This window comes from Synechococcus sp. PCC 7335, from assembly GCF_000155595.1.
Classification (GTDB): Bacteria; Cyanobacteriota; Cyanobacteriia; order Phormidesmidales; family Phormidesmidaceae; genus Phormidesmis.
The window spans coordinates 425,162-539,678 of record NZ_DS989904.1 but is presented as its reverse complement, the minus strand read 5'-3'; the positions used below and the strand labels follow the sequence as shown (position 1 = coordinate 539,678).

The 114,517-nt window shown below is 48.5% G+C and carries 111 protein-coding genes, 1 tRNA gene and 1 pseudogene (2 of these 113 cut by a window edge); 52 read left to right on the top strand and 61 right to left on the bottom strand.

The genetic code is table 11. The features are described from left to right. A protein-coding gene (locus tag S7335_RS02410; RefSeq protein ID WP_006456754.1) for an FAD-binding oxidoreductase crosses the window boundary here: on the top strand, positions 1 to 541 show its final stretch. It extends 881 nt beyond the left edge of the window; the window shows 541 of its 1,422 coding nt (coding positions 882–1,422); its start codon lies beyond the left edge, outside the window; it ends in the stop codon at positions 539 to 541. Between the two features lie 159 nt (positions 542 to 700). On the opposite strand, the gene trpD is transcribed toward S7335_RS02410, so the two are convergent. The 4 genes from trpD to S7335_RS02390 all read right to left on the bottom strand — a co-directional run bounded on the left by trpD (position 701) and on the right by S7335_RS02390 (position 6,533). Then, complete coding sequence (trpD, locus tag S7335_RS02405; protein ID WP_006455061.1) at positions 701 to 1,771, bottom strand: anthranilate phosphoribosyltransferase; 1,071 nt, start codon at positions 1,769 to 1,771, stop codon at positions 701 to 703. A 138-nt stretch (positions 1,772 to 1,909) separates the two neighbouring features. After that, positions 1,910 to 3,775 carry an ABC transporter ATP-binding protein gene (locus S7335_RS02400; protein WP_006457209.1) on the bottom strand — a complete coding sequence of 622 codons (1,866 nt, stop codon included), beginning with the start codon at positions 3,773 to 3,775 and terminating at the stop codon, positions 1,910 to 1,912. Between the two features lie 105 nt (positions 3,776 to 3,880). Continuing rightward, positions 3,881 to 4,531, bottom strand: coding sequence for an ATP phosphoribosyltransferase (gene hisG / locus S7335_RS02395; RefSeq protein ID WP_006456547.1), 651 nt, complete (start codon positions 4,529 to 4,531; stop codon positions 3,881 to 3,883). A 724-nt stretch (positions 4,532 to 5,255) separates the two neighbouring features. Then, entirely contained in the window at positions 5,256 to 6,533 is a 1,278-nt protein-coding gene (locus S7335_RS02390; RefSeq protein ID WP_006454090.1) for an aminotransferase class I/II-fold pyridoxal phosphate-dependent enzyme, read from the bottom strand. Positions 6,534 to 6,666: 133 nt separating this feature from the next. On the opposite strand from S7335_RS02390, the gene S7335_RS02385 reads away from it, so the two are divergent. After that, complete coding sequence (locus S7335_RS02385; protein ID WP_006455010.1) at positions 6,667 to 7,479, top strand: fatty acid desaturase; 813 nt, start codon at positions 6,667 to 6,669, stop codon at positions 7,477 to 7,479. A gap of 99 nt (positions 7,480 to 7,578) precedes the next feature. Here the strand turns inward: S7335_RS02385 and S7335_RS02380 are convergent, their stop codons facing one another. The 5 genes from S7335_RS02380 to psbZ form a co-directional block, all read right to left on the bottom strand. Further along, positions 7,579 to 8,799: a hypothetical protein gene (locus S7335_RS02380; protein WP_006454594.1), complete on the bottom strand. Its 1,221-nt coding sequence runs from the start codon at positions 8,797 to 8,799 to the stop codon at positions 7,579 to 7,581. Positions 8,800 to 8,803: 4 nt separating this feature from the next. Beyond that, a complete protein-coding gene (locus S7335_RS02375; protein ID WP_038015477.1) occupies positions 8,804 to 9,208 on the bottom strand; it encodes a hypothetical protein in 405 nt (134 codons plus the stop codon). 323 nt (positions 9,209 to 9,531) lie between these two features. Then, positions 9,532 to 9,603: transfer RNA gene (locus S7335_RS02370), tRNA-Gly, on the bottom strand. Positions 9,604 to 9,720: 117 nt separating this feature from the next. Then, the gene (ribH, locus tag S7335_RS02365) at positions 9,721 to 10,272 is read right to left on the bottom strand and encodes a 6,7-dimethyl-8-ribityllumazine synthase (protein WP_038015475.1); all 552 of its coding nucleotides are present in this window, start codon (positions 10,270 to 10,272) and stop codon (positions 9,721 to 9,723) included. A gap of 85 nt (positions 10,273 to 10,357) precedes the next feature. Continuing rightward, complete coding sequence (gene psbZ, locus S7335_RS02360) at positions 10,358 to 10,546, bottom strand: photosystem II reaction center protein PsbZ (RefSeq protein ID WP_006456669.1); 189 nt, start codon at positions 10,544 to 10,546, stop codon at positions 10,358 to 10,360. A 169-nt stretch (positions 10,547 to 10,715) separates the two neighbouring features. Between psbZ and S7335_RS02355 the strand changes: the two genes are divergently transcribed. The 5 genes from S7335_RS02355 to S7335_RS02335 all read left to right on the top strand — a co-directional run bounded on the left by S7335_RS02355 (position 10,716) and on the right by S7335_RS02335 (position 16,963). Then, positions 10,716 to 12,164, top strand: coding sequence for a CCA tRNA nucleotidyltransferase (locus S7335_RS02355; protein WP_006456427.1), 1,449 nt, complete (start codon positions 10,716 to 10,718; stop codon positions 12,162 to 12,164). 207 nt (positions 12,165 to 12,371) lie between these two features. Further along, a complete protein-coding gene (locus S7335_RS02350; RefSeq protein ID WP_006457490.1) occupies positions 12,372 to 12,896 on the top strand; it encodes a hypothetical protein in 525 nt (174 codons plus the stop codon). Between the two features lie 165 nt (positions 12,897 to 13,061). Beyond that, positions 13,062 to 13,379, top strand: a complete 318-nt coding sequence (locus S7335_RS02345; protein WP_006456867.1) for a DUF6825 family protein — start codon at positions 13,062 to 13,064, stop codon at positions 13,377 to 13,379. Positions 13,380 to 13,802: 423 nt separating this feature from the next. Then, positions 13,803 to 15,530, top strand: a complete 1,728-nt coding sequence (locus tag S7335_RS02340) for an AarF/ABC1/UbiB kinase family protein (RefSeq protein ID WP_050765943.1) — start codon at positions 13,803 to 13,805, stop codon at positions 15,528 to 15,530. A gap of 557 nt (positions 15,531 to 16,087) precedes the next feature. Beyond that, positions 16,088 to 16,963 (top strand): universal stress protein, encoded by an 876-nt coding sequence (locus tag S7335_RS02335; protein ID WP_006455875.1) that lies wholly within the window; start codon positions 16,088 to 16,090, stop codon positions 16,961 to 16,963. Between the two features lie 49 nt (positions 16,964 to 17,012). Here S7335_RS02335 and S7335_RS02330 read toward each other — a convergent pair whose 3' ends face one another. The 3 genes from S7335_RS02330 to S7335_RS02320 all read right to left on the bottom strand — a co-directional run bounded on the left by S7335_RS02330 (position 17,013) and on the right by S7335_RS02320 (position 20,915). Then, positions 17,013 to 18,725 (bottom strand): serine/threonine-protein kinase, encoded by a 1,713-nt coding sequence (locus S7335_RS02330; protein ID WP_006454528.1) that lies wholly within the window; start codon positions 18,723 to 18,725, stop codon positions 17,013 to 17,015. Positions 18,726 to 18,996: 271 nt separating this feature from the next. Beyond that, positions 18,997 to 20,160, bottom strand: a complete 1,164-nt coding sequence (locus tag S7335_RS02325; protein WP_006456875.1) for an anhydro-N-acetylmuramic acid kinase — start codon at positions 20,158 to 20,160, stop codon at positions 18,997 to 18,999. Positions 20,161 to 20,201: 41 nt separating this feature from the next. Next, complete coding sequence (locus tag S7335_RS02320) at positions 20,202 to 20,915, bottom strand: TrkA family potassium uptake protein (protein WP_038015466.1); 714 nt, start codon at positions 20,913 to 20,915, stop codon at positions 20,202 to 20,204. Between the two features lie 187 nt (positions 20,916 to 21,102). On the opposite strand from S7335_RS02320, the gene S7335_RS02315 reads away from it, so the two are divergent. From S7335_RS02315 to S7335_RS02305, 3 genes are all read left to right on the top strand, one after another. Next, on the top strand, positions 21,103 to 22,266 hold the full coding sequence (locus S7335_RS02315) for a GuaB3 family IMP dehydrogenase-related protein (RefSeq protein ID WP_006453631.1): 1,164 nt from the start codon (positions 21,103 to 21,105) through the stop codon (positions 22,264 to 22,266). A gap of 487 nt (positions 22,267 to 22,753) precedes the next feature. Beyond that, positions 22,754 to 23,074 carry a thioredoxin gene (gene trxA / locus S7335_RS02310; RefSeq protein ID WP_006454864.1) on the top strand — a complete coding sequence of 107 codons (321 nt, stop codon included), beginning with the start codon at positions 22,754 to 22,756 and terminating at the stop codon, positions 23,072 to 23,074. 402 nt (positions 23,075 to 23,476) lie between these two features. Further along, on the top strand, positions 23,477 to 24,574 hold the full coding sequence (locus S7335_RS02305) for an LOG family protein (protein WP_006457489.1): 1,098 nt from the start codon (positions 23,477 to 23,479) through the stop codon (positions 24,572 to 24,574). A gap of 84 nt (positions 24,575 to 24,658) precedes the next feature. Here the strand turns inward: S7335_RS02305 and S7335_RS02300 are convergent, their stop codons facing one another. After that, positions 24,659 to 26,149, bottom strand: a complete 1,491-nt coding sequence (locus tag S7335_RS02300; RefSeq protein WP_227499935.1) for an N-acetylmuramoyl-L-alanine amidase — start codon at positions 26,147 to 26,149, stop codon at positions 24,659 to 24,661. An 86-nt stretch (positions 26,150 to 26,235) separates the two neighbouring features. Between S7335_RS02300 and S7335_RS02295 the strand changes: the two genes are divergently transcribed. Further along, positions 26,236 to 26,553, top strand: a complete 318-nt coding sequence (locus tag S7335_RS02295) for a hypothetical protein (RefSeq protein ID WP_006454562.1) — start codon at positions 26,236 to 26,238, stop codon at positions 26,551 to 26,553. Positions 26,554 to 26,588: 35 nt separating this feature from the next. Here the strand turns inward: S7335_RS02295 and S7335_RS02290 are convergent, their stop codons facing one another. The 8 genes from S7335_RS02290 to S7335_RS02255 form a co-directional block, all read right to left on the bottom strand. Further along, positions 26,589 to 27,944, bottom strand: coding sequence for an aminopeptidase P N-terminal domain-containing protein (locus S7335_RS02290; RefSeq protein WP_006453819.1), 1,356 nt, complete (start codon positions 27,942 to 27,944; stop codon positions 26,589 to 26,591). A gap of 60 nt (positions 27,945 to 28,004) precedes the next feature. Then, complete coding sequence (locus S7335_RS02285) at positions 28,005 to 28,778, bottom strand: MBL fold metallo-hydrolase (RefSeq protein WP_006455813.1); 774 nt, start codon at positions 28,776 to 28,778, stop codon at positions 28,005 to 28,007. A 128-nt stretch (positions 28,779 to 28,906) separates the two neighbouring features. Beyond that, complete coding sequence (locus S7335_RS02280) at positions 28,907 to 29,497, bottom strand: aminodeoxychorismate/anthranilate synthase component II (protein ID WP_006456834.1); 591 nt, start codon at positions 29,495 to 29,497, stop codon at positions 28,907 to 28,909. 108 nt (positions 29,498 to 29,605) lie between these two features. Beyond that, a complete protein-coding gene (locus S7335_RS02275) occupies positions 29,606 to 30,238 on the bottom strand; it encodes a diacylglycerol kinase family protein (RefSeq protein ID WP_006454550.1) in 633 nt (210 codons plus the stop codon). 312 nt (positions 30,239 to 30,550) lie between these two features. Then, the gene (ybeY, locus tag S7335_RS02270; RefSeq protein WP_006456005.1) at positions 30,551 to 31,051 is read right to left on the bottom strand and encodes an rRNA maturation RNase YbeY; all 501 of its coding nucleotides are present in this window, start codon (positions 31,049 to 31,051) and stop codon (positions 30,551 to 30,553) included. Between the two features lie 52 nt (positions 31,052 to 31,103). Continuing rightward, the gene (locus S7335_RS02265; RefSeq protein WP_006457622.1) at positions 31,104 to 31,310 is read right to left on the bottom strand and encodes a DUF3285 domain-containing protein; all 207 of its coding nucleotides are present in this window, start codon (positions 31,308 to 31,310) and stop codon (positions 31,104 to 31,106) included. Between the two features lie 136 nt (positions 31,311 to 31,446). Further along, a protein-coding gene (prfB, locus tag S7335_RS02260) for a peptide chain release factor 2 (RefSeq protein WP_157620051.1) occupies positions 31,447 to 32,572 on the bottom strand; the annotation gives its coding sequence in 2 pieces (ribosomal slippage) (positions 31,447 to 32,496 and positions 32,498 to 32,572; 1,125 coding nt in all). Positions 32,573 to 32,708: 136 nt separating this feature from the next. Beyond that, complete coding sequence (locus S7335_RS02255) at positions 32,709 to 33,437, bottom strand: Bax inhibitor-1 family protein (protein WP_006453405.1); 729 nt, start codon at positions 33,435 to 33,437, stop codon at positions 32,709 to 32,711. Between the two features lie 437 nt (positions 33,438 to 33,874). Here S7335_RS02255 and S7335_RS02250 point away from each other — a divergent pair, with 437 nt between their 5' ends. Both S7335_RS02250 and S7335_RS02245 read left to right on the top strand, forming a co-directional pair. Next, positions 33,875 to 34,717 carry an RNA polymerase sigma factor SigF gene (locus S7335_RS02250; protein ID WP_369791671.1) on the top strand — a complete coding sequence of 281 codons (843 nt, stop codon included), beginning with the start codon at positions 33,875 to 33,877 and terminating at the stop codon, positions 34,715 to 34,717. 229 nt (positions 34,718 to 34,946) lie between these two features. Then, the gene (locus S7335_RS02245) at positions 34,947 to 36,563 is read left to right on the top strand and encodes a peptide ligase PGM1-related protein (RefSeq protein WP_006456894.1); all 1,617 of its coding nucleotides are present in this window, start codon (positions 34,947 to 34,949) and stop codon (positions 36,561 to 36,563) included. Positions 36,564 to 36,620: 57 nt separating this feature from the next. On the opposite strand, the gene smpB is transcribed toward S7335_RS02245, so the two are convergent. Both smpB and S7335_RS02235 read right to left on the bottom strand, forming a co-directional pair. After that, a complete protein-coding gene (smpB, locus tag S7335_RS02240) occupies positions 36,621 to 37,112 on the bottom strand; it encodes an SsrA-binding protein SmpB (protein ID WP_006457343.1) in 492 nt (163 codons plus the stop codon). A gap of 55 nt (positions 37,113 to 37,167) precedes the next feature. Further along, a complete protein-coding gene (locus tag S7335_RS02235; RefSeq protein WP_006454790.1) occupies positions 37,168 to 37,446 on the bottom strand; it encodes a YciI family protein in 279 nt (92 codons plus the stop codon). A 300-nt stretch (positions 37,447 to 37,746) separates the two neighbouring features. On the opposite strand from S7335_RS02235, the gene S7335_RS02230 reads away from it, so the two are divergent. Next, positions 37,747 to 38,034, top strand: a complete 288-nt coding sequence (locus S7335_RS02230) for a hypothetical protein (RefSeq protein WP_006453804.1) — start codon at positions 37,747 to 37,749, stop codon at positions 38,032 to 38,034. A 3-nt stretch (positions 38,035 to 38,037) separates the two neighbouring features. On the opposite strand, the gene S7335_RS02225 is transcribed toward S7335_RS02230, so the two are convergent. The 4 genes from S7335_RS02225 to S7335_RS02210 all read right to left on the bottom strand — a co-directional run bounded on the left by S7335_RS02225 (position 38,038) and on the right by S7335_RS02210 (position 42,766). Next, positions 38,038 to 38,673 carry a TenA family protein gene (locus S7335_RS02225; RefSeq protein WP_006453758.1) on the bottom strand — a complete coding sequence of 212 codons (636 nt, stop codon included), beginning with the start codon at positions 38,671 to 38,673 and terminating at the stop codon, positions 38,038 to 38,040. A 30-nt stretch (positions 38,674 to 38,703) separates the two neighbouring features. Then, positions 38,704 to 40,953, bottom strand: coding sequence for a PhoX family phosphatase (locus tag S7335_RS02220; protein ID WP_006457150.1), 2,250 nt, complete (start codon positions 40,951 to 40,953; stop codon positions 38,704 to 38,706). A gap of 181 nt (positions 40,954 to 41,134) precedes the next feature. Next, positions 41,135 to 42,274, bottom strand: a complete 1,140-nt coding sequence (locus S7335_RS02215; protein WP_227499934.1) for a bifunctional riboflavin kinase/FAD synthetase — start codon at positions 42,272 to 42,274, stop codon at positions 41,135 to 41,137. 309 nt (positions 42,275 to 42,583) lie between these two features. Then, positions 42,584 to 42,766, bottom strand: coding sequence for an NblA/ycf18 family protein (locus S7335_RS02210; protein ID WP_006456151.1), 183 nt, complete (start codon positions 42,764 to 42,766; stop codon positions 42,584 to 42,586). A 558-nt stretch (positions 42,767 to 43,324) separates the two neighbouring features. On the opposite strand from S7335_RS02210, the gene S7335_RS02205 reads away from it, so the two are divergent. Next, a complete protein-coding gene (locus S7335_RS02205) occupies positions 43,325 to 43,927 on the top strand; it encodes a phycobiliprotein lyase (RefSeq protein WP_038015456.1) in 603 nt (200 codons plus the stop codon). A gap of 19 nt (positions 43,928 to 43,946) precedes the next feature. On the opposite strand, the gene S7335_RS02200 is transcribed toward S7335_RS02205, so the two are convergent. From S7335_RS02200 to S7335_RS02145, 12 genes are all read right to left on the bottom strand, one after another. Further along, on the bottom strand, positions 43,947 to 44,537 hold the full coding sequence (locus S7335_RS02200) for a chromophore lyase CpcT/CpeT (RefSeq protein ID WP_006454402.1): 591 nt from the start codon (positions 44,535 to 44,537) through the stop codon (positions 43,947 to 43,949). Positions 44,538 to 44,673: 136 nt separating this feature from the next. Further along, entirely contained in the window at positions 44,674 to 44,979 is a 306-nt protein-coding gene (locus S7335_RS02195; protein WP_006453829.1) for a hypothetical protein, read from the bottom strand. Continuing rightward, positions 44,979 to 45,620, bottom strand: a complete 642-nt coding sequence (locus tag S7335_RS02190) for a chromophore lyase CpcT/CpeT (RefSeq protein ID WP_006455712.1) — start codon at positions 45,618 to 45,620, stop codon at positions 44,979 to 44,981. Before S7335_RS02190 ends, S7335_RS02195 begins: the two co-directional genes overlap by 1 nt. A gap of 215 nt (positions 45,621 to 45,835) precedes the next feature. Then, complete coding sequence (locus tag S7335_RS02185) at positions 45,836 to 46,366, bottom strand: phycobiliprotein lyase (RefSeq protein WP_006454483.1); 531 nt, start codon at positions 46,364 to 46,366, stop codon at positions 45,836 to 45,838. Positions 46,367 to 46,472: 106 nt separating this feature from the next. After that, entirely contained in the window at positions 46,473 to 46,787 is a 315-nt protein-coding gene (locus S7335_RS26570; protein ID WP_006455925.1) for a phycobilisome linker polypeptide, read from the bottom strand. A 119-nt stretch (positions 46,788 to 46,906) separates the two neighbouring features. Then, positions 46,907 to 47,668 (bottom strand): phycobilisome rod-core linker polypeptide, encoded by a 762-nt coding sequence (locus S7335_RS02175; RefSeq protein ID WP_006454285.1) that lies wholly within the window; start codon positions 47,666 to 47,668, stop codon positions 46,907 to 46,909. Between the two features lie 432 nt (positions 47,669 to 48,100). Further along, complete coding sequence (locus S7335_RS02170; RefSeq protein WP_006455721.1) at positions 48,101 to 48,844, bottom strand: phycobilisome rod-core linker polypeptide; 744 nt, start codon at positions 48,842 to 48,844, stop codon at positions 48,101 to 48,103. A 158-nt stretch (positions 48,845 to 49,002) separates the two neighbouring features. Next, on the bottom strand, positions 49,003 to 49,884 hold the full coding sequence (locus S7335_RS02165; RefSeq protein WP_006454137.1) for a phycobilisome linker polypeptide: 882 nt from the start codon (positions 49,882 to 49,884) through the stop codon (positions 49,003 to 49,005). Positions 49,885 to 50,132: 248 nt separating this feature from the next. Then, entirely contained in the window at positions 50,133 to 50,819 is a 687-nt protein-coding gene (locus S7335_RS02160) for an ankyrin repeat domain-containing protein (protein ID WP_006454079.1), read from the bottom strand. Between the two features lie 55 nt (positions 50,820 to 50,874). After that, positions 50,875 to 51,489, bottom strand: coding sequence for a phycobilisome protein (locus S7335_RS02155; protein WP_038015452.1), 615 nt, complete (start codon positions 51,487 to 51,489; stop codon positions 50,875 to 50,877). Between the two features lie 101 nt (positions 51,490 to 51,590). Further along, positions 51,591 to 52,589: a HEAT repeat domain-containing protein gene (locus S7335_RS02150; RefSeq protein WP_006456344.1), complete on the bottom strand. Its 999-nt coding sequence runs from the start codon at positions 52,587 to 52,589 to the stop codon at positions 51,591 to 51,593. Positions 52,590 to 52,686: 97 nt separating this feature from the next. Further along, on the bottom strand, positions 52,687 to 52,953 hold the full coding sequence (locus S7335_RS02145; protein WP_006454058.1) for a hypothetical protein: 267 nt from the start codon (positions 52,951 to 52,953) through the stop codon (positions 52,687 to 52,689). A gap of 211 nt (positions 52,954 to 53,164) precedes the next feature. Here S7335_RS02145 and S7335_RS02140 point away from each other — a divergent pair, with 211 nt between their 5' ends. Beyond that, entirely contained in the window at positions 53,165 to 53,827 is a 663-nt protein-coding gene (locus tag S7335_RS02140) for a HEAT repeat domain-containing protein (protein ID WP_006456579.1), read from the top strand. Between the two features lie 208 nt (positions 53,828 to 54,035). After that, positions 54,036 to 54,647 (top strand): phycobiliprotein lyase, encoded by a 612-nt coding sequence (locus S7335_RS02135; protein WP_006455690.1) that lies wholly within the window; start codon positions 54,036 to 54,038, stop codon positions 54,645 to 54,647. 29 nt (positions 54,648 to 54,676) lie between these two features. On the opposite strand, the gene S7335_RS02130 is transcribed toward S7335_RS02135, so the two are convergent. Further along, positions 54,677 to 55,495, bottom strand: a complete 819-nt coding sequence (locus S7335_RS02130; protein ID WP_006453975.1) for a pentapeptide repeat-containing protein — start codon at positions 55,493 to 55,495, stop codon at positions 54,677 to 54,679. Positions 55,496 to 55,589: 94 nt separating this feature from the next. Here S7335_RS02130 and S7335_RS02125 point away from each other — a divergent pair, with 94 nt between their 5' ends. From S7335_RS02125 to S7335_RS02090, 8 genes are all read left to right on the top strand, one after another. Continuing rightward, the gene (locus S7335_RS02125) at positions 55,590 to 56,165 is read left to right on the top strand and encodes a phycobiliprotein lyase (RefSeq protein ID WP_038015449.1); all 576 of its coding nucleotides are present in this window, start codon (positions 55,590 to 55,592) and stop codon (positions 56,163 to 56,165) included. 242 nt (positions 56,166 to 56,407) lie between these two features. Then, positions 56,408 to 57,163: a 15,16-dihydrobiliverdin:ferredoxin oxidoreductase gene (locus S7335_RS02120; RefSeq protein WP_006454017.1), complete on the top strand. Its 756-nt coding sequence runs from the start codon at positions 56,408 to 56,410 to the stop codon at positions 57,161 to 57,163. A gap of 35 nt (positions 57,164 to 57,198) precedes the next feature. After that, complete coding sequence (locus S7335_RS02115) at positions 57,199 to 57,945, top strand: phycoerythrobilin:ferredoxin oxidoreductase (RefSeq protein ID WP_006455613.1); 747 nt, start codon at positions 57,199 to 57,201, stop codon at positions 57,943 to 57,945. Positions 57,946 to 58,368: 423 nt separating this feature from the next. Continuing rightward, entirely contained in the window at positions 58,369 to 58,887 is a 519-nt protein-coding gene (locus S7335_RS02110) for a phycocyanin subunit beta (protein ID WP_006455556.1), read from the top strand. A gap of 131 nt (positions 58,888 to 59,018) precedes the next feature. Next, positions 59,019 to 59,507 (top strand): phycocyanin subunit alpha, encoded by a 489-nt coding sequence (cpcA, locus tag S7335_RS02105; protein WP_006453677.1) that lies wholly within the window; start codon positions 59,019 to 59,021, stop codon positions 59,505 to 59,507. 236 nt (positions 59,508 to 59,743) lie between these two features. Next, complete coding sequence (locus tag S7335_RS02100; protein ID WP_006454413.1) at positions 59,744 to 60,568, top strand: HEAT repeat domain-containing protein; 825 nt, start codon at positions 59,744 to 59,746, stop codon at positions 60,566 to 60,568. A 114-nt stretch (positions 60,569 to 60,682) separates the two neighbouring features. Beyond that, on the top strand, positions 60,683 to 61,360 hold the full coding sequence (locus S7335_RS02095; RefSeq protein ID WP_006456475.1) for a HEAT repeat domain-containing protein: 678 nt from the start codon (positions 60,683 to 60,685) through the stop codon (positions 61,358 to 61,360). Between the two features lie 45 nt (positions 61,361 to 61,405). Then, positions 61,406 to 62,380, top strand: a complete 975-nt coding sequence (locus S7335_RS02090; RefSeq protein ID WP_006453927.1) for a putative 2-dehydropantoate 2-reductase — start codon at positions 61,406 to 61,408, stop codon at positions 62,378 to 62,380. 40 nt (positions 62,381 to 62,420) lie between these two features. Here the strand turns inward: S7335_RS02090 and S7335_RS02085 are convergent, their stop codons facing one another. The 3 genes from S7335_RS02085 to pntA all read right to left on the bottom strand — a co-directional run bounded on the left by S7335_RS02085 (position 62,421) and on the right by pntA (position 67,424). Further along, the gene (locus S7335_RS02085) at positions 62,421 to 64,064 is read right to left on the bottom strand and encodes a glycosyltransferase family 39 protein (RefSeq protein WP_006456059.1); all 1,644 of its coding nucleotides are present in this window, start codon (positions 64,062 to 64,064) and stop codon (positions 62,421 to 62,423) included. Positions 64,065 to 64,294: 230 nt separating this feature from the next. Further along, positions 64,295 to 65,725: a Re/Si-specific NAD(P)(+) transhydrogenase subunit beta gene (gene pntB, locus S7335_RS02080; RefSeq protein WP_006454519.1), complete on the bottom strand. Its 1,431-nt coding sequence runs from the start codon at positions 65,723 to 65,725 to the stop codon at positions 64,295 to 64,297. A gap of 58 nt (positions 65,726 to 65,783) precedes the next feature. Then, the gene (gene pntA / locus S7335_RS02075; protein ID WP_006456076.1) at positions 65,784 to 67,424 is read right to left on the bottom strand and encodes a Re/Si-specific NAD(P)(+) transhydrogenase subunit alpha; all 1,641 of its coding nucleotides are present in this window, start codon (positions 67,422 to 67,424) and stop codon (positions 65,784 to 65,786) included. Between the two features lie 288 nt (positions 67,425 to 67,712). Between pntA and S7335_RS02070 the strand changes: the two genes are divergently transcribed. The 7 genes from S7335_RS02070 (at position 67,713) to S7335_RS02040 (ending at position 72,536) form a co-directional block, all read left to right on the top strand. Then, the gene (locus S7335_RS02070) at positions 67,713 to 68,318 is read left to right on the top strand and encodes a DUF2808 domain-containing protein (RefSeq protein WP_006454956.1); all 606 of its coding nucleotides are present in this window, start codon (positions 67,713 to 67,715) and stop codon (positions 68,316 to 68,318) included. A gap of 202 nt (positions 68,319 to 68,520) precedes the next feature. Beyond that, the gene (gene rpmH, locus S7335_RS02065) at positions 68,521 to 68,658 is read left to right on the top strand and encodes a 50S ribosomal protein L34 (protein ID WP_038015446.1); all 138 of its coding nucleotides are present in this window, start codon (positions 68,521 to 68,523) and stop codon (positions 68,656 to 68,658) included. A gap of 13 nt (positions 68,659 to 68,671) precedes the next feature. Further along, positions 68,672 to 69,142: a ribonuclease P protein component gene (gene rnpA, locus S7335_RS02060; protein WP_038015443.1), complete on the top strand. Its 471-nt coding sequence runs from the start codon at positions 68,672 to 68,674 to the stop codon at positions 69,140 to 69,142. An 80-nt stretch (positions 69,143 to 69,222) separates the two neighbouring features. Continuing rightward, entirely contained in the window at positions 69,223 to 69,618 is a 396-nt protein-coding gene (locus S7335_RS02055; RefSeq protein WP_006455747.1) for a PH domain-containing protein, read from the top strand. A 319-nt stretch (positions 69,619 to 69,937) separates the two neighbouring features. After that, a complete protein-coding gene (gene yidC / locus S7335_RS02050) occupies positions 69,938 to 71,242 on the top strand; it encodes a membrane protein insertase YidC (protein ID WP_006455204.1) in 1,305 nt (434 codons plus the stop codon). A 240-nt stretch (positions 71,243 to 71,482) separates the two neighbouring features. Further along, a complete protein-coding gene (locus tag S7335_RS02045) occupies positions 71,483 to 71,992 on the top strand; it encodes a R3H domain-containing nucleic acid-binding protein (RefSeq protein ID WP_006453784.1) in 510 nt (169 codons plus the stop codon). Positions 71,993 to 72,041: 49 nt separating this feature from the next. Next, the gene (locus S7335_RS02040; protein ID WP_038015440.1) at positions 72,042 to 72,536 is read left to right on the top strand and encodes a DUF177 domain-containing protein; all 495 of its coding nucleotides are present in this window, start codon (positions 72,042 to 72,044) and stop codon (positions 72,534 to 72,536) included. Positions 72,537 to 72,730: 194 nt separating this feature from the next. On the opposite strand, the gene S7335_RS02035 is transcribed toward S7335_RS02040, so the two are convergent. Next, the gene (locus tag S7335_RS02035; protein ID WP_006454380.1) at positions 72,731 to 73,342 is read right to left on the bottom strand and encodes a pyridoxamine 5'-phosphate oxidase family protein; all 612 of its coding nucleotides are present in this window, start codon (positions 73,340 to 73,342) and stop codon (positions 72,731 to 72,733) included. Between the two features lie 44 nt (positions 73,343 to 73,386). After that, complete coding sequence (locus S7335_RS02030; RefSeq protein WP_006455632.1) at positions 73,387 to 73,998, bottom strand: glutathione S-transferase family protein; 612 nt, start codon at positions 73,996 to 73,998, stop codon at positions 73,387 to 73,389. A gap of 137 nt (positions 73,999 to 74,135) precedes the next feature. On the opposite strand from S7335_RS02030, the gene S7335_RS28335 reads away from it, so the two are divergent. The 5 genes from S7335_RS28335 (at position 74,136) to S7335_RS02005 (ending at position 80,760) form a co-directional block, all read left to right on the top strand. Beyond that, complete coding sequence (locus tag S7335_RS28335) at positions 74,136 to 75,107, top strand: hypothetical protein (RefSeq protein ID WP_006456568.1); 972 nt, start codon at positions 74,136 to 74,138, stop codon at positions 75,105 to 75,107. 311 nt (positions 75,108 to 75,418) lie between these two features. Continuing rightward, positions 75,419 to 77,284 (top strand): NAD(P)H-quinone oxidoreductase subunit F, encoded by a 1,866-nt coding sequence (locus S7335_RS02020; protein WP_006455236.1) that lies wholly within the window; start codon positions 75,419 to 75,421, stop codon positions 77,282 to 77,284. Between the two features lie 69 nt (positions 77,285 to 77,353). Further along, a complete protein-coding gene (locus S7335_RS02015) occupies positions 77,354 to 78,928 on the top strand; it encodes an NADH-quinone oxidoreductase subunit M (protein WP_006454322.1) in 1,575 nt (524 codons plus the stop codon). A gap of 61 nt (positions 78,929 to 78,989) precedes the next feature. Then, positions 78,990 to 80,285 (top strand): CO2 hydration protein, encoded by a 1,296-nt coding sequence (locus tag S7335_RS02010; protein WP_006456905.1) that lies wholly within the window; start codon positions 78,990 to 78,992, stop codon positions 80,283 to 80,285. Between the two features lie 73 nt (positions 80,286 to 80,358). Next, entirely contained in the window at positions 80,359 to 80,760 is a 402-nt protein-coding gene (locus S7335_RS02005) for a fasciclin domain-containing protein (RefSeq protein WP_006454927.1), read from the top strand. A gap of 99 nt (positions 80,761 to 80,859) precedes the next feature. On the opposite strand, the gene S7335_RS02000 is transcribed toward S7335_RS02005, so the two are convergent. The 4 genes from S7335_RS02000 to S7335_RS01985 form a co-directional block, all read right to left on the bottom strand. After that, positions 80,860 to 81,993 carry a carboxylate-amine ligase gene (locus tag S7335_RS02000; RefSeq protein ID WP_006455127.1) on the bottom strand — a complete coding sequence of 378 codons (1,134 nt, stop codon included), beginning with the start codon at positions 81,991 to 81,993 and terminating at the stop codon, positions 80,860 to 80,862. Between the two features lie 119 nt (positions 81,994 to 82,112). Beyond that, positions 82,113 to 82,595: a flavin reductase family protein gene (locus S7335_RS01995; RefSeq protein WP_006455495.1), complete on the bottom strand. Its 483-nt coding sequence runs from the start codon at positions 82,593 to 82,595 to the stop codon at positions 82,113 to 82,115. A gap of 93 nt (positions 82,596 to 82,688) precedes the next feature. After that, positions 82,689 to 83,102, bottom strand: coding sequence for a thioesterase family protein (locus tag S7335_RS01990; protein WP_006454399.1), 414 nt, complete (start codon positions 83,100 to 83,102; stop codon positions 82,689 to 82,691). Between the two features lie 2 nt (positions 83,103 to 83,104). Continuing rightward, a complete protein-coding gene (locus tag S7335_RS01985) occupies positions 83,105 to 84,496 on the bottom strand; it encodes an NAD-dependent malic enzyme (RefSeq protein ID WP_006454216.1) in 1,392 nt (463 codons plus the stop codon). 150 nt (positions 84,497 to 84,646) lie between these two features. Between S7335_RS01985 and S7335_RS26565 the strand changes: the two genes are divergently transcribed. Continuing rightward, entirely contained in the window at positions 84,647 to 85,336 is a 690-nt protein-coding gene (locus tag S7335_RS26565) for an SRPBCC domain-containing protein (protein ID WP_006454968.1), read from the top strand. On the opposite strand, the gene S7335_RS01975 is transcribed toward S7335_RS26565, so the two are convergent. Beyond that, complete coding sequence (locus S7335_RS01975) at positions 85,333 to 86,217, bottom strand: DUF6816 family protein (protein ID WP_006457115.1); 885 nt, start codon at positions 86,215 to 86,217, stop codon at positions 85,333 to 85,335. The genes S7335_RS26565 and S7335_RS01975 overlap by 4 nt on opposite strands. 541 nt (positions 86,218 to 86,758) lie before the next feature. Between S7335_RS01975 and S7335_RS01965 the strand changes: the two genes are divergently transcribed. From S7335_RS01965 to S7335_RS01915, 11 genes are all read left to right on the top strand, one after another. Further along, the gene (locus tag S7335_RS01965) at positions 86,759 to 87,643 is read left to right on the top strand and encodes a M48 family metalloprotease (protein WP_006454686.1); all 885 of its coding nucleotides are present in this window, start codon (positions 86,759 to 86,761) and stop codon (positions 87,641 to 87,643) included. A gap of 304 nt (positions 87,644 to 87,947) precedes the next feature. Further along, on the top strand, positions 87,948 to 90,995 hold the full coding sequence (locus S7335_RS01960; protein WP_006455405.1) for a glycerol-3-phosphate acyltransferase: 3,048 nt from the start codon (positions 87,948 to 87,950) through the stop codon (positions 90,993 to 90,995). A gap of 216 nt (positions 90,996 to 91,211) precedes the next feature. Beyond that, positions 91,212 to 92,192, top strand: a complete 981-nt coding sequence (locus S7335_RS01955; protein WP_157620043.1) for an alpha/beta hydrolase — start codon at positions 91,212 to 91,214, stop codon at positions 92,190 to 92,192. Between the two features lie 119 nt (positions 92,193 to 92,311). Next, positions 92,312 to 93,025: a magnesium protoporphyrin IX methyltransferase gene (gene bchM / locus S7335_RS01950; RefSeq protein WP_006455448.1), complete on the top strand. Its 714-nt coding sequence runs from the start codon at positions 92,312 to 92,314 to the stop codon at positions 93,023 to 93,025. A gap of 90 nt (positions 93,026 to 93,115) precedes the next feature. Further along, positions 93,116 to 93,541: a hypothetical protein gene (locus S7335_RS01945; RefSeq protein ID WP_038015434.1), complete on the top strand. Its 426-nt coding sequence runs from the start codon at positions 93,116 to 93,118 to the stop codon at positions 93,539 to 93,541. Then, positions 93,542 to 93,973, top strand: coding sequence for a DUF423 domain-containing protein (locus S7335_RS01940; RefSeq protein ID WP_006455282.1), 432 nt, complete (start codon positions 93,542 to 93,544; stop codon positions 93,971 to 93,973). Positions 93,974 to 94,004: 31 nt separating this feature from the next. Next, positions 94,005 to 94,814, top strand: a complete 810-nt coding sequence (gene egtC / locus S7335_RS01935; protein ID WP_006456488.1) for an ergothioneine biosynthesis protein EgtC — start codon at positions 94,005 to 94,007, stop codon at positions 94,812 to 94,814. 42 nt (positions 94,815 to 94,856) lie between these two features. After that, a complete protein-coding gene (locus S7335_RS01930; RefSeq protein WP_006456304.1) occupies positions 94,857 to 96,134 on the top strand; it encodes an SUMF1/EgtB/PvdO family nonheme iron enzyme in 1,278 nt (425 codons plus the stop codon). A 93-nt stretch (positions 96,135 to 96,227) separates the two neighbouring features. Continuing rightward, positions 96,228 to 97,229, top strand: a complete 1,002-nt coding sequence (gene egtD / locus S7335_RS01925; RefSeq protein WP_038015430.1) for an L-histidine N(alpha)-methyltransferase — start codon at positions 96,228 to 96,230, stop codon at positions 97,227 to 97,229. A gap of 212 nt (positions 97,230 to 97,441) precedes the next feature. Further along, the gene (locus tag S7335_RS01920) at positions 97,442 to 97,708 is read left to right on the top strand and encodes a ubiquitin carboxyl-terminal hydrolase 14 (RefSeq protein WP_006455857.1); all 267 of its coding nucleotides are present in this window, start codon (positions 97,442 to 97,444) and stop codon (positions 97,706 to 97,708) included. 153 nt (positions 97,709 to 97,861) lie between these two features. Then, positions 97,862 to 99,520, top strand: coding sequence for an FAD-dependent oxidoreductase (locus S7335_RS01915; protein WP_006454773.1), 1,659 nt, complete (start codon positions 97,862 to 97,864; stop codon positions 99,518 to 99,520). Positions 99,521 to 99,802: 282 nt separating this feature from the next. Here the strand turns inward: S7335_RS01915 and S7335_RS01910 are convergent. The 5 genes and pseudogenes from S7335_RS01910 to S7335_RS01890 form a co-directional block, all read right to left on the bottom strand. Beyond that, positions 99,803 to 100,501: pseudogene (locus S7335_RS01910) on the bottom strand (energy-coupling factor ABC transporter ATP-binding protein); the annotation flags it as partial. Between the two features lie 320 nt (positions 100,502 to 100,821). Continuing rightward, positions 100,822 to 101,613 (bottom strand): cobalt ECF transporter T component CbiQ, encoded by a 792-nt coding sequence (cbiQ, locus tag S7335_RS01905; protein ID WP_006453614.1) that lies wholly within the window; start codon positions 101,611 to 101,613, stop codon positions 100,822 to 100,824. A gap of 7 nt (positions 101,614 to 101,620) precedes the next feature. Beyond that, the gene (gene cbiM, locus S7335_RS01900) at positions 101,621 to 102,286 is read right to left on the bottom strand and encodes a cobalt transporter CbiM (protein WP_006454584.1); all 666 of its coding nucleotides are present in this window, start codon (positions 102,284 to 102,286) and stop codon (positions 101,621 to 101,623) included. Next, entirely contained in the window at positions 102,286 to 102,858 is a 573-nt protein-coding gene (locus tag S7335_RS01895; RefSeq protein WP_006455650.1) for a hypothetical protein, read from the bottom strand. Before S7335_RS01895 ends, cbiM begins: the two co-directional genes overlap by 1 nt. A 14-nt stretch (positions 102,859 to 102,872) precedes the next feature. Next, entirely contained in the window at positions 102,873 to 103,817 is a 945-nt protein-coding gene (locus tag S7335_RS01890; protein WP_198011338.1) for a hypothetical protein, read from the bottom strand. Positions 103,818 to 104,218: 401 nt separating this feature from the next. On the opposite strand from S7335_RS01890, the gene S7335_RS01885 reads away from it, so the two are divergent. Further along, positions 104,219 to 104,539, top strand: coding sequence for a metal-sensitive transcriptional regulator (locus S7335_RS01885; RefSeq protein ID WP_038015427.1), 321 nt, complete (start codon positions 104,219 to 104,221; stop codon positions 104,537 to 104,539). An 80-nt stretch (positions 104,540 to 104,619) separates the two neighbouring features. Next, entirely contained in the window at positions 104,620 to 105,042 is a 423-nt protein-coding gene (locus S7335_RS01880) for a YidH family protein (protein WP_006457073.1), read from the top strand. A 164-nt stretch (positions 105,043 to 105,206) separates the two neighbouring features. Here S7335_RS01880 and S7335_RS01875 read toward each other — a convergent pair whose 3' ends face one another. The 6 genes from S7335_RS01875 to S7335_RS01850 form a co-directional block, all read right to left on the bottom strand. Then, positions 105,207 to 105,689 carry a DUF4383 domain-containing protein gene (locus tag S7335_RS01875; RefSeq protein ID WP_006455237.1) on the bottom strand — a complete coding sequence of 161 codons (483 nt, stop codon included), beginning with the start codon at positions 105,687 to 105,689 and terminating at the stop codon, positions 105,207 to 105,209. A 220-nt stretch (positions 105,690 to 105,909) separates the two neighbouring features. Then, on the bottom strand, positions 105,910 to 107,439 hold the full coding sequence (locus S7335_RS01870) for a gluconokinase (RefSeq protein WP_006453409.1): 1,530 nt from the start codon (positions 107,437 to 107,439) through the stop codon (positions 105,910 to 105,912). A gap of 255 nt (positions 107,440 to 107,694) precedes the next feature. Next, on the bottom strand, positions 107,695 to 109,605 hold the full coding sequence (locus tag S7335_RS01865) for a penicillin-binding protein 2 (protein WP_006456520.1): 1,911 nt from the start codon (positions 109,603 to 109,605) through the stop codon (positions 107,695 to 107,697). Positions 109,606 to 109,716: 111 nt separating this feature from the next. Further along, complete coding sequence (locus S7335_RS01860) at positions 109,717 to 110,436, bottom strand: hypothetical protein (protein WP_006455607.1); 720 nt, start codon at positions 110,434 to 110,436, stop codon at positions 109,717 to 109,719. Between the two features lie 352 nt (positions 110,437 to 110,788). Continuing rightward, positions 110,789 to 112,558, bottom strand: a complete 1,770-nt coding sequence (ilvB, locus tag S7335_RS01855; protein WP_006454163.1) for a biosynthetic-type acetolactate synthase large subunit — start codon at positions 112,556 to 112,558, stop codon at positions 110,789 to 110,791. A 369-nt stretch (positions 112,559 to 112,927) separates the two neighbouring features. Further along, positions 112,928 to 113,614 (bottom strand): hypothetical protein, encoded by a 687-nt coding sequence (locus S7335_RS01850; protein ID WP_006454417.1) that lies wholly within the window; start codon positions 113,612 to 113,614, stop codon positions 112,928 to 112,930. A gap of 155 nt (positions 113,615 to 113,769) precedes the next feature. Here S7335_RS01850 and S7335_RS01845 point away from each other — a divergent pair, with 155 nt between their 5' ends. After that, positions 113,770 to 114,517, top strand: partial view of a sensor histidine kinase KdpD gene (locus S7335_RS01845; RefSeq protein WP_006455671.1) — the 5' end (the start) only. The gene runs 851 nt beyond the window's last position; 748 of the gene's 1,599 nt are visible here — the first part of the coding sequence; the start codon lies at positions 113,770 to 113,772; its stop codon lies off the right edge, out of view.

Below are 114,517 nucleotides of genomic sequence, written 5' to 3'. Positions count from 1 at the left end.
GAAAGCGGCTGTATTACTGATTGTTTCAGAGGCTGATATAGAAGCCGTAAGAGCATTATCGAAAGAGTGGGATGGCGAAATCACCTACGAGAAAGACGCCCAGTCTGCGAGTAAGGGCGCGGCGATCGCAGAATTTAGCTGGAACCATACGACGCTTCATGCCCGTAACGTGGATGAAACGTTAACCTACCTACAAACTGTATTCCCTTATGATCCAGATCTAACCCTTTTGCAGCATATGTACGAGCATTTCGGCGATGAGGTGATGATGCATTTAGAGTATGTACGCTCGCAAGGCCGAATTGTTCCCACTGCGCTTCAGCTCGTTCGCTATACCACCCCAGAAAGACTCGCCGATATCATTCGCTACCATGAGGAAAAGGGTGCATTTATCGCTAATCCGCATACTTATGTACTCGAAGATGGCGGACGAAAAACTATTGATGAAAATCAACTGAACTTCAAGGAAAAAGTCGATCCCTACGGCTTACTCAACCCTGGAAAGATGCGCGGCTGGATAGAGCGGCACGCTGTTCAATAGCTAGTCGTCCCTAGAAAAACATTCCATTTTCGGAGGGGCTAAGGCATCTGCTGTCTGGCAACGGGAGCTTCAGCCCTTGGGTTAGAGCTAAGTGGAATCGGCGTTCCCTGTATAGCCCTAAGCTTATTAAAGTCCTGAGTGGGTCTAGCCCTTTAGATTCTAGCTTTTGAGAAAAGCAACAAGCTGCTCTAACTTCTCCCAGGCAGCACCGCTTTTGATAATTTCTTGAGCTTGGCTAACACCGTTAGCACAGGCTGTTTCGAAGGTATCACCTTCAGCTAATCCACCTACTTTTAGCGCTAGGGCTGCGTTCAAAGCGACGGCATCTGTCTGAGCCTGGGTGCCTTTGCCTTGCAATACATTGCGCAAGATAGTGGTATTTTCTTCTAGCTCTCCCCCTTTTAGATCTGACAAAGGCGCTGGAGTCAGCCCTAGCGCTTCAGGGTTCAAGACTGCTTGAGTCACAATGCCGTTACTGACAATTGAGACATCTGTGGGTTTGCCTAGACCTGCTTCATCTAGAGTTTCTCTACCGTGCAAGACCATTGCCTGCTGAGTGCCTAGCTGTTTGAGTGCGGTTGCCATCGGCTCGATGACTGCAGGGTGATATACCCCGATGACTTGGCCCGTAGGCCGTAACGGATTAACCAGCGGCCCCAGTAGATTGAAAACAGTGCGGACTTTCAGCTCACCGCGCAAGGGCGCCACGGCTTTCATAGCTGGATGCCACCCTCTGGCAAACAGAAAAGTGACGCCGACTTCCTTAAGTGCAGCTTTTGATTTTTCACTAGGGGCAGTAAGATCCACCCCTAGCGCTTCAAGAACGTCCGCTGATCCAACTTTACTAGACGCGGAGCGATTGCCATGTTTGGCCACTGCGATACCGGCGGCTGCGGCAACAAAGGTAACGGCGGTAGAGATATTGAAGGTAGAAGAGCCGTCGCCACCTGTGCCACAGGTGTCAATACGAGGGGTCGGTAGGTCTGGATCTACTAACATGCCGCCAAGGGATTGACCTTGTAAGACGCGGGCCATACCCGCGAGCTCATCTCCGGTTACGCCTTTGCTTTGAATAGCGGTGAGGATAGCGCTAGAAAGAATAGGTGAGAGGGTCTCCGATAGCCAGCTGTCCATCAGTGCTTCGGCTTGGGCCTGGGTGAGCGATCGCTTTTCGATCAGCTGCTGTAATAGCTGCGAACCGTTGAACTCGACGTGCTTTGTGGTGACCATCGGAATTGGTGTGGTGATTGGTATGGGAAAGTGTTTTGATTATCGGATGTTAGGTTTCGTTCCTCAAGCCATCTTGCTGATTAGGGCTATCTTGCTGATAAATCTTGTACTAGCTAATTCAACCCTACTAATTCAACCCTATTGACCCAACATCTGTAATTTGTAGAGGCTGGCGTAGAGGCCGTCCTGGTTTAACAGCTCGTCGTGGCTGCCCTGTTCGATCAGGTGACCTTGCTTTAGCACCAGAATGCGATCAACGTTACGGATGGTGGAAAGGCGATGCGCGATGATAATCGCCGTGCGATCTTCTAGAAGCTTGTCCAAGGCCGATTGAATAGTGGCTTCGGTACCCACATCTAGGTTGGCAGTGGCTTCATCTAGAACGAGGATACCGGGATTGCGAATTGCCGCGCGAGCGAAGGCGAGTAGCTGTTTTTGCCCACCGGAAAGGTTGGTGCCGCGTTCGCGTAGCGTAGTGCCATATCCTTGGGGCAATGCCTCAATAAAGCTAGCGACATTAGTCTGCTCGGCCGCATGTTGTACCTGCTCGAAACGATAGTCTTCGCCTAAGGTGATATTGCGAGTAACATCGCCAGAAAAGAGAAAGCCGTCTTGAAGGATGATCGCCATGCGATCGCGCAAATCCTGCTGAGCAATCTCTCGAATGTCTACGCCATCAAGCAAAATCTGCCCGTCGCTGACTTCATACAGCCGGCAAAGCAGGCGAATGATCGAACTTTTACCAGCGCCAGTCGGTCCAACCAAGGCAACTTTTTCGCCGGGCCGAATTGTAAAATCAAGGTTTTTAAGTACGTAGTCATCTGCTTTGTAGCCAAAAGAAACGTTCTTGAATCGAATCTCACCAGGAATCACGACGTCGCTATCTTTTAGCGTTTGAGCAGGCAGCGCTACTGGATTTTTAGCATCGCGAATAGCAATAGGTTCGCTCATCAAGTCGTTGAGACGTTCAACAGCAGTCAGGCCCGCTTGGATAGCGGTAAACTTATCGGCAAACTGACGCAGCGGGTCGAATAGCTTTTGGGCAAACAGGATGAAGGCGGTAAGGGTGCCAATCTCGATAATGTTACCAGTGACAAGATAACCCCCTAGGGCAAGGACACCGGCGATCGCAGCTAAGGCTATCCACTCTAAGGTTGCAGACACCGCCGAATCGTAAAAGATTGTCTTGTCGATCGCGTTGACATAGCGCTGGTTAATGGTGCGAAATAGCTCGCTGTTAAATCGCTCGCGCCGAAACAGCTGCACCACGTCGATACCGCTGATATTCTCTTGTAGATTAGAATTAAGCGCCGAGAGCTCTTCCCTGGCAATATAGTTCGCCGTGCGATATTGCTGCTGAAAATAAATAATCAGCGTGGTGATCGGCAGCAGCATGATGATCAGCATTAGGCCTAGCCGCCATTCCTGCTGCAACATCGTACCCATCAATACCAAGATCAAAAACAGATCACTAATAATGCCAATGGCGCCGGTTGAGAAAACATCGCCTAGCGCATTCACATCGCTGGTGAGCCGCGTAATCAGACGGCCTACAGGCGTCCGATCAAAGAAGCCCATTGATAAGTTAGTGACATGCTCGAACAGATCGCGGCGAATAGAAGCCGTAATATTTTGTCCAACTTTTTGAATTTGGTAGCTTTGCCAGCCGTCTAGAGAGAGTCGAATCGCGATCGCCACTAACAGTCCACCAATAATCCAATTGAGCCCTGTTCGTAGGCTCATCGTCGTAAAAATATCCCAAGCTGCGTCCTCCTGTTTGATGAGCGAAATAGCTTGGCCGATCAGCACCGGCTGAAGCGCTTGGGCCAGCGACAGTGGCACGAGCAAAAGCAGCGGCAATATCAGCTGAGAGCGATTTTGCGTAATGTAGGGCAACAGTCGTAGAAACAGCCGCCAGTCGTTCTTAACGCTGCGTTTTTTTCCGTACTTTGCATCCGGACTAGGCGCATCCGGATTAGGCCCGTTTTTAGAAGCAGACGTCATGAAAGACTCTCAAGGAAAGTTGGTATGGTTGACTAAATTGAAGCGATACGAAGTGTCGGATGGAGCACAAGCCTGAGTAAAAGTGCCGATTGGAAAGGCGAGGACTTAAGCAGTCGCACTAGCTAAAGCCGCTCCTCTTACTCGCTCGATAAGAGTACTAAGACCGTCTCGGTTTAAACGGTAGCTCAAAGGATGGGCAATCAGCCGAGCCGTACTGTGATAGAGCACCTCTAGCTCAGTTAAGTTGTTCTCTTTGAGCGTGCGCCCAGTTGATACCAAATCAACAATTGCTTCTGACATGCCTGTAATCGGACCTAGCTCAACCGAGCCAGAGAGTGGCACAATCTCTACTGCTAGGTCCAAAGATTGAAAATACTGACGAGCGCTATTAACAAAGGTAGAAGCTACCCTACAGTGAGGCGGTAAATCCACCGCTGATTGATAGCCGCTGTCAGTAGAAACCGCAACGGATAGATGACAGCCACCAAACCCTAGGTCCGCAATCTGTGCGACCCGAGGCTGCCGTTCTCTGAGCACGTCGTAGCCGACGATGCCTATCTGCGCTTGCCCGTACTCTACATAGACTGGTACATCTTTAGCTCTGACTAGCAGCCCTCTGGCTTGACCGCTGCTATCCATTAGCTGAAGCTGCCGGGTTCCTGTTTCTAGAAAGCCACCGAAATCCAAACCTGCGGCTTTCAATAATTGAATACTTTCCTTTAGCAGAGAGCCTTTCGGTAGCGCAACGGTGATCATAGATGAGATAGCAGTAAAGTTTGAAAGGGGCGATTTATAAGTCTATAGACGTTACATACTATCAAGCCAAGTGATTCAGCATCAGGGCCGCCTGGAGTAATTTGCTAGTTGTTACGCATATCTCACAACCTCATCTAGCGGCGGAAAAATCTTGCGATTAGATAGAACCAGATACACCAGATACACCAGATACATAAAAGCTTCAGTACATAGGTGGAGGTAAAGACTTAGCCTTCTCCCTTTAAGTGCACATAGCGGAATTCCTACAGATGTAACGAAAGGTGTACGTAATCGGTGTAGGTGAGATCGATCACACGCATCTGTCAACTACCCGTGTATATCTATAGATGGAGTTCCTGAAGTATCGATTGGCTATCTGCACACAGCAACGTAAAGGTTGTAATTCAGAGCAGACGAAACTATTAGATCTAACGGTGGTGCCCTTCATTCCCGATAGATGCGAATAAGCTTTGTGTTTTTCTAGTACGTGTTAGTACGTGTAGATAGCCAAACACATTTTATTGCCTGATATTGCCTACCTTCGCGCTGTATCTCTAGGCTGTATTACTGCTATTACTGACCAGCCGCTAGTAGGTCGACTTGCTAGAAAAGTTGATAGAGAGCCAACCCTTCGGTAGTAAACCTTCTATCGATATCTGTGAGTTCAATATCTTAATATCTGAGCGATATCCGAAGGTAGACTCTTGAGCGTGAGCCCTCTTCGCTAGTCTGAAGCCGGCTCATTTGAAGCTGGTCCGACGGCCGCTGCTGCTGCTTCTATTGCGATCGCCACGTGGGTCCAATGCGTACCGCCCTGACAGTAGACGACATAGGGCTCTCGTAAAGGTCCGTCTGCTGACAGCTCAGACGTGCTGCCGTCTATGAAAGATCCGCCTGCCATGACTAGCCGATCGCCATACCCTGGCATATCGGACGGGACGGGGCTGACATACGACTCAATTGGGGAGTGCTTTTGAATGGCTCGGCAAAAGCTCACTAGCTTCTGCTCTGTTCCCAACTTAATGGCTTGAATCACTTCGCGCTGAGGCGCTGATACAGGCGGGCTCACTTCGTAGCCTAGCGCTGCAAACGTCTTTGCAATTAGGTAGTTTCCCTTCATCGCTTCTCCTACCATCTGTGGTGCTAGGAACAACCCTTGATACATCAGTCGAGCTTCTCCTAAGGTAGCCCCGCTACTAGTGCCAATACCCGGCGCTGTTAACCGGCAGACCGCTGCCTCTACTAAATCGGTTCTACCTGCAACATATCCACCCGTCGTAGCAATAGTGCCGCCTGGATTTTTAATTAATGACCCTGCAATTAAATCAGCTCCGACCTCCGTAGGCTCTCGAGAGTCAGTGAATTCTCCGTAGCAGTTATCTACAAAACAAACTGTATTAATGTTTTGTTGCTTAACTAAATGTATAATTTTATTAATATCGGGGATGCTAAGGCTAGGCCGCCAGCTGTAGCCGCAAGAGCGCTGAATTAAGACAAGCTTAGTTTTTTCGTTGATCGAGGAAGCAATCTTGTCAAAATCTACTTCACCCGCTTGCGTTAGCGACAGTTCCTGATAGCAGACACCAAATTCCTTAAGAGATCCTTGACCGCTTCCCCTAGTGCCAATCACTTCTTCTAAAGTGTCATATGGTGCTCCTGCGATCGCAAGCATCTCATCCCCTGGCCTAAGGACGCCGAACAAAGCACAAGCAATGGCGTGAGTGCCGGAGACAAACTGTATCCTAACTGCCGCTGCTTCAGCACCTACTATCTGCGCAAACACCCGATCAAGTGTCTGTCTACCCAAATCATCGTGACCGTAGCCTGACACGCTAGCAAAGTGATGAGTCCCTACTCGGTGGGCTCTAAAAGCGGCTAGCACCTTCGCCAGATTCTGCTTGACCTGAGTGTCAATTTTGTAGAATGCTTGCAGCAAGGCAGGCTCTGATTGCAGTGTTAGTAACTTTGAGGAAATTGATTGTGAGTTGTCCAAGTGATTCATCTGTGTTGTTCCAAGTAGCCCTTAGACAAACCCAATTTCTGTTTTCTTTGTAGTTGCTCTCTAGTACGCTAGATCCGCAATCTAGATCGTCTGAATAGTGTTTGAGCCCTAACTTTTTGCATTGAGATTCTAAATGACTATTGCACGCTCGTCTGATCGTCCTCTCAACTGGCCTATCATCCTATTCATGGTGGCCGTACACTTTGGTGCTCTGTTTGCACTGCTGCCGTCTAACTTCAGCTGGAGTGCTATTGGCGTAGCTTTCATACTCTACTTCATCACTGGATGCCTTGGAATTACTTTGGGATGGCATCGACTGATTTCCCACCGTAGCTTTCGAGTTCCCCAGTGGTTAGAGTATTTCTTTCTCTTTTGTGGCTCGCTATCTTGCCAAAGCGGTGCGATTGAGTGGATTGGTTTGCATCGTCACCATCATGCTTTTTCTGACCAAGAAGCTGACCATCACAATTCTGGTCGCGGATTTTGGTGGAGTCATATGGGCTGGCTACTACATGATGTGCCTGCTAAATCCGAGATTCGTAAGTTCACCAAGGATATCAATACAGACCCGGTCTATATTCTGGTTGACAAGTATTTCTTAGTTCTACAGATTGCCCTCGGTGCACTGCTCTACGCTTTGGGGGGGTGGTCTTTTGTCGTTTGGGGTATCTTTGTTCGGTTAGTTGTGGTCTATCACTTCACTTGGTTCGTCAATAGCGCCACTCACAAGTTTGGCTATCGTACTTATGAATCTGGCGATCGCTCAACTAATTGCTGGTGGGTGGCGCTTTGTACATTTGGTGAAGGTTGGCACAACAATCATCACGCCTACCAATACTCAGCACGACACGGTCTGCGGTGGTGGGAAATCGATGTCACCTGGATGATCATTCGTAGTCTTCAAGCGGTTGGACTAGCTGATAAAGTCAAGCTGGCTAAGCCGTAATCGTCAAAAGTACCTAGCGTTGTATTCTTAGCCCGGCCAACCAAGTAAGCATACATCCTTACTTGGTTGGCCGGGCTAGTTGTTGCCACTCAAAAATCGCTATCTGAAATTGCCGGGAAAAATTCGCTGCCGCTCTCTCATCAAAGTCATCCCAATCAGTCCACCCGCTATGCCTTTTCTATTGGAGAGACCAAGTGCTATCTCGCCCGGGTGCTCTGCATTGCGAATGAACTGGGGTGAGGTGTTGATATACAGCGCTGTACTACGGCACTGGGTACTAAACAGACGGCTATCGGTATAGTCTGTAGTAGCAATACTATCGGCGTGGCCACTGCTATAGAGGTTGATCCAACGCAGCGCTTCGCCGGTATCTTTAACCTGGTGAAAAGCAATGGTTCGTTTGAGGTAGGCAGAGCCCCAGTCCAGCGGCCCAGCCGCAGATAGGCTATGAGCCTGCGCGATCGCAGCGTCTGCTTTGAGTTCAAATCCTTCTTCTCGAAGTCGCGTCCACAAGCGAGTCAGCGTTGTAGCGCTATGTGATTCGTGAAACACAACCTTTTCGACTCGATTAACTGCGTCCGGTGTGCCCTTATAGCTACTTACAATCATATGATAGACCTGGTCTACTTCTCCACTTGCTGACCAGTACAGATAGCAGTTACCCATTCTAGAGGGCATCACTGGAATGGTCGCTGTTTCGATGACTTGTTCAACCAAACTGGGTCGACCATGTGGAATTATCAGATCAATATCTGGGCACTGAGCCATCTCTAGGCGAGAAACGTCCGTGTGTTCGACTGAGAGAATGAGTGTCTCGGCAAGCCCCGCCTTCGCTAAGCTACTCTGCAAGATATCGGCAATGATTTGATTGGTGCGACTAGCCTCACTTCCTCCTCGTAAGACCAAAGCATTACCAGTGCGAATACATAAACCCGCTGCAATCACTGCTAAGTCTGGCAGCGCTTCGTAGATATAGCCAATAATGCCTAATGGTCGACTCTGGCTATAGTGAGTGCTGCCGACGTCCGTAGCAATAGCTAGTGGAGCACCCATTGCTGCTAAGCGATGACAGACATTCGCCGCGGTCTTTACTCTTTCCGGCGTAAGCTTGAGCCAGTCAGCCACCAGCTCTGGCACAGCCATATCTCTGCTAATCTCTAGATCTAGCGTGTTTGCCTCTAGAATGTCATCTAACCCTTCATCTATGGCTTTGCCCATACCAACGAGTGCCTTAGAGCACTGCTCATCGGCACCTAGCTGCTCTGTAGAGTGCCGAACATCTATTAGAGCAGTGCTTAGATCAAAAGGAGATTGGGTCATTAAGCTAGCGTCGCAACACCAACCAAAACATTACTACCAAAGTCAGCAAGATTAAAGCACCTTTGATCAGAAAGGGGAGACCTGCCCACGACAGTAGCGTCCAACATGCCCAAAATAGCGTGGGCAACAATAACAGCCGAGCCCAAACCATCAACGCCGTCACTATGTCCTTCAGCGGGCTGCTCTTTAGAACCCAATGCTTACCGGTCCACAGCCAGATCTGCTGACGAGGATAGGGCGTAGTTAGTTTCTCGATTGTATTAGGCTCAGGGCGAAGCTCGAATATTTGCTTGCAGCGATCGCATCCCCAAGCTTCAGTCAGCGTGATGGGCACCAGTGCCCCTTGCCTACAGGACGGACATGGATAAACTTGATTGGGATCTAGTAGCTGTGTTTCTTTGGAATGCACTAGCAGTCGTACCAGATAGGAATAGGTAGAGTTAAATAAAGTGTACCTATGATCGCTAAGACTGTAGATATCAAAGCGAACAGCAGATATGGTCTACTAGCGACGAAGCACATATAGGCTCTAAGGGCAACTACGGTCAACTACGGTGGGGCGCAGCTACTTTGAGCGCCAGTCAATGCAACAGTCATATCTGGGCAGTTAATTCTAGCTTGACTACTAATTAATAGCCCAGATAACTACTAAAATTAAGCTGCTAAGCTCAAGGGACCAAGCTTTAGAAACCAAGCTTCAATTAACTAGGTTTAAAGATTCAATAGCTGATAAGCGGGTGAAGAGATTCGAACTCTCGACATCAACCTTGGCAAGGTTGCGCTCTACCACTGAGCTACACCCGCACTTGCCTTTTTAGACTTTTACCAATCTCGCAAATTAGGACGCATTTGTCAACCCTGCAAATATCTCCTAGACTGCTGAAATCAATTTGTCTAACGCTTGACTTACTATGCTTAAAGTTAGCTCGATTCTGCCGCAGTCGGTAGCGCAGCTGATTGCCTATCTGTAAGCATCCCGTTCATAGCGGGGCGTCCATTCTTTACTTGTGTCATCAAGCTAGCCATTTCTAATGCACTCATAGCGTAGCTCCAGCCTAAATTACTTTTAATCCCGGCTCTTTCCAATGCCTGTTGCATGGTGTCTGTTGTGAGCACGCCAAAAACAACTGGTACCCCTGTCTGAAAGCTAGTAGCTGCAATACCTTTAGCAACCTCAGCGGCAACGTAGTCAAAATGTGGGGTACTACCACGAATTACAGCTCCTAAACAGATGATGGCATCGTAGTTTCCACTTAGTGCTAGCTGTCTGGCTAGCGGCGGGATCTCGAAGCATCCAGGTGCCCAAATGTAATCTACTTGAGTGCCTTGTGGATCGATGCTCACACCGTGACGTTTCAAGCAGTCTTGAGCACCTGCTAGCAGCTTTGTGGTGACTAAATCATTAAATCTGCCAATCACGAAGGCATACTTCATATGGCTCGACTGAGTAAAATTGCCTTCGAAAACTGCCATAAGGGTCTTAGGAGCTTAGGGTGAAAATTAAGAAAAGCGAAGCCGATTTAGCGTTGAGGTTACGATCAATCAAACAATGGGGCGATCAAACAACAAGGTAGTTCAGCCCGCCAACTAGGACAACTAGCACACCCCAGACGATAGAGCCCAAGAAGATTAGACGCTTGGACTGGTCCCAGTTACTCGGTGAAGCATACGCGACCGGTACGCCAACAATCATGACGAAAGACCAAAGCACCAAAACAAACAGAGCTAGCTGGAAGATAACAGACATGATCTTTGTACTCTCAAAACATTATTTAAGCAGGCTCAACAGAAGCTATCACTGATGATCCTATATAGCTAAGCTATCAAAAATCAGGACCCTTGCAAAAGTTCCTATTAGGAAAAATGAAAAGAACTGCTAGATCTACTTGTCGAAGCGGACAACTCAGGACGTGGCTATGGCTTTAGATGTGCCTCGAAAGCACTTAGGTAATAAAGGTGGAGGTGATCGAGATGGCGAGAAGAGGGACTACTCAGAGAAGCTGTATCAGCAGCTTAAAGAGCGTATGGCAGAAATCTGGCCGGTGCTAATGATGATAGCAGAGGCCTCTGCGCGAAGAGGTTGGTCTCTCTATATCGTAGGCGGTGCCGTTCGAGATTTGCTGTTGAATAGAGTAGGAAATGACAGAGCAGGATCTAAAGTAGAAAATTCTTTGCCTCTGACAGATATTGATTTGGTAGTGGAAAACCAAGTCAATACGGCTGATGAGACCGCCGTAGGGGCGGGTGTGATTTTAGCAGAGGCTATCCAAGCTGAATACCCAGAGATAGAAGCGCAGGTTCATGGCCAGTTTCAAACAGCAACGCTGACGTGGCAGTCTTGGCAGATTGATATTGCTACGGCCAGAACAGAATTCTATGCTTACCCAGCGGCGAATCCTGCAGTAGAACCTAGTGATATTTATCGAGACCTCTATCGACGTGATTTTACGATCAATGCGATCGCGCTAAAGCTAACTGGTTCTCAGCCAGGGCAGCTGCTCGATATCTTTAATGGCCAAGCAGATCTACAGCAGCGCTTAGTACGCGTGCTACATACAGATAGCTTTATCGAAGATCCCACTCGTATCTTCCGCGCGGTAAGGTTCGCGGTGCGACTAGGCTTCGATCTTGAGGCTCAAACGCAGCAGCTTGCACGAAGCGCTGTAAAAAGTGGAATATACGAAAAATCCCGCTCCAAATACAAAAAGGTTCCTGCTTTGCAGTCCCGGCTACAAGCAGAGTTGAAGTACTTATTAGAGGAATCAGGATGGGAACAGTCTTTAGTTTGGCTAGATGAACTGGGTGCGCTAGCTTGTTTGGATGAGAACTTAGCCCTCTCGCCTGGACTGTTGCAGCAGCTACGACGAATGGATCGGTGGGTACACAAGTTTGAGGTAAGCCAGCCTAGGTGGATACTGCTGCTAGAATTAATGCTTGCCCAGCTTGGCCCAGAGCGGTGTAATCGCGTGGCTAACTCACTTAATCTTAGTGCTCAAAGCCAGTATCGCCTGCGCAATATTCACGCCTGCGAGACACAGTTGAAATCGCAGTTGAAAGCACAGGTCCACGGATCTGCTCTTTCACGTAGCAAAGTGTATAAGATATTTCAGTCGCATTCACACGCGGAGCTACTGCTGATGGCCGATCGCCATCCTCGCATACTAGGCGCGTCGATTTGGCTCTACCTAACTGATCTTGCGCTCATATCCCCGTTAATCAATGGTGGTACTCTGAAACGACTTGGCTACTCACCGGGTCCTCAATTCAAAAAAATCCTAGCAGACGTTCACCAGCAGCAGTTAGACGGTACCCTCACTACTGAGGAATCAGCCGAACAATATGTCCTAAGTCAGTATTCTCTCTAGGTAATGGTTTCTGGGTGAACGTTCTCGAAGCTACGCAATCATTTATATTTGTCATCTTGTATATTTGTCATCTTGTCATCCTTATTACGCCAGCTTGTAATTCCGTCAGCTTGTAGCTATGCCCGGAGAATGCTTTCACAGCCCTTCTCTCGATCGAATCTTTTACACGACTTTCATTAAGCCAGCCGTTTAACGTAAGGCATTTTCATGTCTATATCGCCTTCCAAGCAAAAGCCAAGAGCGCCACACACAGTCATCAAAAACAAGTTAGATGTGCGCCCCTTATCGCTTTCTCAGGCCCTGACTATCACCGCAGGCATGGCTGGATTGATTGGGCTCGTTAGCGGCGCAGTCATTCGGTTCCTACTGACTAGCTCACCTGATGCTAGCTTCCTTAGCCCGATACAGACTTTCCCTACCTCATCAAACTGGTCGACTACTTTGCCAGAGCCTAGCAGTAGTGGACTGGCCTCTCCACCCCATAACGATACGCCTGAAATCGGTCAAGAAAGTACGAACTATCCCAGTAGCTTTGATGAGTTTGCTAGCAGGTCTGGTCGACCTTCTCAATATATGCAAGCTCCCTTAGAGCGGCTTCGTAGTGGGCCGCTATTGCGTGAACCTGTGAGCTTCGATTCCGATGGGCAAGACATAACTATTCCTGATCTCGAAGATCCTGCTTTTGAACCCTATTATGAGCCGGATAGTGAATACAGGCCGTTCTCCCAATAGACGTGCTCGCTTGGAAACTAGCTGAGGTGACAGAGGAGTAGAAGGCAATACAGCGCTCGTACTATCCTCTGAAAGAATGATTTTGCTGATCTCTGTCTGCGAGAAGCACGAAAGGATGTTTATAATTGCAAAGGTAGAAACGCAACCCATTTACTGAGTGAATCAATGCTGCAAGCTTTTTTTGTAGGACGTGCGCTGGCAGCGGCTGTGAGTGAAAGAGCCGAGCATCTAGTTAGTGACGGTCTAGGTAAGCTAGGAAAGTTCGATGCTGAGCAGCGTGAATATTTCCGCCAGTTTACTGAAGAGGTAATGGCTAGGGCGGAGCAGGAACAGGCTGCCGCTGGTGTGACTTCGGATAGCGTTGCAACCGGCACAGGGTCTACAACTGGCGGAGATGTCGAAGATCTACAAATGACTATTGACAACTTAAGAGCTGAGATTGCGCAGGCAAGAGCTGCCATACAGCAGTATCGTCAAAACTAAATTCTTTGAACTGACTTTTCTAGTTGTATTTGTTAGATTAAGTCTGCAAGCTGTTCTACCATGTTGCAGAGTACGACCATGTTGGTCTTGACTCAGTTTTAAAAACATTACTCTCATAAACTTTTTTTAGCCCAGGAAAACTGAGTGACCGCCGTTCCCAGAGACAGTGAGCCCCGCCCAGCGACAGCACCGCAGCAGACTGATCGGCCTGCCGTAGAAGCTCGTATAGCCCACGACCATTTGTCTAACACTCGTCTAGCTCACAACCATTTAGCCCACAACGGAAGTCATGCCGGGGAGAAGATTTCCCTTGAAGACATAGCTTCGCGGCATTCTATCAACTCGGTTCCGGTTGTTCCTAGTTCAGTTCTTGAAGAAAGACTTGCTGAGCAAGAAGTCGCAAGAACAAAATCGATTAGAGAAGTGGCCATTCAAGGGTCAGCTGCAAATGCTACTGATGCTTATATTAGTAGCACTTACAAGGACGGTGACTACCGCTGGAATAAGGGCACCTATTCACGACCTCAAAGATTCATAGATATTTGGTCGTTTGTCTTGAAGCTGCTCGCAAAGCGCTGGCTCTATGGAAAAGCTTGGAGCTATGGCGGAAAGATAACGCCTGAAAAGCAAACCAAACGCCGTAAGGACATGGCAGTTTGGATTCGAGAAACCTGCTTGAGCTTGGGGCCTACTTTTATCAAGATTGGTCAGTTGTTCTCTACAAGAGCTGACCTTTTCCCCATTGAATATGTCGAAGAGCTGGCGAAGCTGCAAGACCGTGTGCCTGCCTTCAGCTACGAAAAGGTCAAAAGCACAATAGAAGATGACTTTGGCCGTCCGCTGGCTGAGTTGTACAAGAGTTTTGAGCCTGTCCCTATCGCCGCGGCTAGCTTAGGCCAAGTGCATTGCGCTGAGCTGCATTCGGGAGAAGAAGTTGTTGTTAAAATTCAGCGTCCGGGGCTGTCGCGACTTTTTGAGATTGATCTTTCTATCTTGAAGGGAATTGCTGAATATTTTCAAAATCACAAAGAGTGGGGGCGCGGTCGCGATTGGCTCGGTATCTACGCAGAATGCTGTCGATTGCTATGGTTGGAAATCGATTTTCTACATGAGGGCCGAAACGGTGATAAATTTCGGCGCAATTTTAGAGGCGTCGACTGGGTGAAGGTACCGCGTATCTACTGGCGATATACTTCGCCTAAGGTGCTGACGCTAGAGTACATGCCTGGAATTAAGATCAGTCATTACGAGGCACTTGAGTCGGCAGGACTCGATCGTAAGCGTTTGGCTAGGCTAGGCGCTGAGGCTTATCTACGCCAACTGCTAACAGATGGATTTTTCCATGCGGACCCCCACCCTGGCAACATTGCAGTTGATACAGATGGGGCGCTCATCTTTTACGATTTTGGCATGATGGGTCAAATTCAGGCAGTCACTCGGACTCGGCTGATGGATACGTTTTTTGGTATCGCTCAGCGGGATGCGGGTTTGGTCATGAAGTCGTTAGTCGAACTCGGTGCACTTGCTCAGATTGATGATATGGGTCCGGTACGCCGTTCGATTCAGTACATCCTAGATAACATGATGGATAAGCCGTTCGAGGAGCAATCGGTGACGGCGATTAGCGATGATCTATATGCGGTTGCCTATGACCAACCATTTCGATTTCCAGCGACGTTCACGTTCGTGATGCGAGCTTTTTCGACTCTAGAAGGGGTAGGTAAAGGGCTTGACCCAGAGTTCAACTTTATGGAGGCCGCTAAACCCTACGCGACAGAACTTATGACAAATGGTATGCCTGGTGAGCCCAACGGTCTTTTGGGTGAGATTAGTCGGCAAGCCGCGCAAGTGGGTAGCTCCGCGCTTAGTTTGCCTAGACGTATAGAAGATACGCTTGATCGACTCGATCGAGGTGACATTCGGGTGAGAGTTCGTTCTATTGAGAGCGATCGCATTCTTCGTCGCAACAGCGATCTGTCTTTAGCGAACAGCTACACTTTGCTAGTTGGTACGTTCACCCTCTCAGCGACACTGCTGCTGATATTTGAATATACTTTGGCAGCGCTAATCATGGGTGCGATCGCCGTTTTATCAGGAGTGACACTCATTCGTCTTTTGATGCGAATTAAGAAAGCAGATAGAATGCCTTAGGTCTGGTTCTAGAGAGATGAAACGCTTTCTAGACGATTTTCCAGAGGGATTTGCCAACCTTGTAGAAGTTGGCTTCTAGAAGGCAACTTTGCCACATATATGGGCAATTATCTATTACCTCATTTGTTACGGTATGTCTTTTTAGCGTTGATTTGGCTACGCTGACCGACGCTATCCTATGGACTGATCTTGCTGTCGGTGAAAATCTGGCAGAAGAAACTTAGTAGCTGGCAAGGCAAGGGCTGCTATCTGCTTACTTGCTATTTTCTTAACTCTTGCTATTTTCTTAACTATAGAGCAGTAATGGTTTGATAGAGCAAGCAATGGTTTAAGCAAAGAGTTGGTCTAAGAGCAATCCATCCTTAGGGTGCCCACTCGTGCTCGCATGTTGCCGGATTCGATACTTAACGAACTTTTTCAACTGCTATATCCGGTTCAAAAGGGATAAGGTTTATCTTTAGAAGGGGTGGTAGTGTTTAAGGACTCTCCTAAATATTCCATCGAGGAATTTCATCTAGGACGACATTCCATCCAAGGCAGTTTATCGGTGCGACTCTATGTTCAAGCGTGTGCTCATTTGTACTGACTTTACAGATAGTCTTCAGCGCTTTGTCGACTTTGTGCCAGATTTATCAAAAGGTTGCATGACCCATATTGTGTTTTTTCACAATGTGCCGCTGATGACCTCTAGAGAGATTCCCTGTGTAGACGAAGAGCGGGTTGAGGCAGCTCGTGAACGGCTAGCGGTGGCTCAATCTGCTGTGCCAGATGGAACCACCGTTAAGATTGAAGTTGCTTCAGGGAGAGCGTCGGACAATATTGTCCGAGCAGTCAAAGAGCATCGGCCCGACATTATCTTTTCTGGAATGCCAACGCGCTCTGTACTCAACGAGCGGCTATTTGGTAGTACCACAATGGCATTAGCCGAAAAAACTCAAGTTCCTTTGCTGATTCTACGCCCTCAGCTCCTATCTACCTATCGTGAAAGCGAGCTAGCACAGCGCTGTCAGAATATGTTTGATTATCTCTTGCTACCCTATGACGGGAGCGAGAGCGCAGACCACCTAGTCGATGAAGTCAAAACCAGAATTCAAGCTGATCCAGGGTGTGCAACACAAACTTGTCTACTAAGCTGGGTGATAGACGGTGGTGGAAGAATTCCTAGTAGTGACCTTACTAAAGAAGCCAAGTCAAAACTAGAAAAAGTCGCTGCACAGCTACGAGGATTAGGTAGTCAGATTGAAACCGAAGTGCGCTTGGGCAGCCCTGTTGAGGAGATATTGAAGTCAGGTGAGGTGCATGATATCAGTGCGATCGCTGTGTGCACTGGCAAGAGCAAAGGCTTGCTAAAGCTCACTGTTCCCAGCTTCACCAGCGCTATGTTGCGAGCCTCCTGGCATCCCATCGTTCATTTTCCTCGCTATGGCGGCTAGAAAGCTGTTATAGCTACCGATAGCCCACTGACCCTAAGGTATTCCTAAGCTACTTAAGAAAGCTTAGGGATGCATCCATAGCAGGCTGCTTCTCGGAGTGCATAGCTTCAAAATTCATCGTGACTTTAGGCTTCAAGTTGTTATCTAGCTCGCGCCTCAATAGCGCTTTAGTTTCTGCTGGGCTACCAATTGATGCGGTCTGACGAGCGCTTACTGCCCAATTTTGTAGCAGCTTGAGCTGACTAGTTGCGACATTAAACTTTTTAACCCGAGAGCAATGGTGGGGGGATTCCAGCGTGAAGAAGAGAATTTGATACTGTCGGTTTTGGGTAAGCTGCCACAGAATTGCCTGAGAAGTGGCTTTTTTCAGATCTAAATAGCATGGCATCCAACGAGGACCATCATTTCGGTTGTAGAACGCACTTAGCCATAGCACCATAGGATGGGGTGTCATAGCACATATAAAGTTGTTGTAACGAGTATTGCGAATACGCTTTTCGATTTCAGCATTCGGCATCATTGCCCACAGCGTAGCCGCAGTCTCGCCTGCCTGACTCAGAAGGCGAGGGAAAACGACTTGTGCAATCGGTATCTCAGCGGGCCACTTTTGCTCTAGGTAAAACTGTTCATTAGGTGAGCGTGTAGGCTTTGGGTGATTCTGAGAAGCTGCTTCTAGGTCATCTATAGGTATAGCTTCTGGTGATTGGTTTAGAGCATCGTGCAAATTGCCTGCTTTAGCGGTTTTGGTAGGCGCTGATGGAAGATCTAATTCATTGCTAAGAAGGGGTCTAGCAATGGTTACTCCTACCGGGAGTGGACTGTCCCTTTGGGCAATCGGAAGTTTAGAAAGTGTAGTGCTAATTCTTTGAGAAATTTGAAAGCTAGATCCAAAGCGCTTTTCTAAAGGAGAAAGTGCTTCTATGATGTCGCTTACTGTCGAAGGTCTATCTGCTCGTCGTTTTGAGAGACAAGCCATGACTACATCATTAAGTTCTTTAGGAATCCTATACGCTTTGATCAAAGGCTCTGGTTCTGTTAGCCTATGAGCTTTGTACCAGCTCCCGAACGTATTGTTACCCGGTGTGACGGGCAGCTTGCTAGCTAGCATCTGATACATCATCACTCCTAGACTGTAGATGTCTGAGCGATTATCTAGCTTGCGACCTTCCATCTGCTCTGGAGAAGCGTAGGCCAACGTTCCCATGAAAGTGCTTGTCTGCTCGTCACCCTCTTGCAGCAGCTTAGCGATTCCAAAATCAAGAATCTTAACCAGCTCACCTATCGAAGGGTCGATGGTGACTAGTATATTGCTAGGTTTGATATCGCGGTGAATGATAGGCACAACTTTGCCGTCGACTGAAATGCCGCTGTGCGCTGTCTTTAGGCCTAATAGAATCTGACGGGTTAACCCAAGAAAACGGGGTACGGGTAAAGGCTTTTTTTGAATCACTTGGCCGATGTTATTACCCTTGAGATACTCCATCACATAGAAGGGCACTTCGTCTTCGTTGACACCATAATCAGTGACTCGAACTACGTGAATACTCCTTTGACCGAGCTGTGCGCAGGTCATTGCCTCACGTAAGAACCGCATTCGCATGTTTTCGTTCAACAGCGTTTGCGACAAAAATTTGACAGCTACTGGTATCCCGCCTAGGAGCGAGTCACTAGCTAGGTAGACTCTGCCCATTGAGCCTTGACCAATAGTTTCTATGAGTTCATAGCGATCGCAAACTGTGCGCCCAGCGTTTGAATCAATCATGGCAACTGTCTGGCAGTTGCTGCCTCCATGCACTGCTGAGATAGCGAGCTGACGTTACCCTACCTAAGAAGTAATACCTGCGTTGACTTGCTTCTTGGCGTGTCTCAAACCTAGTGCGATGCAGTCTATCTTTGATGTCCCAATCGCGTTGCACAAATAATTCTGGCGTTATCCAGCTACCTTTTTGGTCAAGCTCACTATGCTGCGGTAAAAAGGCAGACCGTCGGTTTTGCGTAGTCATGCGCCTGCGAGATTGAACCACGTAGCGAGATTAAGGTTCCCAGATCTCGCCAAGCAGACACGATCTCGAGGCTCCTGTCACACTTGGTAAGTTGCTAGGAATACCATGCCAGCGCCAGTAGGCTAAGACCGCGAATGCGATCGCCTCTTTGTAATCCGCATCTATGTGTCTATCATCAGTTGAATGCACCTTGCATTCTGGCAAACGCCGCTCTAGGCACTCCATCAAGAAGCGATTCCGGCTGCCCCCGCCGCCAATTAGAACCTCTTTGGGTAATTGCGGTAAAAACTGCCGATAGCTCAGCTCAACCGTCGCCGCGGTAAAATCGGTCAGCGTCGCCAGGAAGTCTTCAGGGCTTAATTTCTGGCTTCGTGCTATTTGCCAACACTGCCGCGCATAGTCTGCGCCAAATAGTTCACGGCCTGTAGACTTAGGAGGCGCTAGCTGAAAATATGACTGCTGTAGCCATTGATCTATCAATGACTGATTTGATCTCCCCTGAGCAGCCCATTCACCATGCTGATCGTATGATTTTTCCCCATTAGAAAGCGTTGTTACCGCCCAGTCAAGCAGTGCATTACCCGGACCAGTATCCCAGCCCATAATATTTTTGGGTGCTGATTCCGGCTTCAAATCTTCTCGTTTAGCCCCTCGATCCCAAGCGGGCAGGTAGGTTACGTTGCCAATGCCGCCTATGTTTTGAACAGCAACATCATTCTCTAATTGACTAAGTAAACAGGCATCGATGAGCGGGACGAGCGGTGCTCCTTGGCCACCTAGAGCAATATCAGCAACGCGAAAGTTGCTGATCGTCATACAGCCAGTAGCAGCGGCAATGTGGTCCCCGCGTCCGAGTTGCTGAGTGTAGCCAAGCTGACTATTGCTAGGCGGGCGGTGGTATAAAGTCTGGCCGTGGGAACCAATGAGGTCAATAGAGGTTAGGTCACTTTCTAGTGCTCGAATTGCCTGAATGAACTGCTGGGCGATCGCATCATCTAGTGCGGCTAGCTCCATTAGGGTAACTGGCTGATTAGCACAGATAGCTAAGATCTGCGATCGCACATTATCTGAGTAAGGATACGTAATTCCCTTGACTAGCTCCACCTCAATTTCATAGCCTTCGCCAGTTATCTCGGTCAGCACCGCATCGATTCCATCAACCGACGTGCCACTCATCAGGCCAATAATTCTCATGCGTTCGTCTCTACATCAATCTCCGTATCATCTTGCCGCTTCTACATCGGTAGCTTATCGATGCCCGCATTATCGCCAATCACCACCATCAAGCTCCCACCTTTTAGTCGCGTTACTGGACTGGGGTTGATTGTAAATTTATCGTGGTCGTCTTTCATGTCTTCTTTGCTGATAGCCATCAGCGTCAGACCGTAGTGATTACGCAGGTCTACCTCCATAATGGTTTTACCATCAAAACTTTGGGGCACCACCACTTCTACGATGCTGTGGTCAGGATCAAGCTCAAAGCGATCTAGGATGCCAGGACGAGTCAATGAGCGGGCTAATTCACAACCCATTTCATGCTCCGGAAAGACCACATGGTCAGCGCCAACCCTAACGAGTAGCTTGCCATGGATCTCTGAAGACGCTTTAGCAACCACGTTAGCCACACCTGCCTCCTTCACATTAAGCGTAGTGATAATGCTCTCTTGTACGTAGTTGCCGATAGCGACAATCACCGTATCGAAATCAGGAATGCCTGCTTCTAGCAGCGCTGACGGCTGGGTAGAGTCTAACTGAATCGCGTGAGCAGCAATTTGGTCAGTTAATACTTGGGCAACTCGACTTTCGTTTGAATCTATACCCATTACTTCGTAACCCATGCCGTGCAGCGTCAAGCAAACTGCTCTACCAAAGCGTCCTAGCCCAATGACCGCAAACTGGCGGTTGGTTGCTCTTAGATTCTTGAAAAACTTAAGGGACGAAATATTCACAAGGTTTAATTAAAGCGAATGAAGAGGATGCAAGCATTCTACTGGTTTATCCCGCTGGCTTTGCTACTCTCTTTGCGACTCTTGAGAGCCACCGCCAGAGATTAGTTAAAGACTGCCGAACACTCTTGCGCAATCCAATTCTTTCTTTGATAGGCTAGCTAGATGCTTCCTAGGGACAAGTACGGACGTGGATATTAAAATTGGTCGTGGTAAAACAGCGCGTCGCGCATACGGAATTGATGAAATTGCCTTGGTGCCTGGGGCAAGAACCCTAGATCCACAGCTTGCTGACACTAGCTGGCAAATCGGCGGCATTACCAGAGAGATACCTATCATTGCCAGCGCGATGGACGGGGTCGTCGATGTCAAAATGGCGGTTGAACTCTCTAAGTTGGGAGCGTTAGGTGTGCTCAATCTAGAGGGGATTCAGACCCGCTATGACAATCCTAATCCCATTCTCGATAGGATCGCCTCTGTTGGTAAGACCGAGTTCGTACCATTGATGCAAGAACTTTATGCTCAGCCAGTACGAGCTGATTTGATCACAAAACGCATTCAAGAGATCAAAGCTCAAGAGGGTATTGCCGCTGTTAGCCTAACGCCAGCAGGCGCAGTTAAGTTTGGCAAAACTGTCGCTGAGGCAGGGGCAGATCTTGTGTTTGTGCAGGCGACAGTGGTTTCTACCGACCACTTATCGCCTAAGGCAGTCACACCGCTTGATCTAGTTAGCTTCTGTGAGGAAATGCCAATTCCGGTACTGTTAGGTAATTGTGTAACGTATGAAGTCACTCTAAAGCTGATGAAAGCGGGAGCTGCAGGGGTGCTAGTGGGAATTGGTCCTGGCGCTGCTTGTACCTCTAGAGGCGTGCTAGGTGTAGGTGTGCCACAAGCGACGGCTGTAGCTGACTGTGCTGCTGCTAGGGACGATTATCAGAAAGAATCAGGTCGCTATGTGCCAATTATCGCGGATGGCGGTTTGGTGACAGGCGGCGATATCTGTAAGTGTATTGCTTCTGGTGCTGATGGGGTGATGATTGGTTCTCCGTTCGCCCGTGCTCAAGAGGCTCCTGGACGCGGGTTCCACTGGGGTATGGCAACACCGAGTCCAGTCCTACCGCGGGGTACTCGAATCGAGGTTGGTACAACCGGCTCTTTGCAACAAATTCTTCGTGGGCCTGCTCAGCTAGATGATGGAACGCACAACTTTTTGGGCGCCTTGCAAACCAGTATGGGTACTTTGGGGGCAAAAGATCTTAAGGAGATGCAGCAAGTAGAGGTGGTGATAGCCCCTTCGCTGCTGACTGAGGGCAAAGTTTACCAGAAAGCTCAGCAGCTAGGCATGGGTAAGTAGTCGCTCAGTATTTGGCCGTTTGATCCAATGGCAACCATCTTGAGAGTGCAAGGTAACCACAATTGACCACAATAATAGATATGAGCTCGAGCTGAATATGAGCTAACGCTAAACAGAGCCTGGCTAGTATAAAGACTTGTCTTTGATTATCCAAGAACCTCTATGGCAAATTTCTAAGAGTCTCTTACAATTAAAAAGAAGCGGAGACGAAAGTTTCCGTTCACTCCTCACACCACACTCCGCCTAGATCTTTTGATCTAGGCGGTTCCTTTTGATTGATGGTATTGTTCCTTAGGGTTGCCGACTCTGATATGTGGGACTTTGACGTTAGGTATAGTCTTTATTAGAGCGTGCCTATACAGCGAAGATCTATGTAATAAGGAAGAAATCGAGACTCAATACGGAAGAAATCTGTAGCGGGTGAAAAAAGGGGACAGCTTTTGGCTATGGTAAGATCAGAGTACATGAGTGACTAAGGATTTTAAGAATGTCAGCCGCACAGGTCACAGATTCGACATTTAAGCAAGAAGTTTTGGAAAACGAGACACCAGTGCTGGTGGACTTTTGGGCACCTTGGTGTGGTCCTTGCCGAATGGTAGCGCCCGTTGTTGACGAAATTTCTGAGCAGTATGATGGTCAAGTTAAAGTAGTCAAGGTCAACACAGACGAAAACCCTAGTGTTGCTAGTCAATACGGTATTCGCAGTATCCCGACGCTAATGATTTTTAAGGGTGGTCAGCGAGTGGATATGGTTGTCGGTGCGGTTCCTAAGACAACTTTGGCTAATACGTTAGAAAAGTATCTGTAACTAACACGGTAGGGCTTGGTTTCAGGAAGCTCGATGTCGAAGAGCAAAGCTTGATGTCAGATATCTTTGTTTTGAGTCAGGCCTGATTCTGAGCGTTAGATGGTAAGCATTCTTGATGGATTGGCTTTGCTATTTGGGTTCTAGCGTTTGCTAGAACCCCTTTTTAATGAATAGTTTCCCTTGGCAAGTGTTTTGATCTCATCAATAGCTCTAGCCGTCAATAGCTCTACTCATCAATGGCTCTACTATAGTGTTTGTCACTGTATCGAGTGCTTGTCACTGTATCGAAGTACAAAAATGCAGGTAAAACTTCTATGTATGAAATTTCTCTGTATAGGTATGCTAAGTAACCCGCAGGATATGCATTCATCCCCATACCGCTATCACTTTTCTGGTTAACTAATGACTAATTCTTTTTCACAGTCTGGTAAGTCTTTATCGAAGCATCACCGCCAACCTAGCCAAAGTCTTCGCTCAGACGTTCTCGATGCTTTGAGCCGTCTACCGGATCTAGAAAATGGAGCGCTGATAGAGGAGATTTTTGAGACGCTAGTACGGATGACTCAGCAAGAGGCTGAGCGACTAGACTGGAAGATTTTGAGCCGTTCTTTGCTGGATATGGAGATAGGGTTTCAGGCCTTTTACCCTTACCGGCATACGCGCAAGGTAACGGTCTTTGGCTCGGCTAGAACCCCGAGCGATCGCCCTGAGTATCAAATGGCAGTCGAATTCGCGCGTCGTGTGAGTGAAGAAGGCTTTATGGTGATGACCGGGGCCGGGGGCGGCATCATGCAGGCGGGTAATGAGGGTGCAGGACGCGATCGCTCTTTTGGTCTCAATATCCAATTGCCTTTTGAGCAAGGCGCTAATCCGACCATGACTGGCGATACTAAGCTGCTAGATTTTAGATACTTTTTCACTCGAAAGCTGTTTTTCTTGAAGGAAAGCGATGCGATCGCGCTCTTTCCAGGTGGCTTTGGCACTCAAGACGAAGCGTTTGAATCACTTACCTTGATTCAGACAGGCAAAGCCACTCCGCTGCCATTAGTGTTGATAGATAGACCTGGTGGAGACTATTGGAAGAGCTGGGATCACTATTTGCGCAACCGGCTGCTTGACCAGGGATTGATTAGCCCAGATGACACGAGTCTTTACCATCTGACTGACAGCATTGATGACGCGATCAAGTCGATTGAAGACTTCTACCGGATGTATCATTCCAGTCGGTATATAGACAATCAGCTCGTCATTCGACTAAAGGCTCCCCTAGGGGCTGATGCTGTCGATCAGCTCAACGAGAAGTTCGAAGATATCTTAACTAAAGGAACTATTCGAGAGGTGTCAGCGTTTTCAGTCGAACAGGACGACGAAACGGCATCCTTGCCTCGTTTGGCTTTATATTTCAACCAGCGCAGTCAGGGGCGATTGCATGAGATGATTCGCTTTCTTGGCAAGTTGGGTGTTTCGTGCGATGAAGTTCAACACCCTGAGAAGAAGTAGGCCGACAAGGTGACGACAATCAGGCAATCACCTGCGGTAAGTCAGCCTGGATAGCCGTGTCTTACCTAAGCTGGCTCTTACGCCTTAAAGACCGCGCTGTAGGTGAAGCAGGATGCCTCTAGCGATCGCCACAGACATACGCTCTCGCCAAACTGGATCGGCTAGATTCGGTGCATCTTCCACACCTGTAACAAAGCCTGTTTCGATCAAGATAGCAGGCATAGAAGTGCGACGGATAACATAGAACCGAGCGCTACGAACGCGGCGATCGCGCATTCCCATTTCTGCAAGTACACTAGCATGGACTGTATTCGCCAATCGTTGACCTGCGGCCGAAGCATAGAAGGTTTCTAGCCCGTTGACATCAGGGCGGCTCATGCTGATCGCATTGGCATGAATGCTAACGAAGATAGACGCATTTGCTCGCTCAGCAATCTGTACTCTGGGCGCTAGATCTAGCTCATAATCACTTTCTCTAGTCACGACGACATTAACACCTTGCGTGCGTAAGATAGCGGCTACCTGAGGGGTGATGTCGTTAACTACCTGTTTCTCCTGCAAACCACCAATTCCAACTGCGCCCGGATCACGGCCGCCATGTCCAGGGTCTAGTACAACAGTAAACCGTCCGTTGGGAACAGTAGGTAGTGAGCCAAGTTCTACTTGATCTGTCTGTCTATTCGCTGTTGCTAATCTAGATGCATAAGCTTCGGTCGTCCCCGATCGATTCCCCGTATCTGGCACACTAGTAATCGCGACGTCCTTGGGTAGTACCATGATGCCGCCTTCGTGTGCCGTGATTTCCCAATCGGGGCTGCCCTCTGCGAGTGCCAAGGTGATTCGAGCCTTAGCAGGCTGTGCTGATATCTGGTCGACTTGCCAACTGTCGATGCTGTAGCGCTCAACCGGTAGACGCCCGGCCGTCAGGCCAATTGATATGGCTGCCTGGTCTAACTCTAGCGTGATGTAGTTTTGCCCATCATCTGAGAATCTATCGACCCTCAACTCAGCCACTTCTCCGGCAGTGCGAATGAAAAAGCCGTCTACGGTGGCAACAATCCCTTGGATACGGGTCTGAGCGCCCTGAACGGGACGATTATTGACCGTGTTGCCAGTTACTTGCGTCGGTGCTTTGGTTTCTATATCGCTTTCTATATTGCTTTCTACATCACTTGCCGCAAGGCTGGTGGCCTCTGGAAGCTGCAGTGTCCACTCGCGTGAGCTTTCACCGCGTATCCGTACTTGGTCAGGATCAAGAATATAGCCTGGTTCATATTCCACAATCAGCCGAGCGGTCTCGGCGTCTAACTCAACGGCTCGCACTTCTTTAATCGCAGGATCTTCCACCACTAGGTTTTGCGTTTCATCAAGCGTGGTTCCTGGCAGGTCAATAACTAGCCTAGTTGGACTAGATAGGAGCTGAGCAGTGGGCTGAATGCTGTCATCCGTCGTAAACGTCAGCTGGTTCTTTTGTGGATCGAATCGCCAGGACTGGAGTCTAGCGGCTTCTGAGGGGAAAGCAAGCACCAGTGCTCCTATCAGAGACAGCGCAGATAGTAGAGAATTTGCTCTCACAATCTAGATCCTCGATACCGAACAAATTCACTAGCGGCGCTGCCATACCTGCTAACAATCGCCGATGTCTGGCTAGCTCTATGCCTATGGGACAGACCGCGAGAGCCGTGGCTAAGGCTATAGATACTGTGAAAGATACTGTGAAGGGTCGTCAGCAATTTGTAAATCCAAAACTCTGTCAACTTGAAGACCAACTGGTCTCTGAAGGTTTTACTCACCCTCTAGATAAAGTTCAGTGGTCTTTCGGTGTTTCAGGCGTTAGCCTGCCCAGTTTCTCAGTTCATACAACAAGCGAACCTGTTCTAATCAGTGACTTCAAGGAACCCGTACCAGGAGATGCTTACGAAAGAGTAATCACCTGCCTGTTTACACTGCAGCTTAGCAGACCAATTACGAAGCCGTGATTTTACAACGGCATGATCTCGAATTAAAGATATGGCTAAGCAGCCTGTTTAGCAAGCAATTTATCATCTAGCGTTTTGGGAACAGCCGCTGTCAAAACTTCGTGCCCCGTCTCTGTGACTAAAACATCGTCTTCTATCCGAATGCCGATACCTTTCCAGCGGTCCTCGATGTGCGGTTGAGGGTATTTTTCCTCTCCTGCTTCATCTGGTGTGTTGTCAGGTTCATAATCAGGTGGAATATAGATACCAGGTTCTACGGTGACGATGTTGCCAGGTTCAAACGGCTTCCAGGTTTTATCAGAATTACGCAGAATGCCTGTATCGTGGACATCTAAGCCTAGGAAGTGGCCAGTACCATGCATAAAAAAGGCTTTATGCTTTTTAGCTTCGATCAGCTCGTCTACATCACCTTCTAATAGACCCAACTCAACTAGTCCGGCTGTAATCACCTTGGTAGCAGCATCGTGAAAGGCATTAAAAGGAAGACCAGGCTGGACTTTCTCAATGGCCGCAAGCTGAGCTTCTAGAACAAGTTCATAGAGAATTTTTTGCTCTCTAGAGAGGCGATCGCCTACCGGAAAAGTCCGGGTGATATCAGCGTTGTAGTAGTCGTAAGCGCAGCCAGCGTCGATCAAAATGAGATCGCCGTTTCTCAGCACCCTGTTATTTTCGACGTAGTGCAAGATACAGGCGTTTTCTCCCCCAGCCACAATTGATGGATAGGCCGGACCCAGTGCGCCTTTGCTACGAAAGACGTTTTCGATAGCTGCTTGGACTTCATATTCGTATACGCCAGGACGCACCATGTCTTTGGCTACCTGATGGGCCTCGGCGCTAATGGCGATCGCCCGCCGAATCTTCTCTACCTCAGCGGGTGTTTTGATCCGACGAAACTGCTGCATCAACAGCTTCGAGTCTTCGATAGCGGCGGGACCTTTACCTTGTTTTGTCATCTTCCTGAGCAGCTGCTGCCACAGGCTAATGATGCGTTGATTGAAGACTTGGTCGTTGCCAAAGTGGTAGTAAAGTCTAGGCGCTGACTGGACATACTCTATGAGCTTTTTCCCTAGCTCTGTAATCGGGTAAGCCTCATCGGCGCCGTATCTTTCCTTAGCAGCGTCTACGCCAGTGCGGTAGCCACTCCAAGTTTCTGCCTCTTTATCCTTGGGTCTTACAAAAAGGATGAAGTTGTGTTTCTCATGCGAGGGGGCAAGTACAGCTACCGCATCGGGCTCGTTGAAGCCTGTGAGATAGAAGAAGTCGCTGTCTTGTCGAAATAAATAGTCCACATCGTTGTGCATGACAGCGGTAGGGGCACTACAGAATATAGCCGTGCCCTGACCAATTGCTTCAAGCACAGCCTGCCGACGCTGATGATACTCGCTCTGCATGAGTTCGTGACGCTTTCTTGCTAAAGCGTTCTTCTAAAGTTCTAAAGTGTTAAGCAAACTTTAAAAAGCATAGCTCAAAACTTCGATTCGCATACCGCTACTAGGTAGCGCGCTGGGACTGATTGAAAACGTGTTGTCTCCTCTAGTAACCGGTACGTCTGGCATTAGATCGATAAAGTCTTCTACACCAACGATATCGCAAGCGTCCGCATCGGCTGCCTGAGTGCGGTAGTGGGTCGGAATAACGATCTTGGGATTAAGCGATCGCACTGCCTCAACCGCTTCTTCTGGTCCATAAGCTTTTGGCCCACCGCCGACAGGCAATAGCAATATGTCCGGGCGACCCAGCAGAATCCTATCTTCGATCGCTATCGGCGCAGCCGCACCCCCTAGATGTACGACATTAATACCCGACTGATTCCACGCCCAAGCGACATTAGTGCCAAATCGCCTGCCGCCGATTCGATCGTGGGGCATACTCACACCCTGCACTTCTAGGACACCAACCGTGTAGTCTCCGGGTTCTTCGAGTAGCTGTGTGTTGTCGTAGGTACTGTTCACAAAACCTTCGTCAAACATTCGACTGCTAGTAAGCACGACATCAGCGGCTACTTTGGGCTCAGCATATCCCGCTGTACAACCAATGGCTTTGAATGGATTGACTAGTATCCGCTTACCACTGCCAGTAAACAAAAAGGCAGTGTGTCCAAGCGCTGTAATCGTTAGCGGGCCAGTTTGTGCATAAGAAGATTGATACTTCGAAGTAAGACCTAACCCAACAGTACCTAGAAACCCTGCGCCTGCGTACTTTAAGAGATTTCGTCGATTCATCATTTCTATCAATCTTCCACACTGTTCTTTGATCGCTGTTCTTCGATCACTATTCTTTTATCCTGCCGTATGGGGTGCCTAGATGCACTAAGGAATTAGGACAGTTTGTCAGGGCGGATAGGCCTCGAGTGCTAGGTGAGGTCTTTCAAGAAATTTTTCAGTAGATCTTTGCCCGATTCTGTCAAGACGCTTTCTGGATGGAACTGTACGCCTTGAATATGCGGATAGTCGCGGTGGCGGATTCCCATAATGGTCCCATCTTCTACCCAAGCAGTGACTTCTAGGACTGCTGGGCAGGTGGCTGGATCAATAACAAGGCTATGGTAGCGAGTAGCCGTAAGTGGGTCGGCCAACCCTGCAAAGACACCCGTACTGTTGTGGCGAACAGGGGAGGTCTTGCCGTGCATCAGCTCTGGTGCGCTAACGACCTTACCGCCGTAAACCTGACCAATACTTTGATGTCCTAAGCAAACGCCTAGAATAGGTAGAGTGGGCCCTAGCTGCTCAATAATCTGTAAGGAAATGCCGGCATCGTCTGGTGTTCCTGGACCTGGTGAGATGACGATACCGTCTGGCTGCTTAGCGGAGATTTCTTCTATCGTGATTTGGTCGTTGCGGAAAACTTCTATCTCACGAGCAATGCCTAGATTTTGTCCAAGCTCACCAAGATATTGAACCAGATTATAAGTGAAGCTATCGTAGTTATCTATAACAAGGATCATAAGGTTAGTGCGGCTGTCTATCTATTCGCCTGTCTATATATTGGATCATCGATGCAGTCAGACAAAGCATAATCAAAGCGTAGTCGAATAGAGCCGGACTAAAGATAGCTAAATCGAGAGAGCAGAAGGAGCTAGAAGAGCCCAAAGCGGTGGTGCAAAAATAAGAACAGCGATCGCCAAGGCAACGATTGCCGACATCAAGACAGCCCCAGCAGCGCAATCCTTAGCGATTTTAGCAAGGTCATGATAGGCCTGCCCCACCGTCAGATCGACTAAAGATTCTAAGGCAGTGTTAAGAATTTCCATGACTAAGACCGCGCCAATCGTTAGGCAGACAACAGCCACTTCTAGATTGCTAACTTTAAGTGTCCAACAGAGAATGATGGCTAGGACACCGATACCACTATGAACTCTGAAATTCCGCTGGGTTTGGAAGGCGTAAGTAATGCCTGCCCAAGCGTATCGGAAGCTAGTAAAAAGGTCAGGAGCGACTTGCCAAGACTGGGCCCGCTTAGCTATTTCTATTTTGTCAAGGTCTCCCTTATCGGTTTCTATACTTTTGGTGTTGATCTGGTCTGTATCAGCCTGTTGTGATCGAAGCGGTTGGACATCTGCTGAAGTGGATTCCACATGAGTCGTCAGGCTGGGGTGAGAGGGAGTAGCGCTCTCCAAATGGTTGCTGCGATACTCCGTAGGAGGAGTGGCACCGTTTTGGAAGCGCTGGCTATCACTAGAGAACATAAATATATGGGGTCGGCTAGCGTCTATGTAGATTGAGATAGATGAGGGAAAACAATAGTAATCTGACGATTTAACGTTGCCCAGGTTTTAGATCAACATAACTTAATCATCTTCGCTGTCAGCCAATTTGTCAGCCACTTTACATAGGAAGCATTACATATACGGTTTTTTATTAGATTTTAATAGATAGTTTTTTGACGGCTTTCTCACTTTCAACAAAGCTTTTGAGCGACTTCAAGACAATCTACCAAAACCAGCCTAGAAACCTACAATCTTTTGATGTTTAGCCAATGATATTTAGCAAAATCTAGCTTAGAAGATTAGATTCAGCAAAAGGGCTTGGCGATCAAGCATCTGCGTGAGTCTATCCTCGTTTGGATGGTCCCAGCCTAACAGGTGGAGTAGTCCATGAGCGCAAAGCCAAGCAAGTTCCCTTTCTAGAGAGTGTCGATTCTCAACTGCCTGACGGGAGGCGGTTTCTATTGAGACAATAATATCGCCCAGATAGACTGGCTGTTGCTGATAGACGTTCTGTAACTGCGGGATCTCTGTTTCTAGCGCAGCAAAAGAAAGCACGTCGGTTGGTTTTTCCTGCTGTCGAAAATCGCTATTAAGCTGTTGAATTTCTGCATCAGAGGTCAGTCGTAAACTGACTTCATAAGCCCCAATCGGCGAAATCTTCGGGTCAAGATCAGCCAGCCAGGTCTTAAACCACATGATGTATTGCTCGTTTGCAATACCCGTCTCTTCGGTCACCCTATCCAAAGCACTGCCGTCTACAAAAGCTTCGACCTGGAGCGTTTGTTTCGTCATTCAGCCCACCTCTAGCGAACTCGCACCTGATATATCTTTAGGCAAGAAGACACTAGCGAGTGAGATAGGCTAAGCCCACAAAAAGTCCTAATAGTCCGATAAAGGAGAGGAAGAAGTGATAGAGCGATGTTCCTCCTTTTTTAACCATGTTACGCATCGCCAGCTTGATAAAGCTAGGAGCAGGTTCGTTTAGTAGGGAATTTTCTAGGGTTGAGTGCTGATCTGCAGGTGCTGCAACGGCTGGCTTTTCGGTACTCATATTGGCGCTTTGGTAGTGGATAAATTCTGGATGCTGGGATTTTTCTCGTGTTTTTCTTTCTTTTGCCTTTCTACTAGGCAGTGATATTTATTCAGCAATTATACTGCGCTCGAAAAGAGCTGGTTTTCCTTCGAGCTCAGACAGTTGTTTCTAATATGAGCTGGTTTTCCTGGTGCAGGTAGGCCTGGATGAACGCTTCAAGATCACCATTCATGACATCGTCAACCGCAGTGGTTTCAACGCTGGTACGCAGATCTTTGACCATTTGATAGGGGTGGAAAACGTAGTTGCGAATTTGATTACCCCAGGCCGCCTCTACCATATCGCCACGGATATCTGCGATCGCCTGAGTTCGCTGCTCTTGCGCAATGACTAGCAGCTTTGAGGTCAGCAGCGCCATTGCCTTTTCCTTGTTTTGGAGCTGCGATCGCTCTTGAGTACAGCGAACCGAAATGCTTGTGGGCAAATGCGTAATTCGCACTGCTGTCTCCACCTTGTTAACGTTCTGTCCCCCAGCGCCGCCTGATCGCGATGTCTTGATTTCTAGATCCTTATCTGGAATGTCCAACTCCACCTTTTGATCTAGAATCGGCATCACCTCTACGCCCGCAAAACTCGTTTGCCGTTTCCCATTTGCATTAAAAGGCGAAATTCTCACCAGTCGATGGGTTCCCTTCTCGCCTTTGAGATAGCCGTAGGCGTAGCGACCATAAACTTCCATAGTGACCGATTTCAGCCCAGCCTCATCCCCTTCCGACTTTTCGATTAGCTTAAACTGATAGCCATTTTGTTCGCTCCAACGGGTATACATGCGCAGCAGCATTTCGGACCAATCTTGAGCATCGGTCCCGCCCGCACCCGCATTGATGGTTAGGACAGCACCTGCCTTGTCGTATGGCCCAGAGAGTAGCTGCTGTAGCTCCCACTGATCTAGCTCCTTACTCAGCCTATTCACAGTTGACTCAGCTTCTAAAAGGAGTGACTCATCTTGCTCTAGATCTAGCAGTTCTAGGATTGCTTCGGAATCCTCTAGGCTAGTAGACCAACCTTCTACTTGATCAAGGTTGGCTTTATAGTCATTTAATTCTTGAAGAGACTTTTGGGCACTTTCTTGCTCGTCCCAGAAATCTGGCTGTGCAGACAGTTGTTCTAAGTCTTTAATTTTTGCATTCAAAGCGGGAATGTCAAAGATATTCCTGAGCTTTGCCCAGGCGCTCAGAGAGCGTTTCTAGCTCCCGCTTGAGAGTGAGAGTATCAAACATATAGAAAAGCCATTGACTCGAATCCTCATCCTTGCCTACCAACCTCGCCTAAAAACGCAGCTCTGAGCATTTTTTAAAGAATGCTTTGTCCATTAAGGCGGATGAAAGACAAGAATGAGAGGACAGCTTCGATAGTTTAATCTCTGCCGTTGATTGCGATCAACAGTCTGAGAATAAAGACAAACAGGTTGATGTATGTCAGGTACATCGATAGGGCTGCAGGGATCGCTTGGTCATCGCTGTAGGTACGGGGCAGCACGAAAAAGTCGACCACCGCTGCGCCTACAAATAGCAAGACGCCAATCGCTGAAATAGCAATCTCTAGAAAATTAGGTGCATAGACACCAAAAAAGCTAAAGACAAACTGACCAACAATCACAACTAGCAAAGCCATGATGCCAAGCTGGACGGTTTTAGTCAGTGCCATCCCGTCTTCTTCAGACAGGTTAGATCCGATCGGCCGAGCCGCAATGAAGGTGAGCCCACAAGCTAGGGCTGCAAAGCCGACACCTTGGATACCCACTCCACTACTTTGCAGCGCTAGAGAGACTAACCCGCTAAGCGTATATCCGGAGAGCAGACTGTAAGTGGCCAGTAGCGGTAGGGCAACGCCGTTGTTCCCTTTCATCGCTACGCTGCGGGCAACAAAAAACAGAATAAGCTCTGCCACGATTGCCACAAAGAAAGTAGGCATGAACAAACCGGGGTTTGTTCGAAGGACGTTGAGGCCGCCAAAGGTTCCGGCTGCCGTCAAGATTAGGCCGCCACCAACGTAGGGCAAAGCGTTCGCAATGACGTTAGGACCCACTATCGATTGACTTTGGGCCTCACGAATAGCCTGACGAAAGTTACTGGTATTGCTCATAGAGGTCTTTTGTAAGGTTTCAATCTAGGTCTTTGGGATCTAGATTTTCTATATACAGAGTGTACTGAATTACTCAAAATCTGGCGATTACGGATTTCTTCCTAGTCGTATCGACTGTTTTATCGAGCAATAACACCGTAGTTGTCGCTACTAGTGACGATCTAAAAAACAAACTATCTCCGTATTACTGTGGGACTCGAAGCAGCGTTCACAAAGGTGATGGAGAAACCTAGCAACGCTCGTACATAAATCGAAACATCAGCGAATTATTCGCAGATTAATTTTTAAGCGCCTGGAACGACTGCTAACTCAAGACTACGCCGTTAACCGAAAATCCCAGTTCTCAGGAAAATGCGTGTATTCGCTTATGGCCGCTGTTAAGGATCTACTCGACTACCGTGTTTCAACGATGGTTTGAAATGAAGGGCTTCTAGAGAATGAATCTAATTCACGCAGCACGCTTCAACGCAGTCTCGACTGCATTAAATATGGCTTCTTCCAAATCTGCACAACTTCGATCTCGTGGCATGGAACTACTCATGCAATACAAGGTAGATCGTTCGGTTAAGCTTCGTAATCAGTTAGTTAGGCTCAATGCGGGTCTAGTTCGTAAGATTGCGCATCGGGTCAGTCACCAGTGCGCTGAGCCCTATGAAGATCTTGAGCAAATTGGCTATATCGGTCTGATCCGTTCTATTGAACGGTTTGATCCAGGTCAGGGCTGTGCTTTCAGCTCGTTTGCTGTTCCCTATATTCGCGGTGAGATGCTCCATTTCCTGCGCGATCGCGGCACTACAGTCAAGATTCCCCGCCGTTGGCAGGACTTGCAAAAAGAAGGTCAAAAACGTCAGTCAGAGCTGATTCGCCGCTACGGTCGTCAACCTTCGGATATTGAGATGGCTGAAGCGCTGACGGTTTCTGTTCAAGAATGGCGTCAAGTCAAGCTGGCGAACAAAAACCGGATGCCTTTAAGTCTAGATGCAACGGTCTGTCATCAGATTGATTCGAGCATCACACTCGGTGATACTTTGCCTGATGTTCACTACCAGTTAACACAAATTCTAGAAGAGGACCGGCAGCAGATTCAAAGAGCGATGAGTCAGCTAGAAGAGAAAACTCGCTCTGCTATTGAGTTTGTCTTCTTCAAAGGGCTTTCTCGTAAGGAAGTTGCCGAGCGGATCGGCGTGAGTCCGATGACAGTAACACGGCGCATTCAGCGGGGTGTAGAACAGATGATTGCTTATCTTCAGCCGCAGCAGGATCTGCAGGGCGATTCCTAGTTAATCTTTTGAATTTAACGCTACACAGTTATTTAATCTCTAAGGCATTAACGCTATCTCTAAGGCATTAACGCTACACAGTTATCAAATCTCCTAAGTAAACAGAATCGATGTGGTCAATGGTTGAGCGCGTCGATTTTTTTTGTCTATTTGTTTTCTAGGAGCCCAAGGGCTGACAGGAGCATATTAAGCTTTGTAGGTGAGTGTCGGGTGGGCTAGGAAGTCAGCGATGAGTAGTGTTGAAGCTGTGGTGGGACTATCTAAGGAAAATCGAATGTCAGATGGAAAGCCTTCAGATGGAAAGTCTTCAGATGGAAAGCCTATCGACCGAGACCGCTTCCACTATTTACAGTCTCAGCTAGCGAATCGCTGGCAGTCGATCGATGCGTTCGATCGACAACCTCGGCAGATTTTGGTGGTGCCTTCTCTTAGCCTTGATCAAGCTGAGCTAAAAAAAGTCAAAGGCGTTCATCATTATGAAGAGCGTTTGCTATTTGCTTTGATCCGGCTGCGTAATCCTGAGACTCGGCTGATCTACGTGACCTCTCAGCCACTACATCCCAGCATTGTTGATTACTACTTAGAACTATTACCGGGTATCCCGAGTTCTCACGCGCGCGATCGCCTAGATCTATTTTCAACCTACGACTCTTCATTGCGACCACTTACCCAAAAAATTCTTGATCGCCCTCGTCTGATCCGCCGCATTAAGGATAAGCTACGCGGCGATCAAGCCTACATGACCTGCTACAACTCCACCGAATATGAGCGAGAACTGTCTTTGAGGTTAGATCTGCCTTTGCTAGCAGTCGATCCAGATTTACTCTATTGGGGAACGAAAGGTGGCAGTCGTCAAATTTTTGCGGAGTGCGGCATTCCGTTGCCGGACGGGAGTGAGCTAACCCATAGTGTGACTACGTTGGCAAAGGACGCTGCCAAGCTGTGGGAGCGCCACCCTGAGCTAAAACGGATCGTGATCAAGCTAAACGAGGGATTTTCAGGGGAGGGAAATGCGCTGTTTAGCTTGACTGAGCTGGCCGCCGTGGCTCCTGGACAGGCAACTCATGAGGAGCGAGCGGCGGCAATCGAGGCGGCTTGGCCAAATCTAGGCTTTCAGTGTGATAGTGAGAACTGGATGTCTTTTGCTCGTAAGATAGCGGAGTTAGGGGCGATCGCCGAAGCCTTTGTAGAAGGCGAAGAAAAATATTCTCCTAGTGTGCAGGGGCGGGTTACTCCAAAAGGCGAAGTCGAAATTCTCTCTACCCACGATCAAGTCCTCGGCGGACCTGACGGCCAAATCTTCCTAGGCTGCACTTTCCCTGCAGATGATGCTTACCGGATAGCGCTTCAAGAAATGGGCCGAAAAGTAGGTGAAAATTTGGCTGCCAAAGGAGCACTCGAACGCTACAGCGTGGACTTTATCGCCGTTCATCAGCCGGACAGCAAAGCGCAACCTTGGAACATTCAAGCCATCGAAATAAACCTAAGAAAAGGGGGAACGACTCATCCCTTTATGGCGCTAAAGCTGCTGACCAATGGTACTTACGACGCATCGGATGGTAAGTTCTACACCAAGAACGGTCAGGCTAAATACTACCGGGCTTCAGACAATCTGCAAAAGGATGCTTATAAAGGGCTTTTGCCGAATGATCTGATGGACATCATCATGGGCGAGCAACTACACTTTAGCTCTATCGACGGTGAAGGCGTTGTGTTTCATCTGATGGGCTGCTTGAGTGAGCACGGAAAATTGGGCTTAACCTGTATTGGCAATACTCCCCAAGCGGCTGAAGAGATATATGAGCAGGTCGTCGCCACAATTGACCGGGCAACTCAGGAAATTTGAAGTCTTTTTTGCAAAGTCCTACAGCATCTAGTCCTACAGTACCTGGCCCTACAGCATCTATTGGTTCGCTGACTTCATCGCTCTAGCCATGTCGCGCTTGTCTTGCTTCTTCTTCAGGCTGTCGCGTTTATCGTGCAGCTTTTTACCTCTGCCAAGTGCAAAACTCACTTTGACTTTGCCGCCTTTTAAATACATTTTGAGAGGAACTAACGTCAGACCTTTCTGTTCTACCTGACCAATCAGCTTACGAATTTCTTGTCTATGTAATAGCAGCTTACGAACGCGGCGCGGCTCGTGATTGTAGGCTAGGTTCGTCATACTGTGAGGAGAGATATGTACGTTGTGTAGCCATACTTCTCCGCGCTTGACGTTAGCAAATCCGTCGCGCAAATTCACTTTCCCTTCACGGATAGACTTGACCTCTGTACCAGTCAGCACAATACCCGCTTCGTAAGTATCTAAAATTTCGTATTGGTAACGAGCCTGACGGTTATCAGCAATGACTTTGACGCCGCCACCTTTACTCGTTTTGTTATCAGGTTTGGCCATAGGTCTTTATCAGTTTGGCGCTCTCAGGTTGGCTTTGTTAGTTTGGTGGGCTTTGTTAGTTTGGATTGGGCTGGGCAACAAGGCACCACTCGTGAAGTTCGTATTCTACACAGTTGTTGGCAATAAGCGGGTCGGCCTCAACAATTGCCTTTGCCTGCATCATTGATTCAGCCGTAAAAATAAGCATGCCACCACCGCGCTCTGCCCAATAGCCACTCTTGGCCTGGTGCCCATCCGAGATCAGGCCTTTGACATAGGCTACGTGAGCCCCCACAAACTGATCAAATCTAGGTTTGTTGACGATTCCCCTTTCTATCTTGACAAACCATGCCATGTTTATTTCTCCCTGCTATTGCGTTTGTCAGGTTGAACGGGACAGTGATTAGTTCAAAAAGCCTCTAGTAAGAACGGCTAAACTGACTAGCAAAGTAAGGATACCGCTTTACCTTGCTATTATCTGACTTCGCTCTATAGATCATGCTTCATGGATTTTGCTCTATGGATTTTGCTTCGTGGATTTCGCTCTATCGAGAGGGTGAAGGCTGGGCAAATATTCACCTGTCGACAGACCTGTGAATAGATTTTTTAGCTTTACATTTGAACATGTCACAGATAAGCAAATGGAGCCTAGTAAATGGCGGCTAATGAAAACGAAAATATCAAGACAAGCGCTGAACCTGGTAAGGGCGCAGCAGGTGATCAGTGGGCTGTACAAGTGTCGCAGCCAGTAGGTGATGCCGTCCAGCCAGAGGGAACTAAGTCAATGCCCGGAGGCGATGTAGAAGGCAACAAGCAAGATATCGCTAATGCGGAAGCTAGCGAAGCTGATTCTGATCTCAAGACTACTGATGGCTATGTTGTCGACGATTCTGGTCGCTTGAACAACTTTGCCATTGAGCCTGAGATGTACGTTGAGAAATAGGCTTTACTGCTGCCAGGCAGCTTGAAAAAAGTCTCGCTCACAGACCATTGCGTACCGATAGGTAGAGCGAGTGAGTGAAGAATCTGGAGAATACTGATCGACAAGAGACTCCAGCTGTTTGGCTAAGGGTTCAAAATCGTCACTACTATAGGTGGTGATCCAATCCTGGTAATCGTGGGTAGGATCACCGCTTTTTGCTATCTGCTGATCGGCTAGTTGCTGGCCTATGTGTGCATATAGCCGCATACAAGGGGACATCGCTACAGCCGTAATCCCGATAGATTGAGCCCAAGCTGTCGACAGTAGAAAATCTGTGTACTGCCGGGTGGTGCTACCGGGCTCTACAGATTTGATGTCTACGTTCCAAGATTGAGCATAGCTTTGGTGCAAATTAAGTTCTTGTAAGACGCCATCGGCCAAACTATGGAAAGTTTGAAAGCTTTTCCAGTCCGGTGCTTTGGCAGCGGCAATGCTGTAAGCCCTAGCGAAGGCTTCTAAAAAGAAGGCATCTTGACCTACGTAGTAGGCAAACTTTTCTTTTGGTAGAGAGCCGTCGCCGATTCCCTGCACGAACGGATGATTAAGGGAAGCTGCGGCTAAGTCCTGATTAGCCTGCCAGAGGGTTTGGGAAAGGGACATCACAGCGGGGTAGAAAAACAGCGATCGCTATTAAACAATGCTAGCTCCTGCTTCTAAGCTACGAATTGCAACAACCGCAGGTTTTGGCGGTGCGTTTTCAGTACCGATTGGCCAGTTGGAGCCGATGGGCACTGCTCGCTGCTGTATAAAGGTCTGGCCACCAGTCGTTTTCATTTCAAAGTCGCGAACTTCTGTGGCCATGTTTTTGCGAATGCCGTGGCGTTCTCCAGGATGCTGCGCGGCTATAAACAGCGTGCTGCTATCTTCAGTGAAGAAAGGCCCTGTTAGCTCGCATTCCATCGGTCCATAGGCAAACATCTTGGCCTCGCCAGCCTTCTCTTCGGCGGCGGCGCCAGCAGCATTACTCGCGAGCGGAATCTTCCAAAGGGAGTTATTGCCATAGATGCCAAGCAGGCCAGGGCCGACGATAGGTTCACCTGATTCGTCTTTACGGCCGGCTGGAACTGGGTTGTTGTGGGTGCTAGTCGACATGTCGGTGACCACCCAAAGATTTCCCTGGCTATCGAATTCTAGGTTGTCTGGATTAGCGAAGCCAATGCCGCCATCTGTAGGTTCGCCCCCAGTCGCTATCATTTCCCAACTAAAGGTCAGCGCGGCTGGATCGTTATCGGTTTCAATCAGCTTCATAATCCAACCAGTTTCATAGTCAGGTTCGCCATCGGGACCGACAAAGATAGCTTTATCTGGACCGCCATCTCCGCCGGCCGATCCGGAGGTAAAGGCGATAAATAGGGTGCCGTCTGGTGCAATGTCGGTATCTTCAGGGCGAGCAGTTGCGGTGGCGCCAGCCGCATTGGCAGCAAAGTGAGCATCAATTAAGATGGCGCCTTGCTTTTCTTCAAGGGTGGCGCCTTCGTAGAGATCGCCTAGGGTCGCGAAGTCTGCTGCTAGCTGCTGGGCGATCGCATCTTCTTCAACCTGACCAAATCCACCTTCTGGGCGAATCGGCAACGTTACCATGCCACCGACTACGCTGCTAGGTAGAACCGGATTGACAGGCGTATCAGGAGAAAGCGACAGCCAACTGCCAGTACCGTCGGGATTGAAAATAGCGGCGTAGAGCATGCCGTCGTTGAGTAGTTGAGAGTTCGTCTTGTCAGTCGGGTCTTGAACTGCTTTGGTGCTGATGAATTTGTAGAGATGTCCGCCTCTGCGATCGCACCCTGAATAAAACGCTAATCGCTTTCCAGCTTCTGCGCGAACGCCTACTGCCTCGTGTCGATAGCGACCTATCCAAGTATGCTTAGTCCCAAAATCAGTCGGATCGCTTGGATCGACTTCGACAATCCAGCCGTATTTGTTACAGGAAAGTCCAAATACGTTGCCCTGTCCATCAAAGTCAGCGGCGAACGCTTTTTGGCTAGGCTCGAATGATGACCCGTCGCTGTAGACGGCTTCGGGAACCTGCGATTGAATATTTTCTTCGGCGCTCAGTACTGTCCCCCAAGGTGTAGTACCACCTGAGCAGTTGCCAAAAGTGCCAATAATCTGATCGCCTAGGCCATCGGTATAGCCTTCAACTTCCGTTTTATTAAAGACTGCGATCGCCGGGCCTGTAGCCTGCAAGTATTTACCGTCTTCTAGACCTGAAATTCCAGAAATTCGTCGTTCGCTCTCATGAGGGACCTTCGACCACTTTCCCTCTGGGCTACGCTGCACAAAAATAACGCCTAATCCCTGGTCTAATAAGGCTTCCTTTGATATTTTTACGATTCCATCTTTCAATGGATCGCCTTCGACAAGTGCAAAGGCGTCAACTTCTCCATCTTCAAAACTATCCAACGCCTGTTTGACTTCTGCAAACGGCAGCGATTCGCCAATAACAGCAGCATACGTTTCTGCCCAAGTATCACTGCTGATGTATTCAAAGTTGATAGTCAGGTAACCCTCGTTGGGTCCGGTTGATACAAAAGATAGATAGTCGTTGTTGTAGCCAAACCGTGAGTCTCCGATTGGATCGCCCCAAGCCGCAATCACATCGTAGGTATAGCCATCGGGAAGAATGATATCGTCTTGAATCTCATATTGAGCGTACTCAGCTGGCTGCCGCTCGGCGCTAATATTAATCGCGTCGTAGGGCATCGGACTTTTAAGCGGCTGAAACGATGCTGTAGAGGATAAGGCGATCGCGCTATCTAATGACGTCTCTAGAGCGCCTGATGTTGCGGCTTTGCTAGGTAGAAGACCGACCGGTTTTAGGGCTGTGGTACCTGCGGCTGCTCCAAGAAATAGCAAAAGTTGTCGACGCTTTATGCTCATAACGATATCCGTATTCAGACTGTTGAATAGTTCAAGCAAGAATATTAGATGCGTCAGGTTAAGAGCAGATAAACAGCGTCTATATAATTTCTGGGCACGATCTACAGCGGTTAGTCATTACACTTAGCTCATTTGAAATAGGTTTCGAAATGGGTTCGGCCAAACAGGATGTAGATTTGTCTTACTTCAGCGCCGCGATCGCCACATTACAATCCGTAGCAATCTGTCCCTTTAGCTGCTCTATCGACTCAAATTTCTTTTCTGCTCGTACAAATCCTTCTAGGCTCACGGTCAACAGCTGGCCATAGAGATCTCCTTCCCAGTCGAGTAGATGTACCTCGATACTCAGTGACTGCCCGTTGACGGTAGGCCGATTACCCACATTCATCACGCCATTTAGTACCCGGTCGTTCTTACTAGTAGCACCAGACCTATTAGTGCTAGAGACACCATAAACCCGAACGCTGTAAACGCCGGTACGAGGCAAGTATTTATTGCTAGGCACCTTTAAATTAGCTGTCGGGAACCCGATGGTCCTACCGAGCTGCTTTCCTTTTACAACTTTGCCTGTGAGCGTATATGGACGTCCGAGTAGCCGAGCGGCAGTCTCTGGATGGCCATTCTGTAGCGCTTCGCGGATGCGAGAACTGCTGATTCGATCGCCTTGTTCATACTTCAGCGAGACCTGTGTGACCGGGATGTTATGGCTAGCTGCGATCGCCCGCAGTCCATCCGCGCTGCCGCTACGCCCTTTACCGAAGCGAAAATCATTGCCTACACTAATTCGCTGTGCGTTTAGGCCTTCGACTAGGATCTGTTCTACAAAATCCTCTGGGCTCAGCTCAGAAAGTGCTTGATTGAAAGGTAGCAGCACTAGCTGTTTAATCCCTAGCTGGGAGAGCTGCCAGATCTTCTCGGCGATTGGGGTAAGTAGCGGCCTCGAAATGCCCGAGAAATATTCTTGAGGATGGGGCTTGAAGGTAACGACCGTTGCTAAGGGGCCGCTCTTCGGTGCTTGAAAGCTAGTCTCGGTTGAAGTGATGATACTGGTCGGCTCAGTCCAAGGGCTGTTCTGATGGGTGATGCTCTTGTGTAAGGCTGATACTGACTGGGGAGTTAGCGATCGCATCGCAGCTAGAGAAGTGTCATCACCCAAAATCCCAGCCATTACCTGCCGATGGCCTAGATGCACGCCGTCGAAGTTTCCGAGCGCAATATTTGTCGGCACCTTTGCCGATTCAAGAGAAGACGTTATCCACACGCTTAACATTCTGACATATAGACAGACCATTAGCGCTGTTGCAGGAGCTATGGTGTTCACTTTACTTGCGCTATAGCGTATCAGCTTAAAGCGCTATGCGAAGACAGTGCAACGAGTAGGGGAATACACGACTCTACGTTTGTGGAGCTTTCCAAAGAGGCGATCAGTAACTGCTATTAGTGCTTATCAGTTGTTACGCTACCGTTCGTCGAAATCATCTCTATGGCACCTAAAGATTGCCAAAACCCGGATTGCCAAAAACCAAACGATTAAAAAAGCCGAACCAGCCACGAAGACCAATTCGGCTCATGTATTTAGCTGTTTCACGCAATAAAGTGGGAAATCTGAATCGAAAATCAAAAAACCGCTCTAGGCATTCTTCAATAAGTGCTTGACGAGATTGTCTTTCACCATCATTTGCCGCATGACTTCTACGACGTACTCCTGTGCTTGCTCTAAACTCAAGCCTTTAACTTGATCTTTGACAACCTTAAGCTTGAACTGCTGTTCCATACTAAGGCTGCCTGGCATAGCGTCACTTGATGTACTCATAACGATTACTTCTCCTCAGAAGGTTAAATAGATCTACCTGATTGAGATCCTTGAACAAGCTATTGAGTTTGGTCATAAAGATAAAACTCAATTAGCAAATCGACAGATTAGAAGGTGTTTTGAACCTAATCAAATGGCTAGGGGCTCTAACCGAACTTGATTAGTGAAATTCTAACCTCGTCGCACATTATCGTCAAATTGTAAATAGATTCGGTAGCAAGAGTTACTTAAATTAACTTCTTAGATTCTATGGCCACTTTTCAGCCTTTGGTCGTATGCAGATTACCCGGATGAAGGCAAGCTAAGAACCTTGAATTCTAAGGAATCTATCAGTAGATTTGCCGATATTTCTTCAAGGCAACCGGTTTGTCGATCATGTACTTATGTTAAATATCTGGCTTAGGGGATGTGTTCATCCAGAAGTCTAGTTCTATGTATTGATCTACCTGTCCATAAGATAGAAGAGATAGGATCAGTAGTTGCTTTGGCTCAGCCTTGAACCTGAGAGCGCTATATTAATGGATAGTATTTCTAGAACTACGAAGGTCAATCGTCCTTATGAACGTGATGGAGTTCTTTCAGCAGAGTGCTGGACAATGGCAGTCTCAACGTACGACTCACCACTTACCCTTTCGACGCGCCGAGCTAGGCGGCTCTAATATCTCTGTGGAGGCGCTACCCGCAGACAACGAAAAGGTCATTGAAATCTGCAAAATCCATGACGTCGATCCTGCTAGCGCGGTAGGTGGCGCTTATGTAGAGTGGGATGGCGAGATGGCTTGGGATAAAGAGGGTGAGAACCACAAGGGTTCTACGGTTTTCGCACTAGTGCCTGATGCTGACGATCCCCAAAAAGGAAACTTACTTAGAGAGCGCGGTTATGCTGAGATTGTGCCGGTGATCGGCCGCTTTGAGATGGACAACGAGAACGGACTGGTATTAATCACTGAATATGAGACGATGAGTTCGATTGAGCGCTTCTGGTTTCCCAATCCAGACTTGCGTATACGTACCAGTGTGGTCAAAAGATTTGGCGGGCTTAGCACCGCCTCTTTCTGCGCCGAATCGCGCGTGGAAACAATTCTTGAGCAAGACAAAGATGATGCGATCGCTCGCGAAGCGTTTGCAGTTGGCTCACAGTATTCTGTCTTCGGCTGGTAGTACTTTTATATCTCGATTTCTATATCTGGACTTCGTGAGCAAAGCGAGCTACCTTATCAAACTCGAACGGACCTGCGACTGAACCCCAAACCAGTTCGTCTGTTTCAGGATCGCGCCCTCTGTCATAACTCGTCATATGGCTTTCAGTGACGATGAATTCGTTATCAAGATAAGTCGTTGCTCCCTTACGAATAACGCTGCACTTCTTGCCAGGTTCGACTTTGCCACGAAAGCTATCACCAGTCCATTCTACGAAGATATCGCACCCCATCATCGGCTCTAAATCATCTACGCTCAGAGTTGCTAGTTTCTCAAGGTCGCGAGCTGCGCCATAAAATTTTTCTTCGTCTTTGACCTTGTAGTTCTCTAGCAGCACATCATCTTCGCGCTGAATAAAGTGTAGTACCCGCACCCGGTATGGTTTATCTAATTGAAAGCTGTAAGCCTGTTCTAGGTAAAGGCTTACTCCTGGTTGAAAACTCTTAGGCAGCGGCCGCATACAGACTTTAATGTGAGCGAAGAAGGGCGGATTTTCAAACGCTTGTTCCTGGTTACTAAACTCTGCGGCCATCCACTGGGTTAGGGTTGCCACGTCGGTAGAGTGGGTCATGATGTTGAAAGAAATTAATAATTAGGCGCCTTTAAGGCCTACTGTTTCACTTTAATATGAACGACGTCTTCATTGGCTATGTTCAACGTTGTAACGTTCGGACCTCCCCCTTGCTTGCAACCATTGCTCAAACCTTTTATTGTCTTTCATCGAAGCGAGTTCGAAAGCTGCCGTATTTGATCCAGTACTGATTGAGATCGTGATGCGGTGTATGCAGACTAGCTTTGGCGCGATACAGCACCACCCGGCGATGCGTCCCAATCCAAATTTTCTTCAGCGGCTCCACCGAAATTAGAGTACCTCCCAAGGCTTCTACGCAGGCTTCAAACTTATCGACCGTTGACGCCTCAACCGTTTCGAAGATAAAGAAATTGCCTGAACAAATTAAGTGGCGGCTGCGAATCCAAGCCTTCATCTTTTTGGAAGCGGAAGGCGGTAGCATTACAAACGCCCTAGTGGAAGTTCATCAGCGAAGCTTTCTCGTTTCTCAAATCTCAGCGCTCCTTCCGTTGAGCCCCACACGTGTTCGTTGGTTTCTATATCCATACCCTGATCAAGGCTGACCCAAGTGCTGTCAGTCAACTCTACTCGGCTTACTAGATAAGTCCACCTTCCTTTCCTAGGAATCCGACAGTTGTTTCCAGCTTCTACACCGCCAACGAACATCTCGCCCTCCCGGTGAAAGACCATTGAGCATCCCTTCCGTCGCAGCGCGCAGCTAGCTGGAATGGTCTTCAAGATGTCTGCGTTGTGGCCCGCCCCGGCGTAAGGCACGCCGTCTTGAAAGCCATAGTTTTCGATGTAGATATGATCCTCTTTGGGGACAACACGATGTAGGCCCTGACGGTAAGGACTCCAAAGATCGTAATCGTAAACCTGCTCGGAATAGAATCCTATGCCTCCTGGAAGGCCTAATGTTTCAAAGAACTCATAAGGCAGTGGGCGAAAGAATATACGGATGTGGGCAAAATCAGTCAGCGCAGCGTCGGCCTGTTTGAAGTTGCTGAAGTCTCCGGCCATCCAAGTCGATAGCGTGACTAGATCTGAACTTATTGAGTTAGGAACGGCCATAGGCGCAGTCATAGCAGAGAACTGAAGTGGAAGGCAGAATCGAAGACAACTAGCTAAGCGTAGGGGTCGATCAGAAAGTCGAAGAAATGTGCAAAAGAATAGTCAAAGTGAAAGCCGAATAAATTATGGGCTTTGAGGAAAAAAGAGGAAATGATTACTATCGACGAACCCTTCTCCTGGTGCTCTCTTTGATAGCCAGTTATGTTTTAATAGCTACCTTGTAATAGCTAGCTCGTAGAGATCCGAACTTCTGAAGAGAGGGAGGCGGTAGTAACGCCTTTGCCGTTGCTAGTTTTGATCAGGGAGACTCGAAAGCGAAGGTTGTCGTTGGCAAACCAAATTTTTTCTTCAGCAGCGGCGCGATCATAGCCAGTAGTTAGCACAAAAGTTTCATCTGGATGAATCACATAGCGACCAGCTGCTGGAATCGTTTCGGCATAGCCTTGATCACGTAGGAGCTGACCGCTATTAGTCCCATCTAGGTTTGGCACCGGTACTAGAATCGTTTGCCCAGCCAAGACATCGTCTTCATTCCAGTCTGTTTCACCTTCCCAGCTCATCTTGAATGGCGTGGCAATTTTCTTAGGGTCAACGCCCTGACTCTCACACAGCGCAATCACTGCTGGAGCGCCTTTCTCTAATCCTTCGATATTAATCATCGAGCGGATCTCTTCAAAATGGGCAAAGGCCAGATGGTGAGCGCTACGCTGTGATTTCCACTGACCCAAAGATCGCGCTACAAAGGTGTCTATGTCCATATTTCAACTGTGTCAAAGCAGCAGTCCTGACGCTAAATAAGGGTCAAAGGCGTAGGGACTAATACGACTTTGGCCCTATTAACAGGTTAAAGGCTAATGCTAGCTTCTAACCGCGCTTGTGTTTCGGTTTTTTGGCTTCGGGCTCAGTGTTAGCTCCCGAATCGTCGATGTCAGCGGCGCTGTCGGATTCTATCTGGGTTGCGGTAGCGGGTGGGTTGTTCATCAGCTGAACAGAGGCTACTTTGCCGCCCTGTTTGTGGATGGTCTGCAAGGCTTGGGACATTTGGCCGTAGGGCACATGCACCTGATAACTTCCGGTCTTTAGGACTGACTGCTGACGGACACCTGTGACCTCAATGGTGACTGTGCGACTGTCGTAGCTGCTGACGCTAGAACTGACGGGAACTTTCATACCAGTCATGTTTTCATCTCCACTTGTTCGAATAAAGACAGACGATAAAATGAAAGCTACCGCTAGTGTTTAATGATTCCAATACTTTCTAGCCGTAGCTCTATATTCAAAAAGACATTCAAAAAGACCTATACAGGCTCAATGCTGAGAATTTTGCCGCCGAACCTTTGAATGGTGCGGATCTTATTCTGTAGCTGGTTGTAGCCAATCTCGTAGGTGGCACTGCTGCGTGGGGTACGGCTGCCGCCAGTGTTGGCCCCTGAGACTATAATTCGGAAGCGACCGTTTCGGCCAGTTTTCCCTAGACCGATGCCTTTGGGCGCTCTGATTTTGGTCGAGAGGTTAGAGGCAAGATCGCTAGTGAGCCTAGATTTGCTACCAGATTTGTTCGAAGCGTTGCCCCCTGCTAGGACTAGCGTTCGGTTGTAGCGGACGTTTTTCATCCCCATTTCGGTGTTTTGGCCGCGCAAGAAAGGGACTGTGTTTCCGCCAAAGTTTTGCCAATATTCGTCACTGTCAAGATAGGAATCGATTTCACCTTCATACCCCCTGGTTGAATAGATAGCGGTATGGGCAGAAATTTCGCTTTGATCTTCAGGCGCACGGCCTAGTAGATTTTGAAAGTTCTTTTCGATAAAGGTGTAGGCGGAAGAGGCTTCAAAGAACAAGCTGCGATATAGGTCAGACTTGGCGACGGCGCGTACAAATCCGCGAACGGTGATATCTCCGTTACGTAAAAGTGATTCGGCACTTTCTAAACGCTGGCTTTCCATAATGTGGTGATTGCCCAGCACCTGCTTGTACGCGGCTTGAATGATAGTCTCCAGATCATCTTCTGAGGCATTTGAACGCAGCTCAACAGGTTCTGGACTTGTTACCCAAATCGACATAACGGTTTCTCCGGTAATGGCATGAAGTGCAAAGCCGTATACCGCACGGCTCTTAATATCAGCTAACCGGATGCTGGATCCGTAAATGAGAAAATGTTTAAGTTCTACAAGCAACTTAACACTATGGATTTCAAGATATAGCAATGGCCGGATGCATACTCTGCGAGAAGGCAAAGCCTACGGTCATTGCTGACCATTTAGCGCTTCATGCATCAAGGGTTTCAGCCTTAGAAAATGTGTAGAGCTAAGTGGTGAAAGCTATAGAAAAAGAGCTAGAAGCTCAGCGGTCAACAGCAATTTAGAAGAGTACTCTCATAGAAAAAGGGTAATCTCCTTCGGCTATTTTTGCTCTGCTTTTAGCTCTTTTGCGGACGTGCTTTTAGACGCTGAAGTATCAAACAGTCGCCTTGAAATGCCTAGTTTTGTTAGCAGCTACTTAATTTCAGTGATGCTGACAATCTTGGCACCGCTACGCTGGATGCGTTGAATTTGAGGCGTCATCTTAGTGGCAGAAACGATGTATTCGTCTATGCTGACGCGACGAGGCCGGTCAAACTTAGCGCCTGTTGTTTTAATTTTGAAGCGCTTCTCGGTAACAGAACCCGGCGTTGCTCTAGCTGTGGTGATCTTGTTGGGACTGTTAGTAGCAACGGCGTACACCAGCTGAGAATCGGTGACGGCGCTGCTGACTTGAGCCGGACCGCGATTAACAGCGAAGTTGCGATTGTAGACCACTTGCTTGCGACCAACTTCACTTTTGTCACGCTGAAAAGGAACAATGTTTTCGCCAAAAGCCTGCTGATATTCCTCGCTGTCAACATAGGAATCGATATCAGCATCAAAGCCTTCTTCAGCGCAGCGGCGAATGTGTTCGGAAGTTTCTGCTTGAGATTCGGGGGCGCGACCCAGAATGTGTTGGAAGTTTAGCTCGGTAGAGCGGTAAGGACCACAATTCTCGAAGTAGCGAGACTTGTAGAAGTCCGATTTAGCAACGGCGCGGACGAATTCGCGCACAGTCATAGATTTGTCGAATAGTTGTGATTCTGCGGTAGTCAGGCGTTCGCTCTCCATTACGTGAGGATTACCTAGAACCTGTTTGTAAACAGCACGAATGATCGTCTCGATCTCTTCTTTGGTGCTAGTGGGCCAAAGTTCATAAGTATACGCATCTGACATGGGGGTCTCCTAAGTATGTTTAATGAAAGGGGAATAAAAGCAGTCAACAGCAGCGTTTTAAGGGCAGCAAAGATGGAATTTTTAGGCGATCGCACGAAAAAAAAGCGAGTAGTCAAAAAGAAAGGTTTTCTCTTTAATTACTCGCCTCAACGTCACGGTTAGCTAACTTCAGTGATGCTGGCAATAACGCCGCCAGCTTTATGGATACGCTGATATTCTTGAGAGAGCTTCTCATAAGGCACAATGTATACCTGATTGGCTCTGCGGAAGCGAGAAGACGCTTTGCGTACGGTGTTGGCACGAATAGAGGTAACTTCGATGCGGTAGACCTTGCCGCGATCGCCCACAGTCGCCCCAGAACGAGTTGCCGCAGCCGTTGGTGGCTCGCTGAACGCCCAGCCATCAGAGCCACCTGAAGGCGCCTTGACCGCAGTTGGAATCGCGTTGATTACCAGTTTGTTCAAGCGAGGTTCTTTACCAGAAGTGCTGCCTTTGAGTGAGCTACTAGAGGCACCGCGAACCAGCTCAAACATGTGAGTAAAGCCGACCATTGTATCGGCAGCAGTGCTCTGATAGCCGCGGATATAGGGCACTATGTTTTCACCGAAGGTATTTTGGTACTCGTCGCTATCGATATAAGAATCAATATCAGCTTCAAAGCCTTCCGCATCTAGGATGTTGCTATGAGCCTTCATTTCGTCATAGTCATTAGGCGCACGGCCTAGCAGATGACGGAAGTTTAGCTCTGTGTAGCGATAGCGAGGGCAGCCTTCAAAGAAACGAGAGCGGTATAAATCCGACTTGGCGACTGCTCGAACAAACTCGCGTACGCTAAATTCACCGAGTTTAAACTGAGACTCAGGAACGGAGAGTCGCTCGCTTTCCATCACGTAAGCGTTGCCTAACACCTGACGGTAGACGGTACTGATAATTCCTTCTAAATCCTCAGATGACAGACCAGGAACCCATTCCACTGGGGGAGTTTCTTCGAAAAGGCTGACGCCTAAGCGCGATGCGGGTCCGAAAGCGCCAAAAGACATGGATGCTATCTCCTTGTAATGGTTGATTGCGTATTCTCATTTTGTGGGTAAAGGGGCTCCCTCTTCGTCAAGTTTTATGAACAAAACAAATGGCAAGCCAGGCAGTATTCTTCTACCCAAAAAGGTCAAGAGTGGCTTGGGTAGGGAGTTATAGCAATTTCTGCCTGAATTCTCTAGAAGGCTTTAAGGCTATCGATATTGTCGGTTCTTTTGTAATGTTTCGTTGCAAACAGCTAGCTGACAGCTAATTATTCGGTAGCACCAGCCTTTGTTAGAAGAGCGATCGCATCGGCAGCACGAAAAGATTTCTTAGCCTCACTTAGGGCCGTTTGTCCCCAGCGGTTAGTAGGACGCACATCTGCGTTGTGCTCTAGCAATAGTGCAATTGTATCGAGATCGCCCCTGGCTGAAGCCATCATCAGCGGGGTCCAGCCACCAATATTCGATGTATTCACCTGCGCGCCTGCTCGAATCAGGCTAGCTACTGTATAGGCGTGACCATTGTCGGCCGCTAAGTACAGCGCTGTATCACCAATTCTGTTGGTCGCAGCGACGTTTGCCCCAAGTTTTATGAGCTGCTCTACAACATCGGTTTGACCGTGGCGAGCTAGCATCATCAGCACCGTTTCACCATAAGTATTACGACCTGTGATATCGGTAGTGTCGTTTGATAGCAGCGTCAATACGATCTCTCGCCGATCGGATTCAGCCGCATACATCAAAGCAGTGTAACCAGCAGTATTACGGGCATTGACATCGGCTCCTACCTTTAAGAGCAGATCAACAATATCGGCGTGGTTCTCCATCGCCGACCACATCAACCCAGTGCTACTTTGCCAGTGGGCATCTGGGTTGACCCCTTTCGAGAGCAGAGTAGCGACCTTAGTGCGATCGCCCGCAATGCAAGCGCGAATCATTGCTTCTTCAGGGCTCATTTCAAAGCTTAATAGTTGATTGAACTTTAGGGATTTTCAGAACTGTCTTCTAAAGTTACGCCTTAGCTTCTACTTTTACAAACGTCGAAAGTCTGGCAATCAGATGATCGAAGTAGGGCGAGAGAGCCGCGTAGGTTTCAATGGGAAATCGCCTTAGACTTGCTCTCTTAACGCCAATCAAACCGGCAACCATTGCTGGAAGGGGCACCTGCACTTCTTCGTATAGCTGCTCCATCGCCGCTAAGCCAGCGGTACTCGTGTAGTGATGCTGCTGTCCGGCGATGCCGTAGGTGATGCACCGTAGAAACTGCCAAAAGTCTCGCCAGCAGGCTTCTGCGCGCTGAGGCGGGAAGAGGCCACCGCCTGGCTCTAGAATGTCAGGGAAGGTGGTGAGGACAACGGCTCTAGCTTCATCGACGATATCAGGAGCTTGTGATCGCAATGTACTGGCAACTTCTGTTGCGCTTAGCCCAACTGCCCTTAGAGCTAGGTCGGACTGGTTCGTTAAAGAATCAATCTTGCTGAGCTCTTCGTCTGTGAGATAGCGGCTTTCGTCGTCCGCTGTCTGGAAGTATGCGATCGCCTTTGCATCAACATCAGTCCATCCGGCAAAGCTCATAATTCTTGCTTTCGGAATGAGCATCTTAGCTCGATCACTTAGTCCATTCATAGTTCTTAGCGTGTACTGTTGATTTAAATCTCTAGTCTAGAATGATCTTTAGTCTAGAATGCCTTTGGTCATATGTTCTAATGCTGATTAATGCCTAAAGATTATGTCTGAAGCTGTTCGAGTACAAGGGTTGCTACTCGCTGTACAGCTAAGGATGGATCTTTCTGTAGTAGGGCAATTCTTTCGATGGTCTTGCTGACATCTGGTTTTTCTATATTAAGCTTACCTAGTGCTAGGATAGCTGCCTTACGAACGTCTGCTTCTGGATCTTGCAAACAGCTTAGTAAAGACTGATAGGCAGGTTGATAGTTGAGCCGAGCAAGGTGAGCGATCGCCTCGATCCGAACATCCGCGCAGGCGTCTTTCAATGCATCAACTAGAATTAGCAGGTTGTCTTGTTCTGGTCGGTCGATCTGAGCTTGAGCCAGTTGAGTTTGAGCTAGCTGAGTTTGGGCAAGCTGGGTTTGAGCTAGTTGAGTCTGGGCCAGTTGAGCGATCGCCCCGACTACCGCAATTCTAACGTTCGGCGAAGGATCGCTGAGGCTTTCATATAGCTGGCTGCGAACCTCTGCGCTCATAGTTGCGATCGCCCAGGCCGCATGTCCCTTGCAGCTTTCATCTGCCTCAGTGGAGGTTAAAACGTCACGCACCGCCTCAAATGCGGGCGCGCCAATCTTGGCCAAAGCTCCTGCTGCTGCGCTTTTCACACTCATTTCTTGATCTTGCATCAGAGCAGCTGCTAGCCCCAATACCGCTCTCTCATCTCCAAGGTTTGTCATCGCGTTACAGCAGGCTCGACGAACCATCGGATCTTGATGAGTCGCTAACCCATCCAATAAAAAAGGCGTTGCAGGTTCTCCAATTTCACCGAATGCACTAATCAAACGCAGCCGCACCGATCTTCTAGGATCGCCTAATCCCTGAACCATCTGCCGAAGTAGCTGTGGGTCTGGCTCATCAAACGCTAACAGCTCAATCTGCTCATTGACGTAAGCAATGAGCTTGTCTGTCTGTCTTTGAGTCTCGCTCAAGGCTACCTTGACCCGCTCTTGACTGGCCTGTTCTCGATTGGGTTGCTCTCGACTGTTGAGGTTAGTCAAAATTGATAAAAGAATGCTGGACGGAAGTCCACGACTGATGTTGTTAGAGTTTTGTTGTTAGAACTTCAAAAAGCGAACTTACTAAGCTCAGCTTGAGCTAGCGATTAGACTCTACTGCTTCTCCACGCAACTGCGCTAGCGAAGCTTCAATCTTCAGAATCTCAGGATGATTTTTCAACTGCGACATTGTCATCGACTTCGGCAACTTAGCTTTCTTGGCAGTGGCTGTAAAGTCTTCGATTAAGCGAGCTTTGTACTGTTCTAACTCCGCAATTACCTCGGCCACCTCATGTTCTGAAGGGACTTTGGCCGATGGGCTTTTCAACTTTTCTGCTTGTTCGTTTGTTGGGGTGCTTTCCGTCACTGCAAATGACCTCTCTTTTAAAGATGTTTTTGTGAACTGATGTTTTTGTGAACTAAGGTGTAAGGGTGCAGCATAGAGCTATCTACATATCTAGGCGTAACGTCCATGCGTAACAAGCGACGCGATTAACAGACAATGATGTAGCAGTTCCTAGCAGTTCCTTCTAGCCTTCTTTGGTAATAGCCTAAATCAAATTGTCCTACGCGTTTCAATGGAAATTTCTGAAATCAAAACTCTACTTGCTAGCGAAGATTCTCAGCTACGGTTGCGTGCACTCGTTGCACTTAGAGACTACGACGCTAATGAGGCTGTTCCTCTGCTAATTAAGCAGCGTCAGGACAATGCTTTTTTAGTTCGATCTTTTGTGGCTATGGGGTTAGGGCGTAAACGCAACGAATCAGCCTACACCACTTTGCTGGCGATGCTGCCAGTTGAACCCGACCAAAACGTCAAAGCTGAAATTGCTAACTCTCTAGGGCTGTATGGTAAGCGCTCGGTTGACTGCTTGGTTGAGTTGTTTAAAACAAATGATCATTGGCTAGTTCGTCGCAGCATTCTCGCGATCATGCCAGAGATGGACTGTCCTGAGGAGCTGTTTGAAGTTGCGATGATCGCTCTAGAAGATAAAGACGAAACGATTTCACAAGCAGGCATTTCAGCGCTAGCACTACTGGCGGATACTTCGCAGTCGCAAAAGGCGCTAGAAGCAATACTGCCGACGCTACAAAACAAAAGTTGGCGATCGCGTTTAGCGCTTGCCAACGCGCTTAGACACTTTACTCAACCCGCCGCGAAAGATACCCTGCTTCAGCTACGCCAGGACAAGCATCACAAAGTTGTTGCCGCTGCTTTAGAGGCACTGGTGCCCAACTAATCTATTGCCCATCTATTGCTCAACTAAAGAGCTACCATCTGCTCGATAAGTACGACTAGCTAATCGAAATTACTGGCCAGTCGAAGTCTTCCTTTGGATGAATGAGCGTTTAACGTCAAATTGGCTACTCTATTAGTGATGAATAAATGTAAAATTTTGTTTGGTATTGAGCCTGTATATGCAGGTTCCAACTTGAGGAAAAGTCTCGATGGTCATATCTACGCAACAGTCTGCCCATGCAGATGCCGGAGCAGGCGCTGAGAAAACAGCTGCCTTGGAGGCTGTCTCGGCAACGCAGGGTGGCGGCACAGTCACGGAGATAGAGGCGCAGGCGATCGCCTTTTTTAGGCGTTCAGTCGGTAACTGGCAGTCGCGCCGCCGCTACTACACCCTTGCTAACGACCAGACTCAAGAAGTCGTTAGTGAGATTAGTATCGCCTTTCTAGAAAACGATCATCCAGAACTTGCTGCGTTAGGTGAGCGCCATGAGCTTACCTTCCCGATGATTTGCGGTGTAAAGGTTACCTGGGAAAGCACCTATATTAGCCCTAGCAAAAAGCCTTCCATTGGCGAGACCGTCTTCGGCATTCGCGACGATATTATGTACCGCGATCGCGGTTTTGCGACTTCCAAGCCTGTGACTGCAAACTATCGGTTCAAAGATGACTACACAATGCTCTTGCGCACTGAGTATGGCGGTTCGTCCTTTGAAGAAGAGCTGAAGCTAGTGGGTGATAACTATCGAACGAGGCAGACTATCATCTCCCGTGCAGGTGAGGAAGTGATGATCGGTCAGTATCTAGAAAAACGGATAAGCTAAGTGTGGTAAATAGGGAGCAGACCTGCTCCCTATTGCTTCTGAAGGCTTTGCAAAGTCGTCTTGCGAGTATAGGCATTCCATTCATTTAGCTCTGCTTGACCATGACTAAGTAGCTTTGAGCGTCCTGCTTCAGTAAGACCTACTGCACCGCTAAAGTCTGCACCCGCAATACTGCCAACGCTCGTCATATCGACATCGGTCAAATTGGTTGCTCGAAAGTCAGAGTGCTGCAGTTCTGCGCCAGATAAACTCGCACCGGATAGGTCCGCACCTGTTAAAAAAGCCTTTTGTAGATTTGCACCCGCTAAACCAGCGCCGGATAGGTTCGCGCCACTGAGATTTGCTCCGCTTAAGTAAGCGCCTAGCAACATAGCGTCGCTCAGATCAGCATCCTTGAGATCTGCAGTATTTAGATACGCCCCATTAAGCGCAGCGCCTGGTCCAACTGCACCACAGCGCTTGTATTGAAATCCTTCAGGCCACTGAGTCTCTCGATCGTATAGCGCTAGCTTTAGCGCCGAGTTCGATAAGATTGCCCTAGTCAGGATCGCGCCTTGCAAATCACTGCGATATAGATAAGCACTGGTTAGATCAGCGTCTCTTAGATTTGCCCCTTGCAAAGCGGCTCCCCGTAGGTCAGCCGACTGCAAGTTTGCGCCTGCTAGATTAGTCCCTGTTAAGTTGGCGCCGACTAAGGCAGTCTCTTGAAGGTTTGCGCCGGATAGGTCTGCGCCCGCTAGGTTTGCTCTGTAAAGATCTTGAGCGGATAAGTCAAAGCCCGATAGGCTAGCGTTGACAAGATTTGCCCTAGGCGCAATGTTAAGCGAGTCTGCTTGGTGAGAAACCATCGTTTATATAAGGTGGATACTGTTAATTAATAGAATTACAGGCTTTCCCCCACTTAGTACACTCTTTCTAGAAACTATCAACTCGTTTGAAACAATGCTTTTGAATCCCCCCATGTCGATGATGGCGTTCTTTCGTAAAAGTGAGGGCGTTTGGTTTACGCAGCGTACAGTACATCATTTCGATGTGGTGGCGGACGAATCGGGTGAGTCAAATTTGATCGTAGGCGTCGTTGCCGCTCGCGATCAGCGGGTGATTGATATCTGTAAGTCTCAAAAGATCGATCCGAATTTAGCAACGGGTGGGGCGAGCTTCGCTTGGCAGGCTAACCTTTCAGAGAATGCGCCTAGCTCTTCAGCAGCGGTACTCGTGGATGTCCCAGACGATGAAAGTGGGCTGTCGGGGAGATTGGTGCGCGATCGCGGCTACGTAGAAACTATCCCGGTTGTCAGCCGCTACTGGTTTGGCCAAGACGGCGTCCTCACCATTGACACCGACTATGAAACTAATCAAGGTCAAGAACGCTGCTGGTTCCTAACGGATGATTTTCGAGTCAGGGTCAGTACTGCCCGCATGATGAATGGCGTCAACCTGATGACTTATTGCTCAGAGAAGCGATTTGTCACACCAGAAGATGTTACTGCCCTAGCAGCAAAACATTTGAGAGAATAATTCGTCCTATGTTCTGCTGCTAGATTGATTTGTTTGTTCCACCACTGCGCATCGAATACTGTGCATCTACTGTGCACCAAACCGACCAGGGGAAGCACCAAACTGGCCAGAGGAAAACAAGGTAAAGGGCTACTTTTCTCTCATTAAGGAATGTATCTTTGTCTTTCATAATCAGCTAACCGCCGACTGCAATCTCGTATTGTGAGAGGGCATAGCGTCCTTTTATAAAACACAGCTAGATAATGTATCGCCCTTTTCAAGCGCATCTAGAAAGTTCACTTTCTCAAAGATTCAATCTGATTAAAAGAGCTATTCCAGCAGGCCTAGAATGCAATGTCAGCCAAAGGGGTCGTAATCAAGCCACTATCCAAAGCTGGTGCTATCAGTGCGAGCAGTTGCGCAAGGTTCGCTATACCTACATTGATGCTGGAGCTAGCGCTCAAATCTTCAACAGCGTGATCTATCCTGGACATCAATACGACTTACCGCTTTTAGGCATCGATTTCCTCTCATTTGGCTCAATCAAGAACCTCATCGTGATGGACTTCCAGCCGCTGTTCCAAGACGAGGCTTATCAGCAAAAGTACATTGAACCTTTGCGAGTACTACACGATAAGTATCCAGACCTGTCGCAGAACCTAGAAATGAAGTTCTACGATGCCAACCAGTATTTCTCTAAGTACTTGCTCTTTGCCAAGACGGACCCTCAAACAGTTAAGACTAGGGTGCTAGAAGCCTTTAAGGACTACCTTCAGCTCTATTGGCAAATGCTAGATGCCGCCGCGCCTGATACCGATAGTGCGGCTATGGCTCGCATTGCCAAAGCTCAAAAAGACTACGACCAGTACAGCGCCGAAAGAGACCCTGCCTCTGGGCTATTTGGCAGCTACTTTGGCCATGAATGGTCTGAGCGATTTCTATATGGTTTTTTGTTTGAAGATGCTGTGCCTTTAGCTAGCGTTACGACTGCTGAGATCGCCGCTGTGAGTGCAAGCTAAGTCGTCCCAAATTAAGCTGAGTATCAAAGTAAGTAATGACCACAATCTATGAGCCTTTCTTAGCGAAAGCGATCGCACTACTAGAAGAGAACCTAGATATCAGCCCCTACCTTATTCCTGCTGGGTTCGAGTCTAAAAGTGCCGTCACTGGTAAGGGCAAACGCGAAGCGATCGTCACGACGACTAGCTACGGGGCCAAAGCTCCAAAGCTCAGGCAGATTCGCGCGGCTCATGTGCAAGGCGGCGCGGCACTTCAGGTGCTCAATTTCGTTATTTTCCCGGAGCTAAACTACGATTTGCCTTTTTTTGGCGCAGATTTGGTCACCCTTCCGGGAGGGCATCTGATTGCTATTGACATGCAGCCGTTGTTCCAAACAAAAGACTATCAGGCAAAGTACTCCCAACCTTTGATGGAAACTTTTCATCGCTATCAGGCTGAGTTGCCATGGGGTGGAGACTTTCCAGAAGAAGCTCAAGCGTTCTTTTCTCCGGCTTTTCTATGGACCCGCCCGGCTGAGACTAAAACGGTAGAAACCAATGTATTCGACGCCTTCAACGACTACTTGAAGATGTATATCAAGTTTGTCCAGGCGGCTGAACCTATCACCGATTCAAAGCGGCTAAGTGAGATTAAAGCCTCTCAGCTTAGCTACGCTCGCTATCGCGCAGAAAAAGACCCTGCCAGAGGCATGCTCACTCGGTTCTACGGCGCAGAGTGGACAGAAGCTTATATTCATGGTTTCTTGTTTGATCTAGAAAAAGACGCTCGCATCGCTGCCTAGCGCTGTTCAATATCAAGTCCGTTTTCGCTTAAGCGCACTTTTGTAACAAAAACTGAATAATTAGAGACAAAGTGCTGTAGTGGCACTCTGGGTTCCTCTTGTTCTTTGAATGAAAATGCTTGCTGGGCCTGCTCTTCAGATAAGTTTGGCTATTATGAACTTTCTTGAATTTTCTTAGATTCGTGTCGTATCCGTCCTAATCTTTTATTACGGGAACAGCAACTTGCTGACGGTCTTTATCTCTCTTAGATCGCTTTAGAAGGGTGTAAATCCTCTCTCAAAAGTTCTAAGATATTACCTGAGGTCATTGCTCAACCCGAACGAAACCATCTGAAGGAAGATGGTGACGTAACGGGCTTTTCAAAAACAAGAACCCGGTCAGAAACCCCGTTTCATGACCAGATATAAGGAGAATTAGGATCTATGTTTGATGCCTTTGCTAAGGTCGTTTCACAAGCTGACACACGTGGTGAGTTCATCAGTGCGTCCCAGCTAGATGCGCTAGATCAGATGGTTGCCGATGGCAACAAGAGAATGGATGTCGTTAACGGTATCACTAACAATGCATCTTCCATTGTTGCTAATGCCGCTCGCTCTCTGTTCGCTGAGCAGCCCCAGCTAATCCAGCCTGGTGGTAATGCTTATACCTCCCGTCGTATGGCTGCTTGCTTGCGCGATATGGAAATCATCTTGCGCTATGTCACTTACGCAATGTTCTCTGGCGATGCCAGCGTACTAGACGATCGTTGCCTCAACGGTCTGCGTGAGACTTATGTTGCTCTGGGCACACCTGGTAGCTCTGTTGCAACTGGCGTCGAGAAGATGAAAGCTGCTGCACTTGCGATCGCAGGCGACAACAGCAATGTGACTAACGGTGACTGCAGCAGCCTGCTTGCTGAACTCGGTGGCTACTTCGATCGTGCATCTTCTGCTGTTGCATAGTCTTGCTTGGTAGATGGTCTGTGTTTTGGACTGCGAAAGTTTTACCCTTTAAAACTTCGTGCTCTAGCGCGTACCGAGCAATCAAGCTAAACAATTAAACCGTCTAAAACTCAATTAGGAGATCTTTAAAGATGAAAACTCCTTTGACTGAAGCAGTATCCGCTGCTGATTCTCAAGGTCGTTTCCTCAGTTCGACTGAAATGCAAGTTGCATTTGGTCGCTTTGGTCAGGCAAAAGCTAGCCTCGAAGCTGCACGCGCTCTGACCCAAAAGTCTGACAGCCTAGCCTCTGGTGCGGCTCAAGCTGTTTACAACAAGTTCCCTTACACAACTCAGATGCAGGGTCCTCAGTACGCTGCTGATCAGCGTGGTAAGGACAAATGTGTTCGTGATATCGGCTATTACCTCCGGATGATCACTTACTGCCTGATTGTTGGCGGTACGGGTCCTATGGATGACTACTTGGTTTCTGGTCTTGCTGAGATCAACAAGACTTTTGACCTTTCCCCTAGCTGGTATGTCGAAGCGCTCAACCACATCAAAGCGAACCATGGTTTGTCTGGTGATGCAGCTACTGAAGCAAACACATACATCAGCTACGCTATTAACGCACTTAGCTAATTAGCTAAATTGACGCTTCTAGCCTCTGATTCATTAACTTTTGGTTGATAGACAGGTGGTTAGGCTTCAATTTTTCACCCAGAGGAATATGCGATTACTGGAAGCGTCTAGTGGTTGTTTGTTTCTCTGGGTTTGCTGTGTGTATATGTATTTGAAAGAGATAGTTAAGCGGAGCTTTTGAAGTGGACGCTTGAGAAAGTTTTTGGGAAAGTTTGTGAAAAAGATTTTTAAGTGTGATGGCTGTAGCTGACGAGTCAGAACTAAATGAGGCTGCGCCGCAGATAACGCTTGAGCAGGCGATCGCCAACCTAAAGCAAACAGAGGATATCGGCGATCGCTACTATGCCGCTTGGTGGCTAGGTCGTTTTGCAACTGGCGAACCCGAGGTGATTTCTCTATTGCTCGAAGCGCTAGAAGATAGTCAAAATCGTGCGCCCGATGGCGGATTTCCACTACGACGCAACGCTGCTAGGGCATTAGGAAAAGTGGGCAACCCATCAGTCGTACCCGCCTTGATAAAATCGCTAGACTGCTCGGATTATTACGTTCGCGAAGCGGCGGCCCAGTCATTAGAGTCGCTTGGTGCAACTGAAAGCGTGGAAAAGCTGCTTTCTCTTCTAGCCGGTGGCGTAGAATCGGCTGTAGAAATTCCTGGAAAACCTCACCTGGTTCAACCCTATAACGCTATTTTAGAAGCGCTAGGAGCGCTGGGTGATGCCAAAACTGTGCCTGCTATCGAGCCTTTCTTAGCCCACGAGATGGTGCAGGTTAAGAACGCAGCCGCTAGGGCAATGTATCAGCTCACGGGTCAAGCTAGCTATGCCGAAAAGCTGGTTGAAACGCTACGATGTGACGATTTACAACTGCGACGCTCGGCGCTGTTGGACCTGGGCGAGATTGGCTATTTGCCTGCGGCGAGAGCTGTTGCCGAAACCTTAGCAGAGAACAGTATTAAACTGATTGCGCTCAAAGGACTGTTGGAGAAAGAAATCTCTGCTGCTTCTATGCTAGTTTCTGCTAGAACACGGCCTGTTATGGAACTGATGGATTCGTTGCTTTAGTTGCTCTGTTGCAATTGTCTAGTTGCGGTGTCTATCAGCTGCAACAGCATAGTTTCAGTTCTAGGCTAATAGCTCTTGTTATCAACCTCTACCCGTTTTTGATTCATTGAGATCATGTCAGATTCTAACAGGCTACTTCAAGAGAGGCTCCGGGCAGTAGAGGCCGCTGATTCTGCACAAGGATTGCTCGACTCAGTAGAGGCCTTAGCTGAACTATCCGATGAGGGGGCGGTCGATACGCTCATTCAAGTGTTGGGATACAACAATCCGGGGGCGGCAGTAGCAGCGGTCGATGGTTTGATCAAGATTGGTACGCCTGCAGCCTCAGCTTTGTTGACTCAAATTGATGGTTACAATTACGGTGCTCGCGCCTGGGCCTTAAGAGTATTAGCAGGGATTGGCGATCCGCGAGGACTTGACTTGATCTTAGAGACTGCGGTAGAAGACTTTTCGCTAAGCGTTAGGCGAGCCGCCGCTAGGGGGCTAGGTGCGATTCAGTGGGAAAAACTACCGGAAGAGAAAAGAAGAGCAAACCAGACTAGAACCATACAAACGCTGCTAACTGTGCTAGAAGATGTTGAATGGGTGGTTCGATACGCGGCTGTAGTGGGATTGCAAGGTTTGGCGATCGCAGTTATCCAAGCGGGTCTGACGGAGCTGACAGAGCCAATTGTATCTGGGTTACAAGGGCGTATTCAAGAAGACGATACCTTAGCTGTACAGGCCCGTGCTCAATGGGCACTTACACAAGTTCAGTCTTTTAGCCCATCGCTTAGCCCATCGAACAGTTAGATTGACCTTTCCCTACCAGGTATTCGCTACTCACCGCTCATTTCTATGTCTCTTCGCTATGCAATCATTGGCACTGGAGCCATCGGCGGCTACTACGGAGCTCGTCTTCAGCAAGCTGGCGCTGATGTTCACTTCTTGTTACGTAGTAGCTATGAGTCTGTCAAAGACCATGGCATCCGAGTAGAGTCAATTGACGGCGATTTCGAGCTGTCTCACGTTGATGCATACAACAATCCGATAGATATACCGCCGGTTGATGTTGCAGTGGTTGCCCTGAAGACAACACAAAATGTCAATTTACCCGAGCTGTTACCACCCTTGAACGAAGGCGCTGCGATTCTCTCTTTGCAAAACGGGTTTGGCGTAGAAGCGGCGATCGCCCAGTACCTAAACCAGAGTGGTTTGCCAGTGCCAGCTATCTGCGGAGGGCTATGTTTTATCTGCTCAAACCAAGTAGCGCCTGGCCACTTTCGTCATTTGGATTATGGCAGAATTCTTCTAGGTGTATACAATTCGCAGAACCATAGATGTGCGCCGACGCCTCTACTAGAGGAAATCGCCTCCGACTTTACAAGCGCCTCTGTCCAAGTAGATACAACAGATGATTTGCCGATGGCACGGTGGGAAAAGCTGGTCTGGAATGTGCCCTACAATGGACTGTCGGTCGTTCTAGAGGCAACCACAGCGGCGATGATGGCAGATGCTAGTGTGCGATTGCTAATTACTACCCTGATGCAAGAAGTTGTTACTACGGCAAACGCTTGGGGCGAGTCGATTTCACCTAGCGGCCAGCGTTATCTTCCTGCTGATATTATCGATAGAATGCTGACGCATACAGAGACGATGGCCCCTTACCGCACTAGCATGAAAATAGACTACGACGAAAAACGTCCGCTCGAAATTGCCGCCATTCTAGGTAGTCCCGTTCGTGTTGCTCGCAGTCTAGGTGTAGACACACCAACGATGGTCATGCTAAAGCAACAGCTAACCTTTCTCGATAGACGAAATCGAAAATTGTGAAGTAAGCCAGCATTGCTATGAGGAGTCTGAGCTAAATCCTTTATGGCGATACCGGCTTACTTAAGGCGTAAAGATCTTTTATCTCTGTTTGTTCAATAGCTAGGTGTCGTTCTACCAAACCATCTTCGATTTGGTTGAGTAAACTCTTTGAAGGTAAAAATAGAAAAACGTTGTCAGAACTACCAACAATTTTATCTATGTCAACTTCCTCATCTGTAATCCCTGCTTTACGAAACCACAAAAAACGATCGGTTGGTCTTAGCTGTAGCCCAACTGACATGAAATTGCCAAGGCGATAATCTGAAACAATGGTGGCAGGTGATTCAGACTGGGTTACGGTTTGAGCGACTTTCACAGAACGTAGATGGCTGTCCTTCCACCAGACAGGGGAGTGTAGGTTGTTCCACGAGGCGGATATCATCATAATCAAAATGATATGAAATAGACCCCATTGAAAATAACAATATCTCTTTGCGGTCGGCGAGTTTTGTAATTGAGAAAGATTAGAGCTAAGCCCAAAGCCTAATATAAAAATTGCACCTAAATAGGCTGGGATGAAGTAGCGGGGAGTCAGGGATCTAATTCCCCCAAACAGCAGATCGAGACCTATCAATAGAATACTAGGGACGACGCAGAGCAAAATGGGTAGCAGCCACTGTCTTAGCTGAGTTTTTGATAGCAGAAGAGACACACACCAGGCGAACACAAGTACCCAGAAAGAAGCGAATATCAGCCAGCGATCGCGTGGCATCCAGAAAAAAGCAAGATGGCTAATGTTGTTTGTCCATCCGCTCATCAAAGCACCTAAAGGCAAGCTTGTGTTTTGCCACTCGGTAGCCACCTGAACCGAGTCAAACCGGTAGAACATTCGGTATAGCCATGGCAAAATTGTCGCCATTCCAACTAATAGAAACTTGCGAAAATGTATGAACCGCGAGCGATCTACTAGAGGCCTTTGGAAGGCTAGCCTCTCTAAAGGGGACGTGGTGATCTTTTCTACATTCGGATGACGAATATCTGCTGTTTCGAAGCCTGTTGCCGCAGACCTACGCAAAAATAGAACGTAGAGACTATGTATGACAAACACCAAACCTGAGAGTAGATGAGTCCAAAACACCAAAGCAACTGTCAAACTATAGAGTATCCAAGCGCTACGTTTGTTGCTGCGTAGGGCGCTAAGCAGCATAGCACTAGAAGCTAAAATGCCGGCCATCCAGAGACTGTAGGGGCGTGCTTCTTGGGCCTGACGGATCAGTATTGGAGAAACGCATGCTAAACAAAGCGTGATATTAGCCGTGATGGAAGAATTGAACAATAGCCGAGAAAACCAATAAAAGAGCGGCAGGGTAACCAGCCCAATCACTGCTGGAAGTGCCCGCATAGCTCCTACCGAACTACCAAAAACCTGTGCCCACGCTCTAGCTAGCACAAAGTAAAGCGGTGCGTGCTCTGGTCTGTTCAACAAAGCATTGAAGCTATCGCTCCAAGAACGACCTGATTTGGCAACATCTTGATATTGGGAGAGCGATTCGATCGAAACAACTCTGCGATCGAGCTGGCCTTGAATAGTTCCTAGCCGGTAGCCGGAAACTCGTACCGAAGTATAGACTTCGTCTTCCCAGTATGGCTTTGTCGCTAGATTTCCCAATCGAAAAATGACAGAAAGGATTAAAGCGCTAATCACAAGCAGCCTCAAGTAATTGCTCCACCAGCGCTCTGGCCTTCTAAAAGGTATCAAGATGATATCCTGCCTTAATTTGAAGAGAACGTTAGACGCCTCAAGCTAAAGAACGACGTCTAACTATAATTAGAAAAAAATTAGGAAAAACTGCAATAGAAAAAGGATACCGAACAATTCATGTTCAGTATCCCTACTTATTTAATGATTAGAGAAATATGTCTGCGATCGCTATATCAGGCAGAAGCCATCGCTGGGACTTTCGACTTTTGCATCTCCGCTAGAATCGCAGAGACATTCGCTTTGGCATCACCAAACAACATCTGCGTATTTTCTTTGTAGAACAAGGGATTGTCTACGCCTGCATAGCCAACTGACAAACTGCGCTTCATCACTACTACAGTCTGCGCTTGCCAGACTTCTAGCACAGGCATGCCTGCAATTGGACTAGTTGGATCATCTAGCGCGCTTGGATTCACCGTGTCGTTAGCGCCAATGACTAGAACCACATCCGTCCTAGAAAAATCTTCGTTGATTTCGTCCATTTCTAACACAATGTCATAAGGCACATTGGCTTCAGCCAACAGCACGTTCATGTGCCCTGGCAAGCGACCCGCGACTGGGTGAATGCCGAATCGAACCTTGGTGCCGCGATTGCGCAGAATCTTTGTGATGTCCGCTACTGCGTGCTGCGCTTGGGCTACTGCCATGCCATATCCCGGTGTAATAATCACACTGTCTGCTTGTGTTAGCAGCTCAACGGTCTGGGCTGCTGTTGTCGAAGTTGCTTCACCGCCCGGTGCACTGCTGCTGCCCTTGGCTACCGGCGCATTACCAAAGCCACCTAAGATCACACTTAGGAAAGAACGATTCATTGCTCGGCACATAATAATGCTAAGAATTGCGCCGCTACTACCTACCAAGGCACCGGTAACGATCAGCAGATCGTTCGAGAGCATGAAGCCCGCTGCCGCTGCTGCCCAGCCAGAATAGCTGTTTAGCATTGAGATCACTACCGGCATATCCGCACCACCGATTGCCGCGACTAGATGAATTCCTAGCAACCCGGCTAGACCACACATGCCTAATAGAGCAAACAGGCTAGTACTCCCAGTAGAACTTGCTGCGTTCATAAAAACTACACCAAGCGCGACTGTGCCGACTAACAAACCAATATTTAGAAGATGCCGACCGGGCAAAGTCAGCGGCTTACTGCTGATGATTGCCTTTAGCTTTCCAAAGGCAACAACAGAGCCAGTAAAGGTCACTGCGCCAATAAACACACCTACATAGATTTCCACTAGGTGAATGGTTTCTTCTGCGCCGACTAGAGCGGCATCAGGCTGTAAGTAGTTGCCGATGCCGACTAGCACCGCCGCTAGGCCGACGAAGCTGTGTAGCATGGCAACTAGCTCGGGCATCGCCGTCATCTCCACGCGAGAGGCCATCAGCGCGCCGATAGCCACACCGGGAATCAATACGCTGACTAAGGCCACATAGTTCGTTAGCCCTGCGCCAAAGGCAGTCGCGCCGATTGCAAGCACCATGCCAATAATGCCGTACAGATTACCGCGCTTTGCACTCTCCTGATTGGAAAGACCTCCCAAGCTCAAAATGAACAGTACGATAGCCGTAATGTAGGCTAGCGTCACTAAATTATTCGTCATGATTATTTCCTTTTTAGTCCTTTTGCGTTGCTTGAAAGAACAGACTTATTTTTGGCAATTACTTACGAAACATCTTGAGCATTCGCTGCGTGACTAAGAAGCCGCCCGAGATGTTGATTGTGCCAACGAGAATGGCGATCGCACCTAACACGCTCGTCGCACTCAGTCCTTCTAGCTGTAACAGGCCACCAATGATAATGATGCCGCTAATCGCATTAGTCACACTCATTAGCGGCGTATGCAGCGATGGACTTACATTCCAAATCACCTGCCAGCCCACGAAGCACGCTAGGATAAACACTGTAAAGTGGGAAAGAAAAGATGCCGGAGCCGTCAGTCCAACGGTCAAAAATAGAGAGGCCGCAGCGGTTATCCCGATCCACTTCACTAGATCTTGAGCGACACCTTTCTCCTCTGCGCTTTTCTCTTCTATAGCTGAAGTGACCGCCGCTGGAGTAGTCGCCGCAGCCGGAGTCTCTTTAACCGCAATGGGCTGAGGCGGTTTTTCCTGTCTAGGCGCAGGCCAGGTTACTTCACCCGCGTGGGTAATCAATGCGCCACGCACGGCCTCATCATCAAAATCTATCTTGAACTCATCAGAGCCGCCCATATCACTGAGTAGATGGCAAAGGTTCGTGCCGTACAGCTGACTCGCTTGACTTGCCATCCGGCTAGGAAAGTCAGTAATGCCCACAACCGTGACGCCATTATGCACGTAAACTTCACCAGGCTTAGTCACCGCGCAGTTGCCGCCCTGCTCAGCTGCCATATCAACAATTACCGATCCGGGCTTCATCAGCTCAGCTGTTTCTTGAGTGATCAATAGCGGTGCTTTTTTACCTGGGATCAGCGCAGTGGTGATGATGATGTCTACCTCTTCAGCCTGCTGGGCAAATAGCTCCATCTCAGCTGCGATAAACTCTGGACTCATGGTTTTGGCATAGCCGCCTTGACCGGTGCCATCTTCTTCGAACGTTAGCTCTAGAAACTCGGCGCCTAAGCTTTCTACCTGCTCTTTGACCACAGGCCTTGTATCAAAAGCACGCACAATCGCACCGAGACTTTTGGCAGCCCCAATCGCTGCTAGCCCTGCAACGCCAGCCCCAATTACCAGCACTTTAGCAGGAGGCACCTTACCTGCAGCCGTAATTTGCCCTGTAAAGAAGCGACCAAATTGATTGGCCGCCTCAATCACTGCTCGATAGCCAGCGATGTTCGCCATCGAACTCAGCGCATCCATCTTCTGCGCTCGGCTGATTCGAGGAATCGCATCCATCGCCAGCACTGTTGCTTGCCGACGCGATAGGTGCTCGACTAATGATTGATTTTGCGCAGGCCAAATAAAACTGATTAAAGACTGATCAGAGCCCAACATGTCTGCTTCATGTTTGCCATTGGGGTGCTCCTGTGGTGGCTGCACTTTTAGGACAATGTCGGACTTTTCCCAGAGTTCAGTGGCCGTCTGTACAATCTCGCAGCCAGCCGCCTGATACGCCACGTCGCTAAAGTTTGCCTCTTCGCCAGCCGCATGCTCAACTAGCACATCAAACCCGAGCTTTTGTAGTTTCTTGGCAGTGGCAGGTGTTGCTGACACACGCCGCTCACCAGCTACAATTTCTTTAGGAACGCCAATTTTTTTGGACGGCTTCGATTCGGCAGGACTCGCTTCGGCAGTGCCTCTTTCAATTGCCAGGGTCATGGCATCTCCTTCTAATTTAGGCAAACTAAATTCTGGCAGAAGAGAAATCGGCTCTGGTTGAACTGCTCACAAAGATTGACGTCTGTTTGCATAAGTTTTTGAAGCACTTTGTGAGTCTACACATTCTAGTAGCTTCTCTAACGCTTGTATCTCAAGTAATAGAAGGCTTTGACCGCAGATTCAGTTAACAAACCGTCCACCGAAAGACACGCAAGTACTCACCGCAGTGTTAGACGTAGTATTAAGTACTACATGTACTGCATCTTTTTGCGTGAGGAATTATTGCGAATGTCTGCTCAGCGCTCTTTCAAACGTTCTACAGCTCGAATTTCTACAGCTCGGTTGCTATCGGGACTAGCGCTATCTGGCGTAGCGATCGCAACAACGCTATCCACCTTGCCTATTCATCCTAGCCTCGCCCAGACTAACCCAGGCATTACGCTATGGGGCGGTGTCGATTCAGAATATCGCCTACCCTACACCCTGCGAAATAATAGACCTCGTAGTACCAGAGCGCAATATTACCTGCGAGTGCCTGGCACCCGGATTGATAGCGCCGTTTCGAAACTCAGCATTACCTACCCCGAAGCCTTTACCGATCGAAATGGTTCGTTTAATACGGATGAGATTCGAGTTCGTCGAGGGAGAGGATCGGGCGATCGCGAAATTCCTATCGATGAAGTCGTTTGGATTCCTGAGGCTAGCCGTTTGGAAATTTTCTTGACTGAAGATATTCCTGCTGATACTAGCTTTGTCATTGATGCTAGAGTCCGTAATCCTGACCGCTTCGGCATGCACAGATTTAACCTACAGGCCGAATCTCGTGGTGACGTCCTGCCCCGCTATCTAGGGACTTGGGAACTCCTGGTTGCAGAAGATAGAGGCAGACGGTAACATAGTGGGTCTGTGCCTGTTGGTAGCTACGTTTCGATAGCTGCCGACAGGCTCATCCTTGAGTCCATACTCATTGAATCCAATTTGAATCCAATATTTTATTGGTGGCCTATAGTGGCCCGATATTTTTACTGGTAGTGTCAACTGTTGGTGAGTACTGGTAAGACCGATTTAGCGAGACTGTAGCAGGAGAAAACAACCGATGACGAAGCGCACCCTTGGCGGAACTTCCCGCAAACGTAAACGAGTATCTGGTTTTCGCGCCAGGATGCGGACGAAAAACGGTAAAGCTGTGATCAAAGCTCGTCGATCCAAAGGCCGTGCTCAGCTAGCTGTCTAAAATCTAAAATGCCGTGTCCCTTCCAAAGCAAAATCGATTGAAGTCAGCTCGTGACTTTAGTCGAGTTCATCGCAAAGGGCAGCGAACCGCTACAAAGCACTTAGCCATACGAGCGCTTAAAGTAAAAGCGCTGCAGGTAAAGACTTCAAACAAAGCAGTAGGGGGTGTAGAGAATAAGTCATCTACGTCCTCGTTTTGCTGCGGCTCAAAGCAAGGCTCAAGATCGGCGTCAACCTCATCACACCCAAAGGCTGTTCTAGGACCACACTTCGGTATTTCAATCAGCCGCAAGGTTAGCAAGCGTGCAGTCGTCCGTAATCGCATCAAAAGACAGCTTCTCGCTATTATTCGTCAGTATTTGCCAGAGATTGATCCTGCTTGGCAGGTGGCAATTGTGGTCCGCCCTGCTGCAGTAGAGTGCAGTTTTGACGACTTTTTGAGAGAATTAGAATGTCTGCTTAAAAAGTTAGAAATTGTTACATAGCGAGCCTTCCTAAACTAGGGCAATGTTTAGGGTAAGACTCAAGGCTTTAGCAGGACCCCATCCTAGAAAAGAGGTATCTTATGGCCATTAAAGAAGACATGTATTACGAGGGCGGTCCTCACATTGGCGATCTGATCTTTAATATTGGACTGGCATTTACTGTTATCTGTATCCCTTTGACAGTGGGTGCCATCGTTAGAGCCCTGTGGCTACGCTATCGCATCACTGATAGGCGCATTTCAATTACAGGCGGCTGGATGGGACGCGATCGCACTGATATTATCTATTCGGAGATTGCGAAGGTGGTCACCGTTCCTAGAGGACTCGGTGCATGGGGTGATATGGTCGTCACGCTCAAAGACGGTAGCCGCGTAGAGATGCGAGCTGTGCCCAAATTCAGGGAACTTTATGACTTTGTTACCAGTAAGATTTCGCCTAGTGCCAAAGTCGCTAGTGGCGCGGTCGGCACTGCGTAGTAGCCTAAAAGATAATGGTCATGATCTTCATTGGCTTACAAAAACTGAAGCACTGAAGTTCTCATAGACTTGGCAACGATGTTGTCGCAATGAGCCTATAGAAAAGAGCTTATAGATAAAAAGCTCGGGTAGCGCCTAGAGTTAAGGACTTCTCCAATTCGAGTTACGGTTAACCGAAAGAAAGAAGCGTTCTATAGGTGTTCCCTTTCTCAATCGACCTAGATTAGTGGGCTATCTCATCACCAAACTTCCCAGCATTCGGATAAATTAGACACAATAGTCTTGACTGACGACAGAGCACAAACAACAGAGCGCACGCATGGACTTCGGTATCGGCTTTCTTTCAAACAATGTAATGCTGCCAATCCTAGATTTCTTCTATGGGATTGTGCCTAGCTATGGGCTGGCTATTGTCGCCCTCACCTTAGTGATCCGATTTGCGCTCTATCCGCTCAATGCTGGGTCCATTCGCAACATGCGGAAGATGAAGATAGCTAACCCGCTAATGCAAAAGCGAATGGCGGAAGTCAAAGAGCGCTACAAAGACGATCCAGTTAAGCAGCAAGAAGAAATTAAGGATATTTATTCTGAGTTTGGCAATCCATTAGCGGGCTGTTTTCCAGTTGTGCTGCAAATGCCGATCTTGTTTGCGCTTTTTGCTACCTTGCGAGGGTCGCCGTTTGCAGATACGACGCTACCGGTCAATCTTAAGCTAGTTCCTCAAGAAGCGATTGAGCAAGTTGAGCAAGCGCCTTTAGTCAATAAGCCCAGCAATATTTTCGTCGCTGATGGCGAGCACTTCAAGGTCAGCACAGTAGTCCCGACGGGTGAGAAACTAGCAGTTGGTGAGACTACCAAGATAGAACTGCGCTCCGTCGACGATAAATCTCTTGACGAGCTTAGAGAAGAGTACAAAGAAGAGGGGGTAGATATCACACCTCAGTGGGAGATTACAAAAGGTGATGACCTAGTCGCGGTTCAAGCAGACGGCACCGTCAAAGCATTGGCCCCCGGAGATGTCACTATCCAAGTAAAAGTGCCTGGTCTAGCTGCTGATAAGGGGTTTTTGTTTATTGAAAAGCTAGGCCGTATTGGTGTAACCGGCGATAACGGAGAGATCCACTGGGATATTCTCGGCATGATTATCTTCTTTGGCCTCAGCTTATACGTTTCTCAGCAGGTGACCAATTCAGGTAATGCTGCCTCGCCAGATGGCCAGAACGATCAGCAGCAGGCGATCGCTAAATTCACCCCAATCATCTTCTCAGGGATGTTTTTGTTTTTCCCTTTGCCAGCGGGCGTACTGATGTACATGGTAATTGCCAATGTATTCCAGACAGCACAGTCGTTCATTCTCTCACGTGAGCCCTTGCCAGAAAATTTGCAAAAGCTAGTAGATGCTCAAGAAAAGAAAGCGGCTAGTAGCAGTGGTGATGGCCGAAAGCAGCTAGCCTTTGAGCCAGGTGCAGCTAAGCGCGCGTCGAAGGCCGAAGCGAGTAATAAGACTAGTAATAAAAAGGGAGCTAAGGCCAGTAAAGCGAATACTAAGACCGACTCTGCCAAAGCCGGTACCTCTACTAAGTCTAGAACGAAGAAGAAGGTCGCTAAGAAGAAAAGCTCCTGATTCACTACCTTCGTTTTGTTCATCTGTAGCGCTCCCTTAGCGGTATAAAAGCGATGTCAAATCAACATTTTCTTGCTTTTGTATCCTAAGTGTCCACCATTGAAGAGCGACAAGTCATGCTTTTGCCTTGAGGAGATTAAAGGCTGCGTACGCTGGCGCTGACACTGTAAGATCTGCTAAGCAACTTGCCTGGCAGTAATGGTCGCAGGCTCTCACAATTAGACAGAACGGACAAAGAACATGGAAAAAGGCATTAGCTGGTTAGAGAAACTGCTGGAGCTACAGGGACTGAAGACGAGTGTGAGCGGCAACCAGAACACCACAGATTCAGGGGATGACAGCTATTGGCTGACGATTGATACTGAATCGCTATCAGAGGCAGAAATCGAAAGCCTGATTGGTGATCGCGGACGGAATCTCGATTCGACACAGTATCTAGCCAACACCATCTTGAATATGGATGTTGGTAAGTCCGAGCAGCGCTCATACACTATCGAAGTCAATGGCTATCGAAAGAAACGGCAGGCCGAGCTCAAGTCCTTAGCTGATGAAGCAGCTAATCAGGTCCTCAATCAGGGGCAAGCTGAGTACGAACTCAAGGGTCTATCTGCCGCCGAGCGCAGACAGCTACATGGTTTATTAGGAGAGCATGACGGCCTAGAAACCTTTAGCCGAGGCCGAGAGCCCGAACGTCATTTAGTCGTGAAGCTAGTTGAGGCCGATAGTAATAGCAACGATGCCGAGGAGTAGTCCCTCGGGAACGACCATATCTATCACTAAGAACCTATCACTAGGATCGATGAGAGCTATCCATATTCCGCAACTCTTAAACGCACCAAACAAAATAGTTTCAGTCGATGTGGCGGAGCATCTACCCGATTTGGAAACGCTCACACCTGTAAAAGGTGAGCTAAGCGTACAGCACAGAGGCACTTTTTTAGAAGTGAGGGCTCGGGCAAATACGATTATGACGCTTGAGTGCGATCGCTGCTTGCAGAGTTATAACGCCCGTTTGCAGGTCGATACTTCAGAAATTCTGTGGTTAGAAGAACCTACGGCAGCAGAATCTGGTCAAGAGACTGAAGTAGAACTTGAAGACCTAGTTGAATCGCTGCCGCCACAGGGTTATTTCAAACCCGATGAATGGCTCTATGAGCAAATGTGCCTTGCTATTCCCCAAAAGCAGATCTGCACAGAAGAGTGCGAAGGCATCGAGATCACTAGCAATCCACCCGCAATAGTGGATGACCGCTGGGCGGCGTTATCTATACTAAAGCAGCAACTCTCCGAGTAGATAACGATAGTTTCTAACCGCACCGTAGCGCCTGTTGAGTTGTTTGAGAGAGTTGGTTAAGGAAATGTCATCGGCCACAACCTTTGCACAACAGGCCGCTCGGCTCAACCTTCCTACGACTAAGAAGTTGGTCAAACCTCTTTTCTTCAAACCTCTCTAGAGAAGCTAGCAGGGGGGATAGGGACAATCTGATGCTACGATTGCTGCGATTCTAATTCCGCAATCCGCGCTCGAAGCCGTGATGTGCTCGTTTCGATCATTTCCTTCACTTCATCTTCAGAGTATCGTACGGGAATATGTTGAGGGCAGTTTTCGCTAAAGGCATCGATCTCAAACAGAATTGCCCGCTCAACCTTCGCCGGATAGTCTGGCATGCTTAGCTTTGCAATCAGCCCCTCATCTTCAGTGTACCTAGCTCTACCCCAGACCTTGATACGGCGGCGATGGCGATAGTCCATTAAGAACAAGAAGGCTTTCTTTATGGCTGGTTCGTCGCTAGAGAGATTGCCCACTGTGATGTATTGGACATTTCCTGTAAAGTCGGCAAACCCTAGAGTTTTGTCATCTAGTATGTGCAAGAAGCCCGGTGGTCCACCTCGAAATTGAATGTAGGGATAGCCATTAGAGCTAACCGTCCCGAAGTAAAACCCATTTAGCTGAGCAATGAAACTTGCAATTTCTGGAGTGACAACATCGCCTGCTTCACCCTGAGCGATGTATCGCTCGTATGTTTGCCGAGAGCCTCGCGCTGTCTGTACAGCCTTCACTTCAGGCGTGAAGGCCAATTCGCCAAATTTACGTACCATACTGCACCATAGTGATTGCTTCTTTCGGTTGAATCCTAGATTGCCTAGATTCCTGCCATCCCAACGAAATTTGGGAGGTGCTTGATGCGCTCGATCCAGGCTAAAACCTGAGGGTAAGGTGCTAGACCAATCTTGCCATCCGGTGCTAGCGCTACATAGGGGAAAACAGAGATATCGGCAATTGTTATCCGGTTGCCAGCTAGCCAGTCCTGTTTAGATAGGTGGCGCTCTAGCTGCTCTAGAATGAACTGCGCTTTTTGGTTGGCTCGTTCGATGTTAATTGCAGACACCTTGAGTAAGTGGTAAAGCCTAGCAGATTCTAGTCCTTGGCGCACTTCCCCTGTCGTGATCGAAAGCCAGCGAACGACCTCTGCGATCGCAACTGCCTCTAATGGAAACCAATCAAGACTATCTGTTTCGTTTCCATATCGACGCGCCAAGTACACTAGAGCTGCCTGTGCATCAGCAATCACTACATCCCCATCCGTTAAGACTGGAATTTGGCCAAAAGGGTTGAGCGCAAGAAACTTTGGCTGTTTGTGTTCACCGTTTAATACGTCAACATCTATCCATTCATAGTCAAGCTTCATCAATGCTAGCAGTAGCTTCACCTTGTAAACATTACCTGAACGTGCATGGCCATAGAGCTTCAACATCACAAAGCACCCCTTAAACATCACAAAGACCCCCTATAGGATAAGAAGGACGCTCAATACACGCAAAACTCAGTACAATTAGCGGCACGGGTGTAAATAGATACATAAAATCTACTAGGCATAGGTCTAGGCCCATCATGATTCATTCCCTATCACAACAATCAAGAAAGATTGCTGTTCTTTCCGCGTCTGCGCTCAGTATCTTGATCTTTGCTTCACTACCCGGCTACAGCCAAAATCTGGGTACTTTTCGCAGTGGCCCCATTCGCACCGATCGCGAGTTCAATCGCTCGCTTCAGTTCCTACAAGGTTCAGGCTCAAACGTGATTTGTGGCAACAACGTTGTCAGATCGCGCTTTCGAAACTCATTTAGACGCCGCTTTTTTAGAGACACGCTAACCAACAATCCACTTATTCCCAACCGATTGAACAGTCAGCAGTCCAGCGGTCGGCAGATCACCCAGACGCTTACCAACGACCCGCTAGTTCCGAACCGCCTTAATACTCAGCCCTTCCGCACGGGAGCTTCTCAGGTTCGTCGCAGTGCTTCACAGTCGGTCACTTGCCAGACGATCACAGAGTCTGATATCACGACCATCAATCAGCCGTTCTCTAATCAGTCAGTTAATATCACTATCAATAATGGCTCTCGATCTGCGAGAACTATGACCACGAGAACTATGGCGAGTAGTCGCTTAGTAGGTGATAGCATACAGCCGCTCAGTGTGGCTAGTCTTCCAGACGGCAACTATCGGGTCACCTCGGCCCTTGATGCTACTGATGGCCTCAGTGACGTAGAGCTTGTTAGCAACGGTGGCAGGCTATTTACTTTCAATAAGTCTGGTAGCACTATCACAGGTAACTTCAACGACTTTGATGGTGCCTCCAATGCCTGTGTCATAGGCAGCGTGGACGGTAATCTCGTTACAGGACAGGTCGTTACCAGCAATCTAGGCACTAATGTGCTAGGCCGGAACTATCTAGATCTGGGGTTAACTTTAGAATTGGGTGAGCAGGTGGCCAGCGATCGCTACGAAAACTCGGTCCTTAACCTCAGTGGTTTCTCTCGAATTAATGCAGGAACAACCTTCCCACCAACCCGCTGTTAACTTTTAACAACTTAATTAGCGAGCGATAATTAGCGAGCGATCCTAGCAGCTTACAATTAACGTGTAAGTCCCTTCAGTTGGAGGATATAGCTGAAGGGACTAAGCATAATTGCACTCATAAGCAACCCTAAACAGTTATTAGAAATATTGAATGGATTTTGTTACCAGAATAGATATAGCTAATGATATATTCTATGTATTGAATTAATCCGCAGACTTTTCGCTCGTTCATAGCTTATAGTCTATGGATATAAGCAGATGTTTTTGATTGCGCTTATCTAGATTAAATGTGGCTTTAATTGCTAACCCCCATGCTCAACGCTGACTCTTTCGCCCAAACTAGCTGGCTAATTCCCTGCTATCCATTGTTCGGAGCGCTACTTTCCGTCTTTTGGTCGCCCGCTTTTATTCGCCGTAGTGGCCCCCGTCCTGCTGGCTACTTGAACCTGTTGACTACTGTCATAGCGTTGGTTCATAGCAGCATCGCTTTTATGGCGGTATGGCATCAGCCGGCTCAGTTCCTAAGCCTATCTTGGCTGCAGGTGGCTGATTTGAACCTAACCCTGCCGTTGGAGTTGTCGTCGCTAACGCTAGGAGCCAGCATTGTAATAACGGTCTTAAATTTCCTGGTTCAGGTATATACCGTGGGCTATCTGGAAATGGACTGGGGCTGGGGGCGGATATATTCTCTGCTGGCGCTGTTTGAGGCGGGGTTGACGGCACTGGTGCTGTGCGATTCGCTGTTCTTTAGCTACATTCTGTTGGAAATTTTGACGTTAGGCACCTACTTAATTGTAGGGTTCTGGTTTAATCAGTCTCTGGTGGTCACTGGTGCTAGGGATGCCTTCTTGACCAAGCGGGTAGGGGATTTGATCTTGCTGATGGGTGTGTTGGCACTCTATCCATTAGCCGGGACTTGGAACTTCACTGAGCTGGCTGATTGGTCGCAAGGGGTGCTCTCAGGTGCGCAGAGCGTATCACCGCTGGCGCTATCGCTGATCGGCGTTGCCCTGGTGGCTGGTCCGATTAGTAAATGTGCTCAGTTCCCCCTTCATCTCTGGCTAGATGAGGCGATGGAAGGGCCGCTGCCGACTACGATTTTGCGAAATTCGGTTGTGGTTGCTACTGGTGCCTGGGTGCTAGTAAAGCTCGAGCCGGTAATTGCGCTTTCGCCTGTAGCGAGTGGATTGACCCTCACAATTGGCTCGATCTCAGCCGTTGGTGGGGCGCTGATTGCCGCTGCTCAAATTGACGCTAAGCGGGTGCTTTCGTATTTGACGAGTACCTACATGGGCCTAATTTTCATCGCCGTTGGGACTGGCCAGACTCAGGCAGCTCTGCTACTCGTACTAACGCATGCGATCGCCTCCACGCTGCTAATTATGAGCACGGGCTCCATCATGCTAAACGTGGTTGTTCAAGACCTCACTCAGATGGGAGGTTTGTGGAGCCGCCGGCCGATAACGGGGCTCTGCTTCCTCGTAGCTGTTGCTGGCCTGATCGGACTGCCCCCTTTTGGGGGGTTCTGGCCACTGATGGCGATGTTAGAAGGACTGCTGCAAAGCGGTCAGTGGGGCTTGATTGGAATTGTGCTGTTGGCGAATGGGGCGGCTAGCTTCGCGCTGGTGCGGATGTTTGGGCTGATGTTTATGGGTGATCGCACTGCCTTCACAGCTCGCGCTCCAGAACCGCTTTGGCTGGTTGTTCTACCGACGGCTGTCATGGCTGGCATTGTCTTGCATGTGCCTTTAATAGTCAGAAATTTCTCCCTATATCCAGTAGACGCTAGCTTGAGCTGGACGCTCGGCTGGACAGTGTTTCTTTCTAGCGCGGTGGGCATTGTTTCTGCGAGTGCCTTCTATGTGCTAGGGCGCATTGAAAATCCAACCAAGCTGATACCGGCTGTGGCCAATCGACTGTTAGCTTACGACTTTTATACGCCGAAAGTTTATCAGGTTACCGCGATCGCCCTGGTAGATAAACTCTCTTTGCTAACAGACTGGCTTGATCGCTATGTCGTTGACGGGCTGGTTAACTTCGTCGGACTCAGCTCTCTTCTTAGCGGCGAGGCCTTGAAGTATATCAATACCGGTAAGCTTCAGCTCTATGCACTAACCATTGCCTCTTTTGTCGTAGTTATCTGCCTCTATCTAAGCTGGGGCTATTTCTCCCTATAGCATCCACCGCTTTTCGGTCTACGCTTTTCGGTCATCCTGTCTAATTTAGAGAAGAATCTAGAGAAAACAATGTTAAGCCTCCTTATCTGGCTGCCGATCTTAGGCGCTCTGCTCCTTGCCTTCCTCCCTGTCAAGCTCAGTGCGACGAATGCACGGAACGCTGCTTTGGCTGTCTCTGGTGCGTCTCTTTTATGGACAGTTGTTCTATTTACCCGGTTCGACTTGAGCACTGCTAGCTTTCAAATGCGAGAGTTCATAGTCTGGCTGCCGCTATTAGGTCTTGATTACGACCTGGCTTTGGATGGGCTTTCATTAATGATGATTGCTCTAAACAGCCTGTTGACTTGGATTGCTATTTGCAGCAGCAGTACAACAATAGAAAGACCTCGCTTTTTCTATTCACTCATGCTGCTTGTTAGCGGTGGTGTCGCTGGTGCTTTTCTGGCTCAAAACCTACTGCTGTTCTTCTTCCTTTTTGAGATAGAGTTAGTGCCTCTATACTTCTTGATCTCGGTCTGGGGCGGTGAAAAGAAAGAATATGCGGCAACAAAGTTCTTGCTCTACACGGCGCTGGCCGGGGCGTTCATCTTTGCTGGATTCATTGGCACTGTCTGGTTAGGGGGCACGCTCGACTTTTCCTACGAGCAGGCTTTGCAAAGCGAAATTCCGCTACCTGCCCAGATTGTTCTACTGGGCATTTTACTGGTTGGATTTGGGATCAAAATTCCGTTGATTCCTTTTCATACGTGGCTGCCTGATACTTACGTTTCAGCCTCTCCTCCAGTGGCGATTATGCTGGGCGGCGTTTTAGCGAAGCTAGGAACCTACGGTATTTTTCGCTTTGGCTTAGGGCTTTTCCCTGAGGCCTGGTCTGCGTTAGGGCCTTTTCTAGCGGTATGGGCAGCAGCCAGTGTCTTGTATGGAGCGGTGACGGCGATCGCCCAAAAAGACATCAAGCGCATGGTTGCCTACAGCTCGATTGGTCATATGGGCTATGTCATGCTAGGCGGCGCGGCGTTTACCGAACTTAGCGTCGTCGGTGCCATTTCTCAAATGGTTTCTCACGGTTTAATCTTGGCTCTACTGTTTCATCTCGTCGGTGTGGTGGAGACCAAAGTGGGTACTCGCCAGCTTGATCAGCTCAACGGTCTGCTAAACCCACTTAGAGGACTGCCGCTGATCAGCGCTCTGTTGGTCTTAAGCGGAATGGCCAGTGCGGGCATTCCTGGACTGGTTGGATTCATCACTGAATTTCTAGTCTTTCAAGGTAGCTATAGCGTCTATCCAGTGGCAACGCTGTTTTGCGTGGTCGGTACGGGCCTTACCGCTGTCTACTTCGTTATCTTGATCAACCGGACTTGCTTTGGTCGCCTAGACAATGAGACTGCCTACTACAGCAAGGTAACTAACGGTGAACGGGTCCCCGCTTTTGTACTCGCTGCTATTGTACTTGCTCTTGGCCTACAGCCCTCTTGGCTAGTGCTTTGGAGCGAATCTACCTCTGCTAGGCTAATTGCTGCTGTGCCCATTACTCAGACTGCCGCTTCACTAAAAATAGAGACTAAGGAAGATAGCGGAAACGTCGAAGCAGAGGAAAGCCTAGGCGCCGATAGCTCTAAGCTTTATTCTTCCCCAATCCTATAGGCCTTGATTTTAGTAAGTTATTTCATTTTAGGACTCGCATTCTCTCCTTCCTGCCTACATCATGACAACCACCATCGCTACCGCCCCTACGCTGCCAGCTTCTACTCATCAATTTGCTGACGTCATTCACCGCCTAGAAGCCGGCGGCTCTATGCTGCCAGATACCCCCGATAACCTCAAGCAGATTATTGGCATCTATAAGGCCTATGCGGTGCCGATGGACTTTTACTGGCGAGATCTGTTGTATATCGCAGAAAAAGTTTTTCTCAACCCGCTTCCTGCTTTCAAGTATTTCATTTCCAAGGAATATTTGGATCGGCAAAATGCCTATGCTGGCGATCAGGCATCGCTAAGGATTTGGCGAGGGCCAGGCGATGCCCATCCGGAGTTGCGTGAATTTATGGCAAAAGGCGAGAGCGGTCGCAAACTGCCCAAGCTCTTACATCATCTCTGGCACGACCGGATCAATATGGAGTTTGCCGAAGCCTGTATGGACGCGATGCTTTGGCACGAAGATATTAACCCGACGTTCAATGCCTATTTGTATACTGATGAATATATAGCTAATAGCGATAGGGCCATTCGTGCCTACTTCAAGGGTAATCCGCTGATGCTTGGCCTCTACAAGCTGTTCCCTGAAATGTTCTTAGAGCAAGTAAGAAGGCTGTCTTACTACGCTAATCTCGGTTTGTTTTGGGAAGTGATGGCGCCTGTCTTCTTTGAGATGAGCGATCTATATGACGAAGGCAAAATGACAACCGTACCAGAAGCCATGGACTTTTTGGTAAATGGGATTTTTGCGATCGCCGGACGGCCTATCTACCATCATGCTTATATCGGCGATGAGTGCTATGAAATCATTCCCAAATCACAGGGGTTCACCTGGCTCTACGAAGCGGCCTTACCCTACGTAGAGGCAGTCTTCTATCGCACAGCCCCTTTTAGAGGCACCAAATCCTACAACGCCCAGGCCGGACAAGTCCCAGACGATCAAAAAGACTTTCACTACGGTATTTTGTACGCGGATGTTTTTCCAGTAGGTAGCGCTGGCATCCCCCCAACTTTGCTTATGCAGGATATGCTGCATTTCTTGCCGGACTATTTGGTTGAAGAGTATCAGCAGCACAGTCGCGGCGAGGACGATATGCTCATCCAGCTTGGCATCACCTTTCAAAGATCGATGTACAACGTTACTTCTGCGGTAATCCAGGCGCTTAGATGTGCGTTGCTCTATCCCTTAGATGATCCAAACCCAGAGCACCTAAAAGCTAACCGCGCATTTTTCGAGCAACAAATAGACAGATTTAAACGTCCCGAAGCTAGACTAAGCGACATTCAACAACAGAGCTATCGGTAGGCGATCGCAATCTAGATTGACTCACCAACAACCCTACTTATTATTTATCATTCCTCCTTCATCCTTCTCTTCCATGCCCAACATTGTTGAAATTGCCGTTAGTACAGAAGGCTTTTCGACCCTTGTCGCAGCCGTTCAAGCCGCTGATCTGGTCGAGGCGCTAGCTAGTGATGGCCCCTTTACAGTCTTTGCACCGACAGATGATGCGTTTGCTAAGCTACCACCTGGCACTATTCAGACGCTGGTGGATAATCCACCCCAACTAGCTAGAATCTTGAAATATCATGTTGTTTCTGGTCGCTGGCAGCAATCTGACCTAGCCACAGAAGAGAGTCTGACCTCGCTGGAAAGCTCCCCTATTCCTATCCGAGTCGATCCCGTTTTTGAAGTCAAAAATGCCACCGTTGTCGCTGCGGATATAGAGGCAACTAACGGCATTATTCACGTGATAGACAACGTAATATTGATGGGATGAACTTGATAGGGTTCGCCTGAACAGAATATATGAAATATAGTAGGTGGAGATATACAGGTGGATGCGGAATAGGGTGAGCGTAGCACCTGAGTGATCACTTTAAACCTCTTTGGGTTGTAGCTCAACGCCCGTCTGCATAGCGCTGCGTCTGACAATGTCGTCAACAACGGATTCTAAGCTGCTCGTTTTCTCATAGACTGCTCGCTGCCGCTGGGCACTATTGCCTTCACTTAAGATTTTATCTACTTCTTTTTTGACGATTGCCTCGTCTCCAAAATGTGCTAAGCCTGGTTGGATATAGCGCATAAAAGATTGCACCAGCGTCTTTGCCGGAACAGATTCCGTCGTAGCAAAGTCAATGAGTTCACCGCTGAGTCCATGCCGAGCGGCTTGCCACATAGCAGCTTTGAGCATCTCACCTCGCACAGGCAACGCTGGCTGACCGTTAATGACATCCTGATAACAGGTATAGGCTAGTGCTCGGATAATACCTGCTAGCATGACCGCCTCTTCAATGCTGGCGCAGACATCAGACATACGAAATTCAATTGTAGGAAAGCGCTCAGATAGGCGAATATCCCAATAGACCTTAGTCGGGTCGTCGGTGATATCGGTGTCTATCAGCTTCTGGATAAAACCCTGATAGTCGGCGTAGTTCTCAAAAAACGGCGGTGGCCCAGCGGTCGGTAGACGGCACCACAGCGCCATGCGATAGCTGTCGTAGCCAGTGTCTTTCCCGTCACAGAATGGAGAGTTAGCGGTAAGCGACAGCAGCAGAGGTAGCCAAATGCGGGCACGATTGCTAATCTGGACGGCCATTTCTCTATCTTCTACGCCGACATGCACATGGCATCCTAATATAATTAACTCTTTGATAATCTGTTGAAGATCTTCTTGTAGCGCATAGTAGCGTTCCTTTGGGGTAACCTCTTGCTCCTCCCAAGGAGAAAACGGATGGGTACCGGCAGCTGCGATCACAGCTCCATTATCCTGCGCTGCTTCGATGACTGCTGTCCTAGCCTGAACCAGTGCCCGTCGAACATCATCGAGCGTGTGACAAATGCCCGTTGCAATCTCTACTTCGCAGCGAAATAGCTCATGAACGATTTCTTGCTCGGTATTGGAATTCTGGTTGGTTTTGATCAAAGATTTTGAGCAGTCAGCGAGCGATCGCGTTTCTGGATCGACAATTTGATACTCTTCTTCGACACCTATCGTAAAGTCAGGAACCATCAGCTGTGCCCAATTAACCGCTCTATTACTATGTCCTTTATAGCTGTCAGCCTGTCGTTCAAAAACGATCTACTCACTATCTCTGCCATTAGGCAGAGATAGCATTGACTACTTAACTCTTATCCGCCGTAGTTCCAGCCAGTATCCTCCAGCAGCAGCGGCTGACCCTCACGGTGCTCGCCTGCGCCGATTACTTCGCCGACAAATACAGTGTGATCGCCTTCTTCAACCGAGCCGACCACGCTGCACTCCACGTAGCCTAACGAGTCTTTGATGATTGGGCAGCCTGTTTCTTCACCTTCGTAGAACTCAATATCTTCAAACTTATTGCCGGTTCGGCGCAAAGGCTTAAAAAAGTTCTGAGCAATTTCCTTCTGGCCCTCTTCTAAGACGCTTAAAGAAAAGACACCGCTGGCTTTTACCATCGCATGAGAGGTCGAATCCGCTTTAATACAAGTAATTACTAACGGAGGTGTAAACGAAGACTGCATGACCCAGCTTGCGGTGAATCCATTGACGTCGTCTCCGTCCTTAACGCCACAGATATACAGCCCATGAGGAATTTTGCGCAGCATGGTCTTTTTGGCCTGTTCGTTTAGCATAAGAGTTTTATCCTCAGTGAATTGCTGTCTTACGAAATAGTTTATGACAAAGCGTGAGCCGCAAGACTCATTCCGCAGTTACAGGTTTGAGGGTCACTCTGTAATGAGGTATCTCAAAAATCTCTCTCTTTGCGCTTTATCTAGTCGCTTGGGTCGCTTGCTTTCAAGGTCGATAAAGACGCCTTTTTGTGAACCAAATGCTACACATTCTTCAGCTTGATTGAAGAATTCAAACCCTAGAATCGCCGAAGCGCCACGCAACTGCGATAGCCAAATTGAGGCTGAAACGCTATCCCCCAGATACAACGGCAGCTTGTAGCTAATGTGAGTTTCTATCAATGCAGGACCGAAGCCTGTTTTGATAGTTTCTTCTATTGGCATGGCGATCGCTTCTAATAGCAGCACGCGGCCAACCTCCATCCACTGAATGTAGACGATGTTGTTCACATGACCCATCGCATCGATATGAAAGGGATAGATCGGTAGCGAATAAGTGAGCTTTGACACGTCTACTTCCTGGCGATTCCAGCAGATCTAGCAACCTCTTGTACAGCGACTGAGACAGCAGGGGCTACTCTAGAATCGAAGACAGAAGGCATGATGTTGTTAGGTGTTAGTTCCTCGTCGGGTATTAAAGAGGCGATCGCATTGCCTGCTGCTAAGAACATTTCTGTTGTAATTTCCTTGGCCCGGCAGTCTAGCGCCCCTCGAATGACCCCAGGAAATGCCAGCACATTGTTGATTTGATTTGGATAGTCGCTGCGCCCGGTCGCTACAACTGCAACAATCCCTTCGATTAGCTCTGGCTGAATTTCAGGAATAGGATTAGCCATCGCGAATACGATCGGATCAGCCGCCATCGACTTCACCATTTCTACAGTGACGACACCTGGCGCGCTAACTCCCATAAAGACATCTGCGCCCTTCATCGCATCGGCTAGGGTGCCAAACTTATCAACGGCAAATTCTTTTTTAGCTGCGCTCAAGTCGGTGCGATCGCGGCTGATAATGCCTTTGGAATCACAGATAATCAACTCCTGTAATCCGGCTCGCTTGAATAGTCGTCCCATGGACAGACCCGCTGCTCCGGCTCCGTTAATGACTAGGCGAATCTCACTTATATTTTTTTTCACTAGCTTTAGCGAATTGATCAGCGCCGCCAAGCTCACAATCGCCGTACCGTGCTGATCGTCATGAAAGACCGGAATATCTAAGTCCGCCTGCAATCGCTTCTCAATCTCAAAGCAGCGCGGCGCACTAATATCTTCTAGATTTATCGCCCCAAATACGGGCGCAATTCGCTTGACCGTCTCAATGATTTCCTCGGTATCTTGCGTATCTAAGCAAATCGGAAAGGCATCTAGACCGGAAAACTCCTTGAATAGCATCGCCTTACCTTCCATCACTGGCATTGAGCCTGCAGCGCCCAAATTGCCAAGTCCTAGCACCGCGCTGCCATCACTGACGATTGCTACCGTATTTCCTTTGATTGTATAGTCGTAGACGCTTTCGGGGTTATTAGCAATCTCTACGCACACGCGGCCTACCCCCGGTGTGTAGGCCATCGCCAAATCGTCTTGCTCACGCAATGGAATTTTGGCCTCTACCCTCAGTTTGCCGCCTTTGTGGAGAGCAAAAGTGCGATCATACGTGTTTAGGACCTCGATATCGCTGAGCGATCGCACCGCCTTTTCAATCGCTGCGGCCGCTGCCGTTCCAGAAGCATCCGCCGACACATCGCGGACAGTATATTCGCGACTCTTCTCTACGATGTCGATGTTGCCAAGACTGCCGCCTGAGCAGGCGATCGCCTCTATTACCTTGGTTAGTGCACCTACCTGATTTGGCAGCTTAATGCGGAGCGTCAAACTATAGCTAGGATTTGGCGTCAAACTGACCATAAGAGAACAAGGATGAAGTAGGAATGATACAGGATGAACTAAAGGGTATCTTGTTTCGTCCCTACACTACCGACCAATTGAGCGCCGGAAAGTATAAGATCAACCCAAATCCCGTTCATCCTTTATCCTTCACGTCGTTCCTACTTATCCATGCCTTCCCTCTACGCCGAAATCGACATCAACGCCCCCCAAAGTGTCGTTTGGGAAGCGCTGCTTCGTAAGGATCAGTGGCGCTATTGGAATACCTTCTTGTATGACTGCGATCCTGGATTGCGTATTACCCGAGGCGGCGAAATCTTTCTGGCTATGCAAAGGTTAGAAGGTGATGAAGAAACTGAGTTTCAGCCGCTGATCACAATGGTGCGTCCACCCTATATGATGCGCTGGATCTCTACTATTCCGGGTTTGCGCAGTGAGCATATCTTCGAGCTGCGTGAAAATGTACCTGGTCGCACTCACTACATTCACCGTGAGCTCTTCTCCGGCATTCTGTCAAAAGTTTTCTTACCCTTTATTCGCCAAGATGAAAGACAAGGTCTACGGCGGATGGCCCAGCAGCTGAAGATGTATGTTGAGAATTCGGTCTTGGGCGATCGCTACCTAGATCAAGACTCTCGCAACTGGCCTTACTATGACGATCGCCGCTACGGCAATCCACCCTACAACGCGCCTCCAAATCGAGGTGGCTATGAGCAGGGATACCCCCGCAACGAGCCTGGCTACCCAGATTACGGTCGTCGGAACGACTATCCGCCAGATTACCCTCGAGACTATCCGCCAGATTACCCTCGAGACTATCCGCCAGATTACCCACCCCGCTATGATCCACGCCGTCGCTAGCTATCTACATCAAAAGCGGCACTCGCTTGAACTGGGCTAAAAGAAAGTTGATATCGATAAAGTGCTACGGGCTGACCTTTTGCCTTAAAGTAATCAGGGTCTTGCGGCGAAAGATAGATTGCCGTAATCTGATCGGCCACAATTGGAAAGTTTGCATCGCCGCGCTTTCGGTAAACTGTGGTGTTTTCTACTTCGTTCAAATATACAGTGGGGGTGTCGTCACTAACGGAGAAGGATCGCCCAGGATTACGAAAGAACTGCTGAAAGATCTCAGTGGTGGCAAAAGTTCCCAGGTTAGGCATTTCGACCTGTCGACCTGTCACTGTAGAAATTAGCTGCCGATCGTCTTTCAAGAAAGTGATCTGCCGATTGGGATCGTTCGGGTCAACCTTTACTGCTTTTACCCAGTCATCACCTAAATAGGCCCGGGCTAAACTGAGTCCGTTGAAAGCGCGATCAGAGATAATCTCGATATCCTTCTCATCAGCGTCTTCTATATACGCAGGTAGCGATCTTCCTAGGAAGCCTCCTTTAGAGACTACCCTAGGTACAAACCGAACTAAGGCTGGAATGGCTTTGTGTAGAAATTGGCGATTCCCTTCAAATCCTGGCGTTACGATCTCAGGCGCTAGTGGAGCTACCATGCTGATTAGTGTAGAACTCATCCGCCAGGTCCCTACCATCCACTTCGGATAAACGAGATCTCCATCAGATGCTTGCACAGTCGGTTTGCTAGTCCAGTCTGGAAAAGCCTGTTGACGCTCGGTGAGGCTTTCCCCTGCCGCGTTGCCGCTACACATCAGCCAGACAAAGGCAAGCAGACCAAACAAGACCAGATTACGTTGGACACGCTTACGTAGCTTATGTCTAGTCGGATTCATTGAGAGCAGAAGGAGCCTACAGGGGCAACTAGTAACAGGTTAGATACAAGTACCTTCAGCTTAGCGTGCTAGCGCATCCGCAAGAACGCCACGTAAGTATTCGCTTAGATCAAATTACTAACGAGTTCAATAGTTGCGGCTTCCTTTGCTTTAGCTGGCTTGATAGTTTCTACTTCAACAAGTTCTACTTCAATCGCTTTGAACGAGTAGCAGTTTGGCTTGGCTTAGTCATAGAACGAGTGATTCTATTACCAGAATGGGACGCCTGATGATACCTGATCAGGGTGCTGCGCATAAAGCCGTAGAAGCGAGTACATGCTTACTCTTTATAGCCATTAGATTGTCCCCCCACCAGTCATGTCGGCTTCTACTCCTATGTTTCCCTTTCAAAGGTTTCCTCTCCTAGGGTAGAAGACTGAACTTGTAGCACATTTTTACAATGATAGAAATTTTGATTAGCTAACGTCGATTATGTGGCGATAGCGAAGGGTAAGTGACAGAAAAGCAGATAGAACACTAAGACAGAAGTCGGGAAAATCAAATGGAAAAAGGTCAGCTTAAAACGGTTGCACTATTAAGCCTATTGTCGGGGTTGCTTGTCGTCATTGGTTACGCGCTCTATGGTGGCACAGGTGCACTCTTGGGTTTGGGTATTGCTGCTGTAACTAACTTTGGCTCGTGGTTCTACTCTGACCAGATTGCGCTAAAAGCCTACAATGCTCAGCCAGTCACCAGAGCGCAGCTGCCTGAAATCTACAGTATGGTCGAACGCCTAGCCGCTAAAGCTGAAATTCCGATGCCCGATGTTTATCTAGTTCCTGGTGAGGCTGCAAATGCCTTTGCCACGGGCCGTGACCCAGAGCATGCGGCGGTTGCTGTTACTCAAGGCATTGTCAGAGCACTGTCTACAGAAGAGTTAGAAGGCGTACTAGCGCATGAGCTAACACATATTATCAATCGGGATACGTTAACTCAGGCGGTGGCTGCAACGATTGGTGGGGCAATCACATTTCTAGCCCAGATGCTTCAGTACAGCATGTTTTTCGGGGGGAATCGCGATCGCGAAGGTAACGGCGCTAACCCAATCGCGCTGATGGCCACTATTTTCCTTGCTCCTATGGCCGCTACTGTTATTCAAATGGGTATCTCCCGCACCCGAGAATTTGCTGCTGACGCTGGCGCTGCCCAGCTTACCGGCAACCCAAGGGCGCTCGCGACCGCTCTAAAGCGCTTAGAAGCTAGCGCCCAACGGATGCCAATGAACGCTAACCCTGCCTTTGAGCCTCTGCTAATTATCAACGCAGTGCCTCAGCAGATGATGCGTAGTCTTTTTTCTACCCATCCTTCCACTGACGATAGAGTGGCTCGCCTACTAGAACTCGAACAGACCCAAAATATTAAAGGAACTCCCTCTGTCGGCTTCTGATTTCGGCCAGTAGGCGCTATTAGTAGATAGCGCCTACTGGCCTACTAACAGTGCCTACCTTTCAATAGGTTCAATCTATTCCAAAGACATTATCCAAAGACGCCAAAGACATTGGGGCAGTAGGTCACAGCTACCCCGATGTCTTTTTGCTTAATTTCTTAATAGATGTAGCGCCCTTTCCTAAAACCACAGACCCCTACCTTAGAATTAGAAATCTCTAATTTCAACTCTACTGTGCCGTTGGCTGTCGTGCCATCGTCCGTGGCCTTCACGGGGCCAGTGTGTGCCCTCTCCCTTTGCCCCCATGGCTCAAGTTCTTGGCGCTCTCTTGATCTTTACGCTTGTCCCCTTGCTTGGTGCTCTCCCGCTGACAGGGTGGATTGTGCGTGCTTTCACCGGTAAAAACCTTCGCCAGCTTGGCACGGGTAACATCAGCGTTTCTGCCGCTTTCTATCACGGTGGCACTCTAGTAGGCGTTTTAGCTGTCTTGGCTGAAGCCTTTAAAGGAATCTTCTCTATCCTATTGGCTCGCTATTTTTTTGGCGGTGACGCTGTTTGGCCAATTATTTCGCTGATGTTTATTGTGATGGGCCGCTATTGGGGTAGTCAGGGGGCCGGGACAACTAATGTCGCTTGGGGATTTTTTGTTTACGATCCGGTCGTGGCGGGACTGACCTTCCTAATTAGTCTCATCAGCTTTACGCTGCTGCGAATGCGCGACCAAGGCAAATTGTTTGTGCTGGTGCTGATGCCTGTGCTGACCGCATTGCGTCATCCCACCGACGGCATGCGAATCCTGGTTGTGGCTTGTCTGTCTGGTCTAGTCGCCTGGATTTACAGCAAAATTCCCAACGATTTGGATTTAATTGCTGCTAACAGTGCTGGAGAATCTCGCCGAATGTTTCGTTTTTTTCAAGGCGATCGCGCCCTCCCTACGCTTAGTCAACCCCTAGAAGCTAGCAAGGTTGGCCCCAAAGCCGCCACCCTCTCTCAACTGCATGCTCTGGGCTATCCTGTCCCGCCTGGGTATGTCTTACCCGCTGGCGACGATCCCGCCGCTTTAATCAAGGCTGTCTTCCCCAACCCCAATCTCACGACTACCAATCCCACTGCTAGTACCACAGCAACTAATCTCTCAGTCGGCAGTCGCCAACCCGCGAGCGAGCGAGGCATCACTGTCGTTGCCCGATCGTCTGCCACAGGTGAAGATAGCCTTAATGCCTCTGCGGCGGGTCAATATGTTTCAGTTACCGAGATCACCAGTCCTCAAGCGTTAGAGCGAGCTATCACTGTTTGTCTTAACGCTTACAACGCCCCTTCTGCCATCCGCTACCGTCAGGACCGAAATTTACCAGAGGGCCGCATGAATGTTCTGGTTCAGCCGCATATCTTCGGTACCTATTCTGGTGTTGCTTTTAGCCGCGATCCGGTGACGCACATTGGCGATACCGTTGTTGTTGAAGCCTTGCCGGGTGATGCTAGCCGAGTGGTCTCAGGTCAAATTACACCTGAACGCTATCAGGTCAACGTTGGCGAACTACCTGAAGATGCTGACTGGCATTTGCCTGAAGAGACTACTCTGCCGGTAGAAGGTCATGGTCAAGTTCCTAACCGCCTGATCCAACGGGTTGCCTACTTAGCCAGGCACCTAGAAGATAGCTTTCATGGCATTCCACAAGATATTGAATGGACCTTTGACGGTCAGCAGCTATGGGTGTTGCAGAGCCGCCCGGTGACGACGCTGATACCTATTTGGACGCGTAAGATTGCCGCCGAAGTTATTCCAGGTGCGATTCGTCCACTGACTTGGTCTATCAATCGTCCGCTTACCTGTGGTGTCTGGGGCGATCTGTTTACAACCGTACTCAAACGCCGGGCTGAGGGCATTGACTTTTCTCAGACCGCTACCTTGCACTATGCCCGCGCCTATTTCAATGCTACGCTGCTCGGCGATATCTTCACTCGTATGGGTTTACCCCCTGACAGTCTAGAATTTCTCACGCGAGGGGCTAAGTTTCAGCGCCCACCGTTGATGACTACCTTGCAGAACCTGCCTGGATTGCTCAGACTGGCCGCTCAAGAGAACGGCCTACCCAGTCAGTTCGCCAAGGCTGATAGTGAAGACTTTTCTCCTGCACTAGCGCGTTGGCAAGATCAGCCAGCCGGTGAGTTGACCGAGTCGGCTGTGGTAGAACGAATCGAGGAAATTCTAGCGCTGCTAAAGCAGGCCACCTACTACAATATTCTGGCTCCTTTAAGTGTGGCACTAAGACAGGCCATACTCAAAGTAGATCTAGCCTCACTAGATAGCAGCAAAAATCCTGAGGTGAGAGCGCTTGAAGAGATTAAGCAGATGGCTGTGCAGTTGCGATCGCATCTCTCTGAACTCGGTCTCAAATCTCCTATCACTTCAGATTTGCAAACGCCCAACAGCAGTGCCTCTCTATTTGCAGCGCTAGCTGAGCATCCTGATGGCCATCTGGTTTTCGATCAGATTGATCGCTTCCTCGATCGATACGGCTACCTCAGCGAAGTTGCTACCGATATTGCCGTTCCTACTTGGCGCGAGTCTCCTCAGCCTGTCCGAGAGCTGCTCACCCAATACCTTCTTAACCCCAAGGCTAGCCAGCTAAATACCGGCATAGCCCAGCAGTCTTCGAGCACTCAGCGATCTAAATCGGTCAAATCTACCTGGAAATCAAGACAGGTTCAAACGCGCCTAGACTTAAAAGGGCGCGTCGCAGAAGTCTACGACCGTTTGCTAGCGACCCTGCGTAGCTGCTTCGTTGAGCTTGAAAGTCGTTGGCTATCCGCCGACTATTTAGAGTCTCAAGGTGATCTCTTCTTTCTCACTTGGTCAGATATCCGTACACAGATCACTAACCCGCTTCCTGCCGCTGAGCTTCGACTGAAGATCCATCTGGAGAAAGCCCGGTGGGAAAGCCAAAAAGAGCAGCGGGTTCCCTACTTGATCTATGGTCAAACGGCTAACACGCCTCTGGTAAATACTAATGTAGTCCCCGCTTCGGCTGGTGTGCTTAAAGGTATTGGCGCTAGTGCTGGCCAGGCTGAAGGCAACGTTCACGTGCTTGAGACCCTCTCAGGGGACATCACCAAGATTGACACCCAAACTATTTTAGTGGTGCCATATACGGATGCTGGCTGGTCGCCACTACTTGCTCGTATTGGTGGGCTAATTGCAGAAGTGGGTGGTCAGCTCTCCCACGGTGCCATTATTGCTAGAGAATATGGTATACCCGCCGTCATGAATGTGAACGATGCTACTCAAAAGCTCACTACTGGCCAGCGCGTTCGCATTGACGGTCAAAATGGCACTGTAGAGATTTTGTGAGCAGAAATCTTATGAGCAGAAATTCTGTGAGCAGAGCTTTTATAAGCGAGACTTTTATAAGTAAAAATCCTATGAATGAACAATTTGTGAGTAGTTTGCTAAGAAGCATCATCAGAGAACTTTGCTGAGAAACCTTGTGAGTTAACGACGAAAACCGGTGTTAGTCGTCGCCCCTTATCAGCTCTATTCTGTTTGACCTATGCTTTCTCAGCCACGATGACCTCCACGCGACTCCCTCCTCAAGGCACCTTTTTGGGCGCAAATAATCTGCAGCTTTTCTATCAAAGCTGGTATCCATTACCCGTTCGTAAGGATTCTAGCCAAAGCGCTGTTGAGGGCGATCTTGACGTGTTTGATCTGCAAGAGGATAGTGCTGACTTTCCTGGGTCCGATATTCAAGCACCTACTGATATTAAAGGCGTTCTAGCGATTGTGCATGGCCTGGGTGAGCATTCTGGGCGCTATTGCCAAATTGTTAGTGGTCTTACAGCCGCGGGATATGCCGTCTTTGGCTTCGATAATCAAGGTCATGGTAAGTCCGAAGGTCAGCGGGGTCATATCGACCGTTGGCAAGACTATCGTGAGAATACGCAGGCCTTCCTATCGTTGATTCGTCAGCAAGAGCCGACTGCTCCTCTGTTTTTGATGGGCCATAGCTTGGGTGGTCTCATCGTGCTCGACTATGTTCTGCGCAGTTCCAATTCGGCTGCGTTTCAAACATTGAACGTGCAAGGGCTGATTGTTAGCGCACCACCGTTTCAGCCCACGATAGGGACAGCTAGCCGACGACGCATGGTCTTAGCTCGGTTGCTCTCCAGGCTACTTCCTAGGTTTAGTCTTAACATGGGGCTGAATCAGGGAGGGCTTTCTCGCGATCCCTCCGTTGCTGACCAAGCGGCTGAAGATCCGCTGACACATTCGTCTGTTACTTTACGTTGGGGTAGCGAAACACTTAGCACGCTTGCTTGGGTGAAAGATCATATCGATCAGCTCACGCTGCCGTTACTGCTAACGCACGGGGAAGCGGATCCAATTATTTCTCCTTCTGGTAGCAAAATGATCTTTCAGCAAGTCAACAGTCGTGACAAAACGCTAAAGATCTATCCAGGCAGCTACCATGAGCCACACAATGATCTAGATGCCAATACAGTTGTCTCTGATTTACTACGGTGGATAGAAGAGAGTTTAGCTAGGTAGGTAAAGCCAACTGCGGTTGGTCTGCAAAGGGGGGTCTGCAAAAATCAAGCTGGTCTTATTCAAAACGTACTAAGATCAGGTCGCAGGTTTCAGATACTAAGCGTTTATTACCAGCGGCTATGACCAATTCTACGATCGATGATAAGGCAGTTGTTCGCGAGTATTTTAACGCAACCGGCTTTGAGCGCTGGCAGCGTATCTATGGCGACGGCGAAGTCAACAAGGTGCAGGCAAATATCCGCACGGGGCATCAGAAGACTATTGATAATGTGCTCGAATGGTTTGCAGAAGATGAGCACTTGTCTCAAATCACAGTATGCGATGCCGGCTGTGGGGTAGGCAGCTTGAGTATTCCGCTAGCGAAGATGGGTGCGAAAGTGTTTGCTAGCGATATTTCTGAAAAAATGGTGGAAGAGGCTAAGGTGCGATCGCAAGCAGCCCTAGGTGATGAGCTCACGCCAGAAAGGATGCCAGAATTTGAGACTAAAGATTTAGAGGCAATTACAGGTACTTATCACACCGTAGTTTGCCTAGATGTATTGATTCACTATCCTCAAGAGAAGGCTGATAGCATGATTGAGCATCTTAGTTCACTGGCAAGTGATCGCATTTTGATCAGTTTTGCACCTAAGACTTGCTTCTATGCCACCTTAAAGAAGGTGGGCGATTTCTTCCCAGGTCCTAGCAAGGCAACTCGGGCCTATCTACACCGAGAGTCTGACGTAGCCAAAGCGCTAGAGAGAAATGGCTGGAAAATTGAGCGGCGATCGCTTAACAAGGCGCCATTTTACTTTTCTAGGTTGTTGGAAGCAACTCGAGTCGACGCTGCGTGAGGGGTGCTATACAAAGGTCATAGAGTCAAGGTCATGGAGCGAAAGCCATAGAGTAAAGGCCATAGACCTCGTGATGCTAGGACTAGAACAATGAGTAGCGCTAGAAGAATCACTGGGATTGGACTATCTGGGTTGGGGCTAGTGTTGAGCTTTCTGTGCTTGGGCCGGGCTGTACAGACAGCGCTTGATCGCAATCCGAATCGACAAGGCAAACGAGAGGTGCTGACCGGACTGCTGATTGGGCTGCCGACAGGGGCAGGTGCGCTGTGGATACTAAATGATCTCAAGCGTGATCACACTATTGTTCGCTCTAAAGAGCTTCAGTCTCTTCTTCTCAAGGCGATTAGAGCTAACAATGGTCGTATCAGCGCTGCCCAGTTCGCTATGCTATCTCAAGTGTCATTAGATGAGTCCAAAGCTCTGTTGGATGCTTGGGCGAGTCCGCTGAACGCTGATCTTGATGTCGATGAGTCGGGAGTTGTGACCTACTGCTTTCGTTTGCCAGAATCACGCTAGGTGAACAGTCATTGGGAAGATCTGAATTTCTTGCTTGTTGTTGGTACGGTTGGATTTATGGCTGGTTTATTTGTTGCGATCGCGTCTATTCTTGGTGTCCTTTCTGTTGCGGGTGGGGCTTTTGGTGCCCATGCCCTTAAAGGAACGCTAACGGACACTGCGCTAAGCAGCTTTGAGACGGGGGTGCGCTACCAGATGTACCATGCGATCGCGCTTTTAATCATTGCCCTGTTGATCAGCCAAAATCCAGACCTCAAAGAGCTGGTTGCCGCTGGCTGGTGCTTTGTTGCTGGTGTCGTTCTCTTTTCAGGTAGTTTGTATGGGCTAAGCTTACTCGGTATCAAAGCACTCGGGCCGATTACTCCATTAGGTGGTTTAGCCTTTATTATTGGCTGGATCAGTTTGGCCATCGCTGGAGGAAAGCTAGCTTGAAACTAATGTCTACTATCGTATAGGACACTTTATGTGCCGAATTCTAGGATATCTAGGTCCACAAATTTCTCTTGATCAGCTGGTACTAAATCCCATTCACTCTATGCTGGTACAGAGCTATCAGCCAAAGGAACTCAAGAGCGCTGTGCTCAACGGAGACGGCTTTGGGTTAGGCTGGCACGGTCAAACTGTAGACGGTCGAACCCTAGAGAGCGATCCTTTTGTCTATCGCAATATCCTACCGATGTGGAACGATCGCAGTTTAGAGGATCTGTGTCGCTATATTCGAGCTAGCAGCTTTGTGGTCAACTTGCGTAGCGCCACAAACAAGATGCCTGTGGATATCAGCAATTGTCAGCCCTTTCAGTACAAACAAATGCTGTTTGTGCACAATGGCCTAATCGAGAACTTTTTTGAATCGCTGCAGCGTCCTATCCGAGAAAAGCTATGTGATTATGCGTACCAGTCGATTCAAGGCCTCACTGATTCAGAGCACATCTTTGCTCTGCTAGTTCACTACCTAGAAATGCAACCTGGCATAGATATTGCGGAAGCCATGCATCAGACAATAAAGACATTGGTGAGCATGGCAAACGATGCCGGCGTTAGAATCGCTGCCAATATCATTCTGTCGACGCCTGATCGCCTGATTGCGCTTAGATATGACAACCAGAAAAAAGCGCCTTCCCTCTACCTACTAAAAAATTCAAAACGCTTTCCTCATTCCATCATCCTTAGCTCGGAAGGACTCTTTGAAGACGGCTGGAAGGAGTATAACCAAAGTGAACTCGTTAGTATAGATAGCGAGCTAACCGTTAAAAGCTATGCGACTATCGACTAGTACGGCTTTTGGCTTGGTATGTCGTCTTATCTTTACAGTTCATTGCACTATTTACCTCTCTTCTGCCCGGCTCCAAGTTCGCTTACCCATTCTCTCCAATCTGCACTTCAAGACTGTCGTCGCCAAACGCTAGATCTAGTCCAAGGCATCACCTGTAAAGCTTTTCGCACTCAATCACATCCCGATTTTAGTCCGGTTGGCTGGCATCTAGGACATATTGCCTATACAGAGTCTTTGTGGATTGCAGAATACCTAGCTGGTTCGACCAAACCGTTTTCGCAGTATGAGCGTCTGTTTGCGGCAGATGGACTGCCAAAGTCGGAACGCCAGAATCTACCCGAATTATATGAGATTTTGGCTTATCTCCAGACGGTGCGATCGCAAACACTCGACTATCTAAACAACAGCAATCTCGAAGATAGTCGTCTTTGGCACTGGCTAATTCAACACGAAAGTCAGCATGCAGAAACGATCGTGATGGTGCTAGCGATGCATCAGCAAAACTTCGGAGCGTTTATTTATCCGACAGTTCGACCAGTTTCTTCTACTGAAAGTAACCGCATGGTTTATGTCCCAGCGGGTAGTGCAACTGTGGGCTCTGATGCGCCAGAGGCTATTGATAATGAGCGTCCGGCACATTTAGTTTCGACAGGGGATTATTGGATTGATTGTGCCCCTGTGATCTGTAAACAGTACCGAGAGTTTGTAGAAGATGGTGGATATCACCAGGCAAAGTGGTGGAATGAAGCCGGCTGGAGGTGGCTAAAGTCCGCACGGGTAGATAGACCGCTCTATTGGCCAGATGACACTCTACTCGATAGCCCTTCATCATATAAAGCACTGTCGGATCAAAGAAACTGGGATAATTATCCAGTTTGCGGCGTAAGTTGGTATGAAGCCGATGCTTATGCAAGGTACAGAGGCAAACGGCTACCGACAGAATCTGAATGGGAGAAGGCAATCACCCTTAAGCCTGAACGCATCCACACGACTACTGGCGCGACTACTGACCCGACTACTGGCTCAACTACCGGCCTGACTACAGACCTAAATCCTACAGACTATAGGGGAACAGCTTATACAGGCAACTTTGAGTCAGGCAGCGTTTGGGAATGGACAGACACCTGGTTCTCAGGTTATGTAGGATTTCAGCCTTTTCCTTACAAGGGCTATTCACAAATTTACTTTGATAGAGAGCATCGGGTATTGAAAGGGGGAAGCTGGGCTACGCCAAGATGGGTGAAGCGGCCTAGCTTTCGTAACTGGTATCATCCCCACCGGCGGGAAATATTTTCAGGTTTTCGCTGCGTGAGCTCATAGGCGTGTGAAGACGTTGCCTGATTAGTTTAAGCGGGTGTGCTTTGAGTGTTGATGGTTTAGCGCAAGCTAGGAGGGGTTGGTTTGAAGAAGGTAATGTCAAAAGATGAACAGAAAGATGGGCAGAGGGTAAAGATAGTCAACCTTTTGGATTCTAAGGACACAGGAAAATTAGGCCAAGATGTAGTCGCTGGGCTCTGCGCGCATCCAAGATATCTACCGCCCAAGTACTTCTATGATGAGAGAGGTTCACAGCTATTTGAACAGATTTGCGAGCTGCCAGAATACTATCCGACGCGGACGGAAACCGCTATTTTACAGACGTATGGGAGCGCGATCGCTCAGGCTACTGGCCCCTGTGAGATTGTTGAACTTGGCAGCGGCAGCTCTACGAAAACTCGCATCTTGCTAGATGCCTATCAGAAAGCTAGCTACCCGCTACGCTATTTACCTGTTGATGTTAGCGATACGATGCTGCGTGAAACGGCTGATAAGTTGTTACAAGAATATTCTGGGCTATCAATTTACGCTATCTCTAGCACCTACGAATCTGCGCTTAAAGCTTTGCCGAAGAAACAGTTCCCCGCTCGGATGATTGCGTTTATTGGTAGTACCATCGGTAACCTTTTACCAGAAGAGTGCGATAGGTTTTTATCCCGCATCAGCGAAACTTTAGAAGTTAGCGATTACTTTCTACTAGGAGTAGATCTGCAAAAGGAGATCTCTGTTCTAGAGTCTGCCTATAACGATAGTCAAGGTATCACTGCAGCCTTTAATCTAAACATGCTGCGACATCTTAATCAAAAATTTGAAGGAAACTTTGATCTAAGCAAGTTCTTGCACATTGCCCACTACAACAAACAAGCAAATCAGATTGAGATGTATTTAGAGAGTATGGCGGCGCAGACAGTGAGACTAGAGACATTAGAACTAACTGTTGCTTTTGAAAATGGCGATCGCATTCTCAGCGAAATCTCTCGCAAATTCGATCTTGAAGAGATGACACGTATTCTCGCTAGCCATCAGCTTAACGTTATAGAAACCTTTAGCGATCCGCGGCAGTGGTTTGGCCTATTGCTCTGTCAACGCTGCCGTTGAAGGTATTATCCTTAAAGGTACTGTTACCAAAAGTGCTCTTATTAAATAGCTTGACTACAAATAGCTTGACTACAGCAGAGCTACTCTACAGCGCGCGAAACTAAATCTCCCACTCGAGAGGTATTGTTAACTACGCTAGGTTGATAATATCTAGCCATACCTAGCATCCTGCCTCACTCCATGTTGGCTTAATCTCTTAGAAAATTAAGATCATGCCCCAGACCGCTTGTACTCATACCGATCAAATCGAAACAGTTGAGCCTAGTGCTAAAGGCTGTGAAGAATGCCTTAAGATGGGTGACACTTGGATTCACCTGCGGCTATGTCGAAGTTGTGGTCATGTAGGCTGCTGCGATTCTTCTAAGAACAAACATGCCAGCAAGCACTTTGGCCAAACAAATCACCCCATCGTTCAGTCTTTTGAACCAGGTGAGGATTGGCTGTGGTGCTATATCGATAACACCTACGTCGAAGCCTGACGAGCTAGCTCGCTAGTTCTTGTAGAAAGTGAGTGACTAGTCGTGAGCAGCGGCTACGCATTCAGCGCGTACAGAAGGGCTCTAGTCGCTTTGGCTCTAGTTGCGCTATAAGAATTAAGTCAAAAAGCATGTTAAGACAACCAGGAAACTTTCATGGCGGATAAGCCAGTTATTCTAACCGTTGATGACGATCCGGCTGTACTCCAATCGATTTCACGCGATCTTAGAAAGCAGTATGGCGATCGCTTTCGCATCGTTCGGGCTGATTCGGGCGCAGCTGCGCTAGAAACGACTGAAAAACTGAAATTGCGCGGTGATACTGTGGCGCTCTTTTTGGCCGACCAGCGGATGCCAGGTATGAGCGGCGTCGAATTCTTAGAACAGGGCAGCGAAGTTTTCCCAATGGCAAAGCGGGCCTTGCTCACTGCTTATGCTGATACTAACGCCGCAATTTCAGCTATCAATGACGCTAGACTTGACTACTACCTGCTCAAGCCTTGGGACCCCCCTGAAGAAAAGCTCTATCCCGTTCTAGATGATCTTATTCAAGATTGGAAAGCTCACTTTAAACCAGAATTTAAAGGGGTGAAAGTCGTTAGCGATCGCTGGTCTCCTTTATCGCACGATCTGCGTGATTTCCTGTCACGAAACCAGATTCCCTATCGTTGGTTAGATGTTGAAACTGACAAAGAAGCTCAAAAGCTAATCAACTATTCTGACGCAAACTCAGATAGTGCCTCTTTGCCTTTGGTGATTACCGCTCAAGGGGACAAACTTATTCAACCTAGTGTCACAGAGCTAGCTCAGCAAGTAGGCCTGCAGACCGAGGCGGCTAAACCATTCTACGATTTAGTGATTGTTGGCGGTGGCCCCGCTGGACTTGCAGCCGCTGTCTATGGTGCGTCGGAAGGGTTGAAAACAGTGATGATAGAGCGAGAGGCACCTGGCGGGCAAGCAGGGACCAGCTCTCGGATCGAAAACTACCTGGGGTTTCCGGTCGGGCTTAGCGGCGATGACTTAGCTCGGCGAGCGGTGACTCAGGCTAAACGATTTGGGGTAGAGATTTTGACCCCACAGTCAGCCACAGATCTACGGATCGAAGATGACTATCGCATTGTTACGCTAGCAGACGGTGGTGAAATTAGCTGTCATGCTTTGGTGTTGGCTCTAGGTGTATCCTGGCGACGGCTACGAGTGCCTGGGATCGAAGCATTTACCGGGCGAGGCATCTACTACGGAGCGGCTAAGACAGAAGCGCCTGCTTGCAAAGGAGAAGAAATATACGTCGTCGGCGGCGCTAATTCTGCAGGTCAGGCGGCGATGTATTTTTCTCAATATGCTCGTCAGGTGAATATGCTGGTCCGCGGTGAATCGCTCGTCAAGAGCATGTCGCAGTACCTCATCGATCAAATCGATAACACCGAGAATATCAGGGTAATGCCGTTTCATAGCGTTGTAGAAGCGCAGGGTGACGAGCGATTAAACCGTATCGTTGTAGAAGACTCTCAAATAGGGGAGACAAAGACATTTCCTACGAGCTACTTGTTTATCTTTATTGGCGCGACGCCAAGTACAGAATGGCTAGGTGATACCATCCAGCGTGATCAAAGAGGATTTATCTATACAGGCCCAGACGTAAGTGAGGATAGGGGATGGCCACTAGAGCGCGATCGCTTTCTTTTAGAGACAGACGTGCCTGGGATCTTTGCTGTCGGTGACGTGCGCCATAATTCGGTGAAGCGGGTGGCCTCAGGGGTAGGAGAAGGCTCAATCTGCGTTCAGTTTGTACATAGGCACCTGGCAAACGTTTAGTACAGTAGTACAGCTCTCTGATACAGAATTTCTAGTAGGCCCAAAACGAACCACGGCACTGGCATGAAACATGCCAACGTGCCCGGTTAACTCAACATCATTTCTAAATTGCTATCTCTGCTCGTTTTTGATCTGGCCGCGCTTGGCCTCAGTCTTTGTGGTCTCTGACTTTGTGGTCCCTAACTTTTCAAAATCGATGGCGTGATCGATGGTGTTGACGTGACTTTCAGGACTTCGGCTGGCGACCGATAGGCGACGATGATGCGGACGGACATGAGGAATTAGCGAGTGAGGCTTTTCTAAGCCATGTTCCTCCATCAGTGCCTGATCACCCATAATGTCTAGCGGATCACCATCGGCAATAATTTGACCGTTGTCGACTAGAATGACGCGATCGCATACTTCTAGGACAAACTCCAGATCGTGAGAAGAGATCAGCATCGTCTCAGCCGATCTTTGCAAGAAACTAATGAGCCGCCTACGGGTGCGCATATCTAGGCTTGCAGTAGGCTCGTCTAGCAAAACGACTTCAGGATGCATTGCCAATAGACCGGCGATCGCCACCATCTGCTTTTCTCCGCCTGATAGGTGGTGAGGCGTACGGTCGGCTAAAAAATCTGTTCCAGTGATAGCGAGGGCTTTGTTCACTCTCGCGGTAGTAGCTTCTGGGTCTAGGCCCATATTTTGCGGTCCAAAGGCAATATCTTCCCTCACCGTTGGAGAGAACAGCTGATCGTCTGGATCTTGAAATAGCATGGCTACTTCTGGGCGAAACTCTCCTGGCTTGACCGGTTGATCTAGAAGAAAAATTTCTCCTGCAGTGGGTGATAACACACCACAGAGCAGCATGAATAAAGTCGTTTTGCCACAGCCGTTGTGACCGATAATGCCAATCCGCTGTCCCTTGTGAACAAATAGGGAAACATTGTCGAGAACAGGCTCGCAGTTAGGATAGTGAAAGGTAAGATTTTGAGTCGTGATTGCACCGCTCTTTTTAGCGTGACTCTCTGAATATGAATGTTCTTGCTGGTCTACTAAATGCGCTTCATCACCTACAGACTGCTGCGTGAAAACTGGACTCATTGAGGACTATCCTGACGTCTACTTTGACCATACTTTATGAGACGAGTTTTAAGGGTCGTTTTAAACAGTGTTTTAACTAGCGCTAACCTAACGCTAACTATGGCTAATAGCCGGTACTCAAAAGAGCTTATCTACTCTAGCACTGACAAAAGGATTGCTTAGAAGAGATTCATCTTATAGGAGTGCATGAATTGAAAAGAATTTATAAGTAAAAAAGATTATAGGTTTGGAGCTGATAAAGAAAAGTCTGCGACCACAAAGCTTAGCGCTGCAATGATACAAAGCCCGGTTAACAGTACACTGCTACTATCGACTGATGCCTTTAGTACAGGTTGCTTTAGCTGTCCGTAGCCACGTAGCTGCATTGCTTTATACACGCGCTCAGAGCGCTCATAGCTGCGGATTAGCAAAGTGCCTAACAGTCCTGCAAGTCTCTGCAAATCCTGACGCTGTAATCTAAACCGACGACGCTGCTGTCCGAATCCTCTTAGTCGCATTGAGCGCTGCATGGTACTGAGCATTTCTGCGGTTTCAAACAGGTAGCGATAGGTCAATAGGGTCATATCTGCAATCAAATTGGGTAAGCCTAGCGATCGCAGTGCCCGCAGCAAAGTCACGAAAGGCGTAGTCCCTAGCAAAACAAACCCTAGCGTCAAAATAGAAAGAAAGCGACCCACGATTAGTACCATAGCTTCGACGCCTTCTTGACGTAAAGCCAGAGCGCCCCACTGCCAGAGGATCGTCTCTCCAGAGGAGAAAGGTAAAACCAGGACCACCATAAGGATGAACAGTCCTGGATAGCGCAATCGTTTGAGCAAGAAAGAAAAAGGGAGCTCGGAAAGGAAATACAAAATCGCCGTAAAACACAGCATCGGCAACACCAGAGGAAGCCCTCTGATAGCGGCAAAGGCAAACATCAGCAAGCCCAAGCTGACTAGCTTTAGCCTTGGCGTCCAGCTATGCAGACGCGATCGCCCGCTGACATAAGTTTCAAAGTTGGCCATAGCCATAGATTTGCTATCTCCCCGCTAATAGTTCTGGCTTCACTCGATACAAAAAGGTAGCCAGCATTGCTGTAAAAGTTCCTTCTAACAGGGCAAGGGGAACATGCAAAAGTAGCAGTGCTGTGATCGCTGCTCTCTCCGTCTCGAAGTCGAACTCAGCCGGCACCGTCGTAATTACGATCCCCGTAAAAATCAGCGCAGCGAGAAACAGGCCAACTGCGCCGCCTAAGAAAGCGAAAAAGCCCACTCTTAGTTTGGTGCCCCGTTCATTTGCGGTCTCTTTTTTTCGATTTCCAACCGTTCTTAGCTGAAAGATATAGTAGGCCAGCAATGCCGGAAGCCCCATCATGCTGGCATTTATGCCTAGAGTCGTTAGTCCACCGTGGCCAACCATTAGGGCCTGAAAAAATAGCCCAATTAAAATCGCTGGAAACGCAAAATAGCCTAGCACAACGCCTAGAAGACCATTCAACACCAGATGAACACTGCTAGGTGGGATCGGAATATAGATAGAAGAGGCAACAAAGAAGGCCGCTGTGAGTAAAGAGGCTTTAGGAATCTTGACACTAGGATCGCTCCGTTTATTGATTTGACGCAGTGAATACCAGGTAAAAAGGCCCGTCACCCCATAGCCTGCAATACAAACTTGTGCTGGAACGATGCCATCTGGGATATGCACTAGCGATCGCTCCTTTGAACGTTAGGAGCCTGAACGCTAGGAGATTGAACGTGGGAAGCCGAAGCCTCCGCTGTGCTCTCCGCCGAGTTTGCCCCTAGACGAAGACGCCTAGACTGATCGGCGCGAGCTTTGAAAAAAAGTGCTGTGCCAACAAATCCCCAAATAATTGCAGCAATGCTAATCCACTGCTGAGTCGCAAACTGCGGTGAACGCCCGGTAGATGGATCAGTACCCACCGGTTGCAAAACGCCCTTTCCTAGCTCAAAGGTAGTCACTTGACCGTGTCCAGCCTTTCTGACTGTGACCTCCCAACGGCCACTCTGTGACTCTGCTACTGCTTGATCAGGTTCAGGTGAGAATAGAAAGCGTCCCTCACTGTCAGTCTGTCCGCTAGCCACAGGCGTTGACAAATCCGTAGGCGAATAGACTAGAACTTGGGCGTCGCTCATCGGTTCTCCAGTATCGAAAACAGCCTTGATTTCGACCGAAGCGGGATTTACTTCAACGACGGCGCCGTGAGCCTGGGCGCTAGGACCTCTTGAGAGCACCGAGCCGACAGTCAAAAGCAGCACGGAGACTAAAAATTTTACTCGATCAGTTCGCAATGACCCTCCCCGACGTGACCCAAGCTGGGCAACACACTCTGTAACGTTTGATAATCTGATGCTGACAGTGACTGTTCTAGCTGCTCACTATCCACATCTACCACGCCCTCCTCAGCGAGCTGAGCAATAGGTTCAAAGCCTAACGCACCTGTGTTGATTTCATCAGTAGCTGGCGCGTCCGCATCACCAAATATATGGTCAAAGTGAAAAGTTGCCTCTAAATCGGCGGGTTTATCGGCAGTTAAAATTCCTTTGCGAGTATCGCCCACAAAATCACCGCAGGTAAAACCATAGGTCTCACTCAGACGCATTTGAAAATCAATCGGTGTGGCGTCTGCAGTATCAGCTTTGGTGGCGCTACCGACTAGCATCAGCGGATAGCCAGCCGAAGGACCTTCTGTTGCTGGGGTCAGTGCCCATGACAGTGCGTTATAGCGACCTGCTGGAGCCGAAGTAATCTCACCAACTAGTACTGGTTCTGCACTCTCATCGCCAGCAGCTAGATCCACTGTAACGGGTTCACTCAGCTTAGCCTGCTGCTGAGCAACGAGTTCTCCTTTCCCCGGTTCAAAAGGGGGATCGCTTTGGCTAGCAGTGATATCGGCTAGCGTCACATAGACATGATCAAACTCAATTTCCCAGCCATCTTTAGAAACAAATCCCTGACGGACAAAGTCTTCTCCATTAGCCCGTATCTCTAACGTCCCAGAGGCGTCTGTGGCCGCAGCGCTAGGGCTTTCATCTACTTGATTGTCAGCAGGTTGATCATCAGCAAGGCTGTCGACTTGAGTTGGGCTATCACTACAGCCAAACGTGGCGGTCATCATCACAGCTACTGCACCTAGTGCCATACCTCTTGAGAGGCTTCCTATGTAAGATAGCCCATACTCTTGCTTTCTTAGACCTAGCAAGATTCGATTACCCATACTGTCTTCCCGTTTGCTCATTTTGCTCATATAGAGTTCGATTTATCATCAGACATTACTTCTAGCCTTGCAATGCCCCGGGGGGGATCAAGGAGTAAAGCCTTCATTAAGAGATAACAAAAAGATGGGAATTTTGAGACTGATGTCGTTATCCTAAAACCTAGCAATCCGTATCAGCCATTCGGTCACTATTGTTATTATCGTGTACGTGGGTGCTTTCCAAGGTTTTGTGACTAAGGCTTTCTAAGGCTCTAGGATCTAAGGATCTGTGATCTGATCTTGAGTTTTTGATTGTTATTTTCTTGTTAGTTTTTTACTTAATGATTCCTCAGTTTGGTCTTTTGAACTGCTGGTTCTTTTGCCTATAGTTTTTCTATTATCATCCTTTCAACCATTCCCATTTGAACCTACCTAGTTTGAACCTACCTAGTCATCAGAGTCCGCATCCTCACGTTCATAGCGAAGACTCTTTAAAGAAACTTGTAAATCGATTGTCGCGTTTGGAAGGCCATATTCGCGGTATCAAGACAATGGTTCAGGAAAATAGGCCGTGTCCAGATGTTTTGATTCAAGTAGCCGCAGTGCGTGGTGGATTAGACCGAGTAGCTCGAATGATTTTGGATGAGCACTTGAGCGAGTGCATTACCAGAGCTGCTGCCGAAGGCAATATTGAAGAAGAGATAGAAGCGCTAAAGACCGCTCTAGACCGCTTTGCCATTTAGAAACAGATTTTGGAGTTGTCTTTTGAGGTATGCTAAGGCGATTGTTTGCCTAAGGTAAATGCTTCAAGGCTAAATTCTTTATGGACCGACAAAGAGAACATCAGGCCAACGAGCGAACATTTCTAGCTTGGCTAAGGACGTCGATTTCTCTAATCGGGTTTGGGTTTGCGATCGCCCGCTTTGGCCTTTTTCTACAAGAGTTTCAATCTAACAATGGAACTTCTGAGGTGTCAGCAGCTAACTCACAATTATTAGGTCTTGGCCTTGTGGTTTCAGGCGTAGCTATCATCGTCTTAGCTGGCTGGCGCTATAATCAAGTGTTTCATCAGATTGAGCGCGGTTCATATCAGCCTGACCGTTGGACCATTTGGATATTGGCTGGATTGGTTACTCTGTTAGGTCTTTTAAGTATTCCTCTTCTTCTAGGTCAGCGTTCTGCTAGTCCAAAACCGTCCGCTTTGCTTTTCGATTTTAAAAGGCGAGTTTCTAGCTTGAATAGATAGCGCTGGCAAAAGCACTATGCCCAAGAAAACAACTACACATTAAAGTTAATACGATAAGGGGCTACGACTGATGAACTGTTGCCGTAGCCTCTTATTACACCGATTGACGGAATTCTGCGCTCAGCCGTTACTATCAGATCTAGTGTAGATCTAATAGACTTACACTATTGAACAGTTGGGTCTGCATTCTGAGGATGCCACACAAATGCATAGTAGGCAGCGATCGCACCAGTTGCCAGATTCAACCAAACATTGTTACCAAAGATAGGCATTAGCCCAAACAAGCGGTTAGCGACTGGAATTAAACCCATGATCCCTAGGGCTAGGTAGCTAATAGCGAAGAATCTGTTGTAATTAAAAGCGCCGCGATCACCTGTTGCAGAATATAAACCCGTTATCCCTATCGCCAGGTGAGCGATGTTGTGCAACAAATTAGTTGGGAAGAGACCGAACAAGTAGCCAAATCCTCGTAAATACGCAGCGCCATAGTTAGCGCCTACTGTTGTAGGAAGTTGATCGGCACTAATAGGCGCACCTCCCGATATTGCAGAAGACGGTAGAGAAACAATAGACGGAATAAACCCGGCTACTCCTAAGACCGTAAAAATAAGACCTAGCGCTAAAGCGCACTTCTTTTCACCAGACATCTGAAGCGTTCCTTTTATGAGATTACTTTATTAAGTGTGTAAGTTCTCTTTATGTTTTTCCTCTGTCTGAACTCATAGGTTGATCTAGCGATGTCTAGTCAATAGTTTGACAACCTCTGGTCCAAAAAAAGGAGAAGGTAATCCTTTCTGTTAGGGCTTTCTCTCTTCAGATAGAGTCCTTTGGATGACGAGCGGCCTGATGATGCATTGGAATATCTGATCAGCTATGAATGGCCTGCTGTAAGCTCTCATAGTGTTGCTTTAGATCGGATAGTAAACTGCCATAGATTGGCAATATTTTTTGGTACCTTTCTACGTTCTCTGGAATAGGATTTCGGATGCAGGCGATCGCAACTCGCTTATCAACTTCTTCTAGTGTTGCCCACTCACCCAAAGCCACAAGGGCGATTACTGCTGCGCCAAATGCCGAACTCTCGATTACTTCGGGTACCAGGATCTGCCGATTGAAAACGTCCGCTAGGATCTGCTGCCACAGACCTGAAAGTGCAAATCCACCCGATGCACGTAGCGTTTCTACCTCGCCGCTTGCCGATTCTAGTGCCACAAAGACAGAGTGTAGGTTGTAGATTACCCCTTCCATGACTGCTCTTACAAGGTGAGCTTGACCGTGATTACGTCCCAACCCGAAGAAATTAGCCCGAGCCTGAGCATCCCACAGCGGTGATCTGGCCCCTAATAGGTGAGGATGGAAAATAAGACCTTCGGAGCCGGGCGGGACCTTTTGTGCCATCTTAGTTAGTCGTTCGTAGGTAGAGTGACTCGGTTCTACGGTGGCTTCTAACGCTTCATCCGGCGGTATCGAATAGGGTACGAGGCTATCTTTTGTCCATTGTAAAGTAAATCCGCCGTTGTTCACTGCGCCGCCCATCACCCAGCGCGACTTCGTTAGCGCGTAGCAAAATAGCTGCGCTTCGCTTTCTGTTTTGGGTTTGTCTACTACTCGGCGCACTGCGCCACTTGTCCCCAAGGTAATGGCAGCTGTTTTAGGTGCGATCGCACCCACCCCTAGATTAGCCAGCACACCATCGCTAGCCCCTACAATTACCGGGGTGCCCGCTGCAATATTCATCTTTTTGGCGTAGCCTGGCTGCATCTTGAGCTGATAGGTCGTCGGCACAATTTGCGAAAGTTGGCTGACCTGGATACCCGCAGTTTGCAAAGCACCTGGGTCCCAGTCCTGTTTTTCCAAATTCAAAAAACCTGTTGTTGAAGCAATTGATAAATCCACTACCCACTCATTACATAGGTGGTACAGCACGTATTCTTTGATCGAAACCACCCGCACGGCGCTTGCAAAACGGTCAGGATATTTTTTGGAGAGCCAGACTAGTTTGACAACTGGCGACATCGGATGAATCGGCAAGCCCGTTCGTGTATAGAGATTAGGATCTTGCTCACAAATATCTGTAACGAGATAATCGCTGCGACTGTCGGCCCAGGTCAGCAAGGGTATCAAAGGGTAATAATCCTCATCTAGCAATAGCAGCGTGTGCATCGCTGCACTAAACGAAAGCCCTAATAGCTGTGATGGATCTAAGTTTGCAACTACCTGGGAAACTGTTTGTACTACCGCTTGCAAAATCTCATCTGCATTCTGTTCTGCTGCTCCCGGGACCGGCGCATTGAGTGAATATCCTTGAGCGCTACGAGCTAGCTGTCGGCCTTCTCTATCGAACGCAATTGTCTTTGTACTGCTCGTACCGATATCTATTCCAAGAATGTATTTCATGAAGGAGATGATCTAGCTGGGTCACCTGTATACCTAATGTTCTCTTGTATAACCATAGTCAGCTATATACCAGTGGTCACTTCATACATTCTCGAAGAGTGAATCCTGGTTCTAGAAAGACTGTTTACACACTGTTATACAACAAAGATTGTCGTACCAAGCCTATTGTCCTAAGACAAAGTCGTCAGTGAGCACACATCGGCGTAGCGTGCTTGTTAGTAAGTATTTGAGCTAAGCCCTAGTGCTAATCTATCTCTAATTCTGTACTTCTAATTCTGTTGGTTCGTCTGCGGCTGACTCAGTTTCTACTGATGTAGGTGAGGCCTGATCTGGAGCTATCCCTTCTAATACCACTAGTGAATCCAGCAGCTTTTTGACTAGAGGGGCGGCGACAGTTCCACCATAAGCGTTTTCGCCTTGAGGCTCGTCTACGACGGCAAGAACGACATAGCGAGGATCGCTGACCGGGGCAATCCCTACAAAGCTAGTGATCCGTTGATCGCCGTATGAGCCTTGTTCTGTTGCTTTCTGGGCGGTCCCTGTTTTTCCTGCAATCTGATAGCCGTTGACCTTAGCAGCAGAGCCCGTGCCGTCATCTACAACCTCTTTCATCATAGCTAAGACCTGCTTTGTTGTCTCAGGCGAAAAGACTTGCTTAGGCGCGGTTCTCTTTGGGGTCCAGCTTAGTTGGCCCTCACTGTCGAGCAGCCCTCGCACGACTCGAGGTTTTACCATCTCACCACCGTTGGCCAGGCTGCTATGAAGCTGTACTAGCTGGATAGGTGTTAGCGAGAATCCCTGACCAAAGGCAGTCGTTGCTGCTTCGATTGGGCGGCTAATAAACTGCTCTCGGTCCTTAAGCTGGCCCTTAGTTTCTCCGGGAAGTTCTATACCAGTCGCCTGACCTATTCCTAATTTCTCTAGCCACGCATAGTAGTCGGCTGGCGGTAAGGCTTGCATAATATGCACCATACCAACGTTACTTGAATAGCGCAGAACGTCTGTAATCGAGAGCCGGCCTCGGGCCCCCTCCCAGTGATAGTCGACATTCTGGATTGGCCATCCGCCAACCTGGATCTGGCCTTCATCGTAGATAGTGTCGTTGGGGTCGATGCCGCCGTTTTCTAGCGCGATCGCCACGTTGATTGGTTTAAATGTAGAGCCTGGTTCGTAGAGGTCGCTGACCGCCCAGTTCTTGAAATACTCTAAATCCGCTTCATAATAACGATTAGGATCGTAGGTAGGCACAACCGCTAATGTGAGGATTTCGCCGGTTTGAGCATCCATCACAATGAGAGCACCGCGCTTTGCTTTATACTCAGCTACTGTCGCCGCCAAGTTTTCCTGGGCAATTCGCTGTAGCCGACTATCAATCGTCAACTGCATCTTCAAATCGTCTTGAGCAACTAGCTGCGAAGATGCAATTTCTCTTGTGTCAGTATTGTCGTACTTCAGCTGATCTTTCTGGCTTAACTCGATTCCTGATTCTGGTTTGCCATCGAGATTCACGTAGCCAGTGACCTGCGAGAATAGCTGGCCTTGAGGATATACCCTTTGCGGTGATGGTAGCAGATCGAGTCCATCTAGTCCGAGCGAGCGCAGGCGTTTGGCGGTCTCACTTGAGATCTCAGAAGCTAGTTTGATACCGCTCTCTTGAGTTTGAAACTGTCTTTCTAAAGACCGTGCGTCTTGGTCAATCAGGCCGCTGATTGCCGTTGCGATCGCTGATGATGACTCCTTAAACAGCTTGGGATGAACATAGAGCGTGTACAGCAATTGGTCCATCGCCACTACGTTGCCCTGACGATCTACAATCTGCCGTCTTGCACTTCGAGGCGTTACTTGCATTGTCTGCTGCGCTTTGGCTTTCGCTTGGAGCTCAGAAGCAATGACTATCTGTAGATGAGCTAGGCGATAGCCCAGTCCCATTATGGCCAGTATGAGCATACCCCATACGAAAATCAAACGCGGCTGCAAGAACTGTTGGTGAGTGCTGCGACTAGTCTTGGCTGTAGCCCGTTGTCTAACGTCTTTTGTCCTTGAACGGATATCTATATCAGGGCCAGCATTTGTTCTAGCAGTAGTGTTTAATAAGCGTTTGGATCGTCGTCGTCGTCGTTGCAACATCGATTCCTTCTGGTGTTCAGATTCGCTAGATGCCGACATAGAAATTTCCTTTTCCTAACGCTTGCTTTCTCCTTCCGCCTTATCCCCCTTCTGCCTTATCCAAAGAGATCAAAGAAATAGAAAGCGTAGTCGATGCCCTGTGTATTATCCCTAGTATCCTAAAGGCTGCAACCACTTTTGTCCTTTTTCTTCGGAGTTTATTTTGGCTCGTTGGGGTTCAGGCGTAATAAACAACAGATCATCTGGCTGATAAGGTTCTAGGCCAGAGTTTTCTTCGATTGCCTGTTCTGCCAAACTTTGCCTGATTGACTCATTGGCTATAGTCAGCTGCTGCGATTCACTTTGTAGTGCATTCAGCCGAGCTTGTGCTTGATTTGTTGATCTATTTGTATATGCGCTGGAGCCATAGACCACTAAAGCCCCAGCGACTAGCAGACCTGCCAAGACCGTAGACCCCTGCTGAATCTGACGCAAGAGTTTTAATCCAGATGGCAACCGAGGCTGTCTAGGTAGCTTGATCGGAGTTGAGACTGGCGAGTGCTTAACAAGTTGATCTTTGTGCGCTTGCCTAGGTAGCTGGGTTAGATGCGATTTTGCCAGGGTATCTCTAGGCTGTGCCAGCTTCGCGGTACTGGTAGCTGGCATACCGACGGGTGGAATCTTCGCAGCTAGGATAGACCCCTCTTTCGTCTGCCTAGCTAGCCTGCTCAAGTTAGCTGACCGATGAGCTTGGGCAGACTGGATGACTAGTTGCGAAGATTGGCGAGGAGCAGAACTCAGGTCGGCATCAGACTGATAGCCAGGCAGATCTCGGTGAGATAATTTCTTATAGGGCTGCACAGAAGGCTCAAAAACAGTAGCGGAGACCATATGGGAGCAAGGGATAAAAGAACTAGGCTTTTGGCAAGGAGGCTACGCTATGCCAAAGAAGGCACTCGGCGCTACTGTAGCGATTCCTCATATCAAATTACGCGAATACTACCCTGCAAATGGAATAAGAACAAGGTTAGCAACAAGCTTTTCTTCGAAAAACTTTATGAAATAGGTTGACAGCTCCGCAGAAGTACGTAGTTAAGGTGAATAAAGGACAGATCGAGTTGTCGTCTGGTGTAGTTAAACATACAGAACAAAAATGCGCTGGCTATGAGTAACAACCAGCGCAAACAGTGAGTTTATATATTTATTTGATCTCTAGCTTTTTGATCTCTAGCCTTAGCAAAGCTTAACGCCGCGGTCTAGGTTTATCAGGTAGACCTACCATGTCTGCATTGCTCTTACCAGGCGGAATCATGGGATAGCAGTTTTCATTGCGTCGAACATGTACATCTAACAAGACCGGACCATCATGAGACAGCATCTGTGCGATCGCATCTTCTAATTCACTAGGATCGCTAATGACCATCCCTTTGACACCGAATGCCTGGGCCAACAGCTCAAAGTTCGGCATCCCTGCTGCCATCTCAGAAGAAGAATAGCGCTCGCCAAAGAATGTTTCTTGCCACTGGCGCACCATACCCTGCCAGCCGTTGTTAAGGATGACTGTTTTTACCTTGATACCGTACTGAGCCAGTGTTGCTAGCTCTTGCAGATTCATCTGAAAGCTCGCATCTCCACTGACACACACTACCTGAGCCTCAGGCAAAGCCACCTGAACACCTAGTGCGGCAGGTAGGCCAAAGCCCATCGTCCCGAGCCCCGCGCTCGATATCCACTGGCGCGGACCATTCTTGAGGAACTGCGCTGCCCACATCTGATGCTGTCCTACATCGGTTGTGCAGTAGGCATGAGGGGCTTGCTTACTAATTTCTACAATGACAGACTGGGGTGAAATATCATCTGGGTATACAGGCGCAACTAGAGGAAAGTCTTGTTTCCAAGTTTCAATTTGATCGCGCCAGGATTGACTTCTGTTGACATCTAGAGCAGCTTGGCCTGACAAGCGATCAAGCATCCGCGCTAGAACAGCCTTGACATCACCGACAATAGGAACTTCAGGTACCCGGTTTTTACCAACTTCAGCCGGATCGATGTCAATGTGGATAACTTTTGCGCTAGAGGCAAATTCATCTAGTTTGCCAGTTACCCGGTCGTCAAAGCGAGCGCCAATAGCGACTAGCAAATCACACTCGCTCACCGCAAAGTTGGCATAGGCAGTGCCATGCATTCCTAGCATGCCAACGGCAAGCGGGTGGTGTTCGTCTACAGCCCCTTTGCCCATTAAAGTATTCGTCATCGGGGCATAAAAGGCTTCGGCGAGTGCTTTGATCTCGGCGTGAGCACCAGAGGCGATCGCTCCACCGCCTACATAGAGTAAAGGCCGCTCTGATGCCTGTAGTAGCTCAATCGCCTCATCTACCAAATTATCGTCAATGTCTATCTGAGGAGAATAGCCCGGAATTTTGACATCCCCAGGCTCAACCGGAATATAGTCAATCTCTTCAATGCCCACATCTTTTGGCACATCGATCAGCACTGGACCGGGTCTACCCGTCTTCGCGATATGGAACGCCTCTGCCACAATCTGCGACATTTGATTGGGATCGCGGACCACATAGGAGTGCTTCACAATCGGCAGAGTAATCCCATAGATATCTGTTTCTTGAAAAGCATCAGTCCCAATTGCCGCACGAGTCACTTGTCCAGTCACCACGACCATTGGGATTGAATCCATCTGGGCAGTGGCAATTCCGGTTACTAGGTTAGTGGCACCCGGACCAGAGGTGGCAAAGCAAACGCCGACTTTCCCTGTCGCCCGGGCATAGCCGTCTGCCGCATGCGATGCACCTTGCTCGTGCCGAACCAAAATATGCTGGACTTGGCCTTTGGCTTCAGCGTGGTGGAGGGCGTCATAGATGGGCAAAATAGCCCCACCTGGATAACCAAAGATGTGCTCAACGCCATGACGTACCAGACTATCGATCAGCGCATAAGCACCACTAACTCGCTGGGTAGCCTTGGAAGAATCTAACGTAAACGTAGCAGGAGAGGCCATAGAGGGTACCGAAGGAAATTCAAACTTGTGTATTAAAAAAGACTTCGCGTTAACTAAAACGCTCAGTTTTTCTTGGGGGCAATACTCTAGTCGAGACTCTAGATCTTAATCAGCAAGCGACCTGTCTCTATGACAAAGCGTTATTTTTTATTATTCCTTAAAGCAGGTTCCAAGAATCATTCTTCAAATATGAATCCTCGTGAGCAATCCACTTGTGAGTAATCTAAAGGAGAAAAGGGCTTTTAATTAGTGTAAGTTGTAGCCTAGCGAACAACAAGATTTCGTTATTTAGGTTGTTGTCATTTCCTAACTTTTGCATTCCTTTTACAGCTTACTTTCAGGTCACGGCGTCTACTCTTCGCCGTTTGGTTAGCCTATGGTGAGGTTTTGAGCCAAAGATTGTACTAAGAAGTCCTTGGCGCTCATAACTTCTCCCGTTCTAGCAGCGACTTGCCACCAGGGGACAGCGCGGCCCATCGCCTGGTCTGGGCTACCCCACAGGCTCAGATGGTCCACGCCTGGATCGGCGTAGAAATTCAGCTCACCAGCCCCTATGAGCAGCGTTGTCAGATGCGTGAATCGATCATGGCTGATGCGAATAACGTTTAGTCCCAGTACAGGAACGCCCCAGCCATCAATCGCGAATAGCTGTGCTACCTTACCACCGGCCTGCTGCCATAAAAGGAAAGCACCTGCTAGTCCAACTACGCCAGCGCTAAACCCGATGCCTATAAGCGGTGGTTGAGTAGCCGGGTTGCCAAAGGTGTCACTCAACCACTGATAGATATCGAAGGGCAAGATCGGTAGGCTAGGCACTACATACGGGCGAGTAAATTGGGGAAGTGATCGCACTAGACCCTCTGTCAGCTCAGCCTGATTAAACCCGGGGCAAACGACTACAGGCAGTTGTCTATCTAAACCCTCTGTTGATAGAACATTTTCCTTTGGTACCTCCTCTGGTACTTCTTCTGGCACGATTGTTTTTTTAGCCGCTGCCTCTAGCGACTTTGATTCTAATGAGCCGCTAGAAAATCTATGGACTTGATGATTGTTCATAACACTTCTTGCTGGTCGCTATATGCCAGATTCGCGAATCACCTATCTGGCACCGAATTCAAACGTTCGGTTCTACCCATAGTCAATCCAAAAGACTTCCAGGTAGTGTAAAGACATCAGGCAATTCGTCCCTGACCCCCCTTTTTGTACATCCTATGGGCGCACCAGATCAGCTTTTACCCACTATTAGCGCATTGGTTGCTTTGGGAGAGTTTGCCCAAGATGATCATAATGGTGAGATATTTAGCATTCCTACGCTTAGTGAAGGGCTAGCTGCAGAGGTTCGGCAGCAAAGAGCTAAACACGAGTGGACCGGTGCGATCGCTGCCCTTACCCAACTGCTCAACCAGCAAACGCAGATAGCTTCTAGCAGGAATAGTAGAAAGCTATCCAAGCAGAAGCCTCAGGCGCTGTTACTGACAGGTCCGGTTCCTCTCCTAAACGATCCTGATCTGATTCCACGGATTTCTAATTGGACTTTTGTCTCTCAAGCCTCGGAAGAACTTAGTTCTTTCAACGCGCTCTCCCCAGTAGAGCAGATATTTAAGAAGACATTTCAAAAGCAGGCGCATACCACTCACCTATTACCACTTTTGGAAAACGATCCGTTGATTCAAGAGCAGTTCGCTTTAGTCTTCACGGAGCAGTTTTCGCTAATTTTGGTCTTGGGTGAAGATGCCGATAGCGAGCTGAGCTTCCAGTTTTCGTTCATGCCTGAGGTGGTTAACTCGGTATGGCGTTTGCTGCGCTCCCGTATTATGTTGACTCGTCCTCAACAGCTAGATTTTATTGAAAAGTTCGTTGAAAAGTTTGCGCCTAAAGCGCCCTGCTATCGAATTGTCAGTCAGTTTAATCGCTGGATGCTAGCTTGCTTACCACAAAGTCGTTTGATTCAAAGCGACT

What these genes read in the sequence shown, in the direction of transcription:
- trpD (WP_006455061.1), bottom strand. Translation starts at nt 1,771, where the DNA reads ATGGTCACCACAAAGCACGTCGAGTTCAACGGTTCGCAGCTATTACAG.
- S7335_RS02400 (WP_006457209.1), bottom strand. Translation starts at nt 3,775, where the DNA reads ATGACGTCTGCTTCTAAAAACGGGCCTAATCCGGATGCGCCTAGTCCG.
- hisG (WP_006456547.1), bottom strand. Translation starts at nt 4,531, where the DNA reads ATGATCACCGTTGCGCTACCGAAAGGCTCTCTGCTAAAGGAAAGTATT.
- S7335_RS02390 (WP_006454090.1), bottom strand. Translation starts at nt 6,533, where the DNA reads ATGAATCACTTGGACAACTCACAATCAATTTCCTCAAAGTTACTAACA.
- S7335_RS02385 (WP_006455010.1), top strand. Translation starts at nt 6,667, where the DNA reads ATGACTATTGCACGCTCGTCTGATCGTCCTCTCAACTGGCCTATCATC.
- S7335_RS02380 (WP_006454594.1), bottom strand. Translation starts at nt 8,799, where the DNA reads ATGACCCAATCTCCTTTTGATCTAAGCACTGCTCTAATAGATGTTCGG.
- ribH (WP_038015475.1), bottom strand. Translation starts at nt 10,272, where the DNA reads ATGGCAGTTTTCGAAGGCAATTTTACTCAGTCGAGCCATATGAAGTAT.
- psbZ (WP_006456669.1), bottom strand. Translation starts at nt 10,546, where the DNA reads ATGTCTGTTATCTTCCAGCTAGCTCTGTTTGTTTTGGTGCTTTGGTCT.
- S7335_RS02355 (WP_006456427.1), top strand. Translation starts at nt 10,716, where the DNA reads ATGGCTTTAGATGTGCCTCGAAAGCACTTAGGTAATAAAGGTGGAGGT.
- S7335_RS02350 (WP_006457490.1), top strand. Translation starts at nt 12,372, where the DNA reads ATGTCTATATCGCCTTCCAAGCAAAAGCCAAGAGCGCCACACACAGTC.
- S7335_RS02345 (WP_006456867.1), top strand. Translation starts at nt 13,062, where the DNA reads ATGCTGCAAGCTTTTTTTGTAGGACGTGCGCTGGCAGCGGCTGTGAGT.
- S7335_RS02335 (WP_006455875.1), top strand. Translation starts at nt 16,088, where the DNA reads ATGTTCAAGCGTGTGCTCATTTGTACTGACTTTACAGATAGTCTTCAG.
- S7335_RS02330 (WP_006454528.1), bottom strand. Translation starts at nt 18,725, where the DNA reads ATGATTGATTCAAACGCTGGGCGCACAGTTTGCGATCGCTATGAACTC.
- S7335_RS02325 (WP_006456875.1), bottom strand. Translation starts at nt 20,160, where the DNA reads ATGAGAATTATTGGCCTGATGAGTGGCACGTCGGTTGATGGAATCGAT.
- trxA (WP_006454864.1), top strand. Translation starts at nt 22,754, where the DNA reads ATGTCAGCCGCACAGGTCACAGATTCGACATTTAAGCAAGAAGTTTTG.
- S7335_RS02305 (WP_006457489.1), top strand. Translation starts at nt 23,477, where the DNA reads ATGACTAATTCTTTTTCACAGTCTGGTAAGTCTTTATCGAAGCATCAC.
- S7335_RS02295 (WP_006454562.1), top strand. Translation starts at nt 26,236, where the DNA reads ATGGGACAGACCGCGAGAGCCGTGGCTAAGGCTATAGATACTGTGAAA.
- S7335_RS02290 (WP_006453819.1), bottom strand. Translation starts at nt 27,944, where the DNA reads ATGCAGAGCGAGTATCATCAGCGTCGGCAGGCTGTGCTTGAAGCAATT.
- S7335_RS02285 (WP_006455813.1), bottom strand. Translation starts at nt 28,778, where the DNA reads ATGATGAATCGACGAAATCTCTTAAAGTACGCAGGCGCAGGGTTTCTA.
- S7335_RS02280 (WP_006456834.1), bottom strand. Translation starts at nt 29,497, where the DNA reads ATGATCCTTGTTATAGATAACTACGATAGCTTCACTTATAATCTGGTT.
- S7335_RS02275 (WP_006454550.1), bottom strand. Translation starts at nt 30,238, where the DNA reads ATGTTCTCTAGTGATAGCCAGCGCTTCCAAAACGGTGCCACTCCTCCT.
- ybeY (WP_006456005.1), bottom strand. Translation starts at nt 31,051, where the DNA reads ATGACGAAACAAACGCTCCAGGTCGAAGCTTTTGTAGACGGCAGTGCT.
- S7335_RS02265 (WP_006457622.1), bottom strand. Translation starts at nt 31,310, where the DNA reads ATGAGTACCGAAAAGCCAGCCGTTGCAGCACCTGCAGATCAGCACTCA.
- S7335_RS02255 (WP_006453405.1), bottom strand. Translation starts at nt 33,437, where the DNA reads ATGAGCAATACCAGTAACTTTCGTCAGGCTATTCGTGAGGCCCAAAGT.
- S7335_RS02250 (WP_369791671.1), top strand. Translation starts at nt 33,875, where the DNA reads ATGAATCTAATTCACGCAGCACGCTTCAACGCAGTCTCGACTGCATTA.
- S7335_RS02245 (WP_006456894.1), top strand. Translation starts at nt 34,947, where the DNA reads ATGAGTAGTGTTGAAGCTGTGGTGGGACTATCTAAGGAAAATCGAATG.
- smpB (WP_006457343.1), bottom strand. Translation starts at nt 37,112, where the DNA reads ATGGCCAAACCTGATAACAAAACGAGTAAAGGTGGCGGCGTCAAAGTC.
- S7335_RS02235 (WP_006454790.1), bottom strand. Translation starts at nt 37,446, where the DNA reads ATGGCATGGTTTGTCAAGATAGAAAGGGGAATCGTCAACAAACCTAGA.
- S7335_RS02230 (WP_006453804.1), top strand. Translation starts at nt 37,747, where the DNA reads ATGGCGGCTAATGAAAACGAAAATATCAAGACAAGCGCTGAACCTGGT.
- S7335_RS02225 (WP_006453758.1), bottom strand. Translation starts at nt 38,673, where the DNA reads ATGTCCCTTTCCCAAACCCTCTGGCAGGCTAATCAGGACTTAGCCGCA.
- S7335_RS02220 (WP_006457150.1), bottom strand. Translation starts at nt 40,953, where the DNA reads ATGAGCATAAAGCGTCGACAACTTTTGCTATTTCTTGGAGCAGCCGCA.
- S7335_RS02210 (WP_006456151.1), bottom strand. Translation starts at nt 42,766, where the DNA reads ATGAGTACATCAAGTGACGCTATGCCAGGCAGCCTTAGTATGGAACAG.
- S7335_RS02205 (WP_038015456.1), top strand. Translation starts at nt 43,325, where the DNA reads ATGAACGTGATGGAGTTCTTTCAGCAGAGTGCTGGACAATGGCAGTCT.
- S7335_RS02200 (WP_006454402.1), bottom strand. Translation starts at nt 44,537, where the DNA reads ATGACCCACTCTACCGACGTGGCAACCCTAACCCAGTGGATGGCCGCA.
- S7335_RS02195 (WP_006453829.1), bottom strand. Translation starts at nt 44,979, where the DNA reads ATGCTACCGCCTTCCGCTTCCAAAAAGATGAAGGCTTGGATTCGCAGC.
- S7335_RS02190 (WP_006455712.1), bottom strand. Translation starts at nt 45,620, where the DNA reads ATGACTGCGCCTATGGCCGTTCCTAACTCAATAAGTTCAGATCTAGTC.
- S7335_RS02185 (WP_006454483.1), bottom strand. Translation starts at nt 46,366, where the DNA reads ATGGACATAGACACCTTTGTAGCGCGATCTTTGGGTCAGTGGAAATCA.
- S7335_RS26570 (WP_006455925.1), bottom strand. Translation starts at nt 46,787, where the DNA reads ATGACTGGTATGAAAGTTCCCGTCAGTTCTAGCGTCAGCAGCTACGAC.
- S7335_RS02175 (WP_006454285.1), bottom strand. Translation starts at nt 47,668, where the DNA reads ATGTCGATTTGGGTAACAAGTCCAGAACCTGTTGAGCTGCGTTCAAAT.
- S7335_RS02170 (WP_006455721.1), bottom strand. Translation starts at nt 48,844, where the DNA reads ATGTCAGATGCGTATACTTATGAACTTTGGCCCACTAGCACCAAAGAA.
- S7335_RS02165 (WP_006454137.1), bottom strand. Translation starts at nt 49,884, where the DNA reads ATGTCTTTTGGCGCTTTCGGACCCGCATCGCGCTTAGGCGTCAGCCTT.
- S7335_RS02160 (WP_006454079.1), bottom strand. Translation starts at nt 50,819, where the DNA reads ATGAGCCCTGAAGAAGCAATGATTCGCGCTTGCATTGCGGGCGATCGC.
- S7335_RS02155 (WP_038015452.1), bottom strand. Translation starts at nt 51,489, where the DNA reads ATGAATGGACTAAGTGATCGAGCTAAGATGCTCATTCCGAAAGCAAGA.
- S7335_RS02140 (WP_006456579.1), top strand. Translation starts at nt 53,165, where the DNA reads ATGGAAATTTCTGAAATCAAAACTCTACTTGCTAGCGAAGATTCTCAG.
- S7335_RS02135 (WP_006455690.1), top strand. Translation starts at nt 54,036, where the DNA reads ATGGTCATATCTACGCAACAGTCTGCCCATGCAGATGCCGGAGCAGGC.
- S7335_RS02130 (WP_006453975.1), bottom strand. Translation starts at nt 55,495, where the DNA reads ATGGTTTCTCACCAAGCAGACTCGCTTAACATTGCGCCTAGGGCAAAT.
- S7335_RS02125 (WP_038015449.1), top strand. Translation starts at nt 55,590, where the DNA reads ATGCTTTTGAATCCCCCCATGTCGATGATGGCGTTCTTTCGTAAAAGT.
- S7335_RS02120 (WP_006454017.1), top strand. Translation starts at nt 56,408, where the DNA reads ATGTATCGCCCTTTTCAAGCGCATCTAGAAAGTTCACTTTCTCAAAGA.
- S7335_RS02115 (WP_006455613.1), top strand. Translation starts at nt 57,199, where the DNA reads ATGACCACAATCTATGAGCCTTTCTTAGCGAAAGCGATCGCACTACTA.
- S7335_RS02110 (WP_006455556.1), top strand. Translation starts at nt 58,369, where the DNA reads ATGTTTGATGCCTTTGCTAAGGTCGTTTCACAAGCTGACACACGTGGT.
- cpcA (WP_006453677.1), top strand. Translation starts at nt 59,019, where the DNA reads ATGAAAACTCCTTTGACTGAAGCAGTATCCGCTGCTGATTCTCAAGGT.
- S7335_RS02100 (WP_006454413.1), top strand. Translation starts at nt 59,744, where the DNA reads ATGGCTGTAGCTGACGAGTCAGAACTAAATGAGGCTGCGCCGCAGATA.
- S7335_RS02095 (WP_006456475.1), top strand. Translation starts at nt 60,683, where the DNA reads ATGTCAGATTCTAACAGGCTACTTCAAGAGAGGCTCCGGGCAGTAGAG.
- S7335_RS02090 (WP_006453927.1), top strand. Translation starts at nt 61,406, where the DNA reads ATGTCTCTTCGCTATGCAATCATTGGCACTGGAGCCATCGGCGGCTAC.
- pntB (WP_006454519.1), bottom strand. Translation starts at nt 65,725, where the DNA reads ATGACGAATAATTTAGTGACGCTAGCCTACATTACGGCTATCGTACTG.
- pntA (WP_006456076.1), bottom strand. Translation starts at nt 67,424, where the DNA reads ATGACCCTGGCAATTGAAAGAGGCACTGCCGAAGCGAGTCCTGCCGAA.
- S7335_RS02070 (WP_006454956.1), top strand. Translation starts at nt 67,713, where the DNA reads ATGTCTGCTCAGCGCTCTTTCAAACGTTCTACAGCTCGAATTTCTACA.
- rpmH (WP_038015446.1), top strand. Translation starts at nt 68,521, where the DNA reads ATGACGAAGCGCACCCTTGGCGGAACTTCCCGCAAACGTAAACGAGTA.
- S7335_RS02055 (WP_006455747.1), top strand. Translation starts at nt 69,223, where the DNA reads ATGGCCATTAAAGAAGACATGTATTACGAGGGCGGTCCTCACATTGGC.
- yidC (WP_006455204.1), top strand. Translation starts at nt 69,938, where the DNA reads ATGGACTTCGGTATCGGCTTTCTTTCAAACAATGTAATGCTGCCAATC.
- S7335_RS02045 (WP_006453784.1), top strand. Translation starts at nt 71,483, where the DNA reads ATGGAAAAAGGCATTAGCTGGTTAGAGAAACTGCTGGAGCTACAGGGA.
- S7335_RS02040 (WP_038015440.1), top strand. Translation starts at nt 72,042, where the DNA reads ATGAGAGCTATCCATATTCCGCAACTCTTAAACGCACCAAACAAAATA.
- S7335_RS02035 (WP_006454380.1), bottom strand. Translation starts at nt 73,342, where the DNA reads ATGGTACGTAAATTTGGCGAATTGGCCTTCACGCCTGAAGTGAAGGCT.
- S7335_RS02030 (WP_006455632.1), bottom strand. Translation starts at nt 73,998, where the DNA reads ATGTTGAAGCTCTATGGCCATGCACGTTCAGGTAATGTTTACAAGGTG.
- S7335_RS28335 (WP_006456568.1), top strand. Translation starts at nt 74,136, where the DNA reads ATGATTCATTCCCTATCACAACAATCAAGAAAGATTGCTGTTCTTTCC.
- S7335_RS02020 (WP_006455236.1), top strand. Translation starts at nt 75,419, where the DNA reads ATGCTCAACGCTGACTCTTTCGCCCAAACTAGCTGGCTAATTCCCTGC.
- S7335_RS02015 (WP_006454322.1), top strand. Translation starts at nt 77,354, where the DNA reads ATGTTAAGCCTCCTTATCTGGCTGCCGATCTTAGGCGCTCTGCTCCTT.
- S7335_RS02010 (WP_006456905.1), top strand. Translation starts at nt 78,990, where the DNA reads ATGACAACCACCATCGCTACCGCCCCTACGCTGCCAGCTTCTACTCAT.
- S7335_RS02005 (WP_006454927.1), top strand. Translation starts at nt 80,359, where the DNA reads ATGCCCAACATTGTTGAAATTGCCGTTAGTACAGAAGGCTTTTCGACC.
- S7335_RS02000 (WP_006455127.1), bottom strand. Translation starts at nt 81,993, where the DNA reads ATGGTTCCTGACTTTACGATAGGTGTCGAAGAAGAGTATCAAATTGTC.
- S7335_RS01995 (WP_006455495.1), bottom strand. Translation starts at nt 82,595, where the DNA reads ATGCTAAACGAACAGGCCAAAAAGACCATGCTGCGCAAAATTCCTCAT.
- S7335_RS01985 (WP_006454216.1), bottom strand. Translation starts at nt 84,496, where the DNA reads ATGGTCAGTTTGACGCCAAATCCTAGCTATAGTTTGACGCTCCGCATT.
- S7335_RS26565 (WP_006454968.1), top strand. Translation starts at nt 84,647, where the DNA reads ATGCCTTCCCTCTACGCCGAAATCGACATCAACGCCCCCCAAAGTGTC.
- S7335_RS01975 (WP_006457115.1), bottom strand. Translation starts at nt 86,217, where the DNA reads ATGAATCCGACTAGACATAAGCTACGTAAGCGTGTCCAACGTAATCTG.
- S7335_RS01965 (WP_006454686.1), top strand. Translation starts at nt 86,759, where the DNA reads ATGGAAAAAGGTCAGCTTAAAACGGTTGCACTATTAAGCCTATTGTCG.
- S7335_RS01960 (WP_006455405.1), top strand. Translation starts at nt 87,948, where the DNA reads ATGGCTCAAGTTCTTGGCGCTCTCTTGATCTTTACGCTTGTCCCCTTG.
- S7335_RS01955 (WP_157620043.1), top strand. Translation starts at nt 91,212, where the DNA reads ATGACCTCCACGCGACTCCCTCCTCAAGGCACCTTTTTGGGCGCAAAT.
- bchM (WP_006455448.1), top strand. Translation starts at nt 92,312, where the DNA reads ATGACCAATTCTACGATCGATGATAAGGCAGTTGTTCGCGAGTATTTT.
- S7335_RS01945 (WP_038015434.1), top strand. Translation starts at nt 93,116, where the DNA reads ATGAGTAGCGCTAGAAGAATCACTGGGATTGGACTATCTGGGTTGGGG.
- egtC (WP_006456488.1), top strand. Translation starts at nt 94,005, where the DNA reads ATGTGCCGAATTCTAGGATATCTAGGTCCACAAATTTCTCTTGATCAG.
- egtD (WP_038015430.1), top strand. Translation starts at nt 96,228, where the DNA reads ATGTCAAAAGATGAACAGAAAGATGGGCAGAGGGTAAAGATAGTCAAC.
- S7335_RS01920 (WP_006455857.1), top strand. Translation starts at nt 97,442, where the DNA reads ATGCCCCAGACCGCTTGTACTCATACCGATCAAATCGAAACAGTTGAG.
- S7335_RS01915 (WP_006454773.1), top strand. Translation starts at nt 97,862, where the DNA reads ATGGCGGATAAGCCAGTTATTCTAACCGTTGATGACGATCCGGCTGTA.
- cbiQ (WP_006453614.1), bottom strand. Translation starts at nt 101,613, where the DNA reads ATGGCTATGGCCAACTTTGAAACTTATGTCAGCGGGCGATCGCGTCTG.
- S7335_RS01890 (WP_198011338.1), bottom strand. Translation starts at nt 103,817, where the DNA reads ATGGGTAATCGAATCTTGCTAGGTCTAAGAAAGCAAGAGTATGGGCTA.
- S7335_RS01880 (WP_006457073.1), top strand. Translation starts at nt 104,620, where the DNA reads ATGGACCGACAAAGAGAACATCAGGCCAACGAGCGAACATTTCTAGCT.
- S7335_RS01875 (WP_006455237.1), bottom strand. Translation starts at nt 105,689, where the DNA reads ATGTCTGGTGAAAAGAAGTGCGCTTTAGCGCTAGGTCTTATTTTTACG.
- S7335_RS01870 (WP_006453409.1), bottom strand. Translation starts at nt 107,439, where the DNA reads ATGAAATACATTCTTGGAATAGATATCGGTACGAGCAGTACAAAGACA.
- S7335_RS01865 (WP_006456520.1), bottom strand. Translation starts at nt 109,605, where the DNA reads ATGTCGGCATCTAGCGAATCTGAACACCAGAAGGAATCGATGTTGCAA.
- S7335_RS01860 (WP_006455607.1), bottom strand. Translation starts at nt 110,436, where the DNA reads ATGGTCTCCGCTACTGTTTTTGAGCCTTCTGTGCAGCCCTATAAGAAA.
- ilvB (WP_006454163.1), bottom strand. Translation starts at nt 112,558, where the DNA reads ATGGCCTCTCCTGCTACGTTTACGTTAGATTCTTCCAAGGCTACCCAG.
- S7335_RS01850 (WP_006454417.1), bottom strand. Translation starts at nt 113,614, where the DNA reads ATGAACAATCATCAAGTCCATAGATTTTCTAGCGGCTCATTAGAATCA.